Annotated in this window: 96 protein-coding genes and 1 pseudogene (2 of these 97 only partly in view); 25 read left to right on the forward strand and 72 right to left on the reverse strand. The window is 56.9% G+C overall.

From position 1 onward, the window contains the following. Positions 1-2996: the 5' portion of a nitrate reductase subunit alpha gene (locus tag SPG90_RS08305; RefSeq protein WP_126304000.1), read on the reverse strand. The gene continues 748 nt to the left of window position 1, outside the view; only the first 2996 of its 3744 coding nucleotides appear in the window; it begins with the start codon at positions 2994-2996; its stop codon lies beyond the left edge, outside the window. Between the two features lie 380 nt (positions 2997-3376). Further along, positions 3377-4774, reverse strand: a complete 1398-nt coding sequence (locus SPG90_RS08310; protein ID WP_126303998.1) for a NarK family nitrate/nitrite MFS transporter — start codon at positions 4772-4774, stop codon at positions 3377-3379. A gap of 309 nt (positions 4775-5083) precedes the next feature. Here SPG90_RS08310 and narX point away from each other — a divergent pair, with 309 nt between their 5' ends. Next, a complete protein-coding gene (gene narX / locus SPG90_RS08315; RefSeq protein WP_023312112.1) occupies positions 5084-6880 on the forward strand; it encodes a nitrate/nitrite two-component system sensor histidine kinase NarX in 1797 nt (598 codons plus the stop codon). Beyond that, positions 6873-7523 (forward strand): two-component system response regulator NarL, encoded by a 651-nt coding sequence (gene narL / locus SPG90_RS08320; protein ID WP_008499531.1) that lies wholly within the window; start codon positions 6873-6875, stop codon positions 7521-7523. The genes narX and narL overlap by 8 nt, the downstream gene beginning before the upstream one ends. A gap of 3 nt (positions 7524-7526) precedes the next feature. On the opposite strand, the gene SPG90_RS08325 is transcribed toward narL, so the two are convergent. The 7 genes from SPG90_RS08325 to nasR form a co-directional block, all read right to left on the reverse strand. Next, a complete protein-coding gene (locus tag SPG90_RS08325) occupies positions 7527-8933 on the reverse strand; it encodes a YchO/YchP family invasin (RefSeq protein WP_248183340.1) in 1407 nt (468 codons plus the stop codon). A 47-nt stretch (positions 8934-8980) separates the two neighbouring features. Continuing rightward, a complete protein-coding gene (locus SPG90_RS08330; RefSeq protein ID WP_322408075.1) occupies positions 8981-11506 on the reverse strand; it encodes a nitrate reductase in 2526 nt (841 codons plus the stop codon). Further along, the gene (nirB, locus tag SPG90_RS08335) at positions 11503-15489 is read right to left on the reverse strand and encodes a nitrite reductase large subunit NirB (protein ID WP_322408076.1); all 3987 of its coding nucleotides are present in this window, start codon (positions 15487-15489) and stop codon (positions 11503-11505) included. Before nirB ends, SPG90_RS08330 begins: the two co-directional genes overlap by 4 nt. Positions 15490-15502: 13 nt before the next feature. Next, complete coding sequence (locus SPG90_RS08340) at positions 15503-16291, reverse strand: ABC transporter ATP-binding protein (RefSeq protein WP_045404971.1); 789 nt, start codon at positions 16289-16291, stop codon at positions 15503-15505. Positions 16292-16300: 9 nt separating this feature from the next. Next, complete coding sequence (gene ntrB, locus SPG90_RS08345) at positions 16301-17179, reverse strand: nitrate ABC transporter permease (RefSeq protein ID WP_045404973.1); 879 nt, start codon at positions 17177-17179, stop codon at positions 16301-16303. 2 nt (positions 17180-17181) lie between these two features. Next, on the reverse strand, positions 17182-18429 hold the full coding sequence (locus tag SPG90_RS08350) for a CmpA/NrtA family ABC transporter substrate-binding protein (protein ID WP_126303991.1): 1248 nt from the start codon (positions 18427-18429) through the stop codon (positions 17182-17184). 228 nt (positions 18430-18657) lie between these two features. Beyond that, positions 18658-19842 (reverse strand): nitrate regulatory protein NasR, encoded by a 1185-nt coding sequence (nasR, locus tag SPG90_RS08355; RefSeq protein WP_126303989.1) that lies wholly within the window; start codon positions 19840-19842, stop codon positions 18658-18660. Between the two features lie 72 nt (positions 19843-19914). Between nasR and SPG90_RS08360 the strand changes: the two genes are divergently transcribed. The 3 genes from SPG90_RS08360 (at position 19915) to SPG90_RS08370 (ending at position 22611) form a co-directional block, all read left to right on the forward strand. After that, positions 19915-20268: a DsrE/DsrF/TusD sulfur relay family protein gene (locus SPG90_RS08360; protein ID WP_008499522.1), complete on the forward strand. Its 354-nt coding sequence runs from the start codon at positions 19915-19917 to the stop codon at positions 20266-20268. Positions 20269-20374: 106 nt separating this feature from the next. After that, positions 20375-22159, forward strand: coding sequence for a methyl-accepting chemotaxis protein (locus SPG90_RS08365; protein ID WP_239632683.1), 1785 nt, complete (start codon positions 20375-20377; stop codon positions 22157-22159). A gap of 212 nt (positions 22160-22371) precedes the next feature. Beyond that, positions 22372-22611 (forward strand): DUF1883 domain-containing protein, encoded by a 240-nt coding sequence (locus tag SPG90_RS08370; protein WP_010432930.1) that lies wholly within the window; start codon positions 22372-22374, stop codon positions 22609-22611. Between the two features lie 30 nt (positions 22612-22641). Here the strand turns inward: SPG90_RS08370 and SPG90_RS08375 are convergent, their stop codons facing one another. Both SPG90_RS08375 and chaB read right to left on the reverse strand, forming a co-directional pair. Then, positions 22642-23337 (reverse strand): gamma-glutamylcyclotransferase, encoded by a 696-nt coding sequence (locus tag SPG90_RS08375; RefSeq protein WP_023312120.1) that lies wholly within the window; start codon positions 23335-23337, stop codon positions 22642-22644. A gap of 177 nt (positions 23338-23514) precedes the next feature. Then, the gene (gene chaB, locus SPG90_RS08380; RefSeq protein ID WP_023312121.1) at positions 23515-23745 is read right to left on the reverse strand and encodes a putative cation transport regulator ChaB; all 231 of its coding nucleotides are present in this window, start codon (positions 23743-23745) and stop codon (positions 23515-23517) included. 270 nt (positions 23746-24015) lie between these two features. On the opposite strand from chaB, the gene chaA reads away from it, so the two are divergent. Next, a complete protein-coding gene (chaA, locus tag SPG90_RS08385) occupies positions 24016-25116 on the forward strand; it encodes a sodium-potassium/proton antiporter ChaA (protein WP_023312122.1) in 1101 nt (366 codons plus the stop codon). A gap of 93 nt (positions 25117-25209) precedes the next feature. Here chaA and kdsA read toward each other — a convergent pair whose 3' ends face one another. From kdsA to hemA, 6 genes are read right to left on the reverse strand one after another with little or no spacing between them, the layout of a single operon-like run. Beyond that, on the reverse strand, positions 25210-26064 hold the full coding sequence (kdsA, locus tag SPG90_RS08390; protein WP_023312123.1) for a 3-deoxy-8-phosphooctulonate synthase: 855 nt from the start codon (positions 26062-26064) through the stop codon (positions 25210-25212). A 36-nt stretch (positions 26065-26100) separates the two neighbouring features. Next, on the reverse strand, positions 26101-26910 hold the full coding sequence (sirB1, locus tag SPG90_RS08395) for an invasion regulator SirB1 (protein WP_023312124.1): 810 nt from the start codon (positions 26908-26910) through the stop codon (positions 26101-26103). A gap of 3 nt (positions 26911-26913) precedes the next feature. After that, the gene (gene sirB2 / locus SPG90_RS08400) at positions 26914-27306 is read right to left on the reverse strand and encodes an invasion regulator SirB2 (protein ID WP_126303985.1); all 393 of its coding nucleotides are present in this window, start codon (positions 27304-27306) and stop codon (positions 26914-26916) included. After that, positions 27303-28133 (reverse strand): peptide chain release factor N(5)-glutamine methyltransferase, encoded by an 831-nt coding sequence (gene prmC / locus SPG90_RS08405; RefSeq protein ID WP_126303983.1) that lies wholly within the window; start codon positions 28131-28133, stop codon positions 27303-27305. Before prmC ends, sirB2 begins: the two co-directional genes overlap by 4 nt. Further along, positions 28133-29215 (reverse strand): peptide chain release factor 1, encoded by a 1083-nt coding sequence (gene prfA / locus SPG90_RS08410; protein ID WP_021240360.1) that lies wholly within the window; start codon positions 29213-29215, stop codon positions 28133-28135. The genes prmC and prfA overlap by 1 nt, the downstream gene beginning before the upstream one ends. 41 nt (positions 29216-29256) lie before the next feature. Next, entirely contained in the window at positions 29257-30513 is a 1257-nt protein-coding gene (hemA, locus tag SPG90_RS08415; protein WP_023312127.1) for a glutamyl-tRNA reductase, read from the reverse strand. A gap of 201 nt (positions 30514-30714) precedes the next feature. On the opposite strand from hemA, the gene lolB reads away from it, so the two are divergent. The 4 genes from lolB (at position 30715) to dauA (ending at position 35069) form a co-directional block, all read left to right on the forward strand. Beyond that, complete coding sequence (lolB, locus tag SPG90_RS08420; RefSeq protein WP_047174020.1) at positions 30715-31326, forward strand: lipoprotein insertase outer membrane protein LolB; 612 nt, start codon at positions 30715-30717, stop codon at positions 31324-31326. Next, on the forward strand, positions 31323-32192 hold the full coding sequence (ispE, locus tag SPG90_RS08425; RefSeq protein ID WP_029741606.1) for a 4-(cytidine 5'-diphospho)-2-C-methyl-D-erythritol kinase: 870 nt from the start codon (positions 31323-31325) through the stop codon (positions 32190-32192). The genes lolB and ispE overlap by 4 nt, the downstream gene beginning before the upstream one ends. A gap of 125 nt (positions 32193-32317) precedes the next feature. Next, a complete protein-coding gene (gene prs / locus SPG90_RS08430) occupies positions 32318-33265 on the forward strand; it encodes a ribose-phosphate diphosphokinase (RefSeq protein ID WP_003856663.1) in 948 nt (315 codons plus the stop codon). Positions 33266-33389: 124 nt separating this feature from the next. After that, a complete protein-coding gene (gene dauA, locus SPG90_RS08435; RefSeq protein WP_126303981.1) occupies positions 33390-35069 on the forward strand; it encodes a C4-dicarboxylic acid transporter DauA in 1680 nt (559 codons plus the stop codon). Positions 35070-35072: 3 nt separating this feature from the next. Here dauA and SPG90_RS08440 read toward each other — a convergent pair whose 3' ends face one another. Then, the gene (locus SPG90_RS08440; RefSeq protein ID WP_163353905.1) at positions 35073-36113 is read right to left on the reverse strand and encodes a MerR family transcriptional regulator; all 1041 of its coding nucleotides are present in this window, start codon (positions 36111-36113) and stop codon (positions 35073-35075) included. Positions 36114-36233: 120 nt separating this feature from the next. Next, the gene (gene ychH, locus SPG90_RS08445; protein ID WP_023312132.1) at positions 36234-36509 is read right to left on the reverse strand and encodes a stress-induced protein YchH; all 276 of its coding nucleotides are present in this window, start codon (positions 36507-36509) and stop codon (positions 36234-36236) included. Positions 36510-36783: 274 nt separating this feature from the next. Here ychH and pth point away from each other — a divergent pair, with 274 nt between their 5' ends. Continuing rightward, positions 36784-37368 carry an aminoacyl-tRNA hydrolase gene (pth, locus tag SPG90_RS08450; protein ID WP_023336005.1) on the forward strand — a complete coding sequence of 195 codons (585 nt, stop codon included), beginning with the start codon at positions 36784-36786 and terminating at the stop codon, positions 37366-37368. 126 nt (positions 37369-37494) lie between these two features. Beyond that, a complete protein-coding gene (ychF, locus tag SPG90_RS08455) occupies positions 37495-38589 on the forward strand; it encodes a redox-regulated ATPase YchF (RefSeq protein WP_047174016.1) in 1095 nt (364 codons plus the stop codon). A gap of 58 nt (positions 38590-38647) precedes the next feature. Here the strand turns inward: ychF and SPG90_RS08460 are convergent, their stop codons facing one another. The 41 genes and pseudogenes from SPG90_RS08460 to SPG90_RS08660 form a co-directional block, all read right to left on the reverse strand. Next, positions 38648-39073: a hypothetical protein gene (locus SPG90_RS08460; RefSeq protein ID WP_047174021.1), complete on the reverse strand. Its 426-nt coding sequence runs from the start codon at positions 39071-39073 to the stop codon at positions 38648-38650. 113 nt (positions 39074-39186) lie between these two features. Then, positions 39187-39750: a hypothetical protein gene (locus SPG90_RS08465; RefSeq protein ID WP_045404996.1), complete on the reverse strand. Its 564-nt coding sequence runs from the start codon at positions 39748-39750 to the stop codon at positions 39187-39189. A gap of 146 nt (positions 39751-39896) precedes the next feature. Continuing rightward, positions 39897-40556 (reverse strand): Imm43 family immunity protein, encoded by a 660-nt coding sequence (locus SPG90_RS08470; RefSeq protein ID WP_047174015.1) that lies wholly within the window; start codon positions 40554-40556, stop codon positions 39897-39899. Further along, positions 40556-41881: pseudogene (locus SPG90_RS08475) on the reverse strand (RHS repeat-associated core domain-containing protein); the annotation flags it as partial. The gene SPG90_RS08470 and the pseudogene SPG90_RS08475, both read right to left, overlap by 1 nt. Before the next feature lie 134 nt (positions 41882-42015). Beyond that, a complete protein-coding gene (locus SPG90_RS08480; protein WP_047174847.1) occupies positions 42016-42372 on the reverse strand; it encodes an SMI1/KNR4 family protein in 357 nt (118 codons plus the stop codon). A 25-nt stretch (positions 42373-42397) separates the two neighbouring features. Beyond that, positions 42398-46813 carry an RHS repeat-associated core domain-containing protein gene (locus SPG90_RS08485; RefSeq protein ID WP_322408077.1) on the reverse strand — a complete coding sequence of 1472 codons (4416 nt, stop codon included), beginning with the start codon at positions 46811-46813 and terminating at the stop codon, positions 42398-42400. Positions 46814-46816: 3 nt separating this feature from the next. Continuing rightward, a complete protein-coding gene (locus SPG90_RS08490; RefSeq protein WP_126304633.1) occupies positions 46817-47257 on the reverse strand; it encodes a DcrB-related protein in 441 nt (146 codons plus the stop codon). A 75-nt stretch (positions 47258-47332) separates the two neighbouring features. Next, positions 47333-48409: a hypothetical protein gene (locus SPG90_RS08495; protein WP_126304631.1), complete on the reverse strand. Its 1077-nt coding sequence runs from the start codon at positions 48407-48409 to the stop codon at positions 47333-47335. Positions 48410-48412: 3 nt separating this feature from the next. After that, complete coding sequence (locus SPG90_RS08500; protein WP_233426920.1) at positions 48413-48967, reverse strand: hypothetical protein; 555 nt, start codon at positions 48965-48967, stop codon at positions 48413-48415. 76 nt (positions 48968-49043) lie between these two features. After that, complete coding sequence (locus SPG90_RS08505) at positions 49044-49556, reverse strand: hypothetical protein (RefSeq protein WP_045404264.1); 513 nt, start codon at positions 49554-49556, stop codon at positions 49044-49046. Then, entirely contained in the window at positions 49537-52077 is a 2541-nt protein-coding gene (locus tag SPG90_RS08510; RefSeq protein ID WP_047063747.1) for a type VI secretion system Vgr family protein, read from the reverse strand. The genes SPG90_RS08505 and SPG90_RS08510 overlap by 20 nt, the downstream gene beginning before the upstream one ends. Before the next feature lie 59 nt (positions 52078-52136). Next, positions 52137-52574: a hypothetical protein gene (locus SPG90_RS08515; RefSeq protein WP_226855174.1), complete on the reverse strand. Its 438-nt coding sequence runs from the start codon at positions 52572-52574 to the stop codon at positions 52137-52139. A gap of 364 nt (positions 52575-52938) precedes the next feature. Then, positions 52939-54009 carry an ADP-ribosylarginine hydrolase Tri1 gene (gene tri1 / locus SPG90_RS08520; protein WP_126304662.1) on the reverse strand — a complete coding sequence of 357 codons (1071 nt, stop codon included), beginning with the start codon at positions 54007-54009 and terminating at the stop codon, positions 52939-52941. Positions 54010-54209: 200 nt separating this feature from the next. Next, on the reverse strand, positions 54210-54557 hold the full coding sequence (locus tag SPG90_RS08525) for an immunity protein Tsi6 family protein (RefSeq protein ID WP_126304660.1): 348 nt from the start codon (positions 54555-54557) through the stop codon (positions 54210-54212). After that, the gene (locus SPG90_RS08530) at positions 54550-55812 is read right to left on the reverse strand and encodes a polymorphic toxin type 46 domain-containing protein (RefSeq protein ID WP_126304658.1); all 1263 of its coding nucleotides are present in this window, start codon (positions 55810-55812) and stop codon (positions 54550-54552) included. The genes SPG90_RS08525 and SPG90_RS08530 overlap by 8 nt, the downstream gene beginning before the upstream one ends. Positions 55813-55814: 2 nt before the next feature. Beyond that, complete coding sequence (locus SPG90_RS08535) at positions 55815-56609, reverse strand: DcrB-related protein (protein WP_126304656.1); 795 nt, start codon at positions 56607-56609, stop codon at positions 55815-55817. 11 nt (positions 56610-56620) lie between these two features. Continuing rightward, the gene (locus SPG90_RS08540) at positions 56621-58549 is read right to left on the reverse strand and encodes a type VI secretion system Vgr family protein (protein WP_322408078.1); all 1929 of its coding nucleotides are present in this window, start codon (positions 58547-58549) and stop codon (positions 56621-56623) included. Positions 58550-58613: 64 nt separating this feature from the next. After that, complete coding sequence (locus SPG90_RS08545; protein WP_241238605.1) at positions 58614-59024, reverse strand: hypothetical protein; 411 nt, start codon at positions 59022-59024, stop codon at positions 58614-58616. Between the two features lie 283 nt (positions 59025-59307). Next, positions 59308-60726 (reverse strand): serine/threonine protein kinase, encoded by a 1419-nt coding sequence (locus SPG90_RS08550; RefSeq protein WP_126303750.1) that lies wholly within the window; start codon positions 60724-60726, stop codon positions 59308-59310. 24 nt (positions 60727-60750) lie between these two features. Next, positions 60751-63366, reverse strand: coding sequence for a type VI secretion system ATPase TssH (tssH, locus tag SPG90_RS08555; RefSeq protein ID WP_322408079.1), 2616 nt, complete (start codon positions 63364-63366; stop codon positions 60751-60753). A 38-nt stretch (positions 63367-63404) separates the two neighbouring features. Further along, on the reverse strand, positions 63405-64448 hold the full coding sequence (gene tssG, locus SPG90_RS08560; protein WP_126303754.1) for a type VI secretion system baseplate subunit TssG: 1044 nt from the start codon (positions 64446-64448) through the stop codon (positions 63405-63407). Further along, on the reverse strand, positions 64445-66316 hold the full coding sequence (gene tssF, locus SPG90_RS08565; protein WP_163353917.1) for a type VI secretion system baseplate subunit TssF: 1872 nt from the start codon (positions 66314-66316) through the stop codon (positions 64445-64447). The genes tssG and tssF overlap by 4 nt, the downstream gene beginning before the upstream one ends. 2 nt (positions 66317-66318) lie before the next feature. Continuing rightward, the gene (gene tssE / locus SPG90_RS08570) at positions 66319-66882 is read right to left on the reverse strand and encodes a type VI secretion system baseplate subunit TssE (RefSeq protein WP_047173187.1); all 564 of its coding nucleotides are present in this window, start codon (positions 66880-66882) and stop codon (positions 66319-66321) included. Beyond that, entirely contained in the window at positions 66875-67687 is an 813-nt protein-coding gene (locus tag SPG90_RS08575) for a type VI secretion system accessory protein TagJ (protein ID WP_047173188.1), read from the reverse strand. The genes tssE and SPG90_RS08575 overlap by 8 nt, the downstream gene beginning before the upstream one ends. Before the next feature lie 9 nt (positions 67688-67696). Further along, positions 67697-68695 carry a hypothetical protein gene (locus SPG90_RS08580; protein WP_322408080.1) on the reverse strand — a complete coding sequence of 333 codons (999 nt, stop codon included), beginning with the start codon at positions 68693-68695 and terminating at the stop codon, positions 67697-67699. A gap of 16 nt (positions 68696-68711) precedes the next feature. Then, complete coding sequence (locus tag SPG90_RS08585) at positions 68712-69509, reverse strand: PP2C family protein-serine/threonine phosphatase (RefSeq protein ID WP_023336024.1); 798 nt, start codon at positions 69507-69509, stop codon at positions 68712-68714. Next, positions 69506-71269, reverse strand: coding sequence for a type VI secretion system-associated FHA domain protein TagH (gene tagH, locus SPG90_RS08590; RefSeq protein ID WP_047173190.1), 1764 nt, complete (start codon positions 71267-71269; stop codon positions 69506-69508). The genes SPG90_RS08585 and tagH overlap by 4 nt, the downstream gene beginning before the upstream one ends. An 87-nt stretch (positions 71270-71356) precedes the next feature. Continuing rightward, positions 71357-71710 carry a T6SS amidase immunity protein Tai4 family protein gene (locus SPG90_RS08595; RefSeq protein ID WP_047173191.1) on the reverse strand — a complete coding sequence of 118 codons (354 nt, stop codon included), beginning with the start codon at positions 71708-71710 and terminating at the stop codon, positions 71357-71359. Continuing rightward, entirely contained in the window at positions 71707-72198 is a 492-nt protein-coding gene (locus SPG90_RS08600; protein ID WP_045404296.1) for a type VI secretion system amidase effector protein Tae4, read from the reverse strand. Before SPG90_RS08600 ends, SPG90_RS08595 begins: the two co-directional genes overlap by 4 nt. A gap of 80 nt (positions 72199-72278) precedes the next feature. After that, the gene (locus tag SPG90_RS08605; protein ID WP_045404297.1) at positions 72279-72686 is read right to left on the reverse strand and encodes a putative T6SS immunity periplasmic lipoprotein; all 408 of its coding nucleotides are present in this window, start codon (positions 72684-72686) and stop codon (positions 72279-72281) included. Between the two features lie 67 nt (positions 72687-72753). After that, entirely contained in the window at positions 72754-73236 is a 483-nt protein-coding gene (locus SPG90_RS08610) for an Hcp family type VI secretion system effector (RefSeq protein ID WP_008502640.1), read from the reverse strand. Positions 73237-73918: 682 nt separating this feature from the next. After that, complete coding sequence (locus SPG90_RS08615; RefSeq protein ID WP_226855178.1) at positions 73919-74584, reverse strand: hypothetical protein; 666 nt, start codon at positions 74582-74584, stop codon at positions 73919-73921. 97 nt (positions 74585-74681) lie between these two features. Further along, positions 74682-76181: a type VI secretion system contractile sheath large subunit gene (tssC, locus tag SPG90_RS08620; protein ID WP_023336028.1), complete on the reverse strand. Its 1500-nt coding sequence runs from the start codon at positions 76179-76181 to the stop codon at positions 74682-74684. A 3-nt stretch (positions 76182-76184) separates the two neighbouring features. Beyond that, the gene (gene tssB, locus SPG90_RS08625) at positions 76185-76709 is read right to left on the reverse strand and encodes a type VI secretion system contractile sheath small subunit (protein WP_008502644.1); all 525 of its coding nucleotides are present in this window, start codon (positions 76707-76709) and stop codon (positions 76185-76187) included. A gap of 75 nt (positions 76710-76784) precedes the next feature. Then, complete coding sequence (gene tssA / locus SPG90_RS08630) at positions 76785-77801, reverse strand: type VI secretion system protein TssA (protein WP_047173193.1); 1017 nt, start codon at positions 77799-77801, stop codon at positions 76785-76787. A gap of 11 nt (positions 77802-77812) precedes the next feature. Beyond that, the gene (gene tagF, locus SPG90_RS08635) at positions 77813-78529 is read right to left on the reverse strand and encodes a type VI secretion system-associated protein TagF (protein WP_047173194.1); all 717 of its coding nucleotides are present in this window, start codon (positions 78527-78529) and stop codon (positions 77813-77815) included. A gap of 16 nt (positions 78530-78545) precedes the next feature. Next, positions 78546-82166: a type VI secretion system membrane subunit TssM gene (gene tssM, locus SPG90_RS08640; protein WP_322408081.1), complete on the reverse strand. Its 3621-nt coding sequence runs from the start codon at positions 82164-82166 to the stop codon at positions 78546-78548. A 2-nt stretch (positions 82167-82168) separates the two neighbouring features. Continuing rightward, positions 82169-83407 (reverse strand): DotU family type VI secretion system protein, encoded by a 1239-nt coding sequence (locus tag SPG90_RS08645; RefSeq protein WP_033145801.1) that lies wholly within the window; start codon positions 83405-83407, stop codon positions 82169-82171. 17 nt (positions 83408-83424) lie between these two features. Then, positions 83425-84768 carry a type VI secretion system baseplate subunit TssK gene (tssK, locus tag SPG90_RS08650; RefSeq protein ID WP_029740099.1) on the reverse strand — a complete coding sequence of 448 codons (1344 nt, stop codon included), beginning with the start codon at positions 84766-84768 and terminating at the stop codon, positions 83425-83427. A 28-nt stretch (positions 84769-84796) separates the two neighbouring features. Beyond that, on the reverse strand, positions 84797-85300 hold the full coding sequence (tssJ, locus tag SPG90_RS08655) for a type VI secretion system lipoprotein TssJ (protein ID WP_045404315.1): 504 nt from the start codon (positions 85298-85300) through the stop codon (positions 84797-84799). Positions 85301-85323: 23 nt separating this feature from the next. Next, positions 85324-85818: an SH3 domain-containing protein gene (locus SPG90_RS08660; protein WP_322408082.1), complete on the reverse strand. Its 495-nt coding sequence runs from the start codon at positions 85816-85818 to the stop codon at positions 85324-85326. A 1001-nt stretch (positions 85819-86819) separates the two neighbouring features. Here SPG90_RS08660 and SPG90_RS08665 point away from each other — a divergent pair. Together SPG90_RS08665 and SPG90_RS08670 are read left to right on the forward strand one after the other, a co-directional pair. Further along, positions 86820-89108, forward strand: a complete 2289-nt coding sequence (locus SPG90_RS08665) for an FdhF/YdeP family oxidoreductase (protein ID WP_047173196.1) — start codon at positions 86820-86822, stop codon at positions 89106-89108. Between the two features lie 22 nt (positions 89109-89130). Beyond that, positions 89131-90027 (forward strand): LysR family transcriptional regulator, encoded by an 897-nt coding sequence (locus tag SPG90_RS08670; protein WP_047173229.1) that lies wholly within the window; start codon positions 89131-89133, stop codon positions 90025-90027. Here the strand turns inward: SPG90_RS08670 and SPG90_RS08675 are convergent. Together SPG90_RS08675 and SPG90_RS08680 are read right to left on the reverse strand one after the other, a co-directional pair. Continuing rightward, entirely contained in the window at positions 90006-90764 is a 759-nt protein-coding gene (locus tag SPG90_RS08675; protein WP_126303761.1) for a phosphate/phosphite/phosphonate ABC transporter substrate-binding protein, read from the reverse strand. The genes SPG90_RS08670 and SPG90_RS08675 overlap by 22 nt on opposite strands. Next, complete coding sequence (locus SPG90_RS08680) at positions 90757-91728, reverse strand: fatty acid desaturase (protein ID WP_047173198.1); 972 nt, start codon at positions 91726-91728, stop codon at positions 90757-90759. Before SPG90_RS08680 ends, SPG90_RS08675 begins: the two co-directional genes overlap by 8 nt. 149 nt (positions 91729-91877) lie before the next feature. Between SPG90_RS08680 and SPG90_RS08685 the strand changes: the two genes are divergently transcribed. Together SPG90_RS08685 and gap are read left to right on the forward strand one after the other, a co-directional pair. After that, a complete protein-coding gene (locus SPG90_RS08685) occupies positions 91878-92858 on the forward strand; it encodes a GlxA family transcriptional regulator (protein WP_322408083.1) in 981 nt (326 codons plus the stop codon). Positions 92859-92936: 78 nt separating this feature from the next. Further along, positions 92937-93947 carry a type I glyceraldehyde-3-phosphate dehydrogenase gene (gap, locus tag SPG90_RS08690; RefSeq protein WP_047173199.1) on the forward strand — a complete coding sequence of 337 codons (1011 nt, stop codon included), beginning with the start codon at positions 92937-92939 and terminating at the stop codon, positions 93945-93947. Positions 93948-93994: 47 nt separating this feature from the next. On the opposite strand, the gene SPG90_RS08695 is transcribed toward gap, so the two are convergent. Next, positions 93995-95182, reverse strand: a complete 1188-nt coding sequence (locus tag SPG90_RS08695; RefSeq protein ID WP_126303762.1) for an MFS transporter — start codon at positions 95180-95182, stop codon at positions 93995-93997. Between the two features lie 115 nt (positions 95183-95297). Between SPG90_RS08695 and SPG90_RS08700 the strand changes: the two genes are divergently transcribed. Both SPG90_RS08700 and SPG90_RS08705 read left to right on the forward strand, forming a co-directional pair. Continuing rightward, positions 95298-96254 carry an AraC family transcriptional regulator gene (locus SPG90_RS08700; RefSeq protein ID WP_045404333.1) on the forward strand — a complete coding sequence of 319 codons (957 nt, stop codon included), beginning with the start codon at positions 95298-95300 and terminating at the stop codon, positions 96252-96254. A gap of 102 nt (positions 96255-96356) precedes the next feature. Then, positions 96357-98042, forward strand: a complete 1686-nt coding sequence (locus SPG90_RS08705) for an alpha,alpha-trehalase (RefSeq protein WP_045404335.1) — start codon at positions 96357-96359, stop codon at positions 98040-98042. Positions 98043-98537: 495 nt separating this feature from the next. Here the strand turns inward: SPG90_RS08705 and SPG90_RS08710 are convergent, their stop codons facing one another. Beyond that, positions 98538-100640, reverse strand: coding sequence for a TonB-dependent siderophore receptor (locus SPG90_RS08710; RefSeq protein WP_322408084.1), 2103 nt, complete (start codon positions 100638-100640; stop codon positions 98538-98540). A gap of 112 nt (positions 100641-100752) precedes the next feature. After that, positions 100753-101007: a GlsB/YeaQ/YmgE family stress response membrane protein gene (locus SPG90_RS08715; protein WP_008502662.1), complete on the reverse strand. Its 255-nt coding sequence runs from the start codon at positions 101005-101007 to the stop codon at positions 100753-100755. A 207-nt stretch (positions 101008-101214) separates the two neighbouring features. Here SPG90_RS08715 and ycgR point away from each other — a divergent pair, with 207 nt between their 5' ends. Then, a complete protein-coding gene (ycgR, locus tag SPG90_RS08720) occupies positions 101215-101946 on the forward strand; it encodes a flagellar brake protein YcgR (protein WP_023312174.1) in 732 nt (243 codons plus the stop codon). A 37-nt stretch (positions 101947-101983) separates the two neighbouring features. Here ycgR and emtA read toward each other — a convergent pair whose 3' ends face one another. Continuing rightward, the gene (emtA, locus tag SPG90_RS08725) at positions 101984-102595 is read right to left on the reverse strand and encodes a membrane-bound lytic murein transglycosylase EmtA (protein WP_023312175.1); all 612 of its coding nucleotides are present in this window, start codon (positions 102593-102595) and stop codon (positions 101984-101986) included. Positions 102596-102702: 107 nt separating this feature from the next. On the opposite strand from emtA, the gene ldcA reads away from it, so the two are divergent. Together ldcA and SPG90_RS08735 are read left to right on the forward strand one after the other, a co-directional pair. Next, positions 102703-103617: a muramoyltetrapeptide carboxypeptidase gene (ldcA, locus tag SPG90_RS08730; protein ID WP_045356007.1), complete on the forward strand. Its 915-nt coding sequence runs from the start codon at positions 102703-102705 to the stop codon at positions 103615-103617. Between the two features lie 97 nt (positions 103618-103714). Continuing rightward, positions 103715-105448, forward strand: a complete 1734-nt coding sequence (locus SPG90_RS08735; protein WP_023312177.1) for a potassium/proton antiporter — start codon at positions 103715-103717, stop codon at positions 105446-105448. Positions 105449-105540: 92 nt separating this feature from the next. On the opposite strand, the gene dadX is transcribed toward SPG90_RS08735, so the two are convergent. Both dadX and SPG90_RS08745 read right to left on the reverse strand, forming a co-directional pair. Continuing rightward, complete coding sequence (gene dadX / locus SPG90_RS08740; RefSeq protein WP_045356004.1) at positions 105541-106611, reverse strand: catabolic alanine racemase DadX; 1071 nt, start codon at positions 106609-106611, stop codon at positions 105541-105543. 9 nt (positions 106612-106620) lie between these two features. Next, complete coding sequence (locus tag SPG90_RS08745) at positions 106621-107919, reverse strand: D-amino acid dehydrogenase (protein WP_023312179.1); 1299 nt, start codon at positions 107917-107919, stop codon at positions 106621-106623. A 321-nt stretch (positions 107920-108240) separates the two neighbouring features. Between SPG90_RS08745 and SPG90_RS08750 the strand changes: the two genes are divergently transcribed. Further along, positions 108241-109773 carry a SpoVR family protein gene (locus SPG90_RS08750; protein ID WP_023293929.1) on the forward strand — a complete coding sequence of 511 codons (1533 nt, stop codon included), beginning with the start codon at positions 108241-108243 and terminating at the stop codon, positions 109771-109773. 44 nt (positions 109774-109817) lie between these two features. Here the strand turns inward: SPG90_RS08750 and fadR are convergent, their stop codons facing one another. Beyond that, the gene (gene fadR / locus SPG90_RS08755; protein ID WP_023312180.1) at positions 109818-110537 is read right to left on the reverse strand and encodes a fatty acid metabolism transcriptional regulator FadR; all 720 of its coding nucleotides are present in this window, start codon (positions 110535-110537) and stop codon (positions 109818-109820) included. 200 nt (positions 110538-110737) lie between these two features. On the opposite strand from fadR, the gene nhaB reads away from it, so the two are divergent. Both nhaB and dsbB read left to right on the forward strand, forming a co-directional pair. Next, positions 110738-112276: a Na(+)/H(+) antiporter NhaB gene (nhaB, locus tag SPG90_RS08760; protein WP_322408085.1), complete on the forward strand. Its 1539-nt coding sequence runs from the start codon at positions 110738-110740 to the stop codon at positions 112274-112276. Between the two features lie 143 nt (positions 112277-112419). Beyond that, positions 112420-112950 (forward strand): disulfide bond formation protein DsbB, encoded by a 531-nt coding sequence (gene dsbB / locus SPG90_RS08765; RefSeq protein ID WP_024909807.1) that lies wholly within the window; start codon positions 112420-112422, stop codon positions 112948-112950. 123 nt (positions 112951-113073) lie between these two features. Here the strand turns inward: dsbB and SPG90_RS08770 are convergent, their stop codons facing one another. The 3 genes from SPG90_RS08770 to SPG90_RS08780 form a co-directional block, all read right to left on the reverse strand. Beyond that, on the reverse strand, positions 113074-113514 hold the full coding sequence (locus tag SPG90_RS08770) for a YcgN family cysteine cluster protein (RefSeq protein WP_023312183.1): 441 nt from the start codon (positions 113512-113514) through the stop codon (positions 113074-113076). A 93-nt stretch (positions 113515-113607) separates the two neighbouring features. Continuing rightward, entirely contained in the window at positions 113608-114267 is a 660-nt protein-coding gene (locus tag SPG90_RS08775) for a fumarylacetoacetate hydrolase family protein (protein WP_045404348.1), read from the reverse strand. Positions 114268-114314: 47 nt separating this feature from the next. Next, positions 114315-114590, reverse strand: coding sequence for a YcgL domain-containing protein (locus tag SPG90_RS08780; RefSeq protein WP_023312185.1), 276 nt, complete (start codon positions 114588-114590; stop codon positions 114315-114317). Between the two features lie 123 nt (positions 114591-114713). Here SPG90_RS08780 and minC point away from each other — a divergent pair, with 123 nt between their 5' ends. Continuing rightward, positions 114714-115343, forward strand: partial view of a septum site-determining protein MinC gene (gene minC, locus SPG90_RS08785; RefSeq protein ID WP_023312186.1) — the 5' portion only. The gene runs 78 nt beyond the window's last position; only the first 630 of its 708 coding nucleotides appear in the window; it begins with the start codon at positions 114714-114716; the stop codon falls past the right edge of the window.

The following is a 115343-nucleotide window of genomic DNA, read 5'->3' on the forward strand; positions in this document are numbered from 1 at the left end:
TCGCGGAAGCGGATTTTCTCTTCCTCTTTATTCGCCGCCAGGTGCGTATGGTCGCGACCGGTGAACTCGCTCAGTGCCGCCCAGGCCTTCACCGCAACGTGGCCGTTAGTTTCCGGGGCCAGGGTCAGGATCATCTCCGCCGCATCAATCGCCGTGTTCAGCATTGGCTGGCCTTTCGCCGGGCCGTCCGCTTTGGTGTAATTGAGCTTGCGCAGCAGATCCATTTCGCTCTGGGTGTTCCAGGCGATCCCTTTCCCGCCGTTACCGATTTTCTCCATCAGCGGGCCGATAGAGGTAAAGCGCTCGTAGGTTGCCGGATAGTCGCGTTCAACCGGAATAATGTGCGGCGCGGTTACGCCCGGGATCAGGTCGCATTCGCCTTTTTTCCAGTCCTTCACGTCCAGCGGTTGCGCAAGTTCGGCGGCAGAGTCGTGCTGGATTGGCAGCGTCACCACGTCGGTCTCTTTGCCGAGGTGCCCTACGCAGACTTCGGAGAATTTCTTCGCGATGTCTTTGTAGATATCCCAGTCGCTTTTTGATTCCCACGCAGGGTCAACGGCCGCAGACAGCGGATGAATAAACGGATGCATATCCGAGGTATTCATGTCGTCTTTTTCGTACCAGGTCGCGGTTGGCAGCACGATGTCGGAGTACAGGCAGGTGCTGGACAGACGGAAGTCGAGCGTCACCACCAGATCCAGCTTGCCGTCGAGACCGTTGTCTTTCCACTCCACCTCTTCCGGCTTCACGCCGCCCTGCTTGCCGAGATCTTTCCCCTGGATACCGTTTTCGGTACCGAGCAGGTATTTCAGCATGTACTCGTGGCCTTTACCGGACGACCCCAGCAGGTTGGAGCGCCAGATGAACAGGTTACGCGGATGGTTTTTACCGTTCTCCGGCTGTTCTGCCGCGAAGCGGATTGAGCCATCCTTCAGAGATTTCACGGTATAATCCACCGGTGACATGCCCGCCTGCTTCGCCGCTTCCGCAATGCGCAGCGGGTTAGTGCCCAGCTGCGGCGCCGACGGCAGCCAGCCCATGCGTTCAGCACGCACGTTGAAGTCAATAAGGTGGCCGCTGTAGCGGGATTTATCCGCCATCGGCGACAGCAGCTCCTGCGCGGTGACCGTTTCGTAGCGCCACTGGCTGGAGTGGTTATAGAAGTAGGAGGTGCTGTTCATATGGCGTGCCGGACGCTGCCAGTCGAGGGCAAACGCCAGAGGCTGCCAGCCGGTCTGCGGACGCAGTTTCTCCTGGCCGACGTAGTGCGCCCAGCCGCCGCCGCTCTGACCGACGCAGCCGCAGAAGATCAGCATGTTGATCAGGCCACGGTAGTTCATATCGAGGTGATACCAGTGGTTCAGACCGGCACCGACGATGATCATCGAACGGCCGTGCGTTTTGTCCGCGTTTTCTGCGAACTCGCGTGCGATACGGGTAATGTGCGAGCGAGGAACTCCGGTAATCTGTTCCGCCCAGGCCGGGGTGTAGGCCTTCACGTCGTCATAGCCGGTTGCACAGTTTTCATCGCCCAGGCCGCGCTCCAGACCGTAGTTCGCCATGGTCAGGTCATAAACGGTGGTGACCAGCGCGGTAGAGCCGTCGGCCAACTGCAGGCGCTTAACCGGCAGCTTGTGCATCAGTACGTTTTTCAGTTCAACCTTGTTGAAGTGCTCGGAACCTTCGCCGCCGAAGTACGGGAACCCGACCTCGGCGATCTCGTCCTGGCTGCCCAGCATGCTGAGGCGCAGCTCAGTCTCTTCGCCGGTGGTGCCGTTACGTTGCTCAAGGTTCCACTTGCCCTTCTCGCCCCAGCGGAAGCCGATAGAGCCGTTTGGCGCCACCAGCTCGCCGTTGCTGTTATACGCAACGGTTTTCCACTCAGGATTATTTTCCTGGCCCAGCGAATCCACCAGATCGGCTGCGCGCAGCGTACGTCCTGCGGCATAGTACCCGTCACGCTCTTCCAGCATGACCAGCATTGGCATGTCGGTGTAGCGGCGGACGTAGTCGGTGAAGTACTGGCTTGGCTTATCAAGATGGAATTCGCGCAGCATGACGTGCCCCATCGCCATCGCCATCGCGGCATCGGTACCCTGTTTCGGTGCCAGCCACAGATCGCAGAGCTTGGCAATTTCCGCGTAGTCAGGGGTTACCGCCACGGTTTTGGTGCCTTTGTAACGGACTTCAGTAAAGAAGTGCGCGTCCGGCGTACGGGTCTGAGGAACGTTTGAACCCCAGGCGATGATGTAGCTGGAGTTGTACCAGTCCGCGGATTCCGGCACGTCGGTCTGCTCGCCCCAGGTCTGCGGAGACGCCGGCGGCAGGTCGCAGTACCAGTCGTAGAAGCTCAGGCAGGTCCCGCCGATAAGTGACAGATAGCGCGCGCCGGAAGCGTAAGAGACCATCGACATCGCCGGGATCGGCGAGAAGCCAGCCACGCGGTCAGGACCGTAGGTTTTAACGGTGTAGACGTTGGAGGCGGCAATCAGCTCGTTCACTTCTTTCCATGAGGAACGCACAAAGCCGCCGCGGCCGCGAGCCTGCTTGAAGCTTTTCGCTTTATCAGCGTCTTCGATAATAGACGCCCAGGCATCCACCGGATCGCTGTGCTGCACTTTCGCCTCGCGCCACATTTTCATCAGGCGTTTGCGCATCAGCGGGTATTTCAGGCGGTTAGCGCTGTAGAGATACCAGGAGTAGCTGGCACCGCGCGGGCAGCCGCGCGGTTCATGGTTTGGCATATCCGGGCGGGTGCGCGGATAGTCGGTCTGCTGCATTTCCCAGGTCACCAGACCGTTTTTAACGAAAATCTTCCAGCTGCATGAACCGGTACAGTTCACGCCGTGGGTCGAACGGACGACTTTGTCATGCTGCCAGCGCTGGCGGTAACCGTCTTCCCAGTCCCGGTTGGTATCCAGAACCTGGCCGTGCCCATCGGCAAAAGTTTCACCCTTCTGTTTGAAGTAGCGAAACCGGTCCAAAAATTTGCTCATCGGGTATCTCCTGTATGGAGCCTGTGGCTCTCTAAATCGACATTGCTGATTTGCAGCGAAGGTAACGCCCTGAAAGAGGGGGAGAATTGATAACGATCAAGACGAGGAGGGACTTTTCGGGGAGGGGTTATACCAAATACCACCAAAGCGGTATCTTCAAAAATTTCATATCATCATGAAATATAGAGTTATTTTTAATTTATAGTACAAAAAGCCAGTCAACATTTAACATCTCAGGTATTAAGGGGTAGACCCACCTGCAAAGCGATGGCGATCACAGTGCCGCCGCAGGCGTCTGCCGTAAAAGCCGTAAGTATGTTGTAACTATTATGCTGGCAAAAAAAACGCGGCCCGAAGGCCGCGTAAACGGATAATCACACTTACTTATTTTTCTTGGTATTTCGGCCATATACCAGCCACGTAATCACAACGCAGGCGATATAGAAGACGAGGAAAACTTTCATGGCGCCGGCCGGAGAGCCGGTCAGGTCCAAAGAGATACCGAACGCTTTCGGGATAAAGAAGCCGCCAATCGCGCCGATGGCAGAGATAAAGCCCAGCGCCGCGGCCGTATCCGTTGCCGCCTCGCGCATCGCCTGCTCTTCGCTCCCGCCCTGCGCCTTCACGCGATCCATGGTCAGCTTACGGAAGATCACGGAGATCATCTGGAAGGTGGATGCACTCCCCAGCCCGGCCGTCAGGAACAGCACCATAAACACGCCGAAGAAGGCGATGAAGTTACCGCCCTGCCCGTCGACGGGCAGCGTCAGGAACAGCAACGCGCAGAAGACCGCCATCACGACGAAGTTGACCAGCGTCACGCGGGTACCGCCGAGACGGTCAGAGACCATGCCGCCCAGCGAACGCGCCAGGGCGCCAATAAATGGACCGAAGAAGGCGAACTGCAGGATCTGCACGTCCGGGAACTGCGTTTTCGACAGCATCGCGAAGCCCGCCGAGAAGCCGATAAACGAACCGAAGGTGGCCAGATACAGCAGCGCCATCACCCAAAGGTGTCCACGCTTCAGCACCGGAAGCTGCTCGCTCAGTGACGCTTTCGACGCGGACAGGTCATTCATAAAGAACCAGGCTGCGAGGGTGAAGATCACCAGGAACGGCACCCAAATCCACGCTGCGTTTTGCAGGTACAGATAAGAACCATTCGCCTGCTCAACGCCACCGCCGCCAAAGGCCGCAAAAATGGAGACCGAGATCGCCAGCGGGGCAATGAGCTGCATCACGCTAACGCCCATATTCCCCAGACCGCCGTTAATACCCAGCGCGCCGCCCTGCTTCGCTTTCGGGAAGAAGAAGCTGATGTTCGCCATGCTGGAGGCGAAGTTCGCGCCCGCAAAACCGCACAGCAGGGAGATAATCACGAACACGCTGAACGGCGTAGAGGTATCCTGCACCGCGAAGCCGAGCCACACGCAGGGGACGATCATGATGCCCGTACTGAACGCCGTCCAGCGACGACCGCCAAACACCGGCACCATAAACGCGTAAGGTACACGCAGCAGCGCGCCGGACAGCGACGGCAGCGCGGTCAGCATGAACAGCTGATCGGTCGTAAATGTGAAGCCGACTTTCGGCAAGTTTACCGCCACCGCGCTAAACAACATCCATACGCAAAACGCTAATAACAAGCACGGCACGGAAATCCACAGATTCCGGCTGGCTACACGATGGCCGCGCTGTTGCCAGAACGCCGGATCCTCTGGACGCCAGTCAGTAATAACGGCACCATTTTCCCTTTCGGGAGCGGATGAGTGACTCATAGACACCTCTGATTCTCGAATGATGCTGCAAACATTAGGGTTTTAGGGCGGCGGTAAGTTGATATAAATCAAAGGAAAAGTGGGAGGATTTGCGGCGCAAAAAAAGGTCTTATCCTTAGTGAGTAGGCAAATTCGGTAAAAAAGACGTGGTTTTTCACGGCACTGAAGGTTCCTGGCTACCTCCACCTCCTTCCCCCTACTCCGTTGGCAATTTAGGGGTAATCCTTTATTGGTATGGGTATACTCCAGGGTATGCACCAGAATAGCGCCATTCCTGCAAGCAGGCCACGTCAGGAGCACGCCACCTCTATGTTAAAAAGATGTTTATCTCCGCTGACGCTCGTGAATCAGCTCGCTCTGATTGTTTTGCTGTCCACCGCCATCGGCGTGACCGGCATGGCGATCTCCGGCTGGCTGGTACAGGGCGTACAGGGTAATGCGCATGCCATCAACGAGGCAGGCTCGCTACGCATGCAGAGTTATCGCCTGCTGGCGTCGGTCCCCCTGACGCAGGACGATCGGCCCCTGATTGATGAAATGGAGCGCACGGTCTTCAGCCCCGAGCTGGAAAACGCCGCCATCCGCGCCGGTCAGCAATCCCAGCTTAACGCCCTTCAGGGCTACTGGCACACCCAACTGCAGCCCGGGCTGAAACAGGCGCGCAGCACCGAAACCGTTGCGCAAGACGTCGCGGGGTTCGTCTCACGTATTGATGCGCTGGTCTCCGCTTTTGACCAGACAACCGAATTACGCATCGACCGGGTGGTGATGGTGCACCGCGCAATGGCGCTGTTTATGGGGCTACTGCTGATCTTCACCATCGTCTGGCTGCGCGCGCGGCTGCTGAACCCGTGGAAACAGCTGCTTGCAATGGCCCGCGCGGTGACCGCACGCGATTTTACCCAGCGCACGCACATCAGCGGGCGCAACGAGATGGCCATGCTCGGCCAGGCGCTCAACACCATGTCGGCAGAGCTCTCCGAGAGCTACGCGGTGCTGGAACAGCGCGTTCAGGAAAAAACGGCGGGACTGGAGCAGAAAAACGAGATCCTCTCCTTCCTGTGGCAAGCCAACCGCCGTCTGCACATGCAGGTGCCGCTATGCGAGCGCCTCTCTCCGGTGCTGAACGGCCTGCAAAATCTGACCCTGCTGCACGACCTTGAGCTGCGCGTCTACGACGTGGAAGACGAAGATAACCATCAGGAATTTACCTGCCAGTCGGATATGTCGTGCGATGACAAAGGCTGCCATCTTTGCCCTCGTGGCCTGCCGCCGCTGACGTCCGGCGGCACCACCCTGAAGTGGCGCCTGACCGACAGCCACACTCAGTACGGTATTCTGCTGGCAACGCTGCCAGCCGGGCGTCACCTGAGCCACGACCAGCAGCAGCTGGTCGATACGCTGGTCGAACAGCTAACGGCCACGCTGGCGCTCGACAGGCATCAGGAAAAGCAGCAGCAGCTTATCGTCATGGAGGAGCGCGCAACCATCGCCCGCGAGCTTCACGACTCGATTGCCCAGTCGCTCTCCTGTATGAAAATGCAGGTGAGCTGCCTGCAGATGCAGGATGCGGAGATGCCGGAAAGCAACAAGCAGCTGCTGAGCCAGATCCGCAACGAGCTGAACACCTCCTGGATACAGCTGCGCGAGCTGCTGACTACCTTCCGTCTGCAGCTGACCGAGCCGGGGCTGCGCCCGGCGCTGGAATCCAGCTGCCAGGAATTTAGCGCCCGGCTGGGCTTCCCGGTGAAGCTGGATTACCAGCTGCCGCCGCGGCTTGTCCCTTCCCATCAGGCGATTCATCTGCTGCAGATCGCCCGCGAAGCGCTGAGCAACGTGCTTAAACACGCTGAAGCAACAGCGGTCACGGTCACCGTCAGCCAGCACGACAATCAGGTCAAACTGACGGTTCACGACAACGGCCGCGGTGTGCCGGAAAATGCCGAACGCACTAACCACTATGGTTTAATTATTATGCGAGACCGCGCCCAAAGCCTGCGCGGTGATTGCCAGGTTCGCCGGAGAGAGACGGGCGGCACGGAAGTTGTCGTCACCTTTATTCCCGAGAAACCGCTTACAACTGCTCAAGGAGAAACCCATGACTAATCAGGAACCGGCATCCATCCTGCTGATCGACGACCATCCGATGCTGCGTACTGGCGTGAAACAGCTGGTCAGCATGGCGCCCGATATCACCGTGGTGGGCGAAGCCAGCAACGGTGAACAGGGCATTGAGCTTGCCGAATCCCTCGATCCCGATCTGATCCTGCTCGATCTAAATATGCCCGGTATGAACGGTCTGGAAACCCTCGACAAGCTGCGGGAAAAATCGCTTTCCGGGCGCATCGTCGTCTTTAGCGTGTCGAACCATGAAGAGGATGTGGTCACGGCGCTGAAGCGCGGGGCGGATGGTTATCTGCTGAAGGACATGGAGCCGGAAGACTTGCTTAAGGCGCTGCAGCAGGCCGCGGCGGGCGAGATGGTTCTCAGCGAAGCCTTAACGCCGGTGCTGGCCGCCAGCCTGCGCGCCAACCGCGCCACCTCTGACCGCGACGTCAGCCAGCTAACGCCGCGCGAGCGCGATATTCTCAAACTCATTGCCCAGGGGCTGCCTAACAAGATGATCGCCCGCCGCCTGGACATCACCGAAAGCACGGTCAAAGTGCACGTGAAGCATATGCTGAAGAAAATGAAGCTAAAATCCCGCGTTGAAGCCGCGGTGTGGGTGCATCAGGAACGCATTTTTTAAGGATTACTCCTCCGGCAGAAGCTTCCAGCGCGGGTCGTTGTCGGGCAATGCGACCAGCGGCTGCACGACGGTCAGCACGATCTCATTGGACGAGACACGCTGGCCTTTCTCATCTTCCACTACCGCCGACAGGTGCCAGCGGTTTGTCGCCCCTTCACCGTCATTCCAGGCAGGCATAATCACACTCCACCCGTCGCTGCTGTTGCTTTTGGCCGGCGACGTCAGGCTCAGCGCCTGCGTATCCCCCTGCCAGTGGATCTGACGAATGCCGTTCGCGCTGCGAACCTGAAGCTTCAGCATAACGGTCTCGCCCCCTTTCAGATCCCACGGCGGCGTTGCCAGCCAGACGGACAGCGTTTTACGCTGGCGGAACTCCATCACCGGCAGGCTAGTGCGCTCCGGCGAGTCGTAGCGGCTTCCGCGCAGGGAGCGCGTGGCGGCGACTTCACCGGCGGAAAGCTGCTTCACCAGCGGCACGCCAAAGCGATAGTTGAGCTTCAGCCCGAGGTTATTCTGGCTCTCGCCACTTTCGCCCTGCTTGTGCGCGGCGGTCAGGGTGACCAGCGGAACGGGGGTATAGTTAAGCCCCAGATTCACCGCCACCGGATTGTGATAGCCCGTTCCGCTGTTGAAGAGATCGACGTTATCGCCAAAGTATTGCTCGAAGCTCACGCTGGTATTCAGATGATGGAACCACGGCAGCCAGGCTTTAGCAGTGACGTCATATCCGCGCGCCATACGCTTCTCCTGGACGTCGGAGCGGTCGCGCCAGCCGGCAAAGGGCTGATAATAGTTGGCTGACAGGCGCAGATTTTCCCCCCACGCTTCCGCGCCCAGCCCGGCACGCTGCAGGTTTTCATCCAGGAGGTTATCGTAAAAGGTGTTGTAACCCAGCAGCCATTTCCCGGCGATCCAGCGCTGACCGATTCCTGCGTTACTGACCAGGCCATCCGTCTGCTGGGTCAGGCCAAGCTGGCTCCAGCTCAGGTAACGGTTGTTATCGTTCCAGGGGATAAACCAGCTCCCGCTGCTGCCGTTAAATTTGCCATCGTTATCCACCAGTAGGTTCACGCTGGCGTTCCCCCAGGGCGAAAGCCAGGACTCAATCTGCTGATTCACTTCGCCGCTCACCGCGTCGCGCACCTGGCCAAACGCAAACTGACGCGCCTGCTCGCCCGTTGTCAGGCCGTTGTCGGTCATGCTGGCCTCACCGAAGGCTTTCGCCATTTCGGCCAGGTGTTTTTCCCCCTCGCCCGTTGGCGCCGCCATGCCGAGGTCGGGCAAACTATCCCCGTTATTATCAAAGGGATTTTGCGCCTGATGCATAAAGGAATTCGGCGCACCGTGAACGGCTCCGACCGTAAGAAGGGGGAGTAAAAACAGCAAACGAATGCGGGACGATACAGCCATCAACGTCGTCAATAAGAACCTGTGTTTATGAATAAACTCTTATTATGTTAACGCGATAAGCCCTGAAATGCAGTCCTGGCGGACATTTCAGGATTATCCTGAAACAGCCCTTTCAGCTCCGGCACGCAGGAACCACAGTTCGTACCACAGCGCAGCTTCGCCCCCAGCGCGTTGATGGAATCACACCCTCCGACGATCGCCTCCCGTATCGTATCCTCCCCGACGCTGAAACAGCTGCAGATGATGCGTCCCGGATCCGCTTCCTTCCCGACGCTCTGTCCGTTCAGCAAGGCGTGACGTTCTGAGGCCAGCACGGGTGGGGATTGAAAAGCGGCTTCAATCACCGTATGCGCCAGCGCCGGTAACGCGGTGCCCTCCCAGAAGCCCAGCATCAGCTGGCCTTCATGCCAGGCCAGCACGCTGCTGCGTTCGCCGGTTTGCGCAACCTGCAGCTGCCAGCCCCGGACGCCGGCGTAATCCATTACCCACGACAGCAGCGGTTGATCGCCCGCCACCGTCAGGCGTGAGGCTTTACGCCACCAGTAAGCCGAAGAGGGCATTTCCGGCCATTCCCGGGCATAGAGCTCCCCCTGCCAGGCGGGCTGCCACGGCAGAATTCTGACCGCGGTTTGTTTACTCTCCGGCTGGCCAGAAACCGGATCGCAGCGCCCTTCCACCAGCGCATTCACCTTTCCCTGGCGGGAAAACTCAGCGTTCCAGTGCATAGGGGCAAACGCCTCGCCTTCCCGTATCCCGTCATTGATTCGTACTCTGACGACCATCACGCCGCGCGGCGAGCTGATGCGCGCCAGCTGGCCGTCGCACAGGGAAAACCGAACCGCGTCTGCGGGGCAAACCTCAACAAACGGTTCGGCGATATGCTGCATGAGTCTGGCCACGTATCCCGTTCGGGTCATGGTATGCCACTGATCGCGGATGCGCCCCGAGTTGAGAATCAGCGGGTATAACGCGCTGACCGTCGCGCCGTGCAACAGAGGGTTAACGGGAACGATGTTTCGGCGCGGGAAATCCCCCGTCGGCCACTGATAAGGCTCAAACTGATCCCACTCCTCACGGGTTAGCGCAGCCAGGTCATGAAGATTCAATGCCCGCGCGCCGTCATTTTCAAAAGCCGTCAGCGCCGCATGTTCGCAAAAAATCTCGTGCGGATGTTGCCAGGCAAAGGCCTCGCCGTAGCCCAGCCGTTTCGCTACCTGCGCGACGATCCACCAGTCCGGCTTCGCTTCGCCCGGCGCAGGCAGAAACGCGCGCTGGCGCGAAATGCGACGCTCGGAATTGGTCACCGTCCCGTCCTTCTCTCCCCAGCCCAGCGCCGGAAAACGGATATGGGCGAACCGGCTGGTATCTGTATCGTTCATCACCTCAGAGACCATCACCAGCGGGCAGCCCGCCAGCGCCTGACACACCGCGTGGCTGTCCGGCAGCGACACGGCGGGGTTGGTGCCCATAATCCACACCGCCTTCACCTCACCGCGGGCAATGGCGTCAAACAGCTCCACCGCCATCAGCCCCGGCGTCTGCGCCAGCCGTTCCGTTCCCCAGAAACGCGCCACCCGCGAAAGATCGTCCGGCTCATAGTTCATGTGTGCCGCCAGCTGGTTCGCCAGTCCGCCCACTTCCCTTCCCCCCATCGCGTTTGGCTGTCCGGTCAGCGAAAACGGGCCGCAGCCCGGACGGTTGAACTTCCCGCTGGCAAGATGAACGTTAATGATAGCGTTACACTTGTCGCTGCCGCTGGTGGACTGGTTGATACCCATGGTGTAGAGCGTAATTGCGCGAGGCGCGGTGATAAACCAGTCGTAAAAGGTGCCAATATCCTGCGGCGAGAGGCCGCAAAACGCCGCCACGCGCTCAACAGGCCACTCATCCGTTCCCTGAATCACATTAAGCAGACCGACAAACAGCCCGGCGTCGCTGCCGGGGGCGAGCGCCAGATGCAGGTCAGCAATATCACAGGTGGCGGTTCTGCGGGGATCGATTACCACCACCTTCATCTGCGGATTGCTGTACTTTGCCTGCACCAGCCGCTGATAGAGCACCGGATGCGTCCAGGCCGCGTTCGAGCCAGCCAGCACCACCAGATCGCTGTTTTCCACATCCTCATAGCTGCACGGCACCACGTCTTCGCCAAAGGCGCGCTTGTAGCCCACCACCGCCGAGGACATGCAGAGCCGGGAGTTGGTATCGATGTTTGCCGCACCGATAAACCCTTTCATCAGCTTGTTGGCGGCGTAGTAGTCCTCGGTAAGCAATTGTCCGGAGGCGTAAAACGCCACCGCCTGCGGTCCCCATGTGTCGATAATCTCCCGCAGACGCTCCCCCGCCGCGTTCAGCGCCTGCGCCCAGTCCACCTCAAGTCCGTCAACAGCGGGGCGCAGCAATCGCCCCTGTAACCCCGTCGTTTCCCCCAGGGCCGATCCTTTCACGCACAGGCGACCCAGGTTCGCTGGATGGGTTTCATCTCCCCGAACGCTGATCGCTTCACCTTCCACGCTGGCAACTACGCCGCAGCCGACCCCGCAGTAGGGGCACGTTGTCCGGGTTTCCGTCATGAGGCCTCCGCACGCATTACCAGGGCGTCGCTGCCAACCCACACCTTGCCGTTTTCAATTTTCACCGGCCAGGCGCGCACCGCGGGTTCGCCGTTCTCTACCTGACAGCCGTCGCGCAGGCGAATGCGCTGCTTATACAGCGGTGAAATCACCACCGGCTCGCCCGACGCATCGCCAAGAATGCCGCGTGAAAGCACGTTCGCATTACCGCCCGGTTCCCGATCGTCGAGGGCGTAAACGGTTTTGCCAAAGCGGAAGAGCGCAATCGGCTTACGTCCAAGCCGCGCGCCGATGCCCGCCTGCTCGGGGATATCGTCGATGCCGCAGATTTCCTGCCAGCGCTTGCTTTCATCCGGCGCGGTCTCGTTCACCGTCGTGCGGAACAGCGCCAGGCGGTTGGGATCGCTGAGCGTGGTTTGCCATTCGCACTGGTAGGTTTCCACCACCCGGGCCATCTCCTGCTCCAGCTCGTGGGCGATGCCGAGGCTGTCGTTGAGGATCACCTCGCGCAGATAGTCGAGGCCGCCCTCAAGGTTGTCCATCCAGGTGCTGGTGCGCTGCAGTCGATCCGCCGTGCGGATGTAAAACATCAGGAAACGGTCGACGGTGCGGATCAGCGTTTCGTCGTCCAGATCGCTGGCGAAGAGATCCGCGTGGCGCGGCTTCATCCCGCCGTTGCCGCACAGATAGAGGTTCCAGCCTTTATCGGTGGCAATCACCCCCACGTCTTTGCTCTGCGCCTCCGCGCACTCGCGGGTGCAGCCGGAGACCGCCATTTTGATTTTGTGCGGCGCGCGCAGCCCCTTGTAGCGGTGCTCAAGCCTGACCGCGAGGCCGGTGGAGTCCTGCACCCCGTAGCGGCACCAGGTTGAACCGACGCAGGATTTCACCGTGCGCAGGGATTTCCCGTAAGCGTGCCCGGTTTCGAACCCGGCCTCGACCAGCGCCTGCCAGATCTCAGGCAGCTGTTCCAGAGTGGCGCCGAAAAGGTCGATTCGCTGTCCGCCGGTAATTTTGCTGTACAGGCTGTAGCGTTTCGCAATCTGGCCGATGGCGATCAGCCCGTTGGCGGTCACTTCCCCTGCGGGCATGCGCGGCACGATGGAGTAGGTACCGTCCTTCTGGATATTGGCGAAGTAGCGGTCGTTGGTGTCCTGCAGCGGCAGGTGTGCCGGTTTCAGCAGATACTCGTTCCAGCACGAGGCAAGCACTGACCCCACCAGCGGCTTACAAATTTCGCATCCGTGCCCCTGTCCGTAGCGGCTGATAAGCTGGTCAAAGGTGCGGATATGGTTGACGCGCACGAGGTGGTAAATCTCCTGGCGTGAGTACGGGAAGTGCTCGCAGATGTCCTTTTTCACCTCCACGCCCTGCTCCGCCAGCTGGAACTCCATCACCTGCTTCACCAGCGCGCTACATCCCCCGCAGCCGGTCGCCGCTTTGGTGCACTGCTTAACGGCGCCGATATCCGTCGCGCCCGAGCTCACCGCCCGGCAGATATCGCCTTTGCTGACGTTATGACACGAACAGATCTGCGCGCTTTCCGGCAGCGCCGCCACGCCGAGCGCTTTCGGCGCGCTGCCTGACGACGCGGGTAATATCAGCGTTTCCGGCTCTTTTGGCAGGGCTATCCCGTTAAGCATCATCTGCACCAGCGTGGCGTATTCGCTGGCATCGCCCACCAGCACGCCGCCGAGCAGCGTTTTGCCGTCGTGGCTGACAACGATTTTCTTGTAAATTTGCTGCGGACCGTGCGTCCACTGATAGCTCAGCGCCCCCGGCGTGCGCCCGTGAGCGTCGCCGAACGAGGCCACGTCCACGCCGAGTAGCTTGAGTTTGGTGCTCATATCCGCGCCGGTGAAGGTTTTATCCTCTCCCGCCAGCGCGGCGGCGGCCACCCGCGCCATCTGATAGCCGGGCGCAACCAGCCCGAAGATTTTCCCCTCCCACAGGGCGCATTCACCAATGGCCAGCACGTCCGGATCGGAGGTGCGACAGCCGTCGTCAATGCAGATCCCGCCGCGTTCGCCGATAGCCAGCCCGCTGCTGCGCGCCAGCGCGTCCTGCGGACGAATGCCGGCAGAAAAGACCACCATGTCCGTTTCCAGCTGTTCGCCATCGGCAAAGCGCAGCACCAGCCCGCCGTCCGCCGTGGCGATCTCCGTTGTCGCTTTACTGGTGTGAACGCCGACGCCCAGCGCCTCAATTTTCTTGCGCAGCATCGCCGCGCCGTCGTTGTCGAGCTGGACCGCCATCAGGTTGGGCGCAAACTCAACCACGTGGGTTTCCAGCCCGAGCTGCTTCAGGGCATTCGCCGCCTCCAGCCCGAGCAGGCCGCCGCCAATCACCACGCCGCGGCGCGAGCCCGCCGCATGTGCAGCAATGTTGTCCAGGTCGTCAAGGGTGCGGTAGACAAAACAGCCCGGCAAATCGTTGCCCGGCACGGGCGGCACGAACGGGTATGAGCCGGTCGCCAGCACCAGCTTGTCCCAGTGGGTTTCGTGCCCGCTGGCGGTGCGCACCACGCGCGCGTCGCGATCGATAGCGACGACCTGCTGCGACAGGCGCAGCTCAATGCCGTTGTCGACAAAGAAATCCCCCTCCACCAGCGAAAGCGACGCCGCGCTGCGGCCGCCAAAATATTCCGACAGATGCACGCGGTCGTAGGCGGCATAGCGCTCCTCGCCAAAGACAACGATCTGATACTGCTGATGCAGATTGCGGTTAACGCAGTCTTCGAGAAAATGATGGCCGACCATACCGTGCCCAACCACCACCAGAGTAGGTTTTGTCATAGCATTCTGTCCTGCAACCTGCGGTTGCATAGTGAAACGATCGAACAGCCAGTCCGCGTGGGCGGGCGCAGCCGTTGCCAGTAAATCGGTAAATGTTGCCGCGCTGCGGCAGTCGCCCATCAGCAGTACGCCAGCCAGCGCCCCTTGATTGATCAGTAAACGGCGATAGTGACGGGTCAGCGGATCCCATGCGCTCCAGACCACGTCGCCCTCCTGCACTGCCGCGCGACCGAGACTGAACAGCTCCACGCCGGTCACCTTGAGGCGCATCCCGCTGTCGGTCAGGGTAAACGGCGCGGTGACGTCTCCGGCCAGCCGGGCGGCAAGGATATCCGCCTGCGCCAGACAGGGGGCGACCAGGCCAAACGTCTGACCGTCAATTTCGCAGCACTCGCCAATGGCGTAGACGTCCGGCTCGGAGGTTTGCATCTGGTGATCCACCACGATGCCGCGCGCGCAGCGAATGCCGCTGGCCTGCGCCAGCGTGACGCTGGGCTGCACGCCGGTCGCTAGCACCACGCGCGCGGCGGCGATTCTGCGTCCGTTCAGCAGCGTCACGCTATTCCCGTCAATCGCCGCGATGCCAGAGGCGAGCTCACAGCGCACGCCCCGCGCCGCCAGCGCCTCTTCCAGCAGCACGCCCGCCTGCTCATCCAGCTGCTGCTCCATCAGCCACGGACCGCGATGAACAAGCGTGACCTCGTCACCTGAACGCGCCAGCGCAGCCGCCGCCTCAACCCCGAGCACGCCGCCGCCCAGCACCACCGCAGGACCGACGATCGCCTGAATGGCCCGGGTATCTGCCAGGGTACGGAACGTGAACACATGCGGCGCATCGCAGCCGGGGATTGGCGGAATAAAGGGCGTTGATCCGGTGGCAAACACCAGCGCATCCCAGTCCAGCGTGCGGGCGGCGGTTTGCACTTCCCGCGTGTCCACGTTTACGGCGATCGCCTTTTCGCCCCGCAGCACCGTCACGCCCCGTTCCTGGTACCAGTCGTCATTCTGAAGACTGATGCCCACCGCCGTTTTTTCACCGCCCAGCACCGGCGAAAGCTGGATGCGGTTATAGGCATGCTCCGGCTCGTCACCGATGACGGTAATTGCGAAACGATCGGCAGCACGCCCGGTGAGCGAGGCAATCAGCCGCGTGGCCGCCATGCCATTTCCGATAATGACCAGTCGCATCAAAGCCCCCTCGCTACGCCGCTTTCGGCTGCTTTTCATAGAGGAAATGCAGGATCTGCTGGCGCATGTGGTGATAGCGGCTGTCGTCAGCCAGCTGCACCCGGTTACGCGGGCGCGGCAGGTCAACGTGCAGGATCTCCCCGACGGTCGCCGCCGGGCCGTTGGTCATCATCAGCACGCGATCGGAGAGCAGCACCGCCTCGTCCACGTCGTGGGTAATCAGCACAATGGTGGTGTTCAGCGCCTGCTGGATCTGCATCACCGAGTCCTGCAGATGGGCGCGCGTCAGCGCATCCAGCGCGCCGAAGGGTTCATCCATCAGCAGGACTTTCGGCTTCATCGCCAGCGCCCGGGCAATCCCGACGCGCTGCTTCATGCCGCCGGAGATCTCCCCCGGGCGCTTGTGCAGGGCGTGCCCCATCTGCACGCGGTCGAGGTTGTGCTCAATCCACTCCCGGCGCTCCGCCTTGCTCATGCTGTGGCGAAAAACGTGATCGACCGCCAGGGCCACGTTGTCGAAGCAGGTGAGCCACGGCAGCAGCGAATGGTTCTGGAATACCACCGCGCGCTCCGGACCCGGCCCGGCAATTTCGCGGTTGTCGCAAATCAGCCCGCCTTCCGTCGGCAGCGTGATCCCAGCGATAAGGTTAAGCAGCGTCGATTTACCGCAGCCGGAGTGCCCAATCAGGCTGACGGTTTCGCCCTCATGGATATCAAAGAAGACGTTCTGCAGCGCCAGAAATTCACCGCTGGCGGTGGAAAAACGCTGGCTCACGGCCTGGACCTGGATTAATGGTTTCATGTTCGCTCCTTATTTTTCCTGCCAGCTAAAGCGACGGGCGATCAGCATCAGCCCCTGCTCCAGCAGCAGCCCGACCACGCCAATGATGACGATGGCGATGAGAATGTTTTCGACGTTGAGGTTGTTCCACTCGTTCCAGATCCAGAAGCCGATCCCTAAACCGCCGGTCAGCATCTCGGCGGCGACAATCACCAGCCAGGCGATGCCGATGGAGAGGCGCACCCCGGTCAGCACCGCGGGCAGCACCGCCGGGAAGAGAATGCGGCGCATGATGGTCCACTCGGAAAGCTGCAGCACCCGGGCGACGTTAAGGTAGTCCTGCGGAATGCGGCGCACGCCTTCGGCGGTGTTGATCACCATCGGCCAGATGGAGCAGATAAAAATGGTCCAGCTCGACGCGGGCTCCGCTTTCTGAAACAGCAGCAGGCCGATGGGAAGCCAGGCCAGCGGGCTAACCGGGCGTAACAGCGCGATCAGCGGGCCGAACATGCGAGAGAAAAAGGTGAAGCGACCAATCAGGAAGCCGAGCGGGATCCCGGCGAGCGCGGCCAGGCCAAACCCCACCGCCACGCGCTGTAATGAGGCGAGCACGTTCCAACCGATGCCCATGTCGTTTGGCCCGTCGCGATAAAACGGATCGGCAAACAGGGTGATGGCGGAATCGAGCGTGCTGAGCGGCGTTGGGAAACCTTTGCTGTTAATCGCCGCCAGCTGCCAGAGCACCACCAGCAGTCCCAGACCGAGAAACGCCGGGATGATGCGCTGAAGGATCGCATTAATCCGACGCGCAAACGTCGGCGTACGGCGGCGAACCTGCACCGGAGGCAGGAGAAACACCTCTCCACTCTCCGGCGTCTCGTGTGAATTCGTCTTTTGCAGATGCTGCATAATCAGGCCCCTTTACGGTGAATAGCGAAACGGCTGGCGTATCCTTCCGGATCGGTACCGTTCCAGACGGTGCCGTCCATCAATGTGCTGCTGCGTAATGGTGAAGTCGGTGTGCTGATGCCCCCCACCGCCGTGGCGGCATCCTGCCAGACCGCGGTCTGGTTAATGCGCTGTGCAATACCCGCGTAGTCCGGCGCGGATTTGAGCAAGCCCCAGCGGCGGAACTGGGTTAAGAACCACATGCCGTCTGAGAGATATGGGTAGCTGACGGCCCCCTCGTTGAAGAAGCGGATCGGGTGCGCGTCCTGCCAGCGCTGGCCCAGGCCGTTGTCGTACTCGCCGAGCATGCGTCCGGTGAGATACTGTTCCTTGCAGTTGAGCCACGCCCGGCGGGAGAGGATCCGCGCGGTCTCGCGCTTGTTTTCCGCGGAGGCTTCGATCCAGCGCGCCGCCTCCAGTACCGCGCTCACCAGCGCCCGCGCGGTGTGCGGGTTTTTCTCCACCCAGTCGCGACGCGTGCCGAGGATTTTTTCCGGATGATCGGCCCAGATGGACTGCGACGTGGCGGCGGTAAAACCGATGCGGTCGTTGATGGCCCGCGCGTTCCACGGCTCGCCGACGCAAAAGCCGACCATGTTGCCAATGCGCATGTTCATCACCATCTGCGGCGGCGGCACCACTACCGTGCGCACGTCGTCAAAGGGGTTAATGCCCGCGCTGGCCAGCCAGTAGTACAGCCACATGGCGTGCGTCCCGGTCGGGAAGGTGTGCGCGAAGGTGTAGGTGCCGGGCGCCTGCTGACCAATCAGCTTTTTCAGCCCGTCAAGGTCTCGAACGCCCTTCTCCGCCAGATCGCTGGAGAGCGTGATGGCCTGACCGTTCTGGTTGAGGGTCATCAGGTTAGCCATCTGCTGCGGCTTGCCGGCGATGCCCAGCTCCAGGCCGTACAGCAGGCCGTAAAGAATGTGTGCGGCGTCCAGTTCTCCCGCCACCAGCTTGTCGCGCACCGCCGCCCAGCTCGCCTCTTTGGTGGGCACGATGGTAATACCGTATTTTTTATCAAAGCCTTTCAGCGCTGCGATAACCACCGGGGCGCAGTCGGTCAGCGGGATAAACCCGATGCGCACCGTTTCCTGCTCCGGTTTATCCGAGCCTGCCGCCCATGCAGCCTGCATGATACCCGGTAACAGCATTGCACCACTCGCCAGCACGCTGGCCTGCAAAAAACGCCGTCTCGACAAATCCGCCATGACCACTCCTGAAAAAAAACCAAAAAAAAAGCGCCCACGATGCCGAAGCACCAGTGGACGCCTTTATCCCGAAGACGCATGCGCCGCCGTTGGCGCATCGTCAAAAATGGTTAATCTGATAATGCAAAGTGAATGCCAGGTTTTAACCCGTTTTTTCCGGGGCGCTAACCGAACTCCCCTCGCCTGCACGCACCTTAATCAGGCATAAAATGCCCGCTGACCGTGCAGCTACTCCTTTGGTATTATCTGCCATAAATTCTTCACCATCAGCAGCGCGCGGGCGATATCCACCATCCTTTGGTTCTTGTCCATCGCCATTTTGCGCAGCGCCGTCCAGGCCTGTTCCTCACTCATATTCTGGTGGGTCATCAGCAGGCTTTTCGCTTTATCAATGACTTTGCGCTCTTCAAGCGTGTCGCGCAGCGATGCAAGCTGGCGCGAGAGCTGTTCTATCTCGCGCGCCTGCTGGCGCACCAGGGTGAGCAACGGTTTTTCCGGATACTGTATCAGCGGATCGTCCTGCTCATCGGCGGGAGGCACGTACTCATCGTTACGGTAAATACGCTCGTCCACCGCCGTCATCAGATCGGCGATGAGCGTCTCCTCCAGCGTGCGCAGATGCTCAAGGCGCGCGGTTTGCAGAGCAAACCAGGCCAGAGCGGTAAGGCCGTTATCGGCGGCGGGCTGGCGGGTGCAGGCCACCCTTCGTAGCTGCTCCGTTTCACGATCGGGCTGACAGTGCAGGGAAAAGGTGGTCTGGACGTCAGCAGAGCTGTGTGAGAGAAAAATTTCAAAGCAGGCCTGCTGCCCGTCGATGCGGTCAACCAGCCTCTGGCGAGTCACATCATCGAAAAAGCCCTGCGTGAAGCCAATCGCTCCCAGGGCCCGTTCCTGTCCCGCCAGCTCTTTCCCCTGCATCAGGCTATAAAGGGCAACAAAACGCCCGGCGATTTGCGGATCGTCAATGCTGTCATTGAGCTGCGGTACGATACTGAGCAGATGGCGAAGCATGCGGGAGTAGTGTTCCATCGCCTGCGGCGCCGTTACCGTTTGCTGAATAACACCGTCGCGCAGCGCGGGAAGCATATCAAGGCTCTGAAGCGCGCCGCCGATGCGTTCACAGACCGTACTTCCCGGGATCGGCAACTGTTTTTCAAGAATGTCATAAAGTGCAGCGAGGTTTTCATCCACCAGCGCCCGGCTGGCTTTGCATTCAGGAGCGTAGAGCTTACCCTGTGAACAGAGCCAGACGTTGGACGCCCCACGCTCGCACTGTAACATGTGCACCAGTTGGCTAATGCCGTGCACAAGCTCGCCAAGCTGTGCCAGCTTGCTGAGCTGCTCCCGGCGCATCATCCTTGCGCGCTCGAGCCATTCGCCAGCGCCTGGCGAAATGCCAGCCATTAATGTCATGCTTACTCTCCAGAACAGCGAAACTCGGGAAAGCTAAGCAATATTCGTGCCTTTATAAGAACAGGAGTCAACATGCAAAAGATTGTGATCGTCGCCAACGGTGCGGCTTACGGCAGCGAATCCCTTTTCAACAGTCTGCGCCTGGCGATTGCGCTGCGTGAAAAAGAGAGCGACCTGGCGTTACGACTCTTTTTAATGTCGGACGCGGTCACCGCGGGGCTGAAGGGTCAAAAACCGGCAGAGGGCTATAACATTCAGCAGATGCTGGAGATCCTCACCGCGCAAAACGTGCCGGTGAAGCTGTGCAAGACCTGCACCGACGGCCGCGGCATTACCGGTCTGCCGCTGATTGATGGCGTAGAGATTGGTACGCTGGTTGAGCTGGCCGAGTGGACGCTGTCCGCCGATAAAGTATTAACTTTTTAATAATAAACCCGTAAAAATATTATTTTCTTATGGACGCGGTTTCAGCATCAAGTTTACCTGCGGGGTTGCCGATAGGCATGGAAACAACACAGCAGGTATTTCACTTATGTTCAGATCGATTCGTGCACGCATCATCGCGGCGACGGCAGGCTGTCTGGTCGTCGCCCTTCTCCTTAATACCGTTATCAACTTCCAGGTCACGCGCCAGGATAACCAGCAGTCCCAGCGCGATATCCTGACCAGCACCAGCGCCAGCCATAACATGGCGATTGCCGACTGGGTAAAAAGCAAGATGACGGTGATCGCCTCCGCGCAGACCGTTGCGCTGAATGACGACCCGGTTCCGGTGTTTAAACAGCTTGCTCAGGCGGGTGGATTCACCAACGTCTATGTTGGCTACGCCAGCAAAACGGCGAAATTCTCTGAACCGGCGGGCGTTCCGGCGGACTATGACCCGACTATTCGCCCGTGGTATCAGCAGGTGGTCAGCACGGACGGTCCGGTTGTCACCGCGCCCTACGTTGACGCGGGGACCGGTAAACTGGTGGTTACCTTCGCCGTGCCGGTGAAAGAAAATGGCACGCTCAAAGCGGTCGTGGCGGGCGATGTAGCGATGGACAGCGTGGTGGCTAACGTGCGCGGGATCCATCCAACCCCGGCCAGCAGCGGGTTGCTTCTGAACAGTGACGGCAGCGTGATTGCCGCTAACGATCCTGCCCTCACGCTGAAACCGTTTGCTGAGACAATCAAGGGCATTGATTTTGCTGCGCTGAAAAGCGGTAACCCCGTCGACGGAACGCTAAACGACGCTGAAAAAACCTTCGTGGCGACAGCCGTGCCGGGCACAAACTGGCTGTTAGTCGTCGCGCTCGACAGCGGTGACGCCACCTCCGGCATGCGTTCCCTGCTTAAAGCCTCGGGGATTTCGCTGGTGATCCTCGCACTGCTGAGCGCCGCCATTGTGCATTTCCTGATTGCCCGCCTGCTCAAGCGTTTGTCCGACATTCGCGACGCGATGCACAACATTGCTAACGGCACTAACGATCTGTCCCAGCGCCTGCCGGACAGCGGCGAGGACGAGGTCGCGCAAATTGCCCAGGCCTTTAACGCCTTCAGCGATAAACTGTCGGTGGTGATGGTGCAGCTCCGGGATGCCAGTGAATCGGTGAAAAACGCGGCGCAGGAGATAGCCGCAGGTAACCAGGATCTCTCCGGACGTACCGAGCAGGCGGCATCCAGCCTGCGCGAGACGGCCAGCGCCGTGGAGCAGATCACCGCCTCCGTGACGCAGTCGAATGAATCGGCGGCAGAAGCGAACGATCAGGCGAGCAAGGCCTCAGCGGCCGCGGCACGCGGCGGCGAGGTGGTATCGCAGGCGATCAGCACCATGCAGTCTATTGAAGTCGCGTCGGCAAAAATTGGCGATATCACCAGCGTGATTGACGGCATTGCTTTCCAGACCAACATTCTGGCGCTGAACGCCTCCGTCGAAGCGGCGCGTGCGGGTGAGCAGGGGCGCGGGTTTGCCGTCGTAGCAGGCGAAGTGCGTAACCTGGCGAGCCGTAGCGCCCAGGCGGCGAAAGAGATCAAATCCCTGATTGACTCCACCACCGACAGCGTGGCAACAGGCTCCCGCTACGTACATCTGGCGGGGGAAAGCATGGATGAGATCCGCTCCAGCATCGGCAGCGTCTCTGGCATCATGCGCGAAATCTCCATCGCCACCAGCGAGCAGATGAAAGGGATTCATGAGATCAACCACGCAGTGACCCATCTCGACAGAATGGTTCAGCAGAACGCCGAGCTGGTGGTGGAATCCGCCGCCGCCGCGGGTGCCCTGCAGAGCCAGGCGGGCGACCTTGCTGAAACAGCCGGGCATTTCCGCATTTAATCTTCTTCCGGCGCGCGTTTAGCGGGTAAAACGCGCGCCAGCCTAAATTTTGAGGAATTTTGTCATTTTTGTTTAATCGTTATGCCATTTTTTGATCAAAATCAGCATCCCACCCCCTCCCCTTTGGTGTTATGCCATGAGTGAATTGTGAACAACATCACGCTCGGATATGGCAGCAGGGAGAGCGTTGTTTAAGACTACGGGGTAAAAAAATGGCACTGGTAAAAACAAGTTTGAAACTGTTTGGCGGGGATACGGTGGTGGTGCGTTGCTCAGAACGCTGTCGTATTCATCTGATGAGTTCGAAAGCACAAAAACAGTCCCAGGCGGATATTCTCACCGTACAGGACGATAAGGCCTGGCTTACCGTGCCGTATACCGGGACGTGGGATGTGCTGATCGATAGCCACAGCCAGTCGCTGGAGCATTCCGTCAGCTACGTGGCAGCATAAGTTTAAACGCCCGGCAAGCCGGGCGTATTGTCAGGCAAAACCCTGTCGCAGCGTGCTGTTGAGCGGGTTCCCTTCCAGCAGCGCCTTCACCTTCACCACCAGCTCATTCAGACAATCGTCCTTCATGCCGAGGCGTGTCAGCTCCTGATCGAGGGAGAACAGATACTGCGCGTTGGTGCCCAGCGGCCCGCTGGCGGCGGCAATCAACGGGGCAATCACCTGCGTGCGGGTATCCGCTTCATACAGCGGATGGCGCGGATCCATAATAAACACCAGCGCGTTGACGGTGCGTCCGTCGTCCAGTTCCAGCTTGCACCAGCTCGGCATATAGCAGCCGGTGATCATCTCGCGCTTCCAGAGCAGCGTGAGCTCCTCTTCCAGCGTGGCATCCGGCAGGCGATACGCCACGCCCGTGGTGCGCCCGCCCTCTTTCAGTGCAAGCATGCGCCCGGGCTGGCACGCGCTGCCGCGTCCGGCCGTCAGGCGCAGGCAAAACGCGCGATGCCAGCCAGGCAGCGTTCCCGTTGCCGATTCGACAAATTCCAGAGCCGGGTTCCACATCAGGGAGCCGTAGCCAAAAATCCATACCGGGCCATCATCCGGGCGGCAGGCAAGCGTGGCAGCGAGTGACGCCGCACGTTGTTCAGCTGACCAGAGAAGCGATTCCTCAATAGCACCAAATGCCGTCTTACAATCTGCCTTCATTAAGAAATCACGCGTTAACACTTTCCACCTCCGCCACTGCATGCTTCCTTGCGACATCTGTAATTCGCCTTCCCGGCATTCTGTGCTGGTCATTTTGCCAGCAGTCGAATAACGATAAGCAATTAGCGGACCAGTTGCAATACAACGGAAGTTCAACCGCCTGAAAAGTCAAAATGAAGGCAGCGAATCATTTCACGACTATTTCTTTTTATGCCATTTATCGTCGTCTCCTTTCTCATATTCATGTTTTACTGCGGCCCAGGCGACTTTGTGGGCCGTCTCTTCACGGCTGGCATCATCCCGGCGATCGTCCTTGTCTTTGTACTGATCCCAGGCGCTGTTGAACGCCTCTTTGTAGATATCCTGCGCGTGGGCGGGCAGCACGTTTTGCACGTTATCCGGTAATTCACGTTTCGCTTTATAGGGCATCACTAACCTCTCTTTTGGTTAAAGAGATAAGTGTGGACGACGATACGCCATGGTGCCACCCGACAATAATTTATGAGTGCATTATATTTTTAATTGACTGTTATTTAATGGGTATTCAACAAAAACATGGCATTATGGACATCAGAAATTAAAATAATGAAAAAGGGTAAAATTAAGTAAAAAATAAAGGGTATTTAACAGAGTTCTGTTAATTTAATGACCTCAAAAATCTATCTATAATTACAAGCACCTGCATTGATGGAGAAGCACATGACAGCAACACACGAGGCGGTAAAGACCCGCCACAAGGAGACGTCACTCATTTTCCCGGTTCTGGCACTGGCTGTGCTGCTCTTCTGGGGAAGCAGTCAGTCACTGCCAGTGGTGGTTGGTATCAATATTCTTGCCCTGGTCGGCATCTTAACCAGCGCGTTTAGCGTTGTTCGCCATGCGGACGTCCTGGCCCACCGTCTGGGCGAGCCGTACGGATCGTTAATTCTCAGTCTTTCCGTTGTTATTCTCGAAGTCAGCCTGATTTCCGCCCTTATGGCGACCGGCGATGCCGCGCCGACGCTGATGCGCGACACGCTCTATTCGATCATTATGATTGTAACGGGCGGCCTGGTAGGCTTCTCTCTGCTGCTGGGCGGGCGCAAATTTGCGACCCAGTATATGAACCTGTTCGGCATTAAACAGTATTTGATCGCCCTCTTCCCGCTGGCGATTATCGTGCTGGTCTTCCCGATGGCGCTGCCGGGTGCAAACTTTTCCACCGGGCAGGCGCTGCTGGTCGCACTGATTTCCGCCGCCATGTACGGCGTGTTCCTGTTGATTCAGACCAAAACGCACCAGAGCCTGTTTGTGTACGAGCATGAAGATGACGGCGACGATGATGACCCGCACCACGGCAAGCCGTCTGCCCACAGCAGCGCGTGGCATACGGTTTGGCTGATCGTGCATCTGATTGCGGTGATTGCCGTCACCAAGATGAACGCTAACCCGCTGGAGACGCTGTTAACCGAGCTGAACGCGCCGGTGGCGTTTACCGGCTTCCTGGTGGCGCTGCTGATCCTGTCGCCGGAAGGGCTGGGCGCGCTGAAAGCGGTGTTGAATAATCAGGTGCAGCGCGCAATGAACCTGTTCTTCGGCTCCGTACTGGCGACGATTTCACTCACCGTACCGGTGGTGACGCTGATTGCCTTTATGACCGGTAACGAGCTGCAGTTTGCGCTGGGTGCGCCGGAGATGATTGTGATGGTCGCCTCGTTGCTGCTGTGCCAGATTTCGTTCTCAACCGGACGCACCAACGTGCTGAACGGCGCGGCGCATATGGCCTTGTTTATTGCGTATCTGATGACGATATTTGCGTAATTTTATCCGGTGCGGGCTGATGCCCTCACCCCAACCCTCTCCCCCAGGGAGAGGGAGAAAGCATAAAAAAACCCGCCGAAGCGGGTTTTTTTATTATTTGCTGGTATCTAGCTCGTCGAAGCTCTTCACCAGATCGTCAATCGCTTTGATCTGCTTCAGGAACGGCTCCAGCTTGTCCAGCGGCAGCGCGGATGGGCCGTCGCATTTTGCGTTATCCGGATCCGGGTGCGCTTCAATGAACAGGCCGGCCAGACCGGTTGCCATGCCGGCGCGCGCCAGCTCGGTCACCTGGGCACGACGGCCACCGGACGCAGCGCCGAACGGGTCGCGGCACTGCAGGGCGTGGGTCACGTCGAAAATCACCGGAGACTGGCCGGAGACATTTTTCATCACGCTGAAGCCCAGCATGTCGACAACCAGGTTGTCGTAACCGAAGTTTGCGCCACGGTCACACAGAATGACCTGATCGTTGCCGCCTTCGATAAATTTATCGACGATATTGCCCATCTGCCCAGGGCTGACGAACTGTGGTTTCTTCACGTTGATAACGGCACCGGTTTTCGCCATCGCCGCAACCAGGTCGGTCTGGCGAGCCAGGAATGCCGGGAGCTGAATCACATCCACCACGTCTGCCACCGGCTGCGCCTGAGAGGCTTCATGCACGTCGGTGATCACTTTTACGCCAAAGGTCTGCTTCAGCTCCTGGAAAATTTTCATTCCCTCTTCCAGGCCCGGGCCACGGTAAGAGTTGATGGAGGAGCGGTTGGCTTTGTCAAAAGAGGCCTTAAACACGTACGGGATACCCAGCTTCTGGGTCACGGTCACGTAGTGTTCGCAGATACGCATAGCAAGATCGCGGGATTCCAGCACGTTCATGCCGCCGAACAGTACGAACGGCAGGTCGTTTGCTACCTTGATATCACCAATGCTAACCACTTTTTGTTTCATAGGATCGCCTTATTCAGGTGTGAATCGGAATTAATATTAATGCAGTGTAATTTGTTTGTGCGAGATCGCGTTGATCTGCGCACGAATCATTTCGCTAATGGGGTCTTCCGGACACTGCTCGACGAAATAATTCAAATCATTCAGCGCCACGTGTTCACAGTCGAGCTGCGCGTAGATCAGCCCGCGATCGCGAATTTCGTACGGATCTTCCGGGTTGAACTGCAGCAGCACTTCGCTGGCTCGCAACGCCAGCTCCATCTGACGCTCTTCCATTAACGCAGACTTCAGCGTATCCAGCAGCTTGCGGATCACTTCTGCGTTATCCGCCTCGTCGAGATCTTCGTTGAAGAGTTCAGCCACCGGGCTGATATTGCCTTTCAGCCACACGTCCAGCGTATGTTCATCCAGCGTGTCGCCGTTGAAGGGATTAATGAGCCACATTTCACCGTCCAGCCACTCAGCGCGCAGGATCATCTGCGTCGGGAAAATGACCGGGACTAGCGGAATATCCAGACGGTGCGCGACCCACAGCAAAATAGAACCCAGCGCCACGGCGCTGCCCTGACGATTTTTTAAGACCTGGTCCAGCCATAACGCGTCAGACAGGCGATACACGCCCCGCGTGTCGCAGAAACCCCATTCGCCGTAGAAAAGCTCCAGCAGCTTCTCTAATTGCCAGTCTTGCGGGCGGGCCTGATTAATCTCTTCACGCGCCAGGCTGACCAGATTCTCCAGCTCATCGTAGACAAACTGCGACGTAAAATCGTCGCGAATCATCTCAGAAATCAGGATCATGCCATCACAAAGCGGCACTTTATTAAATTCGAAATCGGCTAAGGACCTCATGACTTACCCCAGTAACGGTATTCTTGTGGTGGCGAGTTTAATGATGATGTACAGCACCACCAGACCCAGCAGAAAGGCGATAAACCCGACCTGCTGGCTGCGCGGACGACGACGCCCAAGCGCGATAAAACCCAAAACGATGTAGATGATAACGCCAAACAGCTTTTCAGTCAGCCATGCACCTTTATCAGTAAATGGCAGATAGCCGGTCTTCCACATGAGCCCGACACCGGAAAGTAGCAATAGCGTGTCGATGCAGTGCGGCGCGATACGCACCCAGCGGGCATCCGTCAGCGGATTGTTGCTGTAGCGCCACCAGTAACGGACGATGAAAAAGCTGATGGTCAGCGCAACGGAAATGAGGTGGACGGTAATGAGCACGGTAAAGAGGCTCATAGCCACTGCCCCAGCGTCAGGCGTTCGTTGCCGCCGTAGTCGCGGCAGGTTTCGACAGCGGCGTAGCCAGCTTGCGTAAACAGTGCCCGAACGTCCTCTCCCTGCGTCCAGCCATGTTCCACGAGCAGCCAGCCGCCGGAAAGCAAATGTTTTCGTGACGTTGTCACAATGTGATCGATATCGGCTAATCCCGCGTTGGCGGCCACGAGGGCCGTCAGCGGTTCGAAGCGCACGTCTCCCTGCGCAAGGTGCGGGTCATGTTCGTCGATGTAGGGAGGATTGCTGACAACCATAGCAAATGAGCGATTCTCCAGCGCCTCAAACCAGCTGCTTTGCAGCACCGTCACGTTGCGAAGCCCGTGACGTTCCACGTTACGCTGCGCCAGCGCCACCGCATCGGGCATTACATCCACCGCCGTCACCGCGCAGTCGCGCCGCTCGGTAGCGAGCGCCAGCGCGATAGCCCCTGTCCCGGTACCGAGATCGAGAATGCTGCAGGCCGCCGCCGGTAAACGCGCCAGCGCCTGCTCTACAAGACACTCGGTGTCCGGACGCGGGATCAGCGTCGCCGCCGAGACGTAAAGCGGTAACGACCAGAACTCACGCTCACCGACAAGGTGCGCCACCGGCTCGCCGGTTTTACGGCGGGCAAGCAGCGCGGCGAGCTGCGCTTCCTGTTCCGCGGTCAGTTCGGTTTCGCCAAAAGCCAGCAGATACGTGCGGGCTTTACCCGTCACATGCTCAAGCAAAATTTCGGCGTCGCGTTTCGGGCTTTCGCTTTCTGAAAGCTCACCGGCAGCCTCACGTAACCAGCGCTGAAAATCCATTATTCCTGCTCGGACAGCGCCGCCAGCTGGTCGGCCTGGTATTCCTGCACGATAGGCTCGATCAGCATATCCAGCTTCCCTTCCATCACCTCGTCCAGACGGTACAGCGTCAGGTTGATGCGGTGGTCGGTTACGCGCCCCTGAGGGAAGTTATAGGTGCGGTTACGGTCGCTGCGATCGCCGCTGCCCAGAAGGTTACGGCGCGTAGAGGCTTCCGCCTGCTGGCGTTTCGCCATTTCGGCTGCGTGGATACGCGCGCCCAGCACGGACAACGCTTTGGCTTTGTTTTTGTGCTGTGAACGCTCGTCCTGACATTCAACGACGATGCCGGTCGGCAGGTGGGTAATACGGATGGCGGAATCGGTGGTGTTAACGTGCTGACCGCCCGCGCCAGAGGAGCGGAACGTATCAATACGCAGGTCCGCCGGATTGATATCCGGCAGTTCAGCCTCCGGCAGCTCCGGCATCACCGCAACCGTACAGGCGGAGGTGTGAATGCGGCCCTGAGATTCGGTGGCCGGTACGCGCTGCACGCGGTGACCGCCGGATTCAAACTTGAGACGACCGTACACGCCGTCGCCGCTGATCTTGGCGATAACCTCTTTGTAGCCACCATGTTCGCCTTCGTTGGCGCTCATGATCTCCACGCGCCAGCGACGCGATTCGGCGTAGCGGCTGTACATGCGGAACAGATCCCCGGCAAACAGAGCCGCTTCGTCACCGCCGGTACCGGCGCGCACTTCCACAAACGCGTTACGCTCATCGTCCGGATCTTTCGGCAGCAGAAGCACCTGAAGCTGCTGCTCCATCTCTTCAGAACGCGCTTTCGCATCCTGCAACTCTTCCTGCGCCATCTCGCGCATTTCAGGATCGTCGAGCATCATCTGCGCGGTTTCGATATCTTCCTGAACCTGTCGCCAGTCGGTAAAGCATTTAGAAACATCACTTAACTGCGCGTATTCACGCGAGAGCGCGCGAAAACGTTCCTGGTCCGCAATGGTCCCGGCATCCCCGAGCAGCGCCTGTACTTCTTCATGGCGCTCGTGCAGAGCTTCCAGTTTAGCGACGATAGAAGGCTTCATAGGCGTAAGTGCACCTTGTCTTAGAAAATGGGTATAGGGCGCTATTCCAGCCCGAGGCTGTTGCGCAGAATAGTCAGGCGTTCATCATCCCCGTCACGGGCAGCCTGCTGAAGAGATTTGGTTGGTGCATGGATCAGGCGGTTGGTCAGTTTCCACGCCAGATCCTGCATAATCGCATTTGCGTCGCCGCCCTGTTCAAGGGCCGCTAACGCTTTGGCAGTCAGGTCATCACGCACCTGCTCCGCCTGCCCGCGGTACTCGCGGATGGTCTCGCTGGCGCTTTGCGCGCGCAGCCAGGCCATAAACTCACTGGTTTCCTGCTCGACGATGGTTTCCGCCTGAACCGCCGCCGCTTTACGCTGGGCAAGGTTGTGCGAAATGATGCTTTGCAGGTCATCCACGCTGTAGAGATAGGCGTTAGGCAGCTTGCCCACTTCCGGCTCAACATCGCGCGGGACGGCGATATCCACCAGCAGCATCGGCTGATTACGGCGGGACTTCAGCGCACGCTCCACCATCCCTTTTCCGATAATCGGCAGCGGGCTGGCGGTTGAGCTGATGATAATGTCCGCCTCTTTCAGGCGTTCATCGATGTCGCTCAGGGCAACCACCTCTGCACCCACTTCATCCGCCAGCACCTGCGCGCGTTCGCGGGTGCGGTTTGCGATAATCATCTTTTTCACTTTATGCTCGCGCAGATGGCGCGCCACAAGTTCGATGGTTTCGCCCGCGCCCACCAGCATCACGGTGACGGTAGACAGGGATTCAAAGATTTGGCGTGCAAGGGTGCAGGCCGCGAAAGCAACAGAAACCGCACTGGCACCAATGTCGGTTTCGGTTCGCACACGCTTCGCCACGGAGAACGACTTCTGGAACATGCGCTCCAGCTCGCTGGCCTTCAGATGCCCTTTTTGCGAATCCGCAAACGCTTTTTTCACCTGCCCCAGAATTTGCGGCTCGCCCAGCACCAGTGAATCCAGCCCGCTGGCGACGCGCATCAGATGGCTGACGGCATCGTTGTCCTGATGCCAGTACAGGCTGTTGCGCAGCTCGTCTTCATTGAGATTGTGGTAGTCGCATAGCCAGCGGATCAGCGCTTCGTGCAGGTTGTCCTGCTCTTCCACGCTTAAATACAGCTCGGTACGGTTGCACGTCGAGAGCACCACGCCACCCTGCACCATAGGCTGTGCAAGCAGGCTGTCCAGCGCCAGGTCAAGCGTATCCGGCGAAAACGTCACGCGTTCTCGCAGCGAAACCGGAGCCGTTTTGTGGTTGATGCCGAGTGCTAATAGGGTCATGTTGAGCGGGAGTAGTACCAGCGTTAATAAGGTTAGCAGAACGCATCATACAGGATGCGCGAGATCAATAAAAGGGACTGCCCCCTTTCGGAGTAATAGGTTACACAACCCTTTGAGATAATTTGAACGTAGACGGTAGCCCCCTTCGACGCTAGCATTAACAGTTATAACTGCAACGTATCTCAAGGATTTGTCCTCATTATGACCCGACTGATTCGCCTGCTGCCGCTGGCAGCACTGGTTCTGACCGCGTGTACCGTCACCCAACCAAAAGGCCCGGGCAAAAGCCCTGATTCACCGCAGTGGCGTCAGCACCAGCAGGACGTCCGTAATTTGAACCAGTATCAGACCCGCGGCGCTTTCGCTTATCTCTCTGACGAACAAAAGGTTTATGCCCGCTTCTTCTGGCAGCAGACGGGACAGGACAACTACCGCCTGCTGCTGTTGAACCCGCTGGGCAGCACCGAGCTGGAGCTTATCGCCAAGCCGGGCGAAGCGCAGATCACCGATAACAAAGGCCAGCACTATACCGCGTCCGATGCCGAAGAGATGATTGGCAAGCTGACCGGGATGCCAATCCCGCTCAACAGCCTGCGCCAGTGGATCCTTGGCCTGCCGGGGGAGGCAACTGACTACACCCTTGACGACCAGTACCGTCTGAGCCAGGTGAATTACACACAGAACGGCAAAACCTGGAAAGTGGTGTACAGCGCCTATGACAGCAAGAGTAAACCGTCGCTGCCATCAAACATGGAGCTGACCCAGGGCAGCCAGCGTATCAAGCTGAAAATGGACAACTGGATCGTTAAATGATGACCCACTGGCCCTCTCCGGCAAAGCTGAACCTGTTTTTATACATTACCGGCCAGCGTGCTGACGGGTACCACACCCTGCAGACGCTGTTTCAGTTTATTGACTATGGCGACACGATCTCTATTGAACTGCGCCAGGACGGGCAGATTTGCCTGCTAACGCCGGTCGAAGGCGTGGCGCATGAGGACAACCTGATCGTACGCGCCGCGCGTCTGCTGATGAAAGCCGCGGCGGAATCGGGCCGTCTGCCCGCGGGAAGCGGTGCGGATATCCGTATCGAGAAACGCCTGCCGATGGGCGGCGGTCTGGGCGGTGGATCATCCAACGCCGCCACCGTGCTGGTTGCGCTGAATCACCTCTGGGGCTGCGGGCTGTCGAAGGACGAACTGGCAGCCCTGGGCCTGACGCTGGGGGCGGATGTCCCGGTGTTTGTGCGCGGTCATGCGGCCTTTGCTGAAGGCGTGGGTGAGATTCTCTCCCCGGCTGAACCGCCGGAGAAGTGGTATCTGGTTGCCCACCCTGGCGTGAGTATTCCGACCCCGGTCATCTTTAAAGATCCTGACCTGAAAAGGAATACCCCGGTTCGGTCAATAGAAACGTTATTAAATTGTGAATTCAGCAACGATTGCGAGGATATCGCAAGAAAACGTTTTCGCGAGGTTGATGCGGTGCTTTCCTGGCTGTTAGAATACGCGCCGTCGCGCCTGACTGGTACAGGGGCCTGTGTCTTTGCTGAATTTGACACCGAATCCGCCGCTCGTCAGGTGCTTGAGCAAGCGCCGGTTTGGCTGCATGGTTTTGTAGCACGTGGGATGAACACCTCCCCCCTACAGCAGACCATTCTGGCGCAGACTGAGTTTCGGTGACAACGTCACCCTGTTCCAGACGTTGCATCGCGCTCTTTAATACACCGCCTGGATAGCCTTCGCCTGGCCCGCACAGTTTGCGGCGAACGCTATCCACCACTGGACGCATGCCTGAGGTTCTTCTCGTGCCTGATATGAAGCTTTTTGCTGGTAACGCCACCCCGGAACTAGCACAACGTATTGCCAACCGCCTGTACACTTCCCTCGGCGACGCCGCCGTAGGTCGCTTTAGCGACGGCGAAGTCAGCGTACAAATTAACGAAAATGTACGCGGTGGTGATATTTTCATCATCCAGTCCACCTGTGCTCCAACGAACGACAACCTGATGGAACTGGTTGTTATGGTCGACGCCCTGCGTCGCGCTTCCGCAGGCCGTATCACTGCTGTAATCCCTTACTTCGGCTATGCCCGTCAGGACCGTCGCGTCCGTTCCGCGCGTGTGCCAATTACCGCTAAAGTTGTTGCTGATTTCCTGTCCAGCGTCGGCGTTGACCGCGTACTGACCGTTGACCTGCACGCAGAGCAGATCCAGGGCTTCTTCGACGTTCCGGTTGATAACGTATTCGGCAGCCCAATCCTGCTGGAAGACATGCTGCAGCTGAACCTGGATAACCCAATCGTGGTTTCTCCGGACATCGGCGGCGTGGTACGTGCCCGTGCTATCGCTAAGCTGCTGAACGATACCGACATGGCGATCATCGACAAACGCCGTCCGCGCGCAAACGTTTCTCAGGTGATGCACATCATCGGTGACGTTGCTGGACGTGACTGCGTGCTGGTTGACGACATGATCGATACCGGCGGTACGCTGTGTAAAGCAGCTGAAGCGCTGAAAGAGCGTGGTGCCAAGCGCGTGTTCGCTTACGCGACTCACCCGATCTTCTCCGGTAATGCGGTAAACAACCTGCGCAACTCCGTCATTGACGAAGTTGTGGTATGCGATACCATCCCACTTAGCGACGAGATCAAAGCACTGCCAAACGTGCGTACGTTGACCCTGTCCGGGATGCTGGCCGAAGCGATTCGTCGTATCAGCAACGAAGAATCCATCTCAGCAATGTTCGAACACTAATCGAACACGGCCGAAAAACCCGCTGCGGCGGGTTTTTTTGTCTCCGGGTTTTATTTGTATGATTAATGCCTCCTTCACCTGCCATTCATATGACAGATGATGCGCATACGGATGATAGATAATTGTGAAAAACGTAGCCTCCTCACATGTTCTGCCCTTTCGCGCCCTCATCGACGCCTGCTGGAAAGAGAAGTACACCTCGTCACGCTTTGTCCGTGACCTGATTGCCGGGATCACCGTCGGCATCATCGCCATCCCGCTGGCGATGGCGCTGGCGATTGGCAGCGGCGTTGCGCCGCAGTACGGTCTGTACACCTCGGCCGTTGCCGGGATCGTCATTGCCCTGACGGGCGGTTCGCGCTTCAGCGTCTCCGGCCCGACCGCCGCCTTCGTGGTGATCCTCTACCCGGTTTCGCAGCAGTTTGGTCTGGCAGGCCTGCTGGTCGCCACCCTGATGTCGGGCGTATTTTTGATTTTGTTTGGTCTGGCCCGCTTTGGTCGCCTGATTGAATATATTCCCCTTTCCGTGACGCTGGGGTTCACCTCGGGGATTGGTATTACCATCGGAACCATGCAGATCAAAGATTTCCTCGGCCTGCAGATGCCCCACGTACCGGAGCACTATCTGCAAAAAGTGGGGGCGCTGTTTATGGCGCTGCCGACGGCCAACCTGGGCGACGCCGCCATCGGGATTGTGACGCTGGGCACGCTGATCGTCTGGCCTCGCCTCGGTATTCGTCTGCCGGGCCATCTGCCCGCGCTGCTACTGGGCTGCGCGGTGATGGCGATCGTCAATATGCTCGGTGGTCACGTCGCGACTATCGGCTCGCAGTTCCACTATGTTCTGGCGGACGGTTCACAGGGTAGCGGTATTCCGCAACTGCTACCGCAGCTGGTGCTGCCGTGGGACATGCCCGGCTCCAGCTTCACCCTAAGCTGGGATTCCCTGCGAGCCCTGCTTCCCGCCGCGTTCTCTATGGCAATGCTGGGGGCGATTGAATCCCTGCTCTGCGCCGTCGTTCTGGACGGCATGACCGGCACCAAACACAAAGCCAACAGCGAACTGGTCGGTCAGGGATTAGGCAACCTCGTCGCGCCGTTCTTCGGCGGTATTACCGCAACGGCAGCCATCGCCCGTTCTGCGGCCAACGTCCGCGCGGGTGCAACCTCACCGGTTTCGTCGGTTATCCACTCCGTGCTGGTGATCCTCGCCCTGCTGATCCTCGCCCCGCTGCTCTCCTGGCTACCGCTTTCCGCCATGGCCGCCCTGCTGCTGATGGTGGCATGGAACATGAGCGAGGCGCACAAGGTGGTGAACCTGCTTCGTCGCGCGCCGAAAGACGACATCATCGTGATGCTGATCTGTATGTCGCTGACCGTGCTGTTCGATATGGTTATTGCCATCAGCGTCGGGATCGTGCTGGCTTCCCTGCTGTTTATGCGCCGTATTGCGCAGATGACGCGCCTTTCCCCGGTTAACGTCGAGGTGCCTGACGATGTGCTGGTGCTGCGCGTGATTGGCCCGCTGTTCTTCGCCGCGGCGGAAGGTCTGTTCAGCGATCTGGAGTCCCGCATCGCGGGCAAACGGGTTGTGGTGCTGAAATGGGATGCCGTACCGGTGCTGGATGCAGGCGGCCTGGATGCCTTCCAGCGCTTTGTGGCACGTCTGCCGGAAGGCTGTGAGCTGCGGGTGAGTAACCTGGAGTTTCAGCCGCTGCGCACCATGGCGCGCGCGGGCGTGCAGCCTATCCCTGGCCGACTCTCCTTCTACCCTAACCGTGAAGCCGCGTTAGCGGATCTGTGAGTCTCATGATGCAGAGAAACGTCTGTGCATCATCACCCCGATCGCCTGCTGGAGCCATGCAAGCACGGCAGGCGTCATCCAGGTTCCTTTCATCAGGTGCGGCTCCTGCTGCATGGCTGCGCGAAACTTTTGCTGAGTTTCCGGGCTGGTGCCCGCGTAAGACTGGAACAATGCCAGCCAGTTTTCAGCCAGCTTTTGCGCCTCCTCACAGGCAGGATCGATATTTTCCCGCTGCGCCTGATGCAGTTTCGCCACCAGCGGCGGCCACTCCATCATGCGGTCAAAGTAGTGCTTCCGGGTAAAGGCCATCTCCTCGGCAGTGAGATACTTCTCCCATATGCAGAGCTTAGACTCAGCAAACGCGCGCGTGATGTAATCCGTCATCTCCGGCGTGATGCCGGTCTGCGCCTGCATCTGCGGTTCAACGCTGTGCATCTCGTTCAGCCGGGTGAGAAACTCCGGCTTGCCCGCCGTGTCCTGCTCCAGGCGTTCCATCCAGCGCGTCGCCAGATCCATCGCCCGCGCGTCAGTCGCGGATATATGTTGCTCCAGAAGCGTCTTAGCCTCTGCAACCAGCCCTGACCAGATAGCCGCCAGCGCATCCTTCTGCACCGCAAACGGCAGCTGCTGTAACTCTTCTTTGCTAAACCAGCGATCGTACATATTCATTAACTCCAGAGTCTGTAGCCAGGATTCCAGATCCGGCGTCGCATCGTCGAGGAGCCCGGTCCGCAGATCCACCAGCCGGTCGCGCAGCGTATGTATGCTGCGCAGCTGTTTATCCAGCAGCGTGATTTGCGCATCGAGTAGCTCGGTTAACGACAGCGACTCCTGTTCCAGGAAATCCCTGATTTCAGCAAGTTCCAGCCCCGCTTTTGCCAGCGTCTGGATCATGTGCAGACGCTGGACATCCGCCAGGTTGTAAAGCCGGTAACCTGCCGCGCTTCTGGCTGAAGGCAGCAACAACCCTGTTTGCTCATAGTGGTGCAATGTCCGCACGGTGATCCCGGCGCGTTTCGCCAGCTCACCCACCTGAATCAACATAACTGCTCCTTTTTCTTTGCCAGTGGCGCCACTCTGGAGCCTTACGTTACGTGAGGGTCAACCCTTGATGCAAAAAAAAACGACTCCCACGGGAGCCGTTTCGGCGTTCTTTATCAGGCACTAGCTGTGCTTATGCTGATCGCGACGACAGCGTTTGTCGTAGTGGCGCACCCACCAGTATTTATCGCAGACCTCCTCATGTCCGCTCACGCGCGCCCCGGCGAGCCACAATACCGCACCAACGAAGATGCTCAATATCGCGCCGTGCGCGAAGTATTGCGGGAGGTCAATCTGAGGTAACTGGTTTAAAATGGAATAACCTACGCCGGCTACCATCACGAACAGCCCCAACCCCATCAGCACGTTACCGAGTAACGAAGCGTTTTTGCGTTTCATGTGTCACCTCCGGAACTTTGGGTTGTCAGGAGAAAAGCCCCTAATCCTTGTGTGTAAAGTATAGACAACGCCTCTTTTATGAGTTGCGTGAATGATCACAATTACAGATAAGTCCCAAACAAAAGTTTACAAATAAGGCTTTGAACAGCTTGAAATTCTAATTGTTCAAATCAGAAATTATTCGTATTTCGCTGAGAAGATCGCAGAATTTTGTCAAGCGGCGCGCCAGACAGTAAACTACGCGCCAGATCTGGAACCCATTAGGAATTGAATCGTGACGATTAAACTAATTGTCGGCCTCGCCAACCCGGGCGCAGAATATGCGGCCACCCGCCATAACGCCGGGGCATGGTACGTCGATCTGCTGGCCGAGCGGTTACGTGCTCCCCTGCGTGAAGAACCTAAATTCTTCGGGTATACCTCACGTATCAACCTTGCTGGCGCGGATGTTCGCTTACTGGTGCCCACCACCTTTATGAACCTGAGCGGTAAAGCGGTGGCAGCAATGGCAACGTTTTATCGCATCAATCCGGATGAAATTCTGGTCGCACACGATGAGCTGGATCTCCCGCCCGGCGTGGCAAAATTCAAGCTGGGCGGCGGGCACGGCGGTCACAACGGCCTTAAAGACATCATCAGCAAGCTGGGCAATAACCCGAATTTCCACCGTTTGCGCGTTGGAATCGGCCATCCGGGCGATAAAAACAAAGTTGTCGGTTTCGTACTCGGTAAGCCCCCGGTTTCTGAGCAGAAACTGATTGACGAGGCGGTAGACGAAGCGGCGCGCTGCACCGAAATCTGGCTGAAAGATGGGTTAACCAAAGCGACAAACCGCTTACACGCTTTCAAAGCGCAATAATCCGCCCGATCCGGCTTTTTTACCGCGCGTCATGCGGGTTACGTGTATAATAGGCGTAGTTATTTACTTTTCATCAGTCGGTTATCGTTAACGGATTGATTATCAAGATATTAAGGTGATTTAGAAATGGGATTCAAATGCGGTATCGTCGGTCTGCCAAACGTGGGCAAATCCACCCTGTTTAACGCGCTTACCAAAGCGGGTATCGAAGCGGCGAACTTCCCGTTCTGTACCATCGAACCAAACACCGGCGTTGTGCCAATGCCGGACCCGCGTCTGGACCAGCTTGCGGAAATCGTTAAGCCGCAGCGCATTCTGCCAACCACCATGGAATTCGTGGACATCGCGGGCCTGGTAAAAGGCGCGTCCAAAGGTGAAGGCCTGGGTAACCAGTTTCTGACCAACATTCGTGAAACCGAAGCGATCGGCCACGTTGTGCGCTGCTTCGAGAACGACAATATCATCCACGTTAACAACAAAGTGGATCCGGCTGACGACATCGACGTCATCAACACCGAGCTGGCGCTCTCTGACCTCGACACCTGCGAACGCGCTATTCACCGCGTGCAGAAGAAAGCCAAAGGCGGCGACAAGGACGCGAAAGCGGAACTGGCTGCGCTGGAAAAATGTCTGCCGCAGCTGGAAAACGCGGGCATGCTGCGCGCGCTGAAAAACCTGACTGAAGAAGACAAGGCGGCGATCAAATACCTGAGCTTCCTGACCCTGAAGCCAACCATGTACATCGCCAACGTTAACGAAGACGGTTTCGAGAACAACCCGTACCTGGACAAAGTGCGTGAAATCGCAGCGGCTGAAGGTTCTGTGGTTGTGGCGGTTTGCGCTGCCATTGAATCCGACATCGCCGAGCTGGACGACGCTGACCGTGAAGAGTTCATGGCCGAGCTGGGTCTGGAAGAGCCGGGCCTGAACCGCGTGATCCGCGCGGGCTATGAGTTGCTCAATCTGCAGACCTACTTCACCGCTGGCGTGAAAGAAGTGCGTGCGTGGACGATTCCTGTAGGTGCGACTGCGCCTCAGGCGGCCGGTAAGATCCACACCGACTTCGAGAAAGGCTTTATTCGTGCGCAGACTATCGCGTTTGAAGACTTTATCACCTACAAAGGTGAGCAAGGCGCGAAAGAAGCAGGCAAGATGCGTGCGGAAGGGAAAGATTACATCGTTAAAGATGGCGATGTGATGAACTTCTTGTTTAACGTTTGATTTGTTTTGAATGAAAAAAATCCACGCTTAGGCGTGGATTTTTTTTAAGCTAACAAACTTACGCCCTCTTGCGCAGATAGAACTCAAGGTATTTTTTAGGTCTATCCTGAAACGCACGCTCTTTGCCGTAGTTATAAGCATCGTTGAAATATTTATATGCTTCATCGAATTGATTCAACTCGTAACAGACCATGCCGAGGTCGATTGATGGTGCTGTGTCTATATCCGATCCACGTGTGCGCAACGTCGTCTCTCCCCATTTCTTCGCCTCATCGTAATCGGCGAGATCAAAATATGCCCTGTACATGCACGCAGAGATCCAGTTGGCGAGTTCCCATTCAAGCTTTGGTTCAGGGAGAGCTTGCCATGCTTTTTGGTATTGCTCTAAAGCTTCGGAGTATTTTTGGTTGTCGTGTAACTCGTTTCCTTTTTCTACAAGAGATGTAACTCTTTTTTCATCGAATTTATAGCATACGTTTTTCATATATTTATTCATTATCATTCGAAAAGAGACCTCCTTGCCTATATAAAAGGGATATAAGCAATAAATGCCTTCAGAAGCATGGAGGTCTCTAAAAGAGTAAGTTTTTATTGTTACTAACCAAAAAAGAAATATTTAAAAGCTTCTGCCTCAACATCCTTAAGCTTGCTTTTTAGCATTAAATCGATATCTTCCAGAAAGTCCTCTCTGAAATTAAAATCATCATCTGTAGCATCACCATCATATTTACTTTGTTCTATCTCAATGGCAGAACAAAAAGCATCCAAAAAGTCGGCTAACGAATTGGAAATAATGAAATTTCTTTTTTGAATACTACCATAAACAGGAGATGTAATATTTTGGGTATCACAAAAAAGAACATCTCCATTTCTTTCAGCAAAGATTATATATTCATCGCGCCAGGTCGTGTCATTTTGAACTCGCCAGCCTGATAACATTTCATTAAGCTCTTGGGGCTCAACAATCTGTATAAAGAAAGTACCATCAAATGTTGGGTGGTCATTTAAAATCAAATGGCTATAAAAAAAACGAATTTCGCCATTTAAACTCACTGGAAAAGAAGTTTCATTTTCATCGTCTGTATAGTCTATCTCTCCCATATTTAAATCATTCATTTTGAATTTGTTAACAAAGTCTTGGATAGTATTTTTTATATGCATTATTCCTCTTTAAGAGTTAACATTATTGGCTACTCTTAAAATTACTAAGACCCATAGTTGAAAAATGTACCCATAATCCAAAGAACTTCTTCGCGCCATTAAAAAAGAAAAACAAAGAATCAATAATGGCACGACATCCTTTAATATTAAGGTAGTTTATTGCCCTTTCTTTTACGATTTGAGTCTATTTCGTAGAAATAATCTTCACAGAAAACGTCTAAAGCATTTTCCAGTGGAACAAGTTTCAACCCCCGGAAGCCTTTACTTTCTATAACTTCCTTGACCTCTTGTTTAACAATGATAAAACCACCTAACAATGTGTCGTTCAACGAAAGTATATCATATTCAAGCGCATAATCATTGAATTCAATTTTAAAAGGTATGATATCTCCGAACTTATCCTCTTCGAGAATAGATTTATCCTCATCTATAACATCGCCGCCTGGAAAATATACATATTTAAAATCATCCCGAAGAACTTGACCATTCCCAATCGAAACTGGTGTTAAATCTCGGCCAAAAAAAACATTGTGCTTATAATTTTCAAAAATTGAAAATAAAGACTTATCCATCAAGTGTCCAAAGTCTTTTTTATAATAGTCAAATTTCAAAGCCCCAACATTTTTATTGCACAACAAATAAATACGGTCTGGGCATGCATCGTCTGTTATTCGATAAGGGAAGGAAAATGCAGAGCCTTCTATTTCCCAGTTTTCATTGATCTGTAATCTTTCATCAACCATGCCCTGTAAATTTCTTGGCATGAGTGATGATTCAAAGTCATTCATGATCACATAATAGGACATTAATTCATTCTCCTGCATTTTGTTGTGGGAACATGACCCATCCAAATTTTATTCTTCATATCAATCTGGATCCGCCTTATAGCTATCCTCGCCCCTTTAGCATCCAATCTTCCAGAATTATATCGTTGCTCAACACTAGCAATGCGCTGACGGACAATGTCACTATAGTTATGATGATTACTACTATGGAAAACATCCATACCTTTCCCTGCATCTTGTTTCATCGCTGATGCACTACCTGTAACATGAATACCATTAAATGCAGAGTTCATGTCTTTTCCGATACCAATATTATTGAAGAATGATTGGTTCTCTTTCCACACCTCAACGGGTATAACATGGTGAGCAGAAAGTCTATCACCAACTTTACCAGCCATAGCTTTATCTAATATACCGCTATTAGATAGCCCCCACGGATCCACCCACCCCAGCGCATTCGGCGCATACTGGTAAAGGTTTATTCCCCCCGCCAGCCCTATCGGGTCCTGCTGCGTAAACCGCCCGCAGTCCGGGTCGTAATACCGGAAGAGATTGTAGTGCAGCCCTGTCTCACGGTCCAGGTATTGCCCCTGCATGCGCAGGTTCTGAGAATATCCTGATACCTGCGTCTCGCTTTCACGCAGCAGCTTGCCCCAGGCGCTGTTCACCCCTTCCCAGCGCACCTGCCCTTCGATATCCGTCATCCGCTCCGGCGTGCCGTTGGGCTGGCAGTGGAACCAGAAGATCTCCGGATCATCCACGCCATCGATACGCGCCAGCGGGTCGTAGCTGTCCTGATCGCTATAGACGTAGGTGAGCGGCACATCCCCGTGTACCTCCTGCAGCAGACGGAACCCTTCCCAGACAAACCGGGTGGTCACCGGCTTGCCGGTTGGCTGTCCGCCCAGCACCTGGCGGCGCGTTTTGCTGATGCGTCGCCCGAGCGGATCGTAGCGGAAGCTGACCTGCGTCTGCGGTTTATTGCGGTCCCGCGGCTGGCTGATGACCTCCGTCAGGCGATGTTCGCCGTCGTAGCGGTAGTGCCAGCGGGTCTGGCCGTTATCTTTCTCCACGGTGCGGCCGTGGATGTCATAGCGCCAGCGAATGCCGTTCAGCTGCGTCAGGTGGTTGTGCGTGACCTTCTCAGCAGATCCTTCGAGCGGGTTACCGGCAGCGTCCCAGCGCCACTGCTCCTGGCCGGGCAGCGTGCCGTCCTGAACGAGCAGGCGCCCGGCGCTGTCGTACTGCCAGCGGTACCAGCTGAAGGGGTTATCGTCCCGCTCTTCCCGCACCAGGTTATTGCGGTAGTCGTAATGCGAGCGGAGAGACCAGCGGCGCAGTGCTGGGGCGGAATGTAAAGATTACATCATTAAAAATTGCAATATGATGAACTTCTTTTTATGTTTAATTTCTTTTGAAAGAAAATATTCACGATTTGGTGTGGATTTTCCCAAAACATTGATCTAGTTTAAAAAAAACATTATAGCATAAATATGCTATCACTTTCTTTATCCATGTCTAGGCTTCCTAACGCTCCAAGATCTAAAGAATAAATCTCATCAGAACCTTTGCGCAAATTTAAGAAGTACCCAAGATCACCATCTTGACCAATCAATAAAACGTCGGGCTCAACTTCTTGAATTGCATAGGTATTATTTCTTTCAAGTAAATCAAAACAATTGAAAACATAAAGCTGATCACCATTCGCTCGTTGAATTTCATACGAGTCAGTGTCCTTGACGTTCTCAATCATAAAGCGCTTATATTTAGAAGGTAAAGGCATGTGCATGAATTTTTCAATTTCATTTAACTGATCGATTAAATCTTGTTTTTCCATATCGGATTACCTATAGATTAATAAGTTATATATCAAAATAAACATTACTACTATTTAACTCTCTTAACTGGTCAAAATATTTATAAGAGTCACTTATCGATTTCCTAGCCTGCTGCTTTGGAACACCTGCATCAATCATTTCTTTGTAACTGATATGAAACTCTTGTTTCAATGTTGTATCCCAACCTCCCGGCAAAGCTCTACGAGTTCGTTGAGCAGAACTTATATTCGCGTGCGGACTGCCTGATGCGGACTTAAGTAACGTAGCAGGTGCAGTATTTCTCTGGTAACCGTTTATTCTTTTCTTAGCCCAAGCGTCCTGTATTGGGTGGTGACTTTGTACAAACCCATCATTTTTACTATTTGTATGACCCGATGCTCTGTTTACACCAGGCGAAAGATTACCATGTGGATCAACATCACCAGTTTTATATCCGTTCGGTGCTTTACATCTCGACAACCCCCACGGATCCACCCACCCCAGCGCATTGGGCGCATACTGGTAAAGGTTTATCCCCCCCGCCAGCCCTATCGGGTCCTGCTGCGTAAACCGCCCGCAGTCCGGGTCGTAATACCGGAACAGATTGTAGTGCAGCCCTGTCTCACGGTCCAGGTATTGCCCCTGCATGCGCAGGTTCTGAGAATATCCTGATACCTGCGACTCGCTTTCCCGCAGCAGCTTGCCCCAGGCGCTGTTAACCCCTTCCCAGCGCACCTGCCCTTCGATATCCGTCATCCGCTCCGGCGTGCCGTTCGGCTGGCAGTGGAACCAGAAGATCTCCGGAGCATTAACGCCATCAATACGCGCCAGCGGATCGTAGCTGTCCTGATCGCTGTAGACGTAGGTCAGCGGCACATCCCCGTGCACCTCCTGCAGCAGACGGAACCCTTCCCAGACAAACCGGGTGGTGACCGGCTTGCCGGTTGGCTGTCCGCCCAGCATCTGGCGTCGCGTTTTACTGATGCGTCGCCCGAGCGGATCGTAGCGGAAGCTGACCTGCGTCTGCGGTTTGTTGCGATCCCGCGGCTGGCTGATGACCTCCGTCAGGCGGTGTTCACCGTCGTAGCGGTAGTGCCAGCGGGTCTGGCCGTTATCCTTCTCTATGGTGCGGCCGTGGATGTCATAGCGCCAGCGAATGCCGTTCAGCTGCGTCAGGCGGTTGTGCGTGACCTTCTCAACAGATCCTTCGAGCGGGTTACCGGCAGCATCCCAGCGCCACTGCTCCTGTCCGGGCAGCGTGCCGTCCTGAACGAGCAGGCGCCCGGCGCTGTCGTACTGCCAGCGGTACCAGCTGAACGGGTTATCGTCCCGCTCTTCACGCACCAGGTTATTGCGGTAGTCGTAATCCCAGCGGCGGGACCAGCGGCGCGGCGACGGGCGCTGCGCATTGCCGGTAAAGACGTCCCGGCGATGCAGTCGGCCAAGACGATCGTATTCGCTGCGGGTGGTCAGCAGCCCCTGGGTGCGGCCGGTCTCCCGGTGGAGTTCGTCGCGGGTAAAATCAGAGACCGACAGCTTATTGAGCGCAATGCTGAGCAGATGCCCGCTGCCGTAGTAGAACTGCTTCAGCTCGCGGCCATCGGGCAGCGTGACGGAGGTGCGGTTGCCCAGCGCATCATACTCCCACGCCAGCTCGCCGTGCTCGCCCGCTTCGCGCGTCACGCGACCGAGCGCGTCATACACAAAGGCAAGCTCCTGCTCTGCCTCGGTGGTCCACGCGTCGGCTGCAAGTGCAGGATGCAGCCCAATCCGGCTTAAAAGCCCGGACGGGGTATAGTGGTAGCGGGTCTGGCCTTCCGGCGTGGTGCGGGCGACCAGCTGGCCGCTCGCGCTCCAGGCGAAGGCGTGGGTGATGGCCTCCGGATGACCGGCAGCAAAGGTGCGCGCAATCGTGCGCCCGCAGGCGTCGTAGCGATACTGCGAGGCCACGCCATCGAGCCCCACCTCTTCCAGCAGCAGCGAATCTGGCCCCCAGCGGAACTGATACGCTTCGCCGTTCTCGTTTTCCAGGGCAATCAGACGCCCGCGGCTGTCCCAGCGGCGGCGCACCTCTTCACCCTGAGTATTACGGGTGGCGGTTAAGCGCCCCGCCTCGTCGTATCTGAACTCACTTTCTTTCCCGTCGGCGCCCGCATGCTTTACCGGCAGACCGCGTTCGTTCCATTTGAGCGATTCCGTCCAGCCTTCCGGGCGATCGAGCTGCACCGGACGCCCTGCGGCGTCGTAGCGGTAGCGCGTCTCTTCCCCGTCGGCGCCAGTCTCAGCCTCCAGCCAGCCCAGCGGATGATAGCGATAGCGGGTAATACGCCCGGAACAGTCGGTCGAACGTACGATCTGCCCGGCCTCGTTGTACTCCTGGTAGCGGCTGTTTCCGGCGGCATCGACCTCTTCAACGACCTGACCGAACTCGTCCCGGCGCAGCTGCGTCGTCTGCCCCATCGGGTCTACCACGCGCTTGAGCCCGTGATGTTCGTCGTACCAGAACCGGGTGGCGCTGCCGTCGGCTTCAATAATGGCCGCAGGAAGCGCGCGGTGCTCCAGCCAGGTGGTGGTGCGGGAATTGCCGTCGGCATCGGTCTCCTGCACCCGGTTGCCCATCTCGTCGTAGACGAAGGTGACGGCGTTGCCGAGCGGATCGATGCGACGCGTGAGAAGCTCGTTATCATTCCACTCGTAGCGCCAGTTTTCACCGCGCTCGTCTACGTAGCGGACAATCAGATTCTGCGCGTTCCAGTAGTGGCGGCGCGTCTGGCCGTCGTAGTGCTCGACGGTCGTCAGCCCGGCGGCTAAATCGTAGCTAAAGCGGCACCCGTCGCCGGTGCTGGTGCGGTTTTCCACCACGCGCCAGTGGTCGAATTTTTTCCAGCGGTATTCGCTCTCCAGACCGCCCGGCATCCTGTGCCAGACCATCAGCCCGTGCTCGTTATAGCGGTATTCACGCGTCACCACGCCGGAGGCGTCCATCGCGCTCGCCAGCTGGCCGCGCGCGTCGTAGCCCCACTGCATCAGCGGCCATGTATGGCTGCCGTCGAAATGGCTGGCAGCGGTAACGCGCTGCGGGAAACGTTCATCGTCATAGCGCAGGGTGACGTCGATTGCCCGCGGCTCGTCGTGAATACCAGTCAGCCTGCCGTGCTCGTCCCACTCCGTCAGCAGCGCGTTGCCGTATTCGTCGCTGAGGGAGGCCAGACGCAGGATGGAGGGGTTCGCCCGGGTTGGTTTATACAGACGCCACACCGCGCCGTCATCGTCGGCAATCGCCACGTCGCCGCTCTCGTTGCGGCGGATAATAATGCCTTCGCTGATGCTGTAAAATGCCCGGTCGACCGGCGGCAGCTCGAAGCTCAGCTCGCGTCCGGTTTCGTCGAACCAGGTCGCGTTGTCTTCTTCCAGCGCCAGGTAGCTGTCAAAAGTGGTTGCCCAGCCCAGACCAAACAGCCCTTCGCGGGTGGTCAGGCTGTTGTAGCTGCGCTGCCAGCGAAGCGGGAAGCGCCCCGGCAGCGAGAAGTCGAGTTCGTCGTCGTCATTCAGCACCTTCACGCCGGTGGCGGCGTGAACCGGGTGCGATGAGCCAAACACGGCGTTGACGGCCATATCGGCCAGCATCCCGCCGCCGGCCGCCGCCAGCGCGCAGGGCATATTTTTCAGGATCTTGCCCGGACGCCCGCGCAGCAGGGAGAGCGCAATCATCCCCAGCGCCAGACCCGGCGTTTTGCCGCTTTTGATATCGCGGACCGTGAGCGTGTCCCCGCCGATGATCACGTTCGGGGAGACGTCGTCGGAAACGGTTCCTTCGCAGGTGGTGCGATCTTTCGCACGCACCGCGGGCTGCCCGTTGATAAAGACGCTTTTAGAGCCTTCCGCCAGATACTGCGGCCCGGAGTGCTTTTCACACGCCACCTTGTCTTCTTCCAGCGGGGAGGTTCCGGCAGCGGCAGAGGCCACGCTCGGCTGCCACATTTCGCTGCCAAACTGTCCGGCGGCGGAAAGCAGCATGCCCGCGTAATCGGCAAAGCTGCCCGGCGACTGCGGCTCAGGTGAAGGAGTATCTGCGGGCGTCAGCGTGCCTGCCGCGCGTGCGGCGGGGATTGCGTTGGTGAGAACGTTACTGGAACCGGTCGTGATTTTACCCGCAGGCGACGGCGGGAAAAGCGCATTACCTAACCCCTCAGCGGCGTTGCTGATATCGTCGGTGATCCCCGCGACGTTCGCCAGCACGCCGCCAATGATGCCGCTTAACAGACAGCTGGATCCAATTGCTGCCACGCCTGCAGCTGCTGCCCCCGCCCCCAGCAATGGCGCCGCTACGGTTGCTGCTGCGCCTACCGCCGCGCCGATCACCGCATAGGCGGCACCTTCCGCCACAATGCTGGTGATGTCAGCAAAAATGCTGGAGTGAATAATCTCGTCGCCCTTACGGGCCGCGTTGTTATCGCTCATGCCTTACACATTCCGGTTGTCGTTTAGCGTCAGACTCTGCTTAAGCGCGCTCCAGCGCACCTCGTCCTCTTCGGTAAAGGATCTGAGTGCCGAGAGGGTAAAAATCATCAATACCGGTTTGCCCGGCGTCTGAACGGCCAGCTGTTTTTGCCACAGGCGCTGCCCGTTACGGTCAAAGGTGGTCTCAACTTCCAGCCCGTTAATGTTGCCGTCAGGCCCGGCCTTTACGTTCCTAAATTCGCTCTGGGCGATCTCACCCATCTGAGGTCGCAGTACATCCCACTGGCGGTGGAACTCTTGTTCATAGTCGCTGCCATCGGGGATCACGCCGCGGCTGACCACCACGGACAGCCCGCTTTCGTCATCGCGAATAATGTTCATGCTGTTATCCTGCCAGGCAGCAGGAAAAAGGGAAAACGAACCTTCCTGGAGGGTGTATTTCATAAGTGAACTCGGGATGATTGATATTGAGAGAAACAAGAAGGCCAATCCATGCTGGCCTTTTGGCTGGCTGTATAGTTATTTAAGCCACTGGCCTGACTGCTCGACTAAAACATGGTTGCCTTTGCTGACAACCAGATTCACGGGGGCGTACGTCACGGTATAAGCGACCTCGCCATTCTTGTACGTTGAGCCGATTATTTTACCTGCGGAGTCGCGTAACGTTTTTCCCTTTAAGGAGATCGTACTGTTATCGCTTTTTCGCACGCCGAGATAGAGCATCTCGTCACATTCGCTCTCAAAATGACCGCACCTGTTTATCAGAGAAATAGCGAACTTTTCGGTATCCAGTTTTCTGGTTTCAGCGTGATGAACCGAAGCGGCTTTACGTAACGTATAGCGCTGTGGAGCATAATCATTTCCTTTTTGAGGAGGCGTTACCAGACGCCATTCCATTTCACTCCCCTTTATTGCCAGAACAGCCCGTCCGCCTGCGCCGCCAAACGATGAGTTGAATTCAATATTGGCACGATTGCCAGCGATAGTACCGGTAAGATTACGCTCATCATTTTCCGGGCAATCTATGCGGTTGCCTCTCCGGGATATATAGCAATAAGACCCGGTGATGCGGTTGCCTGATTCAGCTAACCGCAGGGTTAACGTCGAGTCGTCGCCAGCTCCGCCTGCCCAAACCCCGTCAAACGCAGGTCTCGACTGGCTGTTCGTTGCAAACTGCATCGTATTGAACCTGGCGGCCCATTGCTGGATATCAGCATTAATACCCGGGCTATTATCAGAGGATTGGTAATGGATTACGTCCGACTCCGGAACCACCCAGGCCGCGAAGATTTTGCCGTCAGGATTGATGACCAGCGCTGAGGCATTCTCCTGGTAGAGATCCTTTAGCCAGCCCTCAACAAACAATCCTCCACCTGTGGTGGTATGGGGTTCGCCGAAGACGTCAAAGTTATCAATAAAGGTCTGGTAATGATTTCCCAGCAGCGTCCTGAGATTGTCTGTCACTTCACTGTCGTTAAGGATGCGACCTACCGTATCGAGCTTATTGTATTGCGATAATTCAAGCGCCGATGACGTTTCAACGACGCCTGTCAATAAAGCAGTGAACAATACGGCTGCCAGATATTTTTTGGTCATAAATTACTCTGAAGCACCATTATCGTAATTCATTGTTATCTTCACGACCTTACTGTCTGTAACCTCAAAAGAGAGCAATTTCTTACCCAACTCATAAGAAATCAACTGCTCCCCGGAATCATTTTCGACCTGGCCATCGCCGTATGCATTGTTCACTGCTGTAATTGTTGAACCCACATGGACACCACGCGGCGTGGCGAAGCCTTCGGCAGTCACCGTAATTTGAGACACGATATAATCATCAACGCTTCGTTCAGCTTTATCCCACCAGAGATTTGAAGTGAATATTTCTAAACCATCATTTTGATGCTGGTAGAATTTATAGTTCGTTCCGTCAAAAGGAACCTCACCGACAAAATGGCCTTCAAGCGGCACGTCAATTTTACGGGCAATATCAGGAGTCCATCTGTCGCCTAATGCGACAGACTGGCCTTTAACCTTGACGGAAAAATCCTGTTTTGTCAGAACAGGCGGACTAACCCGAGCCAAAACAACATTGCTGCTCAGACAGATAAACATCAGGGCAGAACAAAGAAATGTCGGAGTGTGTTTTTTCACATTAATTGTCATTTAATCAATATTTATTGCGCTTCTCACCACTGGAAACACCGCCAGGACATGGGAGCAGCGTTTCTTATTCGGCGCTTATGACGATTGAACCCAGACAGTCAGGATTTTTCACGGTGAAACTGAAGCTCACCTTTTGTCCATTCATATCTTTTGGTGCTGTATAGCTGGTCACTTCGTTCTCAGAGCGGCCTCGTGGATAATCAGTTAACGTCAGTTGCGGATAATGCTTTTTAACAGTATCGAGAGTGATGCACTGGCCGGACGGTGAAAAATTCAGTAACGGTGCCATACCGTCACTTTCTTTACTTAAGCGTAAATCAATTGCAGTAATGTTCGTTCCATCCGCCAGTTTGATATCGTCGGCATTGTAGAAATTGATATATTCATTCTGTTTCGTTAGCTTGAATGACAACGGAGCGTTATCCAGACTGTTAACGGACAACGTTTTGAGTGATGCGCTCATTTTTGCAATGAACTGCCAAAGATCCTGTTTCTGCATGTTACCTCCTGCCATTCCCGTCGTTAATAAAGCCGCAAGCACCGCACCCGTTTTTAGACTATGGATAATTTTTATCATACCAACCGCCATAATAATCTTCGTAATATTGCCCTGTGGTAGACGTTTGTTCGCCTTTGCCAAAAATACGGCCTATCTGCGTACGCGCTTCACTTTCCTTTATAGCCCCACGTTCGAGAGAATCATAGATACGATTATATTGTGTCTGATTTGCCGGATTGCCCGCAATACCGATATCACCACCCTTGTTGGCTATGATTTCGCGCTGGACCCGGATATTGTTCAATGTTGCAGCGCCTTCATCACTGAGTGTGCTGTTGAGATAGGCGTCGCGCGAAGAAAAATCAATGTTGGGTTCATATAAAGCGTGACCACTTTCATGTGACAGAGACTGAACAACCGCATTCGGATTACCGAGCTCGTTTTTATCAACGGTAATAACTCGCTTTTGACGATTGGCAAACGTCCCCTTGCCTGCCTCACCTTCTTCAAATGTCCAGCCTCGTTTCTTTAACGTAGCTATGTCATTTTTCATCGTTGGTGATTTATCGACAAGACTATCTACATCCTTGCCATATCCGCTTGAAGGAACATTCGATGCTGGAGGCGTTGCGTTTTTAGAGGTTTCGGCAGGTGCGCTGGCAGCCGCACCAGCCTTACTCTCCTTTCCCGGCGCAAATTTCTCCTGCACCGCCGCATCAATATCCCCTTTATGCCCCGAACCCGGTGCCGTTGTGCCCGGCTTGGTTCCCGATGTATTCAGGTGCAGCTTACCGCCCGTGGTGATATAACCATCCCCTTCCACGAAGAAGTTAAACTCTTTGCCGATCAGGTTAATCTTGCCGTTAGCATTCAGCTCAATGGCGCTCTCACCGGAGACCAGCCGCAGCTTCGTCCCGGAAGCAATAACGTACTGCTCCACCGCCGCATCCAGCTTGCCTTTCCCCGTCAGGATCTCGGTTCCGCCTTTCACGGCCTGGGTTTGGTTCGCTTCCACGCGATGCAGTTCATTTTTCTTCACGTAATGGCTGCGCGCCCCGCCGACGCTGTGCGTTTCATCATTTTTAACGCTGGTGTCCATGTTACGCTCGGCCTGGATCCACACCTGCTCTGCACCCGCTTTATCCTCAAAGCGCAGGGCGTTGGCGTTGTCCACGGAACCGTCTTTCGTGCGGCTCATAAAACCCATCTGCGTCGCCGCGGCAGGCAGCGCCCACGGCGGCATGCTCGCGTCGTTGTACACGCGACCGGTAATAATCGGCCGGTCCGGGTCGCCGTTGATAAAGTCCACCACCACCTCATCGCCGACGCGCGGGATCTGCACCCCGCCGTAGCCCTGGCCCGCCCACGCGCTCGACACGCGCACCCAGCAGGAGCTGGTGTCATCGCCCTTCGCCAGGCGGTCCCAGTGGAACTTCACCTTTACGCGGCCGTATTTGTCCGTCCAGATGCTCTCGCCGTTCGGCCCCACCACTTTTGCGGTCTGCGGGCCGTAGGTGCGCGGCCACGCCGTGGTCTGCGCCGGACGGTACACCACCGCCGACGGGATGACCGTGAAATCGGTGCGGTGAATGGTCTCCCCCTCGCCGCTGGCGTAACGGTTCTCTTCAAAGTGATAGCCCGCCGCCGTGACCAGATACTCACCGTTGTCGCTGAAGAACGGCGCGTTGGTTAACGTGAAGGTGTGCCCTGGCGCAATCCCCGCCGCCGTGGCGGTGGCCTGAATCTGCTGATGCTCCACCTGCCAGCGCTCCTGACGAATGCGGGCATAGAACTCCCCGTGCCCTTTGTCCACAAAGCGCCCCGGCCAGTCGTACACGTCGATGCTGCCCGGCTTCGGCGATGCCGGGTTCTGCTGGGCCTGGAACAGCCACGCGTTCGGCTTGCGGAAGTCATAGTCGTCGAGGCTGTAAATCCCCGGCGTCACGCTGTCCTCCAGCGCCCACTGGCTGATGCCCTCTTCATCCGTACTGCCGCCTGACGGCGTCTGGTGGTAAGGAATAACCTCATAGCCGCTGAACGGCTGATGCTGCGTGGCGGCATCGGTCAGCACCAGGGTGTGTTTGTCCGCCTCATGGCGGAAGTGATAGGCAATCCCCTCCAGCTCCATCAGGCGGCTGATGAAGTCCAGGCTCGACTCCTGATACTGCACGCAGTAGTCCCACACCCGGTAGCTGCCGGTGAGTTTATCCTCAACGTTGACCTGATGCTCACCCAGCAGGGTTTTCACAATCTGCGGCACCGTCTGGCCCTGGAAAATACGCAGGTTACGGTCGCGCTTCATCGGCCACAGGTCCGGCTCCACCGTCAGCTGGTACACCGCATAGCGGGTGCCCGTCAGCTCAACGGCGCTGACCGCCACGCGGGTAATTTTGCCGTTAACATAGCGGGACGTCAGCAGGTTCTGCGTCGGGATGGTCACCGTGACCGGCTGGCCCAGCAGCTTGCTGCGGTCGATGCGCGCGTCCGTGCCGAGCACGGTCAGCGTCAGCGCGAACGACTCGGACATCGCCTCGCGGCCCGTCAGTTTCCAGAACAGAAGCCCCTCCACCGGGAGCTGAACGGTAATTCGGTTGAGCATAATCTTTATTCCACTATGGACTAATCTCGGTGTTCATTGAGATATTTTTTAAACCGTGCTTATTTAAGCCATAAACCTGAAAACATAAGGACGCTACCCAGGGAAACGACGCTTTTAGCAACGATAAGTAAACCAGGCGCAACGACGCGTGTTATAGACGATATTGCTTCATAATTTTCTGCATTGTATTTTTTGTGCCCCCCTATAACCCCGTGAAAAATCGTGCAGAGCAGCACAACGGTAATCTTTAAACCCCATACGCACAGGAAAGACATGGAAAAGATAATCGAATATTGTTTCGCCGTTGCGACGGAGAATAATGACATTGACTGAGCGAGCCATTTCAACGTAAAACCAATAACAACCGTAGCCACTAGCACCAGAACGAACATCAACCCAGCAAGGAACCATTGTTTTTTACTGAATAAGTCTTTTCCATTCCAGATAAGCGCTAGTGTCCAAATCATAAAGAGAATAAAGAAAAGCCATTGAATCATAACGTACCACATTTATACATGTTGTTCTCCAGGCATTGTCGTGTCGTCATCTCACTTCGCATCACATTCCTTTTCCAAACCAAATACCATAAAACAACAACATACAACTTAACGCGGCGATAGATTTTGCTACCAGGCGTAATATTGGCCCGAACCGCTGATTGACTATATCAGTGACGCCATTAATTCAACCCAACTCAATATAATTTCCTTTATCCACAAACCATGGTCAACACATCTTCTCTTCTCGAAGAATCTGTATTGTCCAATTTTTGACACGCCGGGACGCTTTTAACTAACAAACCATTAGGTACAGACAAAGAAAGAGGCACGGTACAATACCCGTGCCATATGACTAATATAATTATAAGAAATTATCCTCTGGAGCTCTATCGAATAGTTCACCTGCCATTGTGGCGATACGTTCGTGTTGCACGAGTTTATCTTTCCACCCCTGCGGGATACCGGAATAACCATATAATGCTCCCGCTATTTGTCCCGCCGTCGCCGCAACGCTGTCAGCATCATCGGCAAGATTGGCAGCCAGCAGAATCGCATCCCGGAAGTTGTCAGTATTCCATACGGACCACATCGCGGCCTCAAGCGTATCGATAACATAACCACTTGAACGAATCTGATCGCGAGTTTTTTGCTTATACTCACCCGCGTTTATGATCATTACACGCGCGCACAGTGGGAAAATATGAGGCGAAAAAGCTTCTTCTTTTTGATAACCGTTAATTAAATAGTGCAATACCAATCCGAGAAATTGGCATGCGTTAATTGATTCTACCGCGCCATGCGTTGCTCTACTCTGAGCCTGGGATTCGAAGTAAATCGCACGCAGCGATTTTCGACGAAAGATAGATACCGGGGCTTGACGAATAATCCCAGCATTACCAGCAGTGTGTTTCTCTGTATTGCCATACCAGGAAGGTCCGACACGCATATACTGTTCAAGCGCGAATCGCGTCGTATTCCCGATATCGAAGCACCGACCATTACTGCTATTATCTCCGTTAAGATACCATTTCAAGAGATATTTTCTAAGCACATCGGTATGCATTCTTTTTTCTGAAAGATAAGTCTCTGCCAGACATAATGCCATGGACGTATCATCTGTCCATTCACCAGGTTTTAATTGAAAAGGCCCGCCACCAATCATATCCTCTACATGTTCACTGTCTCTTTTCTTAAACTCAAGAGTGGTGCCGACGGCGTCCCCGGCTGCCAAACCGACCAGCGATCCAAGTGCCTTATCACGTGAAACATCTTCAGTTATGGTTAAAGGTAATGTTGCATCCCATGAGTGAGATGAATTCGACGCATCAAGACTAGTGTTTCTTCTTCCATTACGGATATTAATTGGCATGTAGCTACGATAACGATCGGCATAACGATTGATTACCGAGTCTTCACTGTGAAGATCTTCCATTATGCATTCTTTATAAAAGGATTAAACCAGGAAAACTGCGCATGACAGATTATAATCTATCATTCTCTCTTTTTTTCCGTGAAACAGAAGACTTAATTACATTAAAAAATGGAGATAGCAATCAAGTGTATATGATAGTTACAGCAAAAAAGTGTTAACGATACCGGACAATCACATTTAAAAATAAAAAAAACTGCCTATCACTTACGATATCTTTTTTGCCTTTTCAGGTACTCTACGTCTTGCTCATGGGGAAGAATAACCTTCAATCCTTGCCCCATCTGCGAGGCTATATAATTAGCATTGGACAAATGCTGAGCAAGTTCGGCATCGGTAGTATCAAACTCTTTAGACGCAAGCACTCCAAGATTCAATGTGTGTAATTTACTTTTATCTTTTTCAGCACCAGTTAGAATAGATTTAATATAATCCAACTGATTTTTCGCCATAACATATAAAGAAAATGTAGGATTTTGTTCTAATCGATTATTAATTGCATCAATAGCATCATTTATATAATCTAGCGCGGTGTAATTTTCTTTACTCATGAGTCACCTTAAATATATCCTTTTCGCTTGAAAGCATTTGTATTGCCCCACCTTTTGTCTGATAGGGTACATCTTTCACTGACCAAGTATCAAGCGCGGGCAAAGAAGTACTGCGTAACATCTCGACTTTTTGCTGTGAAACATAAGGTTTTGCTACTTTATCAACAACTTGATCAGTGCCATAAATGGTACCTCTTGGATTGATGCCCAACTCTGTTGGTTTAACATCTTCTCGAAGAGCATACCAGTTTCCCTGTCGACCACCTGGCACCTGGTTTTGATAGAGTGTTTTATTTCTATTTATCGTTTCAACACTCACTCTGTTTGTATAATCAATACCATTATCAAAGTCACGAATCTGTTGTGGTGTGAACCCCTTAGATTCGAGCCAGTTTCTTGCCAGTTCTTTATTTCCTCTTGCTGTAATATCCCTATTGAGATCGCCCGTGCGTCCAAATTTTTCATTAAGTTCAGCTCTTCGGGCCGAAATATTTGGCTTAACCGGTTCGAGAACAGGCTTACCAGCCCGCCACGCATCAAACCGTGCCCCGCCTTTAATGCCAGCCCCGCCGCCGATAACGGAGCCGATCAGCATCCCCCATTTCTGACCGTCGCTACCTTCGCCACACACCATTCCACCCGCGTAGCCACCAATAGTCCCACCGCCCATCGCACCGAGTGTACTCAGAAGTGCGATTGCCGGACTGGCCAGCACCGCCATCGCTCCGGCACCAACGGCGAGCATCGTCCAGTTCACCCACTCCGGGATTTCAGGACTTATTTCATCGGTCTGAACCTTGCTTCCACCGATAATAACATTACGCGATCCCTGACTAATCTCGGCGCTGCAAGTCAACTTATCGCCTGTGCGAGAGGCGGGAAAGTTGTTGATGTAAACTTTTATCGAACCTTCCGCAACCCGTTGCAGGCTACCGCTGTGCTCATCACACTCTCCGGCTGACAGATGAGCGCGGATAGCCTTTCGGCTGTTGATAAAGACATTGGGTGAACCTTCTTTTAGCGTACCGGTAGTATGGCGTGGAGCCCATGACATACTGCCGAGGAGCTCACCCAACCCACCCGCAGCACATGCCCCAGCCGCAACGGCAGAAACAGCAACCAACGCGGTCCCTCCGGTGACGACAACGGCAGCTGCGCCCAGAATTGCCCCACCAACCAATCCTGCGATCATCCAGCCTTTTGAGGCTGTATGAGCAATCTCATCATCTACGCGAGCGGCCAGACATTCGGACATAACTATTCGGCTCGCTGTGCCATCAGATACCCACGTATCCGATCGGGTGTATTAAGTTGGTCAGAACCAGAGACCTGGCGGCATACGGAAAGCTGTGAAAGCAGGTGATGTGATTTGTCTGAGGAAGTCGTCCAGAGCGCGTAACGAAGGGGTTGGCTGTCCGGAACGGGTGCAATACTGAGTGGTTTACCCCGCTTTTCAAAAAGCAAATACTGCCCCTCTTTCGCCCGCTGAAGCGAAAGGTGTCCATACAGTTCCTGAATGTTTTCAAAGACACTGAGTACCTTACTCTCACTATCAAGCGCAAAAAATGGCCCCTGGCTGTCGGCAGCGAGCATTTCCTGGGTTTCAGTCTGAGCCGGTTTGTGGAACTTAATACTGCGGATAATTTCCTGATATTGATTATGATAATAATCGCTAAACTCGCCCGGGCAAGTACCGATATAGCACACCATCTTTTGGCCGCCAGGATGGTCACCGATCAAAATAACGGTCTGCCTCTGGAAAATGATCGCATTATCATTTTTGAACTGATAAAAAAGCTCAACCGCAGGGAGACCATCAACAGAGGTCATCAGAGAGAATTCGAGACGAAAATCGGGCACCGTAATTTCCAGTTCACGTACCAGCCGTGTTGCCGCATCATGGACTTTATCTTCGTTTTTAGCACTCGCACGAGAAACAACAAAAGTAAACTCGCTGGCTCCGTTATCACTCAGGGTAAATAAATTCATGGTTCTGTCTTTAAACACATCAGGTAAGGCGAGGGATGCTTCCTGAAGAATATATTCAGCCATTCGGGTTACTCTTATTTATTGCCATTAATAACAAAAAAACTATCCACTTCCTGCTGGATTTCACCCTGATGGGATGCGCCAGGCGGATCGATGACATTTTGTCCATCATCAGGGTTCAAGTGTAATTCGCCGGAAAGTGTATTAATTTGCGCATTCTGTTTCGCAGTAAAGTTAAAGTTATTACCAATGATATGGACGCTGCCGTCTTTTGATAGCTCGATGGCGCTTTCACCGCATTCCAGTCTCAGCGTATTGCCTGCGGAAAGGATAAAATTGTTAACGACTTTATCGTTTCGACTGTTTCCCGTCAGGCATACCACATCACCTTTAATCCCTGATTTCTGGTTTTTCGCTACCCGTAAAGTTTCATCTTCTCCAACAAACTGAGTGCGATTTTTTTCAGTAGAATGCGACTCGTCGTTTTTGACGTTAATATCCAGATTCCGCTCGGCCTGGATCCACACCTGCTCTGCGCCCGCCTTGTCCTCAAAGCGCAGGGCGTTGGCATTGTCGACGGAACCGTCTTTCGTGCGGCTCATAAAGCCCATCTGCGTCGCCGCGGCCGGCAGCGCCCACGGCGGCATGCTCGCGTCGTTGTACACGCGCCCGGTAATAATCGGACGGTCCGGGTCGCCGTTAATAAAGTCCACCACCACCTCATCGCCGACGCGCGGGATTTGCACCCCGCCGTACCCCTGGCCCGCCCACGCGCTCGACACGCGCACCCAGCAGGAGCTGGTGTCATCGCCCTTCGCCAGCCGGTCCCAGTGGAACTTCACCTTCACGCGACCGTATTTGTCCGTCCAGATACTCTCGCCGTTCGGCCCCACAACCTTCGCGGTCTGCGGGCCGTAGGTGCGCGGCCACGCCGTGGTCTGCGCCGGACGGTACACCACCGCCGACGGGATGACCGTAAAATCGGTGCGGTGAATGGTTTCCCCCTCGCCGCTGGCGTAGCGGTTCTCTTCGAAGTGATAGCCCGCCGCCGTCACTAGATACTCCCCGTTGTCGCTGAAGAACGGCGCGTTAGTTAAGGTGAAGGTGTGGCCCGGCGCAATCCCCGCCGCCGTGGCGGTGGCCTGAATCTGCTGATGCTCAACCTGCCAGCGCTCCTGGCGGATACGGGCATAGAACTCCCCGTGGCCTTTGTCCACAAAGCGCCCCGGCCAGTCGTACACGTCAATGCTGCCCGGCTTCGGCGACGCCGGGTTCTGCTGGGCCTGGAACAGCCACGCGTTCGGCTTGCGGAAGTCATAGTCGTCGAGGCTGTAAATCCCCGGCGTCACGCTGTCCTCCAGCGCCCACTGGCTGATGCCCTCTTCGTCCGTACTGCCGCCGGACGGCGTCTGGTGGTAAGGAATAACCTCATAGCCGCTGAACGGCTGATGCTGCGTGGCGGAATCGGTCAGTACCAGGGTGTGTTTGTCCGCCTCGTGGCTGAAGTGATAGGCAATCCCCTCCAGCTCCATCAGGCGGCTGATGAAGTCCAGGCTCGACTCCTGATACTGCACGCAGTAGTCCCACACCCGGTAGCTGCCGGTGAGTTTATCCTCAACGTTGACCTGATGCTCACCCAGCAGGGTTTTGACAATCTGCGGCACCGTCTGCCCCTGGAAGATGCGCAGGTTACGGTCGCGCTTCATCGGCCACAGGTCCGGCTCCACCGTCAGCTGGTACACCGCATAGCGGGTGCCCGTCAGCTCGACGGCGCTGACCGCCACGCGGGTAATCTTGCCGTTAACATAGCGGGACGTCAGCAGGCTCTGCGTCGGGATGGTCACCGTGACCGGCTGACCCAGCAGCCTGCTGCGGTCGATGCGCGCGTCCGTGCCGAGCACAGTCAGCGTCAGCGCGAACGACTCGGACATCGCCTCGCGGCCCGTCAGTTTCCAGAACAGAAGCCCCTCCACCGGGAGCTGAACGGTAATTCGGTTGAGCATAATCTTTATTCCATCTAGCTTATGCGATTCAGAAAAGAGGTTCGCATCTGTGATAAAGCGTCATTCAAGAAAGGGGCTTTTCCCCCTTGTTCATCCAAAAAACAAGAGAGTAGATTTTCAGTGACTCTGATATGACAAATAAGCCTGCATTCAACCAGATGTTTGAGATATCAAACATACTTACTAAAAGAGGGAAAAATGAGACCGAACATCTGAATGAAATCAAGCGAAATAATTCCTGAGCAAGGGCAAATTTAACCGCCCCGATGTTTCGCTTGAAAAATAACCATGTCGAAGCAAAAAAAGAGAGTAATAAAAGTAAGTCAAGCACAAAAAAAAGCATGACCAAAATGCTGAAACCATCACCTGCGTAATAATGCGATGAAGCACTAAACGCTTTTGCGTCAGAAATGAATGGGATTCTGTTGTTGCGAACTGAATTCACGCAATAAAGTAAAATTGCGAGAAGATCCATGCTTCCCCAGAAATACCCTATTTTACTTTTTAAATGCGCGACATTATTTATGTTAACGAACGTTATTATCATTTACAAAAATGGAATTCCGCATCTTCGCTTCATCTAACTCTCCGAGGTCGGAGAAAAAGGTCACGGTTGTTTTTCACTGAGGGTGGTCAATTAAGACCACCTCTCCCGAGCCTATTGAGCATTTAATTCTAATGAGATTTTGTACGTAAAGAGGGGAAACAATCATCTAACACCTCTAGAATAAGTCCCTGGCCTCGAAGTTCGTACGTTCCTAAGGATTCACCAGCCAGGTGCCCGGTTTGGTGATATCCAGCGTCTGGCCACGCGTTCTTCCGTTGCCCTGCAGTTCAATCTTCACCTCACCGGCCGGCAGCTTGAGCGATGCATAGCCGTTGGTCGCCGGACGCAGCGCTTTTGGCTCGCCGTTCACTTTCAGCGTTTCGCCGTCGAGGATGCGGATATAGACCAGCGCAACAGGGCTCTCGACAGGCGGCGGAGTCTGCTGGGCCGTCGCCTGCTCGTTAACCTTCGCCGTTTCTGGCTTCACGTCCGGCGCGTTAGCGGCGGTCTCAGTCGGACGCGTCTCTGCCGGTGGCTGCGCAGCCTGCTCGGGAGCATCATTCCCGCTGCTGAACAGCATCGCCCCGGCGACAACGCCCACCAGCACGCCTGCGGCAACCATGCCCGGGATCTTATAGCGACGCCAGTCGAGCAGCGAAGCCGGTTGTTCCTCCTCCACCGGTACCAGCATCGTGCCGGGCTTTTTCGCCGTCAGCACATCGTTGATACCGGCGACCGGCATCTCAATCAGCGCGGCGAACTCGTCGATGGACTGCGGACGGTCCTCCATGTGCAGCGCCAGCGCGCGGTCGATGGCCTGGAGCAGCGGAATGGAATAGCCCTGCGGCATGATTTCCACCAGCGGTTTGCAGGTATCCTGAATTGAGCGCACCACGCTGACCGGCGGCGGAGAGCCCACAATCAGGGTACGCAGCACCGCGCCGAGGGCGTAAATGTCCGTCCACGGGCCCTGCTCGCTTTCGTTGTCGTCGGTGTACTGCTCAATCGGGGCAAAGCCCGGGCGCAGCATGGTTTCCGTTTCGTCGGAGAGATTACCGATGGTGCGGCGCGCGGAGCCGAAATCAAGCAGCACCGGCAGGCCGTTATCCTGGATCTGAATGTTATCCAGAGAGATGTCGCGGTGCAGGTAGCCTTCGTTGTGGATAGTCTTGATCGCACCGAACAGCATCGGCAGCGTGCGGCGGATCCAGGCTTCGTTAATCAGCTCCGGCTTTTGTTCGCGCAGGCGCGAAAGCGTGGTGCCGCTGTAAAACAGCGTCCCCATGTAGGCCGTATCGTTTTGCACCCAGAAGCGCAGGACGTGCAGCAGGTTCGGGTGGTTAAAGCGCGCCAGCAGACGGGCTTCCTGAATGAAGCTGTTCAGGCCTGCGGAAAACGCTTTGCCAAAACGCTCGCTGCGCAGCACCAGGGTCATGTCGTCGCCGCGCACGGCGAGCGAGGAAGGCATAAATTCTTTGATAGCGATAGTGCGTTCGAGCTGGTGATCCCACGCGCGATAGACGATGCCAAAACCCCCGCCGCCGATCACCTCTTTGATTTCAAACTCGTTGAAGCGGTACCCGACCGGGAGCGCGTTTGGGACAGTCCGATTGTTATCATTATCCGTCATCTTTTACAGTTCTCTTGATGATTATTACGCGGCAAACTGACAGTGAAACTCGCCCTGCTCGCAGGTGACGTGCAGACGTCGGTACTGCTCGTCGCTGCGGCTGGCGGTAAGTAAGATCTGGCTCATCTGAGGCAGCAGAGTGTTGGTCAGAATAGCGTCCACCATGCGTCCCCCGGACTCCACCTCGGTACAGCGCTGAACGATCTGTTCCACCACGCTGTCGTCAAACTCAGAAATAATGCTGTGATTCTCTTCCAGACGACGCTGAATGCGCCTGAGCTGCAGGCGAACAATCTGCCCCAGCATCTCGTCGCTGAGCGGGTAGTACGGCACCACCAGAAGGCGGCCCAGCAGCGCCGGTGGGAATACCTCCAGCAGCGGCTGGCGCAGGGCGCCGCTTAACGCGTCAGGCTCCGGCATCAGCTCCGGATCGGCGCACATGGCGCTAATCAGGTCGGTGCCGACGTTAGACGTCAGAATAATGATGGTGTTACGGAAATCAATGTGGCGCCCCTCGCCGTCTTCCATCCAGCCTTTATCAAAGACCTGGAAGAAGATCTCGTGGACGTCCGGGTGCGCTTTTTCAATTTCGTCCAGCAGCACCACGCTGTACGGACGGCGGCGGACGGCCTCGGTCAACACGCCACCTTCACCATACCCTACGTACCCCGGAGGCGCACCTTTTAAGGTGGAAACGGTGTGCGCTTCCTGGAACTCGCTCATGTTGATGGTGATAACGTTCTGCTCGCCGCCGTACAGAGACTCGGCGAGCGCCAGCGCGGTTTCAGTTTTACCGACCCCGGACGGGCCGCACAGCATAAAGACGCCCACCGGTTTGTTGGGATCGTCCAGCTTCGCACGCGAGGTTTTCACGCGGCGGGCAATGAGGTCCAGACCATGACGCTGGCCGATAACGCGCTGGTTGAGCGTGTCGGCGAGGTTGAGCACCGCGTCGATCTCATTTTTCACCATCCGGCCCAGCGGGATCCCGGTCCAGTCAGAGACCACCGCAGCAACCACGTTTTCATCCACCGCCGCAAACAGCAGCGGCTCATCGCCCTGCAGGGCGTTCAGCGCCTGCTGCCGTTCCGCCAGTTGGCCGCGCAGCTCGGTGCTATCGTCATCGCTCGCCGCGAACAGCGCCGCGCGCAGGCGGATAATCTCCTGCACCAGGCTGCGCTCTTCTTCCCAGCGCAGGGCCAGGGCTTCGCGTTTTGTATCATACGCGTCGCGTTCGGCGAGTAAAGCGGTCACGCGATCGGCGTCACCGGCTCCCACGCGCGCTTCGCGTTCAGCAATCTCAATTTCCACGTCCAGCGCGGCAAGGAGGCGCAGGCAGTCTTCCAGCTGCGCGGGCGGCGCGCTCTGGCTGACCGCGACGCGGGCGCAGGCGGTGTCGAGCAGCGCAACGGCTTTGTCCGGCAGCTGACGCGCCGGGATGTAACGATGCGACAGCTTCACCGCCGCGCTGACCGCTTCGTCGAGCAGCAGCACCTGGTGGTGCGTCTCCAGCGGCGACACGGTGCTGCGCAGCATCAGAATGGCTTTCGCTTCGTCCGGCTCGTGCACCTGCACCGTCTGGAAACGACGGGTCAGCGCCGGGTCTTTCTCGATGTATTTTTTGTATTCCGCCCAGGTGGTGGCGCCAATGGTGCGCAGCTGGCCGCGCGCCAGCGCGGGCTTCAGCAGGTTCGCCGCATCGCCGGTCCCCTGCTGGCCGCCTGCGCCAATCAGGGTGTGGATCTCATCGATAAACAGAATAATCGGCGTGGTGCTGGACTGGACCTCATTGATTAACGCCTGCAGACGGGCCTCGAACTCGCCTTTCATGCCTGCGCCAGCCTGCAGCATGCCGATATCCAGCAGCCACAGCTGAATATTTTGCAGCGGCTCCGGAACGTCGCCGTCGGCGATACGCAGCGCCAGCCCTTCCACCACCGCCGTTTTCCCGACCCCGGCTTCCCCGGTCAGCAGCGGGTTGTTCTGGCGGCGACGCATCAGGATATCCACCATCTGGCGGATCTCCTCGTCGCGCCCGACAACCGGGTCAATCTTCCCTTCGCGGGCGCGGGCGGTCAGGTCCTGGCCGTACTGGGCCAGAGTGCCCTGCGCCGCCGGTACCGTACCCGCCGGTGCGTCTGCGGCGGCAGCGGCCTGCTGCGTCTCTTTGCTGTTGGCGCAAATCGCGTCGAACTGCTCAATCAGCACCTCGACGTTAAGGCGGGTGAACTGCGACGAGATGCTTTTCAGCACGTTAGCCAGGTTCCAGGTTTTAAGCATGCCGATCAGCAAATGGCCGCTGCGAATACGGCTGACGCCAAACTTCAGCGATCCAAACACCCAGGCGCGCTCCACGGCGCTGTCGATATGCTCGGAGAGATCGGAAACGGAACTGGCGCCACGCGGAAGGACGTCCAGCGCGGCCACGATATCGCGCGTCAGCTGCTGTTCATCAAGGGCAAAGTGGCGGATGACCTGCTGCAGATCGCCATCCTGCTGCTGCATCAGCTGATGCAGCCAGTGCACCAGCTCAACGTACGGGTTGCCGCGCAGCTTGCAGAACGCAGTGGCGCTTTCCAGAGAGGTAAATAACAGCGTATCCAGTTTGCCGAAAAGCACGGCACGGCTAATTTCTGACATGTTAGTTTCCATTAACAATGATTCGGTATACGGAAGGATTACCGCTCTGCGCGATACACCAGATCGCCGCGCGGGACAGGCTGCGGCTGAAGGCCCAGCCAGGTGTTATAGCCTAATCGCCCATTGCTGCCGAGCGTGGTGCCCTGAACCGCGTCTTCACGCAGGATCACCCGCGTTTCCCATTCAAACTCCACCCCGGCGTACTGACGCACCCAGTCGCGCAGCTCGGTCACCCACGCTTCACCCGGCAGAAAGCGGTTGTACTCCTCCGCGCTCAGCGGGCCAATTTCGATGCGAAACTTATGCTGCACGTCGCGGACGGCGACGCCGAGAAAGGCCGATTCACCCATGCGCGGCATGCGGCGTCCTGCTCCCAGCTGCGCCTGCTCGCGCGTGGAGAGGGGCATCCACTGCGGCACGTTGCTGACCAGTTTGACCGGCGCTTTAAAATAGCTGCGCAGGATCTTCTCCAGCCCCTCCGGATCCCGCCCGTGACGGGTCAGGTGCCCGGCGTGGGTAAAGCGGGCATGCGAGCTCAGGCTGCCTTTGTTCATCTGCCCCGGCTGGCCCATGCCAATCAGCGACGCCAGATAGCCCTCAAAGCGCTTGTTATCAGCGCGATCCAGGGAGACGGTAGGCTGCGCATCCGCCCAGGCGCGGTAAAACAGCAGCGCAAGACGGTGATGGAACAGATCGGCAAACGCGCTGAGGCTGGTGTCCTGATGATGATAAATACGCTCGCGGGCGTACTCGGTCATATGGACCGGGAGCGGGCCGTTCGGGCCAAACAGGCCGAAGCTGAGGATAGACACCTCGTGCAGCCCGCTCTCTTCCCGCTGACGTACGTGGGATAGCGTCGACGGCGCAAAGCTCATCGACGGCTGCTGGCCGATGCGCAGCGGTTCAAATTTCGGCAACGGTGCGCGTCCCAGCGGGTAGCGCTCGCCGCCCTGGGCATCAATGCGCCTTAACAGCTGAAACAGATCGTAGCGCCAGGGCGTCTCGCGAACCCCTTGCCAGAACGCGTCCGGCAGCCGGGTCAGGCGATGCACGCGCAGCGGTGCAGTGGCAGCGTCACTCATATCAGCGCCCTTTTACCCATGCGCGGCGCCCAGTAGCCAATCTCGCCGCGCTGCTGACTTTTCAGGGTGAACTCGGTGAAGCTGTTGATAGAGACCAGACGGGCAAAGAGGCGCTCCATCACGCTGCCGAAGAGCCACGGGCTGGCGCCGGAAAAGGCTCGCTCATCCACCGTCAGCGTAATGCCGATCCCGCGGGCGAACACGACCGGACCGGGTTCAGGCACGCGGCGGTGAACCGGCTCCAGCACGCAGTGGCGAACGCCCTCCACCTGACGCGCAACGGGCGTTTCGGCCAGGTTGGCATAAAGCCCTAACAGCTGGCGCAGCGCGGCCGCCCCCTCTTCGTTTTCGCTGTCCATCAGGCTGAGGTAGTTCATCTGCAGCTGGCTGATAAGCCGCCAGGTGCTGAACCCTTCCGCCAGCGCCGGACGCGGCGGCGTCGGCCCTTTACGCAGGGTGAGGGATTTCACCGGCATGGAATCGGCCACAATGAACTGCCCGAGTTCCTGCTGCAGCATCAGCGGCAGGTCGCGGCTGGTGCAGAGCACCTCGGCAGAGATATAGCGCAGGTTTTCCTGCCACGGGGCGTGCTGTTCATCCACCAGCGAAACAAACACCTCTGAACCGATATAGCCGGTACGGGTGCCGTAGCGCAGGGCGTGCTCGGACAGCACGCGCTGCTCGCGGCGCAGGGAAAAATAGGCCCCGTAGTTGCCCGCATCACCGCTCCAGGTGCTCCAGAATGGACGAAACGTCTGGTCATCGCGCTGGCCGTCCGCGCTGCCATAGATTTTTTTGACCGCGTAAATTTCATAATCCAGAGGACGAATGTTATCGACCACCAGATGGTATTCATGCTGGCCTTCATTCAGCTTCTGACGCGCCGCGACCTTTGGGAAAAGGTTGATGACCGGGGTACAGTGCAGCGCCAGATGGCTGGCATCGACCACGCGCTCCAGCTGTTCATCCGACTTATCCAGCAGAATGAAGATGTCGAAGGCTTTTTCGCCTTCACAGCGTTCGATAAGCGTGCCCAGACCGCTCAGGCTGATGAAGCGGAAGCGGGCCGGAAAGGCGAAATACTCCTGCAGCAGGCGGTAGCCGTCAAAGTTGCGCAGATCGTCGGGAAGCAGAGCCTGGTCAGGCTCAAAGCCCTCCTGGCGCAGCGCGTCCGACGCCAGCAGCTGTCGCTGCGGCTGCGGGCTGACCGTCTGGCAGACGATCCCGGCGTGATGCTCCATCACCAGCTCCAGCAGCTTCAGCGCTTCAATGTCCGGACCGCCGAGGAAAAATTCCAGACGGTCGAAATCCAGGTGTCCGAGGTTTTGCGGGCCGTCGCAGGCGATGCGGATCCTTAAGGCGCTGCCGATCTGCCGCTGGCTCAGCCCCAGCTGCGCCAGCGGCAGATCGGCGGGCACGCCGCCCAGCTCGACCTTGTCGATTTTCAGCGGCAGCAGGTTGACCTCGTGCGCCGTGGTATAGCTGCAGGTCACGCCGGTTTTTTTCAGCGCCAGGCTGTCCATCATGGTGCCGCGCGGCACAATGAAGCCCTTGCTCAGATCGCCCCGGCTGCTGTCGGGCTCAATCTCCGCGATCGCCATCGACGGCGTGGGCGCGAGATAGTTAGGCGCAATCATCTCCAGCAGACGCTGGGAGAAGCGCGGAAACTCCGCGTCCATTTTCATCTGCACGCGGGAGGTCAGGAAGGCGAAGCCCTCCATCAGACGTTCGGTATACGGGTCCGCCACTTCGATGCCGCGCATGCCCAGCCGTCCGGCGACTTTTGGGTAGCGTTCGGCAAACTCGGCCCCCATTTCGCGCAGGTAGGCCAGCTCGCGGTTGTAATATTCGAGCAGTTTACTTTCCATGATTACCCCGCATCTTTCAGTTCAAAATGGCCGTTTTCCAGATCGACATCGGTACGAAACAGAAACTCCAGCGGGTACGGCACACACCACAGACGCCCTTTGATCTCGATGGAGAGCACATTGTGCAGATCCAGCGAGGAGGTATCCGACACGCAGCGGACCTGCAGCCCCTGCGGCAAAATGCGCGGTTCAAAATTGATGATAGCCTCGGTGAGCTTGCGCTGAATGTCGTGCCATTCGATATCCGACATCCTTTTCCCGGCCAGCGGCGCGACGCCGAAGTTGACCACCGAGCGCTTCACGTGCGGCAAGTCGCTCAAGTCGCCGGAGGCATCGTGGTTGATGGTATTAAACAGCCACTGCAGATCGCGCAGGACGTTGCGCCGCAGGGCGGCGTGGGTGATCAGATTGCTGTTGGCCGACTCGCGTTTTTTTTCCGGGTCGTTATCGGTGAGCCGATCCAGCAGCGAGGGCTGCATTTTGTCGCGCGCCCCCACCTTCTCCTGCCTGCTGCGGGCTTGCCAGCCGCTGCGCAGCAGATCGCCTTCGCCAGCGGGATTACTCATCGGCTCCATCCGTCGCAAACGTCACGAGGCTTAATGACAGCAGCGGGTATTCGCTTTGCTCGCTCAGCCAGGCCTTCTGGCCCCTGCCTTCGTAAAGAGTGCCGTCTTCGTCGAGCGGCTGCCATTCGGTGGTGCGGCCCAGCCTGACCGCATCGGTGGCATCGTCAGCAAACGGATAACGCGCCGGGATCTGACACACCTGCTCCATACCGTCGGTCAGGCGCACCAGCGCGTGACGCCAGACCAGATCGGTCACGCTGGCGGGCGCCTGGAAACGGATCTCCGCGATGGCGCTGAACGGCAGCCAGAAATAACGACCGTTCACGATGGTTTCGCAGACCGGGCCGAGACGGGCATCGCCGTCCATCAGCCACTCGAAAGCCTGCGTCTCCTCGTTTTCGAGTGTGATGTGACCCGCAGTGGCCTGCGCCTGTTCGAGGGCTTCGAGACGCAGTTCCCGGGCGCGCTCGCCCTCCTCGCTCAGCGCCGAGGCCAGGGTCGTCAGCCACGGCCACTGGGTTTCAGGCATAGCCGGACGCGCCTGTCCCGCCATCACCTGCGCGCGCTGCAGTTCGCCCTGAATGGATTGCTCCAGCAGCGTGACGGTGGGCTTCGCCTGAGGCTTCAGCGCCAGCCAGCTTTTCAGCTGGGTCAGCGCGCGCGTCCAGTTGCCGCTGAGGGTTAAAAACTGCACGAACGCGGCGCGGAGGTCGGCATCTGCCGGACGGGCTTTGATTTCAGCTTCCAGACGCGCCAGCGCATCGCTGAGCGGCTCGCCCGCCAGGTGTTGATAGAGCGTATTCATAGCCACTCCTTAATTCGCCGCGCGCCATGCGCCAACGGCCGGATCGCGCAGCTGAGGACGCAGGGTGTCAATCAGCACGATATTCAGCGGCGTGCCGGGTGCGACCCAGGCGCTCCAGGTTTTTTTCACCGCCGCAATACGCGCCTGCAGTTTTGCATCATCGCTGGCAATTTCACGGGAGATCTCCACCGCTACGGTGCCGTTGCTTTTCCAGCTGTTCAGGGCGCTATCGTAAGGCAGGATCATCCAGCTCTGGTCGCTGTCTGAGGTGCTGAACACCATGCGCTCTTTGTTGACGGAGGTGATCAGCGCGTTTTCAGGATCGGCGCTTTGATTCAGACCCGCCACCGGGAAGCCATGAATGTAGGTCACCACCATCTCTTTCTGTCCACCGTTGCGGGACTGCGAAACCACGGTGTGTCCGCTCAGCCAGCTGCCGTTACCGCAGCGGGTGGTGTCAGAATCCGGAATAAAGAGCGCCGGAGCGGAAGCGCCCCCTTCCCAGAAGGTGCGCAGGTGGCAGCCGTCCTGAAGCGTAAACTCCTGCCACGGCGTACGGTCGGCGGCAACGGTGCGGGAAGCCACGTTCTGGTCCGGCGGCAGCAGAGCGCCGCTGGCTGGGGTTGCGGTGACGGTCGCAGCAGGTGCGGCCTGCTCCTGTTTCACCACCAGCGCCCAGTCCTGCGCTTTGCCTGCAGTACCCTGCGCCAGCGTGGTACCCGCCGGATCGTTGAGCGTCCAGCTAAGCTTATTCACTTTGCTGCACTGGTGTTCCAGCAGGGAGCCAAGACGCGGCACAAAGTTCTCCAGCACGGAGACGTCTTTCTTACCATTCGCCACAATGCGCAGCGCCACCTCTGGCTTACACCAGCTCTGCGGCGTGTTGTCTTTGATGTTGTCGATCCAGATATCCAGCTTCTGCGCAGGAGACTGCACGATGCGGAAATTCTCAGCCTGCGCGGTGGAGGTGACCGCCAGAAGTGCCAAACCCGATAGCCAAAGTTTCATATCGTTCCTTGTGTGTCTAATCAGTTCCGCAGGGAAGAAATTGTGCTGCGTCAGAGAGGGTGTGCAGCAAAGTGGTGTCCTGAGGGTTGCCCATCCATACCGCCAGGGCAGTATAGTTATCCTGAGCATTCCCCTCCTGTTCGCCATTCTTTTGAATGATTTGGTTCATTAAGGTCAGCCACTCCTGCGGCGTATTGACCATATGCAGCGACTGCTTCATTTGCTCTTCGCTAACGCCGTGCCAGAACCCGTCGGTGCAGAGTAAGAATGCATCGCCGTCTTCAACCTGCACCACGTCGCTGTAGCTCGCTTCCGGCCCGCCGTTTTCAATCCCCAGCGCGAGGTACAGCAGATTGCTGTTGAGATCGTCGGTCTGGTGCCCGGCGTCTTTCATCTGCTGCACCAGGCTGTGGTCGGTGGTCACATGCCACAGCCATCCCCGGCGAAACAGGTACAGGCGGCTGTCTCCGGCGTGCGCCCAGTAGGCCAGACCGTAATCACGGTCAATGAACAGGCTGACCAGCGTCGTGCCCATCCGGCGATAGTCCTGAACGGCCTGCTGTTCGCTGAGGATGGTGCGGTTCGCCGTCTGCACGTAGTCGCGGATATGCTGCGCATTAAGATGTTTGTCGCCATCGAAGCGGGAGATAATGCTGTTGCGGGCCAGCTCTGCAGCCACCTCACCGCCCGGCAGGCCCGCGATGCCGTCGCAGACGACAAAGCATGCTGAACGTTCCCCTATGGTTTCTCCCGTCTGATCCTGGTTGCTGGCGCGCGTCCCCTGGCGGGAGAGAGAAGCCGTTGCGATATTCATTTGTCTTCCGATCCGCTCTGTGAGTCTTTGTACTGATTTACCTCCATGTCGTACGCGTGAAGGAAGGCCTCGCCGAACAGGGTATGGAAGTCATCCTCAATCTCGCCAGCCGTCTCGCCATAGCTGCGAACAAAATAGTCCCACAGGGCGGCTTTGCGGCTGCCCGGCAGCGCCAGACGAGAGGTCATCCCATTCTGCTTCGCCTGCTCTTCCAGCTGTTCCGGGTTAAAGGACTGCAGCATCGCGGCAATGATGGCGCGGATACCGGAGATCATGCCCAGCTGGTGCGCCTGCAGATCGATAAGCGCGTCGCGCACGGATTTGGTCGGCGGCATAAAGCCCGGCATCGGGGTGCCGAACATCTGGATCAGCACGGTTTTGCCGGTCGGCAACAGCTTGAACGGGTTGTTGGCATCGTCCAGCACCATCGTCATATCGGCCTTCACGCCACGCTTGAGAATGGAACGCGAGGAGAGCAGCGCCACGGTCCCCTGAGAGAACATACCGAGGATTTGCCCGAGCTGTCGCATATTTTCCCGGTCAAACTGCGGGACGGGCTGCATTTCGCTCAGCCCCATGCCTTCCAGCAGCGCCTCCAGCAGCTCGCCCTGCAGCACTTCGCCCTTCTCACCGCTATTCGCCGTAGCGGTTGGGGCGGCGGCGTTATTGACTGGGTCGATGCGCAGACGGCCCTTCGGGGCCTGAGCGCTGCTGCGCGCAACGGCCTGTGGCGTAGGCATGGTGAAGCCTGCGTAATCCGGTCGCGCGGGCTCTTCTTCAGCACGCGGTTCTTCCTGCGGCTCAGGGGCGAACAGCGGAGAATCGGCCAGCACGTCCTCTTCCTGCGCGGGTTCCGGCACTGGCGCAGGCTTTTCGGTAAGAATGTCATCCGGATGGGTTAATGGGGCGCCGCCCATCAGCCCGAGCGGGTCGTCATTACGCGCGGCTGGCGCGCTGGCCTTACCGCCAAACAGGGCCAGCGGATCGAGTTCGTCCGTCGCCTCGTCTTCTTGCTTAGCGGGGGTCGTCTCGCCCGGCGGCACCAGCGTTGACGGGGTGACGTCGTCAAAAATACTCTCTTTTTTGAACAACGCTTCGTCGCTGAACAGCGTGTCCGGGTCAACGTTCTTACGCTCGAGCTTTGGATCGCTGTCGTTGAACATCGCCAGCGGATCTTCAGCGTTACGTTCCGGGGCCGAAGGCTGGGAGAACGGATCGTGCGATGCAGCAGGCTGCGGTTTTGTACGGTTGCTGGAGATGCTGTCGGAGATGGAGAACTCCTGCATCAGGCTATCCCAGATCTCCGTTGGCACGGCGGTTGGCTCGGCCTTCCCGCGCGGTGCGGCGCTCGCCGGCTTCGGTTGCGCAGCGGGCGCGGGTGCGGCTGCCGGACGCGCCTGCTGATGCATGCTGGCCGCCATACGGCTCACGGGCTGCGTATCGTGGATCAGTTCGGACACTTCGATACGGTAGTCATCAATACCGAGAATGTCGCCATCCTGCAGCTCAACCTGACGCCCTCGCTCCAGCGGAATGTCATTTAATACCACGCGGGTGACGCTGCCACGGTTGGTCACGCGGCATTCGCCCTGGGCGTCAACGTGAACAATGGCCTGCAGACGAGAGATGGTGCGGTCATTGTCCGGCAACACCAGATTGTTATCCGTACCGCGCCCAATGGTGCCGCCCGGGGCGTAAAAATCACAGCTGCTTTGCGGCGGCTGATGACCGGGTTTCGTAGAAATAATCGTGAATCGCATGGCGTATTCCTGCTGGTATGATTAGCGCTCAAACGCTGCCGCTCTCGGAGCGAGAACGGCGGCGTTTGGGGGCCGATTCCATCTGTTCTATTCTGGCGTTTTGAGCGGACGAATCGCTTCGCTATTGGCGATTAAGCTGCACTTTAAAACCTGATATTGACCCGGTTCGGTACCGCCTACTTTCTCTTTCAGTAAAGAAACAATCACCTTGTCAGCTTTTTCAAAATTCTCAGCAGGGAGATTGCTTGCTTCCAGCCATGCGGCTGCACTGGCCTCTGCATCATCTTTGAGACTTTTACTGTCCGCAATCTTACTGATGCATCGATTTTGCACCCAGTTTTCAAAGATTTGTTGCTGAGAAAAAGCGCTAACATCAGGCAGGGTTTGGGCATAAACAGCAGGGGCATTTATAGCCAGGATCAGCAGTAATAAACGTTTCATTTCAGGCTCCAGAATGTTGCGTTGGTCGGAATAAATGAACCATTACCCGGTGAGCCCAGAAAATGGCAATCATCAGAGCAAATATTTCCATTCCAGAGTGTGACATGCCCGGTAGCGTCGCTCCAGCCGTGCCCGGTGAAGATGATAATGCCCTGTTTGCCTGCAAATTGCGCAGGAGTGGGAGAAGAGACAGACATATCGGCATTGCCCAGTACCGTGGGTAGAAATGAAATCATATCTTTAACGCGGAACATATAGCGCTTTTTGTCGTTTCCGGTCACTGTCGCATATTTACTGTTAGAAGGAATCGGAATGCCACAGTAATTTAAAACGTAGCTCATACGAATTGGGCAGGCATTTTTAAAAATACCGGCGTCGATATTATGCTGAACTTTTCCACCCAACAATTTGCCAACCTGTTCTACGCTTATGTTCACTTCTCTGAATCTGTTCCAGGCGGCACCAAAAGCAGGACGCATTTGAGACATCTTGTTTCTCCTTGATAAGAAGCTCAGGATGGGGCTGTCGCTCTCGGGGCGAGAACGGCGACGTTTGGGGTTAAAACATTCTATTCAGTCTGCGTAAGCTTAAACTGGCCTGAAGGACCTTCTTGTAAGGTGAAACGGGCCGCATAGCGAATAGAATCGTTTTTTTCTGACACTTTCAAGGCAACATCATATTCTCCGGCTTGCCACGCAATCCCCTTCCACTGGTGACACTGCTGGGTCGTTAACGTCACCTCGGGGCTAAACGTTGACGGCGGCGATATCGCTTTCCATTCATTTCCCGCGCGTATCATTATGGTGGGCGAATGGCTGGTGACAGGCGCGTCTAACCCGGAATTAGCAGGGATAGCAAAGCAGGGTTCATTATTTTTCAGCGTAACCGAAAGCGACTGATATTGTCCTGGATGAGACAAACAGGCGCTGACCATCAACGTGACTGCAAACACACCGAATAACTTTTGCATAATCATGCCCGCCAATCCTGAGGGCTCTTGAGGTTGATAATGACCGGGGAAAACTCCCCGGCCACATACGCAATTACGCTTCTTTGTTTTCTTTGATGTTCCAGCCAGCGCTGCTTTCAGCACCTTTACCACCCGACGTGGTCTGCTCCCAGTACTGCTGTTTCACTTTCGCAGCCTGGAATGCATAGGTCACACCAACGGTGTCGCCGTTGTCAGCACCGGTGTACTGAACAGAGGTCACCAGCACATCTTCCAGCGTGATGCGGGAGTATTCCACCTGCTGGCCGCCGGCTTTACAGACGGACAGCTCAACTTTAGTCAGGTGTTTACCGCTGGCGCAGTGTTTCAGGATAGCGGTGGTGGATTTGTCGATCAGCGCGTTAACGTGCAGGTCGTTAAAGTTAACTTTACCGGCACCGCCGCCACCGCCAACGCTCATATTACCTGGCTGGGAAGCGCCCCAGGAGAAGGAGGTAATATCAGTCCAGCCGGTGTGGTTAGAATCTTTAGATTCGCCCGTAACACCCTCGACCTTCAGAAACATATCAATAGCCATAATATCTACTCTTCGTGGATGAACAATATTGCTTTCGAAAAAGCACTTATATGGCAAACAGGAAAGCATGGGGCTGAATAAAACCGTCCATATTTTACCTCTGCCTCTAGCCTGTCGAATTCGTACTTCGTACAGACTCTTCAGAGTGCCTGCAATTGCAACCACCCTAAATTATGGTTAGTCACACCTCATGGTAACTAAGCGCTAGACAATCATTCACTGCATCATCTAGAATATTTTCAACCGTCTATCATTCATATAAGGCAACATAAAATGAAGAAAATAATGTTATTAATACTGACAGTCGTATTTTTAGTTATCGCAATTTTCACAACTGTAGATCTTTTCCAATCAGCCTGGTATGTATTTTCATTAGAAAAAATCACTACAACTTCTGCAGGCTTACTTTTTGGGAAATTGGTTTTTTTGCTGATCATCCTTTTGGCATCTTACTTCTCACTAAAGTCCTTGCGCAAATCAAAGTCTTGACTTTAATTTTTCCGCAAAATAGTAAATAGCGATAGATGCAGCTAAAAGAATGATTAATAGAACTGTATTTATCGTTATTTCTAAGGTGGTTACCGACCAATCAAAAACAAAAATATAATAGCCAAGAGTTGAGAAAAAAAGCATAAATGAGACAATAAGCATGAGATAGACTATAACGTACTTTGATGCTCTTTCAAACACGAGTAGCTCCTGCTAAAAATCGGCTAAAAATCTCTTTATCTATAGCACCATGACTTTGTTGGAAATTTATAGCTTCAATAAATGGCTTAACATTATCTTCAACGAGAAAATATAATAAATCTAAATCACCCGCACCACGCAACTCATAGTAAATATCTTTGTTTAATTTTAACAGATCGTATGAGGTATATACTGAGCGAGAAATTGAAGCACCCACACTTAACACACCAGTAAGCCCTGCAGAAACAAGAAATCGCGGAACAATTTTTGAAACGAATAGCGTAATTAATTCATTTACGAAAACCATTTTAAAGGCTATACCACCTACTTGCGACCCACCTACTTTTAGGAGGAGCTCCTTAGATTGCTCTTCAGATAAACCAGACAGATAACGTTTGACCACTGTATTGATTAACCGACGCACATCTTCTGATGTAAGCCCTTTTTTGATTAGCGTTAACAACCTAATTTTATCTGTTTCATTTCGCCACCGATGGTCAGTATCCAGAAAATCTTTGGTTAACATCCATAAGTCTTCTGGGATTGACATAAAACCATCGACCGCGCTGCGAGCGAAAATTTCTGGACCACTCTGTTTACGCGTATCAAAAATCTTCAACATGCCATCTGCAATTTCTTTTGATGAACTCGTTCCCAATGTTGATTCCTCCTGAAGTTAATGAGCATCGATGGTTTTCTATATGAATTATGCCAATGTAGTTAACTTTGCCGGCCCAATGGGCCGGCTACACTCATCACGCGTCTTTCGTCTTCAGCGACGGCAGTTTAGAAACCAGACGCAGGGAAACGGTCAGACCTTCCAGCTGGTAGTGAGGACGCAGGAAGAACTTCGCGGCGTAGTAGCCCGGGTTATCTTCAATCTCCTGCACCTGCACTTCCGCAGCGGCCAGCGGTTTACGGGACTTGGTCTCCTGAGAGGAGTTCGCCGGGTCACCGTCGACGTAGTTCATGACCCAGTCGTTCAGCCAGCGCTCCATCTCTTCGCGCTCGCGGAAGGAGCCGATTTTGTCGCGCACGATGCACTTCAGGTAGTGGGCAAAGCGGCAGCAGGCGAACAGGTACGGCAGACGAGAGGCCAGACGCGCGTTGGCGGTGGCATCCGGGTCGTGGTACTCGGCCGGCTTCTGCAGCGACTGCGCGCCGATGAAGGCGGCAAAGTCGGAGTTTTTGCGGTGAACCAGCGGCATAAAGCCGTTTTTCGCCAGCTCGGCTTCACGACGATCGCTGATGGCGATCTCGGTCGGGCACTTCATGTCCACGCCGCCGTCATCGCTCGGGAAGGTGTGGCACGGCAGGTTTTCCACCGCCCCGCCGGACTCCACGCCGCGAATCGAGGTGCACCAGCCGTACTCTTTGAAGGAACGGTTGATGTTGGCGGCCATCGCGTACGCGGCGTTCGCCCAGGAGTAGCTGTTGTGGTTCGCGCCGTCGGTCTGCTCTTCAAAGTCAAAGCTGTCCACCGGGTTGGTGCGAATGCCGTACGGCAGACGCGACAGGAAGCGCGGCATCACCAGCCCCAGATAGCGGGCATCTTCGGATTCACGCAGCGAACGCCAGGCGGCGTATTCGGTGTTCTGGAAGATCTTGGTCAGATCGCGCGGGTTAGCCAGCTCCTGCCAGGATTCCATCTGCATCACGCCCGGTGCGGTACCGGTGATAAACGGACAGTGCGCCGCAGAGCCGATGCGCGCCATTTCGCCCAGCAGCTCAACGTCCTGCGGGCTGTGGTCGAAGTAGTAGTCGCCGACGATGCAGCCAAACGGCTCGCCGCCGAACTGACCGTACTCCTGCTCGTAGATCTTCTTGAAGATCGGGCTCTGGTCCCAGCCCACGCCCTTGAAGCGCTTCAGGGTGCGGCCCAGCTCCTGCTTGGAGATGCTCATAAAGCGGATCTTCAGCATCTCGTCAGTTTCAGTGTTGTTCACCAGGTAGCTCAGACCGCGCCAGGCGCTCTCCAGCTTCTGAAACTCGTCGTGGTGAATGATCTGATTCACCTGCTGCGACAGCTGCTCGTCAATACCGGCGATCAGGTTCTGAATGGTGCGGTAGGTGTCGTTGGAGAAAGTGACGGTGTTTTCCAGCGCCTGCTGCGCCAGCGTTTTAACCGCGCTTTCTACGGCTGAACGGGCCTGATCGGTTTTTGGGCGGAACTCTTTGTTCAGCAGCGCGCTGAATTCATCCTGGCTGAACGCCTGACCCGCCTGCTGCTCGTGTTGTTGAGTCTGGTTGCTCATCGATTATTCCTCGCTACCTTTCGCGCTTTCGTCATTTTTCGGCAACTGGCTCAGGGATTTGAGCAGCGTCGGATCCTGCAGAATTTTAGCGATCAGCTCTTCCGCACCGTTTTTGCCGTCCATATAGGTCAGCAGGTTGGAGAGCTGGGTACGCGCTTCCAGCAGCTTATTCAGCGGCTCGACCTTGCGGGCCACCGCATCCGGCAGGAAGTCGTCCATGCTGTCAAAGGTCAGATCCACGTTGAGCTTGCCTTCGCCGGTTAGGGTGTTATCCACCTGGAACGCCACGCGCGGCTTAAGCGCCTTCATGCGTTCGTCAAAGTTGTCGATGTCGATTTCGAGGAATTTACGCTCGTCGACGGCCGGCAGATTTTCAACCGGTTTGCCGACCAGATCGGCCATGACGCCCATCACAAACGGCAGCTGAATCTTACGTTCTGCACCGTAGATCTCTACGTCGTACTCGATCTGCACGCGGGGGGCACGGTTACGTGCGATGAATTTCTGCCCACTGTTACTCATTGCCATGATGTTCTCCATCAAAGATGCGCGGTGAAGGTGAAACGGCAGGCTCCATGCCTGTCGTCATAATGCCTGGACGCGTTATTCGCGGCGCCCAAAGATGTTTTCAAGTTGGTTAACGCCGTCTGGCGCCAGGTCGCGAATAATGTCCATAAAGTTAAGTTCTGACAGCCGCTGCACCCGTTCAATCATCAGCGGTGCGGGGTGGCTCGGTTCGTACTGCGCAAAATACTGCTTCGCTTTTTCCAGCATCAGCTGCGCGTCGGCGCGGCTGGTGATCTGCACGCTGCGCCAGTCGGTGACCGACTGAACGGGCTGCGCTGCCGTCGACTGCTGCTCGGCCTGGGGTTCTGCCTGCGCCTCGCGGTTCGGCAGCAGCTTGCTGATGTCGGTTACCTGACACGCGCTGGCGACCAGTCCGACGGTTTTCAGCAGCTGCTCCATCTCGGGCACGCCGCTTTCACCGAGATGCCCGGTGAGAAGCTCGCGAATCGCCAGCAGACGTTCGTTAATGACGATAACCGCGGCGGTTCCCGGCTGGTCGCCGCGGGCCAGCTCGTCAATCAGCCGCGGACGCCCGCCGGGATAGTCCGGGCATTCGGTTTTACTGCCGTCCAGCAGGGCCTGAGCATCCCGGAGCGAAATTTCATCGCCGTTTGAACGCAGCAGCGAGGCGTTACGCACGGCGACGGTGAGGTCGGACTTATCGCTCAGCCCTGCCAGGGCGTTAATGCGGTAGAACGGGTCGGTTTCGCCATACTCTTCCAGCAGCGGATAGAGCGGCTCCCAGTAGCGGGCGATCGCCTCCTGCACCAGCAGTAATCCGTCCGCGTAGCCCGCAAGCCCGCGACGGCGGGTCCAGGCATGGGTTAACGCCAGCAGGACGCGAAGATCCTTGGTGCGGGTCAGCAGGCTGGTGGCGTATTTTTCCACCGTGTTCCAGTCAGCTGGTTCTGCCGGAATAATGGTGTCGCCAAACTGCTGTTCCGCTTTCCCAAGACTTGCCTGATTCATGCTCTGGAAGTCGGCGTCGTACTCCAGGTTTTCGCCACAGGGTTTTTCGGGACTTATTGGCGCGAGAAATTCTTCGATATTCATGAGATCCCTGCTTATTCAAACATAGGCGGATAGAGACCGTGACGGCCCGGACGGGCGCCCCCTGCCGGGTCGAACAGCAGGGTGAAAAGCTGCCCGGTAAAGTTACCGCTGTGCACGTGGGTGTACAGCGGGTAGCCGTCGCAGCGGTTGGTCCACCAGTAGCTGGTCTGACGCAGAGGATCAAAACATTCAGCCGCCTGAGGCCAGCCCAGCGTGCTCTGGCCGTCCTCGTCATAGCCAATCACATCAAGTATGTCGGAACGCTTTTGCGGCTCGACCGGCTGCGGGGCCGGAATGGACATCAGCATCTCGTCGAGCTGCGAGGCGGAAAAACTGTTGCGCACCGCGTGCAGCCCCAGGCGCCCAATCTGCTGATACCAGCTTTCGGCCTGGCTGAGCAGGCTGGTCGACCATTCGGACGGCGCGAAGCTCAGCTGAAGGCAAACAGGATACTGTCGGCCAACGCTGTCGCGGCCGGGCAGCAGACAGCCCATCTGGATCATCTGGCTGCCCAGCATGGGCGGTACCACAAAATTCCAGACTGGCGCTTTTTGAAACTGGCGCTCGCCGCTGCGCTGCTCTTCCTGCTGCCAGGCCAGCAGACCGACCTGGAACCAGTGTGACCACTGGCGCTGTAAAGTGTCAGGAAAGCGACGCTGCAAAAAATCTCCGGCGCTGGGTAACTTGCCATACCAGCTGTAGCGGTTCATCGCAGGGGTATTCGTCATACGGCTGTCCTTGCGGTTATGGGCATGAGAAACGGGGAAGCTGGAACGGGTTACGAATGCTGTTTGGCGCAAACTCCAGCGTGACCTGATGTCCGTCGACGTTGAAGGTGGCCTGACGGCTGAGGCTACCCGCCCCCGGGCTGGTGCTCGCCTTATCAAAGAAGCGGTTCAGCGCCCAGGCGCCGTTGGTGACCAGCGTCGCCGTGCTGCCGTTCGCCAGCCCCAGCTGCATGCGTACCTGGTTGGTGCCGCCCGGCCCCGGCCAGTTCATGATCTGCACGGCCTGCGGGCCGTGGCTGTAGCGCAGCAGCTGGCCGTCGACGTCCAGCGTCAGGTTCAGAATGGAGTTATCCATTCGCACGGTGCGAACCGTCACCTTGAAGGACGGCGTCGTGGCGCCATTAGCAAAGAAAGCGTCGCGAATCGACTGGGCCTGTTGGAACGGTCTCAGCAGCCCTTCGCTTCCCGGCAGCGTTTTACCGTCGATGCCCGGCATAAAGCGCCAGTTTGCCTGCGTGGTATCCACTTTATTGGTCAGATTGTCGCGGAAGAAAGCGTCCATCAGCCCGGTTCCCGGCGCAAACATGCGCGCGAGATCGTCAGGGGTGACCTCGGTGCTGGCACTGCGCACCAGCGGGTAACGGCTGGCGATCGCCTGACGGCAGAATCCTCCCACCTCAACGTTAATACGCTTCCGCACGTTTTCGAGGTCGCGGCGCTGGGTATCGCTGCTGGCGCCCACCGCCATATTGCTGAACATGGTTTGTAGCCCGCCCGGCAGGCGACCGGCGCTGGCCTGCAGGCGGCTGATCGCCTCTCCGCCCGGTGCCGGCATGCCGCTGTTGGCCGCGTCCTGAACCGCGGTCAGGTAGCGATAGAGCTCATCCACCTGCTTGAGAAAATCATCAAACACGATGGTCTTCCCGCCCTTCTCCAGCGGCTGCGCCAGCTCAATCATCGGCGCGTAGTGGTCGGTGACCAGCTGTTCCGGCGCCTGGGTGACCACGGCGGCCTGGGCCGGCGCAGCGTCATTGTTGCTGAACAGCGCTTCCAGCGTGCGGGTGGCGCGGTTGCTCTGCGCCTGCGCTTTATCCGCATCTTCCGGCGCTGGCGCATTGCGCGACAGCGTCAGGACCTGGCTCAGGTTCTGCACCAGGCGGCGCAGCGGCGAGTTTGCTCCGGAGAGCAGGCGCGCGGTGTTGATGCGCTGGGAGAGATCGGCGCTGTTATTGAGCTGAATGTCGGCGAGGAAGCGATCCCAGTTCGCGATAAAATCGCGCATGTAGAGCTGGCGCACGGCGTTATCGATCTGCTGTTTATCCTCCTGCGCCGTCGCGGCCCCCAGCACCCAGGCGTCGTCCTCGTGCAGGGCGGTGGTTACGCTGTCAATCTGGCCGTTAAAGCTTTTCCAGTAACCGTCCGGGGTATACAGACCCGGCACGCCTTCGCTCACCGGTTTGCCGCTTTTGCGGGAAAACACCAGCTCGCTCTGCGGTCCGCCCAGGTCGGAAAGGGAGACCGGCTTGAGGTTGTCATCATGCTCCAGCAGGCGTTTGAGGCGACCGTATACGCGCGTGGAGAGCGGCTGCTGATTGATCATCGCTCTTTCGCGGGCCACCAGGGATTCATCCTGCGCGTACGGCGAGGCCTGAATTTTCGGTTCCAGCAGCTGCGTCAGGTGCCATTCAAGCTGCTGCAGCTGCGCCTTCGTGACGTTCTGCGGAAGATTTCGCTGCAGGTTGAGCATCACCCACGAATGCAGGAATTTGCCGTCGTAGTGCTTCGGCTGATACAGCATCTGATAGGCTTTCAGCGCTTCATAGCTGTATTCCACGTCGCTGCCGTTGTCGTTGCGCAGCCAGGTGGTGATGTGCATGGCAACGGCAGGCAACAGCATCTGATCCAGCGCTTTCTGGTACAGCGACTGCGAGGCATCGCTGACGTCATCTCCGCGGTAGAGCCCCATACGGCGGGATACGGGCGGATCGTTCACATCAAACGCGTCGCTTTTCGGCAGATCCACCAGACCGTTCAGCAGCGGCAGCAGATCGAACAGGTCACGCTGGGTCTGGTTCTGCAGCGACTTGCTCTGCTGGTCCAGCAGCGGCACCTTCGCATCCACCTCTTCCAGATAGGCCTTGTTTTTGGCATAGCTGGTCAGCCACAGACCGCCGAGGATAACCAGCAGGGCCAGCAGCGCCGCGTAGCCGGACCAGATCACCGCCCGGTTGCGCAGCTCCCACCAGCGGTTTTCGCCCGCGATACCGGCTTCCTGGAAGATGACGTTTTGCAGCAGGTTCTTAATGAAGAAACTCTGACCTTTTGCCCCCGGGATCGGCGCTTCTTTGCTGACCGAATCCCAGTTATCCGCCTCTCCCCCTTCCGGCAGCGACAGCGCGCGGTTCAGTTCGCCCATCACGCGGTCGAACGGCATGCCTTCCTGAGTCCCGCTGGCGAAGTAGATCCCGCGCGGAGAGAACTCGGTTTCGAAGTTGGAGCGGGCGAAGACCGTGCTCAGGTAATCCGCCAGCAGCGGACGCAGCGCGGCGAACTCCTGCGGGAAGAGATACGCTTCGGCGCGGGTTTTCGCGTCGTGCTCTTTCAGCATGGTTTCCGGCAGCCCGGCATCGAGGCGCTGCTGCAGCAGAGAAAACTCCTGCTGGAAGTTGCCCATCAGGTCGTAATCGGCGTGTTTGGTTTGCTCCCACGGCAGCGTAAAGCCCCAGATCTGGTCGCGCTGCGCTTTGTCGTAGTCGGCAAACCAGGCGCGGAAGCCTTTAAGCAGATCGGCCTTGGTCACCATCACGTAGACAGGGAAGCGAATACCCAGCTGTTCATGCAGCTCGGACAGACGCTGGCGCAGGTTCACCGCCTGCTGGCGGGACGCCTCGGCGGACTGGGTGAGCAGGTCAGAAATGCTGATGGTGATGATGACGCCGTTGATCGGCTGGCGGCGGCGATACTTACGCAACAGGTTGATGAACTCCAGCCATTCGCCGGCGTCCTGTACCTGCTCGCTCTCCTGGGTGGTATAGCGGCCCGCCGTGTCCAGCAGCACCGCCTCATTGGTAAACCACCAGTCGCAGTTACGCGTGCCGCCAATGCCCCGCAGCGCGGTCTTACCGAAGCGATCGGCCAGCGGGAACTGCAGCCCGGAGTTAACCAGCGCCGTGGTTTTACCGGAGCCCGGCGTGCCGATAATGACGTACCACGGCAGCTGATAGAGATATTGCGTGCTGAAGCGCTGCGTCCATTGGGCGCCCTGGCCCGCTTTGCTGAAGTGCGCTTTTTTCAGCATCTGCGCGGCTTCATCAAAGCGGCTGGCGAGGATCTGCTCCTCGCTGTTCAGCCGCTTCTGCGGATCCGCCGCTTCCGGGCTGGCGGTGTTCTCCTTGAGCTTGTCCATCAGCTTGCGGTTAAGCCAGGCATTGTACAGGCGCGGCAGAATGTGGCCCTGCGCCCAGAGCAGATAGACCACGGCGATGCTGATAATGCGGTTCTGTTCAGACTCAAGCGGTCGGGTGTCCACGATGGACAACAGGGGACCAATCATCCAGATCACCGCCGCAAGCGCCGTTACGCCGAGGAAGCTCCACAGAATGCGGTTGGTCAAGATGGAAAGAAGTGTAGTCAGCATCCTTAGTTTCCTTGCGGCAATCCGTTCAGCTCGGCCTGAGTGTTTTCAGGCGACACCAGCAGAGTAATTTCCACACGGCGGTTACGGGCGCGGTTTTCAGGCGTCGTGTTCGGCGCCACCGGGTTAATCTCGCCCCGCCCTTCCGCTTTCACGCGGCCAGGCTGAGAGAGGCTTCCCTGCAGCATTTTCTGTACCGAGCGGGCGCGTTCCAGAGAGAGTTCATAGTTCGAGGCAAAGCGCGCGCTGCGGATCGGCACGTTGTCGCTGTAGCCCACCACCAGAATTTTGCCGCTGACGTTATTCATCGCCTGCGCAATGCGGTTGATGACCGGTTCATAGCGGTCACGCACGACGGTAGAGGCAGAGGCAAACAGCCCGTCGCCCTTCAGGATAACGACGCTGCGATCCGCTTCGTCTTTCACCGCGACCAGGCCAGCCTCGATTTCAGGCTTCAGGAAGCCGCGCAGGTTCAGCACCGCTGGTAGCTGACGGGCCGGCTGCTGAATAGTGGTTTCCGGCAGCTGGGATTGGTAAATCTTCGCCAGCACCGGGTTGGTGTTATCGCCAAGGCGCCAGTTAAGCACGATATAAAACAGACAGGCGATAAACCCGGCCAGCGCCACGCAGGCCCACAGGGGAACCATCGGCCGCCAGAGCTTGCGCAGCACCGGACGATCTTCCGGATGGGGAGAAAGCGGCGGCGGATAGCTGCCGCGCACGCCGCGGATCATCTGCCACAGCCGCTGCTTGATGGTTTCAAGCTGGGTGCGGCCATTATCCAGTACCCGATAGCGTCCTTCGAAGCCCAGCAGCAGGCAGTAGTTGATCATCTCCAGCAGCAGAATATGCTCGCGCGGGTTCTGCGACAGGCGCGCCAGCAGCTGGAAGAACTTCTCACCGCCCCAGGTTTCGTTATGGAAGGTCACCAGCAGACCGTTGCTTGACCAGACGCCGCTGCTGCCCCAGGGGGTGAGCGCGGCGGCCTCATCGAGCGCCGTACACAGGCAGTAACGCGCCCCGACGATCACTTCGTAGGGCAGCCCCGCCTGCTGGCAGCGGACTTCGAAACGGCGAATCTCATCGATCAGGCGCTGGCGTAACGCCACCTGATCGTCATGGGAGACCGAATGACGGATCTGCGGAATCGCGTTGAGCAGCGGATTGGCGGCCGCCACCAGCTGATTGTTGCTACTGGCCCCGGTAAACGCGGCATCACTGCCGGTGTCCTGTCGTTCCTGCATATTAAGCGCTCGCTTTATTATTCTGTCGGGCTACGGATGGCCCAAAACTCCATATCCAGCCCCGGGAACTCCCCTGCAAGATGCAGGGCGAATGCGCCGGACTTATCCATCTCGTGCCACAGCTCGCTGCCCTTCTCCAGTTCAAAGTAGCTGTAGCCGGCATGCCACGGGATCTGCGGCGGCGCGACCGGCATGGCGCGCAGCATAATGCCCGGCAGCTGAAGCTGAACCAGATCGCGGATTTTCGAGACCGGCGCGACCTTCATCTGCGCCGGGAAATGGGTTTGCAGATGTTCGCCTGGCACATTGGCTTTTACCGCCAGCACGAAGCCGAACTCGCGCACCATGCTGGTTTCAGGCACCGTAGCGATGTTCAGGCCATGGGAGCGTTCGTTCAGCGGCAGCTGAATCGCGTGGTCTTCCATCACCAGCGACAGCCCCTGACGCAGCATCAGCATCAGTTTGCTGAAGCAGTTTGCCAGATCGTCATGATCGTAAATCGGCAGCACGCTTTCGGCGGTACGCTGCGACGTCCAGGTGGCTAGCTCGGTCGCAAACGGCAGCCAGCTGCGCCAGAGCGTTTCGGGATGCAGCAGCGGGAGGGTTTTTAAATGAGATACTTCGCCCAGATGACGGTTAACCAGCGACAGCAGCGTGAACTCAATCAGTTCGGAGGTGTTAAAGCGGCCAGGCTGGCGCAGACGACCGCCAATTTGCTGGCTGCGCTGCACCAGCAGACCGTGCAGATCGTTGATCATGCTGTAGATCTGCGGGCTGTTGTTGGCGTTGAGCATCGGCGGGATGTAGCTGTTGTCGAGCCGCACGTGGTTGTCGTTACGTTTCTCCGTCACAAACGCCACGCCGATGGCGGTCCATTCCGCCGTGAGGTCTTTTTCCAGCATCAGGGTCAGACGCAGGCGGCCAAACTGGACGGTGGCATCCCCCACCGACATGGCGTTGTCGTCTTCCACCTCTTGCTCGAAAGCGATGAAGCGCGCCAGCGAGGCCGGCTCTTCGCTAAAAATCACCTCTTCTCTCTCGCCGCGACGAACAGGCAGCGCGAGCACCACCTTTTCGTTGGTGAGGTTGTCAGGAATTTTCAGCGGTACAGGACCGTTGCGCCCGTTACGCACCTGGAAAAAGGTGCCGTCCGGCAGCAGGCCACTGCAGTAGCTCAGGGCAATGCATCCCTGACGAAGCATCGCTTCATCCAGTTCCACGTCAAGAAAGCCCCAGAGATATGACCGCTGTAGCGCGCCCCATTCACGAACATGGTTGAGCAGATAGCTTTCAGTCCGCTGAAAATGGTGTGGACGCAGGAACATGCCTTCGGTCCAGACGACCTTTTCTGCTTTCGTCATGATGATGTGTTTCCTGTGTTGAAGCGCGTTACTGGCTGATGACCCGAATGCCGTTCACGTCGAGAAAAACGTTGGCCTGAAGTTCATCCGCGGACCATTTCCAGAACTGGTAGATATGATTTTCGCCAGGCACAGGCAGAGGGAGTGAAACGCGCCATTTTTTGCCATCCAGCATCTGATACTCCGCCATCACGCCGATGTAGCGGGCCTCCGGAGAGCTTTGCCCGCTGAGGGTTTTGGACAGCTGTCCCGGCATCAGGAAGAACACGTCGCTGTTCAGCAGATTCGCGCCAAGCGTGGCTGACGCGTTGTTCTGCAGGGAGTAGAAGTCGCTGGACATGAAATCCGCATCGGATTTCAGCAACAACACCCGAACCTTAAGCGGCGCAGATTCGTTGATTTGTGGATGAGCCTGAAACTTCAGATTGTAGCGGGAGGGGTCGCTGTGTGAAGACGACGTACAACCACTGACCAGGGCGAAAATCACCGCGTAAAAGAATAACCACAGCTTATGAAAATTTTTATTATTCATAAAAATGCGCTCATGCAAGCCGTTTAGTTCAGGATCCAGGTACCGTTAGCGCTGTCTTTGCAGGCTTTGCTGTTGCCATCGACGTCGACACAGATCGCTTTTTTACGCGCCTTCGGACGGATGGCCTGTTTACGCACGGCGGCGTCGTACAGGTCGGCCTTGATCACGGCGCGCATCGGGACGTAACCAATCAGCTGATCGTTACCTTCATCGGCAAGCGCCATCCAGTAGTGTTCAACCTGCCCCAGTACCACGTACGTTTTTCCGGTGTCGAGAGTGCGGATAACTTTGCCGCCGAAGTCAGGACGGCTCATCAGGGAGGCCGGATACATGGCGCGATACGGTTCGTTGACCGGGTTGAACTCCGCAGGCGGCGTCACAGCGTGACGGTGGGTTAAGGTCACGCCGTTGACCTGGCTGGTCTCGATCGTATCGTCGTTGATCACAGGTTTCTGCGGCGCTTTACAGCCCGCCACCGCCATTACAAACAGAAGTGAAAACAGTACGCGCATTTTCATATGCTTTTCCGTAGCGATATTTCGATGATGAAGATAAGGGGGTGAAGTTTGACTTAGGTGCTATTGTTAAAATAGCCAGGATATTTTCGGGGCGTTACTATTTTAAGGGCATAGCTACCGCACGAGCCCTTCAGAATAAGGCCCAGTGTCTTCCTGACATATTTTGACAAACGGTAAACAAGTTTACATGAGCTTCGTCTCAATTCAATATTTACCGCTACGTAACTGTTGGTAAATGAAGCAGTCGGAAAATTATAGGATTAATCCTATGAAAAAAGCCGATACGGCCTACACGCTGTTATTTTTCCACCACATTACAACGCAAATTATTGTATTATAAAGAAAAAGAACAAAAGAGAACCACTTTCAATAACGCAATACTGCTATTATCGCCACTACCATAATTAGTAGAATTCGCGTATTGGTGAGGTCAGCAGAATATATGAAAGATGAATTATTTGTTGCACTAACAGGGTATCTTTAATATTGAATGCACCCGACAACGTGAATGTGGCTATTTCACTTATGTTGCACTACGTTAATTTTACGCCTCAAAATAACTTTATATTTCGCGTTGTGATAATTCCCCTGTCAGGCATAAATTATATCCATTAATCATTAAGCCTGCGTTAACCATCCTGACATTACCGCAGCCGAAAATGCTCGCAATAGCCCGCCAGCTGCGAACATTCTTTATTGCTGCCGCTCAAAGGCTTCATTCGAAATTTTATTGCTGCTACATCCTCTCCTGCTCGCCCCATCTATCTTGCCTACCGTTTGATAGATAAGATTTATTATTAAAATGATAAAATTTCGTTATAATTTCTTTAAATATTTAAGCATCAGACCCGATAAAACTCTGTAATAAAACGAATTTAAGATAAAGCATTTTTCCACACCGCATGCGCATAGCCATCCGGTCGTCATTGCTTTTACTTATTGTCCGTTGCAGCGTTTTTATGGGTTCAGACGTTGTGTGACCGAAGAAATCAGGAGTGGGTATGAATAAGAAAAGACGCTCGGTGCCGGGTATCAGACACTATGACGGTCCTGCCGGAGGCTGGGGCGCGTTAAAAGCGACGGCCATCGCGGTACGTACCCAAATGGATACCTTTGATGCTCCCGCCACGCTGCTGCGCACCAACCAGCCTGACGGTTTTGACTGCCCGGGCTGCGCGTGGCCGGATAAAGAACACAAGTCGACGTTCCAGTTCTGTGAGAACGGCGCCAAAGCCGTGACCTGGGAAGCCACCAGCAAACGCGTTACCCCCGCGTTTCTGGCTGAGAACAGCGTCTCCTCGCTGCTGGCAAAATCGGACTTTGAACTGGAAGGCTACGGTCGGCTGACGCATCCCCTGCGCTATGACCGGGCAAGCGATACCTTCCGGCCCGTCGACTGGGAAGAGGCGTTTCAACGCATCGGCGAAGTATTGCGCGGGCTCGAACCGGACCAGGTCGAGTTCTATACCTCCGGACGCGCCTCTAACGAAGCGGCGTATCTTTTCCAGCTCTTCGCCCGCGAATACGGCACCAATAACTTCCCCGACTGCTCAAATATGTGTCACGAGGCCACCAGCGTCGGTTTGCCGCGTTCGATTGGCATCGGGAAAGGCACAGTCTCGCTGGACGACTTCGATAAGACCGAGCTGGTGATCTCCATCGGCCACAACCCCGGCACCAACCATCCGCGAATGATGGGGACTCTCCATGAGCTGGCCCGTCGCAACGTGCCGATTATCGTCTTTAACCCGCTGCGCGAGCGCGCCCTCGAACGCTTCGCCGACCCGCAAAGCGTGATTGAAATGGCGACCTACGGCTCAACGGATATCGCCTCGACCTATTTCCAGGTGAAGGCCGGGGGCGATGCCGCCGCGCTGAAAGGCATTGCCAAACATCTGCTGGAAATGGAGGCCGAACGCGGTGACGTGCTCGACCATGCGTTTATTGCCGAACACACCCAGGGCATTGAGGACTTCACCGCCGATATCGCGCAAACCCGCTGGGACGAGATCGAGCGCGAGTCAGGCCTGAGCCAGGCGGCGCTCAAAAAGGTGGCCGACGCCTATGCGAAATCAAATGCCACCATCATTACCTACGGGATGGGCATTACCCAGCACAATAAAGGTACGGCAAACGTCCGCCTGATCGCCGACCTGCTGCTGCTGCGCGGAAACATCGGCAAGCCAGGCGCGGGTATCTGCCCCCTGCGCGGCCACTCCAACGTTCAGGGAAACCGCACCGTCGGGATTAGCGAGAAGCCTACCCCGGCCTTCCTGAACCGTCTGAAGGACGTTTTCGGCTTTGAGCCGCCGTCTCAGCACGGACACGATGCGGTGCAGGCCACGCAGGCGATGATCGACGGCCGCGCGAAGGCGCTCATCTGCCTCGGGGGTAATTTTGCCGTCGCGATGCCCGATCACGAGCGGGGTTTTCCGGCGATGGGCAACCTGGATTTGAGCGTGCACGTCGGGACCAAGCTCAACCGTACCCATCTGCTGGTGGGCAAAGAGACCTTTATCTTTCCGTGTCTCGGCCGCACCGAGCTGGATCTCCAGGCCACCGGCCGTCAGTCCATTACCGTCGAAGACTCCATGTCGATGGTCCATGCCTCGTCCGGCAAGCTGAAGCCCGCCTCGCCGTTACTCCGTTCGGAACCGGCTATCGTCGCCGGCATGGCGAAAGCCACGCTGCCGGAAACCCGCGTGGACTGGCTAACGCTGGTTGAGGATTACGACCGCATCCGCGATCTGATCGAGCAGACCATTCCGGGCTTTGAGAACTACAACGCGCGGATCCGCGTTCCCGGCGGCTTCCGCATGCCGCTGCCGCCGACGCAGCGCATCTGGCCAACGGCGACGGGAAAAGCGATGTTCTCGGTGTTCGACGGCGTTCACGAGAACGCCAGCGGCGAAGGTGAGCACGTTCTGCGCCTGATCACGCTTCGCAGCCACGACCAGTACAACACCACCATTTACGCCCTGGACGACCGCTACCGCGGCGTATTTGGCCGCCGCGACGTGCTGTTTATGAACGAAGACGATATGGTGCAGTCAGGCCTGGAACACGGCGACCGCGTGGATATCGAAACCGCCCTCCCCGGCAGCGTCCAGCGTCTGAAGGACATTACCGTGGTGGCGTACAACATCGCGCCGGGCACCGTCGGCGCCTATTACCCGGAGGCCAACGTGCTGGTGCCGCTTGATTATCTGGATAAGGACAGCGGTACGCCGTCGTATAAATCCGTTCCGGTTCGCATCACCCTGCGCTCGAAAGAGATCCGCATGCTGTAAGGCTGCTCGCGCAGAGATAATGATGGATATTAAACAGTTAAAATATTTAATCGCACTCGACGAGACCCGCCACTTTGGTAAAGCGGCCTCGCAGTGCAACGTCACCCAGCCGACTCTCTCCATGCGCATCCGCAGCCTGGAAGAGGAGCTGGGGCTGGTGCTGATCGTGCGCGGGCAGCGCTTTGAAGGGTTTACGCTGGAGGGTGAACGCATCCTCGCGTGGGCCCGTGCCCTGCTTGCCGCGCACGACGGGTTACAGGCGGAAGCCGCGCTGTGTAAAGGCCAGGTGGTGGGCGAATTACGTCTGGGGATGGTGCCGCTGGCGAGCGTGGATCCGATGATCTTTATTCGCCTGCTGACGCGAAAATACCCGGAGCTGACCTACAGCCTCTATTCCATGTCCTCAGCGCAGATTGCCGACGGCGTAAGTCGCAATCAGCTTGAACTGGGAATTTGCTACCTCAACAGCATCGACACCAGCCTGTTTGACGTTATCCAGCTGCCAAAAACCAAGATGGGCCTGCTGCACGACGTCCGCCATTTTCAGCTCGGCCAGGCAACGCTGACGTGGCACGACCTGACGGATTTTCCGCTGGGGTTCCTGACCAAAGGGATGCATTACCGGGCGCATATGGAGGCCAGCTTTAAATCTGCAGGCATCGAACCGACGTCCGTTTTCGAGAGCGACTCGACGTTCCAGATCATTCAGGCGGTTCAGAGCGGCGTGTGCTGCGCCGTCATGCCGCTGAACAACGGGCTGGAGGCACTGAACAGCAACTTCAGGATCGTCCCCATCGCCGACGCGAACATTGAGGCTCCCGTCGGCCTGATTATGCGCAGGCAGAAGCCGGTCTCCTCGCTGGCGCTGCGCTGCTTTACCGACGCGCAGGAGATTTATCACGCGGACAATGAGGCGTAGGCCTCGCGCGTCACCACGCTAAAACCGTCGATCAGCACCGCGTCGCGCATCTCCCGGTATTCCGGCGCATCCACCAGCTCGTGAAGCGCATCGCGAATAGCGTTAAGCGTTTCAGGCGAGGTGTTATGCGAGGTGATCAGCGGCAGTCCCGGCGTCAGCGGGGTGCGGTCAATGACCGCCAGTCCCGCAAGCCGTTCCGGCTCATGGCGCTGCAGCAGTGCCCAGGTCACACAGTCGATGGCCGCGATATCCCCCGCCCCGCGCTTCACATCAATCAGCGACTGGCGATGGCTGCCGCTGAAGGACGTTTGCGCGAAAAAGGGACCGCCGCTCGCAAGGGGAGCCACTTTTTTTCGCAGCGCATTGTAGCCGGACTGGGAATCCGGGGAGTTACAGACCGCCCGACGTCCGCGAAAATCCGCCAGCGTGAGGTGCCGATCCTCCTCGCGCACCGCCAGAAAGCTGCGGTACTGGATCCCTTCGCAGCCCGGTGCCGCGTAGTGAAAACAGCCGACCACCTGCACGTCCGGGAGCTGCGTGACCAGCGGATAACCACAGGTCTGGCTGAGGATAAGCGCAGGCTGTTGCCAGTGGCTCAGCAGGTCAGACTCCGGCCAGCCGGGATCGCGATCGACGGACACACCGCGCGCGGCCAGCAGCCCCTTTACCGCCAGCCAGAGCGCGCGCGTATCGGCGCGATCCACGGCATACATGGGAAATGCCAGCAGCTTACTCATACCCTTCCCCCTGTTGTTTTGCGGGATGAACGGTGACGTCGACGGGTCTGACCCAGAACTGACGCAGCCATTCACCATAGCCCCTGACGAGAAAACCGTGGTTTCGCCGCTGGTATGCCTCCCGGTTTTGCTCGTAGATGGCCTTCAGCCCGTACCAGGGAACGCCCGGCAGATCGTGATGCACTGAATGGTAGTTGAGATTCAAAAACAGCACCCGCCAGAATAACCCGGCCTCGTTAATGACGGAGCGCGCCAGCGGGTCGTCCGCCGCGCGATGTTCGAAAAACGATCGGACCTTGGTCAGCGCCAGCGCCGGATAGCTGACGGCCAGCACAAACCAGACGGGTGAAAAACCGGTACGCGTCATCCAGGCGAAGAGCGCCACCAGCAGCAAAACGTGAACCAGCCACATCGCCATCGCCCTCAGGTGAAGGTGGCGAAATGCCGCCACGGCGCTGCCCAGCGTCTGCAGGATATCCAGCAGCGGGGCCAGCACCAGCCGCCCGGCGAAGGTATTCCGGGCGCGGATCGTACGCTTCTGCCAGGGGGAAAAGCGCGCCCAGCTCTCGTCGGTAAAATAGTATGACTCCGGGTCATCCACCGGATGGGTCAGGCTATGGTGCCTATGATGGGCGAGATGGGAGTCCCGGTACAGGCCATACGGATACCAGACCGCCAGCGGGAGCGTGCCGAACAGCTGGTTGAGCCAGGCAAAACGCGTGGGGTGCCCGTGGATCAGCTCATGCTGCAGGGACATGTACCAGGCGGTAAACCCGATGAGCAGCAGCGTGGCGGGCAGCAGGCCGAGCGTTTGCCAGAACGCCAGCGTGGCAAACCAGCCGGCATAAATCGTGATAATCAACAGCCAGGTGGGCAGTTCGCTTCGCCATAAGAAACCCGACGCGAGGCGATGAATTTGATTGCGTTGTTGCGGATGTAAATAGAGGGAGCTTCGTTGACCCATTCCTTAAGACGCCGTTTCGCCAGAGATAATTCTCTGACGATCGGGGATAACGCCTGAAATAACAAAGAACTTAAATCGCATTGCTTTGCCAGAAACGTGGAGCACACGCGCTGCTTGACTTATTCCGTGATAAAGGTACTTTTCAGGACATGAAGAAGATCCTGATTATTGTTCCCGACGGCGGCATGCTGTTTGAGGCCGCCGGTATCGCCGATATTCTGATGCAGGCCAACCGGCTGCATCCGGAAGGGCTTGCGCAGCCGCGCTACCGGATTATCATCGCCACCACCCAGCCTCACCAGGTGATCCACGGCCAGTCCGGCCTGAATCTGCTGGCGGACTATCGCCTGCCGGAGCTGGATCCGCGTGAACCGCTGGACACCATTATTATCACCGGACGCGGCATGAACGAGCAGGAGAGCACGGCGGTGGTGGACTGGCTGCACCTCGCTGCGCCGCACGCCCGGCGGGTAGCCTCTATCTGCGGCGGCGCGATGCTGCTGGCCCAGACCGGCCTGCTGGACGGTCGCAGGGCGACCACCCACTGGCGGCTGCTGGAGACGATGCAAGCCCAGTATCCGACTATCCACGTCGAAGGCGGTCCGCTGTATATTCAGGATGGCCCCATCTGGACCTCCGGCGGCGTGAGTTCCGGGTTTGATCTGACCCTGGCGCTGGTGGAAGACGACTACGGATTTACCCTCGCCCGCGACGTGGCGCAGGATATGGTGATGTATCTGCGCCGCCCCGGCGGCCAGCTGCAGTTCAGCCGCTACAGCCTGCAGCAGCCTGGCGCATCGGGCCCGATAAGCGAACTGCAAACCTGGATCCTGCAAAACCTCACCGCCGACTTGTGCGTGGAAAATCTGGCCGAGAAAGCGGCAATGAGCCCGCGTAATTTCACCCGCGTGTTTACCCGCGACGCGGGAGTTTCTCCGGCCCGCTACGTGACCGAAACGCGTCTGGCCGCGGCCCGCCAGCTGCTTGAGCAGACCCATGACTCCCTTGAGCGCGTTGCCGAGCAAAGCGGGTTTGGCACCAGCATTAACTTGCGCCGCATCTTTGAGAAACAGCTTCACCTCACGCCCGGCGAGTACCGCCAGCGCTTCCACTGCCGCAAGATGGCGTAATCTGATCCTTTTTTGTCGTTTACGCCAAACGGCCCGACGCCTACAGTGACTCCAGACAACAGAGATAAGGAGTGCACCATGGTTAAGGTCGGTATTAACGGTTTCGGCCGTATCGGACGTAATTTCCTGCGCGCGGCGCTGGGTAACCCGGATCTGCAGATTGTGGCCATTAACGATCTGACGGACAGTAAAACCCTCGCCCATCTGCTGAAACACGATTCCCTTCTGGGCAAACTGCCCGCGCCCGTTGAAGCGGCTGACGGCGCGCTGCAGGTAGACGGGCAGCGGATCGTCGTATTTAGCGAACGCGATCCGGCGAATATCCCTTGGCGTGATGCCGGGGTAGACGTGGTGATTGAGGCCACCGGCTTCTTTACCGAGCGGGAAAAAGCGGCGGTGCATATCACCCACGGCGGCGCCAAGCGCGTCATCATTTCCGCCCCCGGGAAGAACGACGACCTGACGATTGTGATGGGGGTTAATCACGAGCAGTACGATCCAGCCCGTCACGCGGTGGTGAGTAACGGGAGTTGCACCACGAACGGCCTGGCACCTGCCGCTCAGGTGCTGCATCAGCAGTTCGGGATTGAGCATGGCCTGATGAACACCACGCATGCCTACACCAATAGCCAGGCGCTGCACGATCAGCCGGAGAAAGATCTGCGCGGCGCGCGCGCGGCGGCGCTGTCGATTGTGCCTTACTCAAGCGGCGCGGCAAAAGCACTGGGGAAAGTGATCCCATCCCTTGACGGCAAACTGACCGGGTACTCCCTGCGCGTGCCGGTGCCGGTGGTGTCGATTGTGGATTTAACGGTAACGCTGAGCCGTAACGTAACCGCCGAAGAGGTGAACGAGGCGTTCCGCAACGCGGCCGCCAGCGGGCCACTGAAAGGTATTCTGGGCTATAGCGACGAACCGCTGGTCTCCAGCGATTACCAGGGCGATCCACGCTCCTCGATTATCGACGGGCTTTCCACGCTGGTGATTGGCGGGAACATGGTGAAGATCCTGGCGTGGTACGACAACGAGTGGGGCTTCTCTAACCGTCTGGTTGATCTGGCGGTGTGGATGGATAAGAAAGGGCTGTAAGTCTTACCGTGATGCCGGGTGGCGCTTGCGCTCACCCGGCAAATAATTCACTCCGCCTTCACTTTTACTCCCATAAACACAATTACCATCGCCGTTACCAGCAAAAGACCGCTGCCCGCGAATACGCCGCTGGCACCGTTGAGGTCAAATACCGCCCCGCCCCCGGCCGCACCGGCACTGATTGCCAGCTGAATTGAGGCCACCAGCAGCTCGCCTGCACTTTCGGCTTCATCCGGAACGGTGGTAGCAAGCCAGGTTGACCAGCCCACCGGAACCAGACCAAATGCAAAGCCCCACAGCGCGACCAGGAACCCGTCCAGCATCGCCAGATGACCAAACGCCACCATCGTGAGCGCGAGAACGCCCATTGCGAACGGCACCAGCGCCAGCGTCAGGCGCAGATTGCGTGCCAGCAGATGCCCGGCAACGGAGGTGCCGACAAAGTTGGCCAGCCCAAAGCCGAGCAGGATCAGCGAAATGGTCTCAACGCTCGCCTGCCCCACCGTTTCCAGGAACGGGCGCAGGTAGGTAAAGAAGGCGAAATGGCCGCTGAAGATCAGGATGGTCGCCAGCATGCCGCCGATCATCCCCGGACGACGCAGCACGCGGAACAGCGTACTCAGGCTGCCGCTGCTCTCCGGCTTCATGGACGGCAGGACCCAGAGCTGCCACAGCAGCGCCAGCATGCTCGGCAGGATGCAGAGAACAAAGACGTTGCGCCAGCCGATCAGGCTGCCCAAATAGCTGCCGAGCGGCGCCGCGACCACCGTGGCTATCGATACGCTGGAGAAGATCACCGCCAGCGCCTTCGGCACTTTATCCGCCGGAACCAGACGCATCGTGGTCGCCGTCGACATCGCCCAGAATCCCCCGATGGCGATCCCCAGCAGCAGGCGGCCCATCAGCAGGACGTGCAGGTTGGGCGCAAAGGCTACCAGCAGGCTGGAGATAATTTGCAGCACCGAGAAAAACATCAGCACCCAGCGGCGGTCGATGCTTTTGGTTGCCGGCGTAATCAGCAGTCCGGTCACCAGCGCCACCAGCGCGGTGGCGGTGACGGCCTGTCCGGCCATTCCCTCACTCACGCCCAGGCTCGCGGCCATCGGCGTTAACAGACTGGCGGGCAGAAATTCTGCCGTAATCAAACCAAACACCCCCAGCCCCAGTGAATAGACGGCCCGCCAGGCGGGTTTTGCAGGCGCTACCGCCTCGCTCGCCGCGACACATGAATTCATCTGTTTTTCTCCCGTTATAAAAATGTGACAACCGTCGCAAAAGCATAGGAGGTTCACCCTGGACGATCTATGACATATAATCTCCACTTATTGATTATTCGTCCGGAGTTGCGCCATGACCGTACAGTCACCCGATCTGATCAGCGAACTTTTACGCGGCATGCGCCTGTCAGGGGTTAAATACCGGCGGATTGAAGCCTGCTCGCCGTTTGGCGTCGCGTTCCATCACGCCCCCGGCAAAGCGCAGTTTCATTTCGTGAGCCACGGCAGCGCCCTGCTGCGAATGGAGAGCGGTGCGGCCTTTCAGCTGAGCAGCGGAGACGCCCTCTTTATTCCAGGCGGCAATTCCCATGCCCTGCTCTCCGACGAGCGGGCCACCATTACCCCGGTCAGCGACTTTCCCAGCGAGCCTATCTGCAGCTCGGTGTGTGCCATCACCTGCGAGCCCTGCCCGGAAAGCGAGAACACCATCATCTTTAGCGGGTGCATGGATTTTGAGCTGGGCGGGATGCAGCCGCTGATCAAGGCGATGCCGGAAGTGATGATGGTCAGCCGGCTGATGTCCACCTGGCCGGAGATCCACCCGCTGCTGGCGGCGATGGAGCGGGAATCCGTGGCGCGTCAGGCCGGGTACGCCGGGATCCTTGCGCGTCTGGCCGACGTGGTGGCGGCGTTAATCGTGCGCGGCTGGGTTGAAGGCGGGTGTGGTAAAGCCACCGGCTGGGTGCAGGTTCTGCGTGACCCGCGCCTGAGCCGGGCCATTTACGCCATGCACCAGCAGCCCGGCCTGAACTGGAGCGTGGCGGATCTGGCAAAAGAAGCGGGCACGTCCCGTTCCGTGTTCGCCGAACGGTTCCTGGCCGCGACGGGAACCACCCCGGCAAAATATCTCAGCGAGCTGAGAATGCGACTGGCCATCCAGTACATTCGCCACGAAAATCAGCCGATTGAAACCGTCGCGCTGCGGCTGGGGTACGGCTCTCTGGCGGCGTTTAGCCGGGCGTTTAAGCGCATCATTGGACAGGCGCCGGGCACGCTGCGGGAAGCCAGCCAGACGCCGGAAGAGGTCTGACGGGCAGGCAATTATTAACGCGAAGCGGGCAATATTCGTCTAAGGTTTTCAGGTGATTGACAACAGCGGTCACGCTGTTTAGTGAAGACAGGAGACGAACTGATGATAAGACCTCGTACACTACGCCCCGCATTCTTGCCCCTTGCGTTAGGAGGCGCGCTGCTCGGCGTCACTACTTTCGGTTATGCCGACGATAGCCCCGCAGCCCAGACAACCTCACCCGATATTTTGCTGGGCCCGCTGTTTAACGATGTGCAAAGCGCCAAACTGTTTCCCGATCAGAAAACCTTCGCGGATGCCGTCCCCAAAAGCGACCCGCTGATGATTCTGGCGGATTACCGGATGCAGCACACGCAGTCCAGCTTTGACTTACGCCACTTTGTCGAGATGAACTTTACGCTCCCTGCGGAAGGGGAAAAATATGTTCCGCCTGCTGGACAAAGTTTACGTGAGCACATTGACGATCTCTGGCCCGTGCTGACGCGCACCACGGATAAAGCCAGCAACAAATGGGATTCCCTGCTGCCGTTACCCAAACCTTACGTTGTGCCCGGCGGACGTTTCCGCGAGGTCTACTACTGGGACAGCTATTTCACCATGCTGGGCCTGGCAGAGAGCGATCACTGGGACAAAATCAGCGACATGGTGGATAACTTTGCGTATGAGATTGATACCTTCGGCCACATTCCCAACGGCAACCGCAGCTATTACCTGAGCCGCTCCCAGCCGCCGTTTTTCTCAATGATGGTTGAACTGCTGGCGACCCACGACAGCGATGCGCTGAAGAAGTACCGCCCGCAGATGGAGAAAGAGTATGCCTACTGGATGGACGGCGTCGACGCCCTTCAGCCGGGGCAGGCTAACAAACGCGTGGTGAAGCTGGACGACGGCGCTATCCTCAACCGCTACTGGGACGACCGCGACACCCCGCGCCCGGAGTCCTGGCTTGACGACGTGAATACCGCCAAAAGTAACCCTAACCGGCCTGCGACCGAGATCTACCGTGATTTGCGTTCCGCTGCGGCCTCGGGCTGGGACTTTAGCTCGCGCTGGATGGACGATCCGCAAAAGCTCGGCACCATCCGAACCACCAGCATTGTCCCCGTGGACCTGAACGCCCTGATGTTCAAGATGGAAAAACTGCTGGCGCGGGCAAGCCAGGAGGGTGGCGACGCCGCCAGCGCAAGCAAATACGAGGCGCTGGCGACGGCGCGTCAGAAAGCCATCGAGAGCCACCTGTGGAATGATAAAGAGGGCTGGTACGCGGATTACGATCTGAAAAGCAAGAAGGTACGCAATCAGCTCACGGCGGCAGCCCTGTTCCCGCTTTACGTGAAGGCGGCGGCGCAGGATCGGGCCGATAAAGTCGCCGCGGCAACTTCATCGCGCCTGTTGAAACCGGGCGGTATTGCGACCACCACCGTAAACAGCGGCCAGCAGTGGGATGCGCCAAACGGCTGGGCCCCACTGCAGTGGGTGGCCGCGGAAGGGCTGCAGAATTACGGACAGGAGAAGGTCTCAATGGACGTGACCTGGCGCTTCCTGAAGAACGTTCAGCATACTTACGACCGCGAAAAGAAACTGGTCGAGAAGTATGACGTGTCGACAACCGGTACGGGCGGCGGCGGCGGTGAGTATCCGCTGCAGGACGGCTTCGGCTGGAGCAACGGCGTGGCGCTGAAAATGCTGGATCGGGTCTGTCCGAAAGCAAAACCGTGCGACAGCGTGCCGGAGAATCAGCCTGCGGCGAATGATGAGGCTGCGCCGGTGAAAGCTGCTGCACAGTGAGGGTATTGCCGGGTGTCGGCTACGCCTTACCCGGCCTGCGCGTGCTGGCTCTAATCCTCACAAATGAATGCGAGTAGCGAACAATCCCCTCGCCCTTTGGGGAGAGGGTTAGGGTGAGGGGAACATACGGCTGCGGTGGTCATTCCGTTCACTTTATGTTCCTTGCTACTCTTTAACGACATGACCGGTGAACGTGCCAGGGTGGCTCAATCGCCACCACCCTGGCGACCCGGGCTCCCGGCGGTAAATCGCCGCTTCGCGGTGCCCTCGTCTTATTCCTTCCGGCTTATCGGGGACGGGCGGAGGTAACGTCCCTGTAAAGCCCGCCCTCTCGGCGCATCCCTGCGCCTCGCCCCGGCCTTCAGGAAACGCCTCAGCGATTTACAGCCGGACCATGGCGTCGCTGCGAATAAATCGTTTCACTTTAAAAACCAGAATCGCTTCTGGTTAAAAATTAACTGGAGATCCCCCAGCACCGGCAAAGGGAAACGATCGTCAGAAACTATAACTCGCCCCTAACTGATACGTCCTGTCACGTCCAATCCAGCAGTTGGTCGCGTCGTAGCAGGTCAGCGTCTCTTTGTTGGTGATATTCTGCGCGCTGGCTTTGAGCGTTAACCCTGCCAGCGAGGGCAGGATTTCGCCCATCCGGTACGAGGCCGCCAGATCGTACTGCGTAGTGCCGCCCAGTTTTCCCGCATCGTTTGCCGGAGAGATTTCCATCGGCCCGGTGTAGCGTGCGCCCGCTCCCAGCATCAGTCCTTTCAGCGGCGTATTTTCAAAGGTGTAATCCCCCCAGAGGTTGAAGGCATTCTCCGGGACCTGCGTTGGACGTTTACCTTTGTACTTGTCATCTTCCCGGTTGATCGCGTGTGTGTACGCATAGTTGGCAATCAGCGTCAGGCTGTCCGTCGGACGGCTGATGGCGGACAGCTCTGCCCCTTTGGATTCCACTTCCCCGGTCTGACGATAGTTCAGGAAGCCCGGGTCGGAGGTGACGACATTTTTCTGCCGGATGTTAAACACCGAGGCGGTAAAGGTGGTGGCGTAGTCGGCCAGCAGATATTTCACCCCGCCCTCCACCTGCTTGCTGGTGGTCGGTTTGACGTCTTTCGCCACGAGCGTGCCCTGCGGTGACACCGGCGCAAAACCTTCTGAATAGCTGATAAACGGCGACAGACCGTTATCGAAGGCGTAAAGCGCGCCCAGGCGTTTGGTGACGCGATCCTGCGACACCCAGGCTTTATCACCGTTTTGCAGGTAGTTGGTGGTGACGGAGCGGTAATCGTCGTAGCGCAGGCTGCCCAGCAGGTTGAGGCCGCCAAATTCAACCTGATCCTGCAGGTAGTAACCGTTTTGCTGGTAGCTGAGACGGTTTTTCTGGGCGGTATAGAGCCCCAGCGCGCTTTCCTGGATCTGCGAATAGTCAGGATACCGCATATCGATACCCGGCGTGGCCGACGCGTAGCGATAGTAGAAATGGGAGTTCAGATTCTGATAGTCAAACCCGGCCAGCAGATGGTGTTTCCACTCGCCCAGCGCAACGGTTTTGGTCACCTGGTTGTCGATGTTGAAGCTCTTAAGGTCTTCATCGGTGGTGTAGGCAAAGCGGTTGAGCTGATACACCTCGCTTCCCGTCCCTGTCGCGTAGACGCTGCGCTGGTGGGTATCGACGTCGAAATAGCGCGCCTTCTGGTTAAAGCCCCAGCCGCTGTCAAACTCATGTTCAAAGCTGTAGCCCAGCATCCACTGACGCTGCTTAAACCCGCTCCACTCATCTCCGGCGTAATCGCGCTTGCCCGCATATTTCGAGCGCAGGTAGGCGAGCGGCAGCGGGTTAGACGGCGTCAGGCTCGGGGTGTTTTGCGCCAGCGCGTCCAGGGTGAGGCGGGTTTTGCTGTCCGGCTGCCAGGTGACGGACGGAGCAACCAGGTAGTTTTCATACCGGGTGGTGTGCGGCTGATCGTCGTTTTCCGTGGCTTTGCCCAGCAGACGGTAGTTCCAGTCGCTGTCGGCAATCTGCCCGGTTGAATCGAGATAGCCCTCTTTCAGATTACGGTTTCCGGTGTTAACGCCGATCTCCGTCCGCGCTTCCCGCTGCGGTTTTTTACTTTGAATATTCACCAGCCCACCCGGCGAACCGCCGCCGTAAAGTACCGATGAGGGACCTTTCAGGATATCAACGCTGTCGATCAGCAGCGGATCGATGCGCGCTTTGGTATTGCCGGTGACGTTATAGGGCAGCTGCAGCCCGTTGTAGAACTCCTGGTCAACGGTAAAGCCACGAATTTTATATTCGCTCATGTAGGAGGTATTTCCCCGCACCTCGGTTGAGACGCCCGGGGCATAGCGCAGGATTTCATTCACCGAATTCGCGTGACGCTTTTCAATTTCCGGCGCAGAGAGGGTCGTGATGACCTGCGGCGTTTTACTTTCAGCAACGGCCGATTTCGTGGCGCTGTTCGTCCAGGCCGGCAGCGCGCTGCCCTGCTCTGAACCTGTGACGACGATGGTGGATTCTTCGGCGAACACCGGGACCTGCAATGCCAGCGTGACGGCCCCTGCCAGGGCGCAAAGCGTAAAACGTGAGGTATTCATAATGTCGTCTTGTTGTTAGATGCAATACGGAACGACAATTATTATCATTTAGATTAACAAATCAATACTCCGCCAAAAAAACGGCCCTCCGCAGAGAGCCGTTCATGTCAATTTATGCTCGTCGCAGTAACCTGAATATGCCCAGCACCACAATGGCACCCACGACAGCGACCAGAAAACTGTGCAGGTCGAAACCACTTATGTTGCCTCCAAAGCCAAACATCGTCGCCAGCCAGCCGCCCACAACCGCACCAACGACCCCGAGTACACAGGTCAAAATAAAGCCGCCGCCATCGTTTCCCGGCATGATCAGTTTAGCGATAGCGCCAGCAATAAGACCAAAGATAATCCAGGCGATGATACCCATAGCGATGCCCTCTTGCAGGTTTAACGCGTGCGCAGAAAACCTTCTGCACAGCTAACTTAAGTATAGGTCATCGCCGGAAAACCATTTTCATCTCACCGACTTATCTTTGCTTAAACAGGCAAAAAAACTCACCGGTTTGTATTAAGTTTCATTGCAGATTGCCGATAACGCTAAGACAGTCCGTCATCTATCAAGGAGCCATCCGGCGTGAGTCATTACAGTGAGCAGTTCCTCAAGCAAAATCCGCTGGCTGTATTAGGGGTATTACGCGACCTGCAAAAAGGTGAAGTGCCGCTGCGCATCAGCTGGTCGAATAATCAGTTCATCAGCAAGATCCTTGACGCCTCGCAGGATCGGCTGGTGATTGATTTAGGCAGTCAGGAGTATGAAAACCGCGCGGCGCTAAAAGCGGAGAATATCGCGGTGATGGCCGAAACGCAGGGCGCCAAAGTGGAATTTGTCCTGTCGCGGCTGGAACTGAGCGAATATCAGGGACTGCCGGCTTTTGTTACCCCGCTTCCGACGAATCTCTGGTTTGTTCAGCGTCGTGAATATTTCCGCATCAGCGCCCCGCTTCACCCCGCCTATTTTTGTAAGGCCAAAATGCCGGACAAAAAAGAGATCCGCTTCCGCCTCTTCGATCTGTCACTCGGCGGCATGGGCGCGCTGATGGATACGCCGAAACCGGACGGGCTGGTAGAGGGCATGCGCTTTACGCAAATTGAACTGGATATGGGGGGCTGGGGTCGCTTTTATTTCGATGCGCAGCTGATTGCCATCAGCGACCGCACCGTCGTGGACAGCAAAAATGAAACTATCACCACGCCGCGTCTGAGCTTCCGTTTCCTCAACGTCGGGCCCGGCGCAGAGCGTGAGCTTCAGCGTATTATCTATTCCCTGGAGCGGGAGGCGCGGGAACGCGCAAATAAAGTTCTGTGAAGAAATCGGGCAGCGTGACCGCCGCCCGTCTGCGGCATTACATGGCATCCATCGCTTTCTGTACTTTCCAGATATAACGAGGCGCCTGTGGTGCCGGGTGATTTTTCGCCACATGCTCAAAGAATTCGTCTTTGTCCATATCGTTAATCTCTTCTATCGCCTCTTTGCGGTCAGAGGAGAAGGTTCTGAGCAACGCGCCGGCACCGTTAACGTAAGACACCACCAGCGCGTACTGCATCACCTCCGGATCCTTAATCCCCTTCAGCACGCCATGCTCCATAATGCTCAGATAGGCCGTGCCCATTGAAATGTTGCGTTCCGGGTTTTTCAGCTCGCTGGTCGACGGCTGGCCGCTCCAGCCCATGTAGCGATAAACCTCTCTCCCCGCCGTTGACGCTTTAAGCTGCATCAGCCCCACCGCGTTGGATTTGCTGACAAGCGTGGGATTACCGCCGGACTCCACCGCAATGATCGCCGTGATGAGACGCGGGCTGACGCCCCAGGCCTTCCCGGCTTGCTCACTGATCGGCATCCACTGCATGGCCCGTTTCACCGGCACTTCCGGGTTCCAGGGCGGGTTTTGATAATCATGTTTTGAACTACAGCCAGCGAGCAACACAATCAAAAAAGCAAACCATCTCAATTTCACGTCATCTATCCTTATAGCCGGTCATCGCGGTGCGCCGCCTCTTGAAGCAGGCGGCGTATAAGCGGCATGATATAGACAATTAGTTTCTCATTCAGCAAGGAATTGCCATGTCTCAGTTTCATCTTATCGCGCCGTCGGGCTACTGCATTAACCAGGACGCGGCGCAGCGGGGCGTTCAGCGTTTGCTGGAATCTGGCCATCAGGTAGAAAATCAGACGATTATCCCCCGCCGCCAGCAGCGTTTTGCCGGTACCGAAGCGCAGAGGCTGAATGATATCAATAGTCTGGTGAACCTGACGGGCGAAAACCGGGTTGTGCTTGCGGTGCGTGGCGGATACGGTGCGAGCCGGCTGCTGGAGAGCATTGACTGGCAGGGGCTGGCGCTGCGCCAGCAGCAGGATCCGCTGCTGATCTGCGGCCACAGCGATTTCACCGTCATCCAGCTCGGGCTGCTGGCCCTGCATAACGTCATCACGTTTAGCGGCCCGATGCTGGCCGGTAACTTCGGCGCACCGGAGCTGGACGCGTTCACCGTGGAACATTTCTGGCGCGCGCTGCGTAACCCTACCTACAGCGTGGAGTGGCAAGGCAATGGACCGCACTGGGAGTGTGAAGGCCAGCTCTGGGGGGGTAACCTGGCGATGCTGGTCTCGCTCATCGGCACGCCGTGGATGCCGCAAATCGAGGACGGCATTCTTGTGCTGGAAGATATCAACGAACATCCGTTCCGCGTCGAGCGCATGCTATTGCAGCTTTATCATGCCGGTATTCTTGAACGCCAGTCCGCGGTTGTGCTGGGCAGCTTCAGCGGCTCTGCCCCGAATGACTATGACGCGGGTTACTCCCTTGAGACCATGGTCGACTTCGTTCGCTCGCGGCTGGATATTCCGGTCATCACCGGTCTCGATTTCGGCCACGAGCAGCAAACCGTGACCCTGGCGCTGGGGGCGCACGCCACCCTGATCCACAATGATTCCGGCAGTCGGCTGACCATCAGCGGTCATCCTGTCATAAAGGCATAAAAAAGCCGTTATACCCCCTTAATAAAACGCTGTTGCCGTTGTTAATATGTTAGGGTTTTAGTAACAGCGTTAACATTGAGGTGGGAGTAAGAGAACATTGGATGCCGCAGCGATAATCAGCCTTTTCATTTTGGGTTCCGTCCTTGTAACCAGCAGTATTTTATTAAGTTCATTTTCATCGCGTCTCGGCATACCTATTCTTGTCATTTTCCTCGCCATCGGCATGCTGGCCGGCATTGATGGCATTGGCGGTATCCCTTTCGATAACTACCCCTTCGCCTACATGGTGAGTAACCTCGCGCTGGCGGTGATCCTGCTGGACGGCGGGATGCGCACCCAGGCGAGCTCCTTCCGCGTGGCCTTAGGGCCTGCGCTGTCGCTCGCCACGGTCGGCGTGTTGATTACCTCCGGCCTCACCGGAATGATGGCCGCGTGGCTTTTCCATCTCAATATCATGGAAGGTTTGCTGATTGGCGCCATCGTGGGCTCAACCGATGCGGCAGCGGTGTTTTCCCTGCTCGGCGGAAAAGGGCTTAACGAACGCGTTGGCTCCACGCTTGAGATTGAATCCGGCAGTAACGATCCGATGGCGGTATTTCTCACCATTACGCTTATCGAGATGATTCAGCAGCATGAAAGCGGGCTGAGCTGGATGTTTGCGTTACATATCCTGCAGCAGTTCGGTCTGGGGATCGTCATCGGCCTGGCGGGGGGATACCTCTTACAGCAGACGATCAACCGCATCTCGCTGCCCGCGGGGCTTTACCCCCTGCTGGCGCTGAGCGGCGGCATTCTCATTTTTGCCGTCACCACCGCAGTGGACGGCAGCGGTATTCTCGCGGTCTATCTCTGCGGGTTCCTGATGGGCAACCGCCCTATTCGCAACCGGCATGCCATTTTGCAGAACTTCGACGGTCTGGCGTGGCTGGCGCAAATCGGCATGTTTCTGGTGCTGGGCCTGCTGGTTACGCCATCGGACCTGCTGCCGATCGCCGTTCCGGCGCTGCTGCTGTCCGCGTGGATGATCTTCTTCGCCCGTCCGCTGTCGGTATTTGCAGGCCTGCTGCCGTTTCGCGGCTTCAACCTGCGCGAGCGGGTGTTTATCAGCTGGGTGGGCCTGCGCGGCGCGGTGCCGATTATCCTTGCGGTGTTTCCGATGATGGCCGGTCTGGATAACGCCCGGCTGTTCTTTAACGTGGCCTTCTTCGTGGTGCTGATTTCCCTTCTGTTCCAGGGAACCTCGCTCGGGTGGGCGGCGAAAAAAGCCAAAGTGGTGGTCCCGCCCGTGGGCTGGCCGGTCTCCCGCGTGGGGCTTGATATTCATCCGGAGAACCCGTGGGAACAGTTTGTCTATCAGCTGAGCGCCGACAAATGGTGCGTGGGAGCCTCGCTGCGCGATTTGCACATGCCGACCGAAACGCGCATTGCCGCCCTGTTCCGCGATAATGTCCTGCTGCACCCTACCGGCAGCACCCGCCTACGCGAGGGGGATATTCTTTGCGTGATTGGTCGCGAGCGTGACCTGCCGGCGCTGGGCAAGCTGTTCAGCCAGTCGCCTCCGGTGGCGCTGGACCAGCGCTTCTTCGGCGATTTTATTCTGGAAGCCAGCGCCAAATTTGCGGATGTCGCGCTGATTTACGGCCTGGATGAAGGTGCTGAAGACGGTGATAACCCGCAAACGCTGGGCGAAATCATCCAGCAGCGGCTTGGCGCTGCCCCGGTCGTGGGGGATCAGGTAGAGTTTGCCGGGATGATCTGGACCGTTGCCGAAAAAGAAGATAACGCGGTGCGGAAAGTCGGTTTGAGGCCGATGGAAGAGGAAGCGGAGTAGTTTTTTTGCCGGGTGGCGGCTTCGCCTTACCCGGCTTACAAAACCCTCGAACGTAGGCCGGGTAAGGGTTAGCGCCACCCGGCTAACATAAGTTACACCGTCACAACCGGCACTCTTGGTGCCAGTGCGCACATCAATTCATACCCCACCGTGCCCGCCGCGGCAGCAACGTCGTCAATCTTAACTTCGTTACCCCACAGCTCGACGGGTGAGCCAATGCCCGCCTGCGGGCATGGCGTCAGGTCAACGGCCAGCATATCCATAGATACGGTGCCCACCGTTCCCGTGCGGACCCCATCGACCCAGACCGGCGTGCCGGTCGGCGCGATGCGCGGGTAGCCGTCGGCATAGCCGCCCGCCACGATGCCAATCCGCTGTTCGCCCTTTGCCCGGTAGCGGCTGCCGTAGCCCACCGTGTCGCCGGCCTTCAGGGTTTGCACGCCAATGATTTCGCTGCGCAGGGTCATCACCGGCTTCAGGCCGCTGTTGGCGATGTCCTGCCACTGGCCCGAGGGTGACGCACCGTAAAGAACGATTCCCGGACGCACCCAGTTGTAGTGCGCCTCAGGATGCCAGAGCGTGGCCGCCGAATTTGACAGCGAGCGCGGGCAGTCCAGCCCTTCAGCCGCCTGCTCAATGCGGACCATGGCATCGGCAATACCGTCGGGTTTTTCCGCGTCGGCAAAATGGGCCATCAGCGTCATTTCGCCCACGTTTTTCATGGCGCGCAGCTGCTGCCAGACCGTATGCACCCGCTCAGGCTGAAAGCCCAGGCGGTTCATGCCGCTGTTCACCTTGAGGTAGATATCCAGCGGAGCGTGGAGCTTCGCATCCTGGATCGCCTTAATCTGCCAGTTGCTGTGCACGCTGGTGGTCAGACGGTACTTGTCCAGCAGCGGCAGATCGTCCGCATGGAAGAAGCCTTCCAGTAGTAGAATCGGCCCTTTCCAGCCGCGCTCGCGCAGCAGAATGGCCTCTTCCAGATTCAGGAGCGCAAAACCGTCGGTCGCGCTCAGGGCGCTCCAGATACGGTCAATGCCGTGGCCGTAGGCATTCGCTTTCACCACCGACCAGACGCGCGAACCCGGTGCCGCCCGACGAACAATTTGCAGATTATCCTTCAGGGCCTGAAGGTTCAGCTGGGCCAGAACAGGACGGGACATGACAACTCCTTAGCTATGCGCGCCGTGCAGGTGCTGTGGACGCGAAGGCGTAAACCCCGATTGATAGCGTGCGGCGCTTAAATCGTCAAACGGAATTGCCGGCGTGCGCCCGGAAATCAGGTCGCTCAGCAGCTGGCCCGATCCGCAGGCCATCGTCCAGCCGAGCGTGCCGTGTCCTGTATTGGTCCACAGGTTTTTGAACGGCGTGCGGCCTACGATCGGCGTGCCGTCCGGGGTCATCGGACGCAGGCCGGTCCAGAACGTCGCCTGCTCAACAAAACCGCCGCGCGGGAAGAGATCGCCCACGACCATCTCCAGCGTTTCACGACGCGGCTTCAGCAGCTCGGTGTTGAAGCCGACAATTTCCGCCATGCCGCCTACGCGAATGCGGTTGTCGAAGCGGGTAATGGCGATTTTGTAGGTTTCATCCAGAATGGTCGAGACAGGTGCGCCGCTCTCTTCTTTCACCGGAATGGTCAGCGAGTAGCCCTTCAGCGGATAAACCGGAATGTCGAGAATGCCTTTCAGCATGGCGGTGGAGTACGAACCAAACGCCATCACGTAGGCATCGGCTTTGATCACCTCGTCGCCGCACTTCACGCCGTAAATTTTTTCCCCTTCCGACAGCAGCTTGTCGACGGAGGTGTTAAAGCGGAACTTCACTCCCGCCTGCTCGCACATTTGCGCCAGACGTTGCGTAAAGAGCTGGCAGTCGCCGGTTTCGTCATTCGGCAGGCGCAGGCCGCCGGTCAGCTTGTGCGCCACTTCCGCCAGCGCCGGTTCAACCTGGCCAAGCTGGCTGGCTTCAAGGAGCTGGTACGGTACGCCCGCATCTTCCAGCACGGCGATATCGCGGGTGGCATTCTCGTACTGTTGCTCGGTGCGGAACAGCTGCAGCGTCCCGCCCTGACGGCCTTCGTACTCAATCCCCGTCGACGCTCGCAGCGCTTTCAGACAGTCGCGGCTGTATTCCGCCAGGCGCACCATGCGCCCTTTGTTCTCCATGTAGTGGCGGGTGTCGCAGTTGCGCAGCATCTGCCACATCCACTTCAGCTGGAACTGCGTGCCGTCAAGGCTGATGGCCAGCGGCGCATGGCGCTGGAACATCCATTTAATCGCTTTCAGCGGAACGCCCGGCGCAGCCCACGGCGCCGCATACCCCGGAGAGATTTGCCCGGCGTTCGCCGCGCTGGTTTCAAGCGCGGGACCGGATTCACGATCGATAACGGTTACGTCATGTCCCGCCTGACTTAAATACCAGGCGCTGGTTACCCCAACGACACCACTTCCCAGTATGACAACACGCATAGCCACTCCATTATGTGCAAAAGAACAATCTTCTAATTACAGATTGATAACCTAGTTGAAAATATTATTCAACATACGACTTTTTTATGGTGACTTACCTCACACATCCCCCAGCATCAGGGGATGGTGCTAATTTGGGATCTCCTGCTGCGCGTTATTTTTAACCAGAATAATATGCTGAGGCATACCGTTTTTTTGCCGTATCAAAAACGCGAAATCGCAAAGAAAAAATTTCTGCCCCAGCACGCTTTTTAACACGTTGATCTATGCTTGAAAGGAGGCTCTCCAGACAGAGAGAGCACCCACAACGAGGGCGCGCTAATGGCTACTATTGATTCCCTGAACAAGGACAACACACGTCTGAGCGATGGACCCGACTGGACCTTCGAGCTGCTGGATGTTTACCTCGCCGAAATCGACCGGGTCGCAAAGCTGTATCGTCTGGATACCTATCCCCATCAGATTGAAGTCATTACGTCCGAACAGATGATGGACGCCTACTCCAGCGTCGGGATGCCGATTAACTATCCGCACTGGTCGTTTGGTAAAAAATTTATTGAAACGGAACGGCTGTATAAGCACGGCCAGCAGGGGCTGGCGTATGAGATTGTGATTAACTCCAATCCGTGTATTGCCTATTTAATGGAAGAGAACACCATTACCATGCAGGCGCTGGTGATGGCGCATGCCTGCTACGGGCATAACTCATTTTTCAAGAATAACTACCTGTTTCGCAGCTGGACGGACGCCAGCTCCATCGTCGATTACCTGATCTTCGCCCGCAAATACATTACCGACTGCGAAGAGCGCTACGGCGTGGACGAAGTGGAAAAACTGCTCGACTCCTGCCACGCGCTGATGAACTACGGCGTGGACCGCTATAAACGCCCGCAGAAAATCTCCCTGCAGGAGGAGAAAGCCCGGCAGAAAAGCCGCGAAGAGTACCTGCAAAGCCAGGTGAACATGCTGTGGCGAACCCTGCCGAAGCGTGAGGAGGAAAAAACGATCGCCGAAGCGCGTCGCTACCCGTCCGAGCCGCAGGAAAACCTGCTCTATTTTATGGAGAAGAACGCCCCGCTGCTGGAGCCGTGGCAGCGTGAGATCCTGCGCATCGTGCGCAAGGTGAGCCAGTATTTTTACCCGCAAAAGCAGACGCAGGTCATGAACGAAGGCTGGGCGACCTTCTGGCACTACACCATTCTTAACCATCTGTACGACGAGGGAAAAGTGACCGAGCGGTTCATGATGGAATTCCTCCACAGCCATACCAACGTGGTGTTCCAGCCGCCCTACAACAGCCCGTGGTACAGCGGGATTAACCCGTATGCGCTTGGCTTCGCCATGTTCCAGGATATTAAGCGCATCTGCCAGTCGCCGACGGAAGAAGACAAGTACTGGTTCCCGGATATCGCCGGTTCTGACTGGCTGGAAACGCTGCACTTTGCGATGCGCGACTTTAAGGATGAGAGCTTCATCAGCCAGTTTATGTCGCCGAAGATCATGCGTGATTTCCGCTTCTTCACCGTGCTGGACGATGACCGCAACAACTATCTGGAGATTTCCGCTATCCATAACGAAGAGGGATACCGTGAGATCCGCTCTCGCCTCTCTTCCCAGTACAACCTGAGCAACCTTGAGCCGAATATTCAGGTGTGGAACGTCGATTTGCGCGGCGACCGCTCCCTGACGCTGCGCTATATCCCGCACAATCGCGCGCCGCTGGATAAAGGGCGTAAAGAGGTGCTGAAGCACGTGCATCGCCTGTGGGGTTTTGACGTGCAGCTGGAGCAGCAGAATGAAGACGGGAGCGTCGAGCTGCTGGAACGTTGCCCGGCGCGGTTGAATACGCTGTAGCGCCACCGGGCGAAAAAAAACCTCTCGTATGAGAGGTTTTTCTTTTAGCGGGTCTGAATCGCTAAATCACCCGGCAGAGTTTTCTGCATACGGTGCCAGATTTCACCGGAATCGTGACCGTAGCGGCGCACCGTCTCATAAACCTGATCGTGCAGGCCTTCGGTACAGAGCTTGCTCAGCTTATGGTAGAAGCCCAGCGCCAGGCTACGCGCTTCCGGATTGGCAAAGTAGTGGCGGCCAATGCGGGTATAAAGCCCTTTCATACCGTTGAGGATCAGGCCATACACCGGGTTGCCGGAGGCAAACGCCAGGCCGCGAAACACGTTGTAATCGAGGGTGGCAAAAGCATCGGCGTGATCTTCCACCTCGTTTGCTGTGGCCAGCACCGCAAGGGCGTCTTCCGGATGCTGACGGAAAGCGGTACGAATAAAGATCGTCGCGATGTTGGTGCGAACGGAGAGCAGATTATCAATGAGCTGCGGCACGCTTTCATGGTCGAGACGCGCCAGCGTTTCAAGAATGTTCAGCCCGGACGTTTCCCAGAAGTTGTTTACTTTCGTAGGCTTACCGTGCTGGATCGTCAACCAGCCATCGCGCGCCAGCCGCTGAAGCACTTCACGCAGCGTGGTGCGAGTGACGCCAATCAGTTCAGAGAGTTCGCGTTCAGCCGGAAGAATGGACCCCGCAGGGAAACGATTATTCCAGATGCTTTCAATGATGTACTCTTCCGCGAAACCCGCCGGGCTCTGCGCCTTAATGACCATAGTGAGATTTCCATTACACAGCTTTAGCAAATTGGACTCATCATACCAGAGGGACGCAGTAGCAGGTAGCGCGGCAAAGAGAGAAAAGAGGGATCGCCGTTTCATTTTTGTGAAATTTACAATGCAGCCTTATCCGCCTCCAGGCCGTGATTTTTGCGTATACTGATGTTTTGTCTTACTTGACGGGAAGGACGTCTGTTGTGGAAATTTCTTTTGGGCGCGCGCTATGGCGCAATTTTTTAGGCCAGTCTCCTGACTGGTATAAACTGATACTGTTGGTTTTCCTGGTCGTTAATCCCATCATTTTTAGCGTGAATCCCTTTATCGCCGGCTGGCTGCTGGTGGCGGAGTTTATCTTCACCCTGGCCATGGCGCTGAAATGTTATCCCCTGCTGCCGGGCGGATTGCTGGCGTTTGAAGCCGTCGTCATCGGTATGACCAGCGCCGAGCATGTCAAAGCAGAGCTGGCGTCTAATCTCGAAGTGCTTCTGCTGCTGATCTTTATGGTGGCGGGTATCTACTTTATGAAACAGCTGCTGCTGTTCATCTTCACGCGCCTGCTGCTCAGCATTCCGTCGAAAATGTTCCTCTCGCTGGCGTTTTGCCTTGCCGCCGCCTTCCTGTCGGCCTTCCTGGATGCGCTGACGGTCGTCGCGGTGGTGATCAGCGTCGCGGTTGGGTTTTACGGTATTTATCACCGCGTGGCCTCCTCTCGCCCAAATGAGGACCTGCAGGATGACAGCCACGTCGAGGCGCATAACCGTGACGTGCTGGAACAGTTCCGCGCGTTTCTGCGCAGCCTGATGATGCATGCCGGCGTGGGTACCGCCCTGGGCGGCGTGATGACCATGGTGGGCGAGCCGCAAAACCTGATCATTGCCAAAGCGGCGGGCTGGCACTTCGGTGATTTTTTCCTGAGAATGGCCCCGGTGAGCGTACCGGTGCTGATCTGCGGGCTGACGACCTGTCTGCTGGTGGAGAAGTTTCGCCTTTTTGGCTACGGGGCGCAGCTCCCGGAGCCGGTGCGTCAGGAACTGCATAAATTCGATGTGCAGAGCCGAAGCCAGCGGACGCGCCAGGAGACGCTACGACTGATTGCCCAAGGGATCATTGGCGTCTGGCTTATCGCGGCGCTGGCGTTCCATCTTGCCGAAGTGGGGCTGATTGGCCTGTCAGTCATTATTCTCGCCACCACCTTTACCGGCGTGACGGACGAACATGCCATCGGCAAGGCGTTTACCGAAGCCCTGCCGTTTACCGCCCTGTTGGCGGTGTTCTTTGCCGTCGTGGCGGTGATTATCGACCAGCACCTGTTCGCGCCGATTATTGCCTTTGTATTACGGGCGTCACCGGATGCTCAGCTCTCGCTGTTTTACCTGTTTAACGGCCTGCTCTCGTCGATCTCAGATAACGTCTTTGTCGGGACGGTCTACATCAACGAGGCCAAAGCGGCCATGGAGCAAGGCGTTATCAGCGCCGGACAGTTTGAGCTGCTGGCCGTGGCGATCAACACCGGTACCAACCTGCCGTCGGTAGCGACGCCAAATGGCCAGGCCGCCTTCCTGTTCCTGCTGACCTCCGCCCTCGCGCCGCTCATACGTCTTTCTTATGGCAGGATGGTGTGGATGGCACTGCCCTATACGCTGGTGCTCACGATCGTCGGATTGCTTTGCGTCAAAATTACCCTCATTCCCTGTACGCAATGGCTGGTACAAGCGGGTATACTTGCGGCGCAGTAAACTACGCATCTCGGGCAGTTCGCTGCCCGTTTGCCTTTTCGCACGATAAACATCCAATTACGTTTTATTTCGCCAGGTACAGGTGGCGCGAAAAACGAATTCGTTTACACTGCGCTTTCTAAGCATGTTCCAGGGAAATGATTATGTTGAGATTTTTAAACCAGTGCTCCCGCGGTCGCGGAGCGTGGTTGTTAATGGCCCTGACCGCCTTTGCGCTGGAAATGGTCGCGCTGTGGTTCCAGCACGTAATGGGACTGAAACCTTGCGTACTGTGTATTTACGAACGCTGCGCGCTATTCGGCATTATGGGTGCGGGCCTGGTGGGCGCGATTGCCCCAAAATCGCCGCTTCGCTATGCCGGTATTGCCATCTGGATCTACAGCGCCTGGAAAGGAATTGAACTCTCCTGGCAGCACACCATGATGCAATTGCATCCGTCACCGTTTATGACCTGTGATTTTGCCGCCCGCTTCCCGAGCTGGCTGCCGCTGGACAAATGGCTGCCGCAGGTGTTTGTTGCATCCGGTGACTGCTCCGTTCGTCAGTGGGAATTCCTGACGCTGGAGATGCCGCAGTGGCTGGTGGGTATTTTTGCCGCCTACTTCGTCGTGGCGCTGCTGGTGCTGATTGCCCAGCCGTTCAAACCGAAGAAACGCGATCTGTTCGGAAGGTAAAAGCAAAAAGGCAACCGAGGTTGCCGTTTTTAGTGCTTGCGCCCTCTCCCGTGGGAGAGAGTTGGGGTGAGGGCATCAGGCCGCACAAGCACAAAAAAACCCGCCTCGGCGGGTTTTTTAATCTCAACGGGTCGGGTGATTCATGATGTGGTCTTCCCAGTCACGCACCTCGGACTCTTTCACAGCAATGTGGCGCACAGAGATACGTTCACCGTGCATCGCCGCTTTTGAACCGGTTAACAGCGGATGCCAGTCAGGCAGACCTTTCCCTTCCGCCAGCAGGCGATACGCGCAGGTATGCGGCAGCCATTCAAACGTCGGCAGATTATCCCGGGTTAACTTGATGCAGTCAGGCTCAAATTCAAACCGGCGCTCATAGTTGCGGCACTGGCAGGTTTTAATGTTTAACTGCTTGCAGGCAACGTTGGTGAAGTAGATTTCATCCGTATCTTCATCCATCAGCTTGTGCAGGCAGCACTGCCCGCAGCCGTCACACAATGATTCCCATTCCGCGTCAGTCATGTCGTCGAGAGTTTTGCTTTGCCAGAAAGGGATGTTGTTCATCAGGATGTCCACACGTCAAAAGAAAGCGCACCTTATAACGAGTCTGGCACGTTGTTGCAAGTTTTGCCGCCCTCTTCAGGCGGCAAGATGGGGTTACAGCACGCGAGTTTTCAGCGACAGGCCGTTAAAACCGACCTCAAGCTCGTCACCGCTGAGTAGCGGGCCAACGCCTTCTGGGGTTCCGGTCAGGATCACATCGCCTGGTTTAAGGGTAAAGAAGCGGCTCATGTAGGCGATCAGGGGCACAATCTTATGGATCATGTCTGCCGTGGTGCCCTGCTGGCGGATCTCGCCGTTAACCTTCAGGCTGAGCGGCGTGTCCTGCGGATCGCCGTTAAATTCGCTCACCGGCACAAACGCCGAAATCGGGCAGGAATTATCAAACCCTTTGGCTTTTTCCCACGGCTGCCCTGCTTTCTTCATTTTGCCCTGCACGTCACGCAGGGTCAGATCCAGCGCCACGCCGTATCCGGCAATCGCTTTTTTAACATGTTCTTCCGAGGCCTGGCGCAGCGTCGCGCCGATCAGCACGGCAAGTTCAACTTCGTGATGCACCGAACCCAGCCCCTGGGGCAGCGCCAGCGGCTGGCGGATATCGCAAAGCGCCGTTTCAGGCTTAATAAACAGGACCGGCTCTTCTGGCGTCGCGCTGCCCATCTCCTGAATATGTTTTGCGTAGTTGCTGCCCACGCAAACCACTTTGCTGACGGGATAATCCAGTAATGCACCTTGCCAGTTATGATGTTGATACATGGTCGACCCCTAAACGGTTGATGTGTTGTGCCCAAAAACAGTTGAGACTATTTTTTACCGTTCGCCTCAAGATGCTGTTTTAATAAATTCTCGGGTGGCGGTGGAAGCTGTAAATAATAGCCTTGCTCGGATAAGGCCGTTTTCACTTTATCCAGATCGGCGTTAATCAGTTTCTTACGACCATCGAGCGGCAGCAGCATCGCCAGCTGTGGTCGGCCAAAGTTCTTCATTAATTCTTCAGGCACGCGTGAAAAATCGTCTTTCTTTTCGACATAAAGATAGGTCTGGTCACGGCTTGTACTTCTGTAGATCACACAAAACATGTTTTTACTCTGAATTAATGGGTGGTTGCTTGCCTCAATATACTCCTGACTATAACATGCCTGATACTCTTCGGAATATCGCAGCGAGTGGTTGCGGTTAATAGCAAATTGAGTAAGGCCAGGATGTCAAACACGCCCATCGAGCTTAAAGGCAGTAGCTTCACCTTATCAGTGGTACATTTGCATGATGCAAAACCCGAGGTTATTCGTCAGGCGTTAGAAGACAAAATCGCCCAGGCTCCCGCCTTTCTGAAGCATGCCCCTGTTGTTATCAACGTCAGCGGTCTTGAGGCGCCAGTTAACTGGAAGCTTCTCCAGCAGGCCGTCTCCTCGACCGGACTGCGTATCGTGGGCATCAGCGGCTGCAAAGATACTGAGCTGAAAGCGGAAATTGAGCGTGCGGGGCTGCCTCTTCTGAATGAGGGCAAAGAAAAAGCCTCGCGTGCGGCACCCGTTGCCGTGCAAACGCCCCCTCCTGCGGTGCAAAACGTTACTACCGTCACAAAAACGCGAATGATTGATGTGCCGGTTCGTTCCGGTCAGCGCATTTATGCACCAAACTGTGATCTGATTGTTACAAGCCACGTCAGTGCTGGCGCTGAGCTGATTGCAGATGGCAATATTCACGTATACGGTATGATGCGTGGACGTGCGCTCGCAGGTGCAAGTGGCGATCGAGATGCGCAAATATTTTGTACTCACCTGACGGCGGAACTGGTGTCCATCGCAGGTGAATATTGGCTGAGCGACAAG

The sequence above is a fragment of the Enterobacter sp. D2 genome (assembly GCF_034427575.1).
GTDB lineage: Bacteria > Pseudomonadota > Gammaproteobacteria > Enterobacterales > Enterobacteriaceae > Enterobacter > Enterobacter cloacae_M.

Bases quoted from the DNA above. Each gene is read 5' to 3' on its own strand.
- SPG90_RS08310 (WP_126303998.1), bottom strand. From the start codon at position 4,774: ATGAGTCACTCATCCGCTCCCGAAAGGGAAAATGGTGCCGTTATTACT.
- narX (WP_023312112.1), top strand. From the start codon at position 5,084: ATGTTAAAAAGATGTTTATCTCCGCTGACGCTCGTGAATCAGCTCGCT.
- narL (WP_008499531.1), top strand. From the start codon at position 6,873: ATGACTAATCAGGAACCGGCATCCATCCTGCTGATCGACGACCATCCG.
- SPG90_RS08325 (WP_248183340.1), bottom strand. From the start codon at position 8,933: ATGGCTGTATCGTCCCGCATTCGTTTGCTGTTTTTACTCCCCCTTCTT.
- SPG90_RS08330 (WP_322408075.1), bottom strand. From the start codon at position 11,506: ATGACGGAAACCCGGACAACGTGCCCCTACTGCGGGGTCGGCTGCGGC.
- nirB (WP_322408076.1), bottom strand. From the start codon at position 15,489: ATGCGACTGGTCATTATCGGAAATGGCATGGCGGCCACGCGGCTGATT.
- SPG90_RS08340 (WP_045404971.1), bottom strand. From the start codon at position 16,291: ATGAAACCATTAATCCAGGTCCAGGCCGTGAGCCAGCGTTTTTCCACC.
- ntrB (WP_045404973.1), bottom strand. From the start codon at position 17,179: ATGCAGCATCTGCAAAAGACGAATTCACACGAGACGCCGGAGAGTGGA.
- SPG90_RS08350 (WP_126303991.1), bottom strand. From the start codon at position 18,429: ATGGCGGATTTGTCGAGACGGCGTTTTTTGCAGGCCAGCGTGCTGGCG.
- nasR (WP_126303989.1), bottom strand. From the start codon at position 19,842: ATGACATTAATGGCTGGCATTTCGCCAGGCGCTGGCGAATGGCTCGAG.
- SPG90_RS08360 (WP_008499522.1), top strand. From the start codon at position 19,915: ATGCAAAAGATTGTGATCGTCGCCAACGGTGCGGCTTACGGCAGCGAA.
- SPG90_RS08365 (WP_239632683.1), top strand. From the start codon at position 20,375: ATGTTCAGATCGATTCGTGCACGCATCATCGCGGCGACGGCAGGCTGT.
- SPG90_RS08370 (WP_010432930.1), top strand. From the start codon at position 22,372: ATGGCACTGGTAAAAACAAGTTTGAAACTGTTTGGCGGGGATACGGTG.
- chaB (WP_023312121.1), bottom strand. From the start codon at position 23,745: ATGCCCTATAAAGCGAAACGTGAATTACCGGATAACGTGCAAAACGTG.
- chaA (WP_023312122.1), top strand. From the start codon at position 24,016: ATGACAGCAACACACGAGGCGGTAAAGACCCGCCACAAGGAGACGTCA.
- kdsA (WP_023312123.1), bottom strand. From the start codon at position 26,064: ATGAAACAAAAAGTGGTTAGCATTGGTGATATCAAGGTAGCAAACGAC.
- sirB1 (WP_023312124.1), bottom strand. From the start codon at position 26,910: ATGAGGTCCTTAGCCGATTTCGAATTTAATAAAGTGCCGCTTTGTGAT.
- sirB2 (WP_126303985.1), bottom strand. From the start codon at position 27,306: ATGAGCCTCTTTACCGTGCTCATTACCGTCCACCTCATTTCCGTTGCG.
- prmC (WP_126303983.1), bottom strand. From the start codon at position 28,133: ATGGATTTTCAGCGCTGGTTACGTGAGGCTGCCGGTGAGCTTTCAGAA.
- prfA (WP_021240360.1), bottom strand. From the start codon at position 29,215: ATGAAGCCTTCTATCGTCGCTAAACTGGAAGCTCTGCACGAGCGCCAT.
- hemA (WP_023312127.1), bottom strand. From the start codon at position 30,513: ATGACCCTATTAGCACTCGGCATCAACCACAAAACGGCTCCGGTTTCG.
- lolB (WP_047174020.1), top strand. From the start codon at position 30,715: ATGACCCGACTGATTCGCCTGCTGCCGCTGGCAGCACTGGTTCTGACC.
- ispE (WP_029741606.1), top strand. From the start codon at position 31,323: ATGATGACCCACTGGCCCTCTCCGGCAAAGCTGAACCTGTTTTTATAC.
- SPG90_RS08440 (WP_163353905.1), bottom strand. From the start codon at position 36,113: ATGTTGATTCAGGTGGGTGAGCTGGCGAAACGCGCCGGGATCACCGTG.
- ychH (WP_023312132.1), bottom strand. From the start codon at position 36,509: ATGAAACGCAAAAACGCTTCGTTACTCGGTAACGTGCTGATGGGGTTG.
- ychF (WP_047174016.1), top strand. From the start codon at position 37,495: ATGGGATTCAAATGCGGTATCGTCGGTCTGCCAAACGTGGGCAAATCC.
- SPG90_RS08460 (WP_047174021.1), bottom strand. From the start codon at position 39,073: ATGAAAAACGTATGCTATAAATTCGATGAAAAAAGAGTTACATCTCTT.
- SPG90_RS08465 (WP_045404996.1), bottom strand. From the start codon at position 39,750: ATGCATATAAAAAATACTATCCAAGACTTTGTTAACAAATTCAAAATG.
- SPG90_RS08470 (WP_047174015.1), bottom strand. From the start codon at position 40,556: ATGTCCTATTATGTGATCATGAATGACTTTGAATCATCACTCATGCCA.
- SPG90_RS08480 (WP_047174847.1), bottom strand. From the start codon at position 42,372: ATGGAAAAACAAGATTTAATCGATCAGTTAAATGAAATTGAAAAATTC.
- SPG90_RS08485 (WP_322408077.1), bottom strand. From the start codon at position 46,813: ATGAGCGATAACAACGCGGCCCGTAAGGGCGACGAGATTATTCACTCC.
- SPG90_RS08490 (WP_126304633.1), bottom strand. From the start codon at position 47,257: ATGAAATACACCCTCCAGGAAGGTTCGTTTTCCCTTTTTCCTGCTGCC.
- SPG90_RS08495 (WP_126304631.1), bottom strand. From the start codon at position 48,409: ATGACCAAAAAATATCTGGCAGCCGTATTGTTCACTGCTTTATTGACA.
- SPG90_RS08505 (WP_045404264.1), bottom strand. From the start codon at position 49,556: ATGATAAAAATTATCCATAGTCTAAAAACGGGTGCGGTGCTTGCGGCT.
- SPG90_RS08510 (WP_047063747.1), bottom strand. From the start codon at position 52,077: ATGCTCAACCGAATTACCGTTCAGCTCCCGGTGGAGGGGCTTCTGTTC.
- SPG90_RS08515 (WP_226855174.1), bottom strand. From the start codon at position 52,574: ATGATTCAATGGCTTTTCTTTATTCTCTTTATGATTTGGACACTAGCG.
- tri1 (WP_126304662.1), bottom strand. From the start codon at position 54,009: ATGGAAGATCTTCACAGTGAAGACTCGGTAATCAATCGTTATGCCGAT.
- SPG90_RS08525 (WP_126304660.1), bottom strand. From the start codon at position 54,557: ATGAGTAAAGAAAATTACACCGCGCTAGATTATATAAATGATGCTATT.
- SPG90_RS08530 (WP_126304658.1), bottom strand. From the start codon at position 55,812: ATGTCCGAATGTCTGGCCGCTCGCGTAGATGATGAGATTGCTCATACA.
- SPG90_RS08535 (WP_126304656.1), bottom strand. From the start codon at position 56,609: ATGGCTGAATATATTCTTCAGGAAGCATCCCTCGCCTTACCTGATGTG.
- SPG90_RS08540 (WP_322408078.1), bottom strand. From the start codon at position 58,549: ATGCTCAACCGAATTACCGTTCAGCTCCCGGTGGAGGGGCTTCTGTTC.
- SPG90_RS08545 (WP_241238605.1), bottom strand. From the start codon at position 59,024: ATGGATCTTCTCGCAATTTTACTTTATTGCGTGAATTCAGTTCGCAAC.
- SPG90_RS08550 (WP_126303750.1), bottom strand. From the start codon at position 60,726: ATGACGGATAATGATAACAATCGGACTGTCCCAAACGCGCTCCCGGTC.
- tssH (WP_322408079.1), bottom strand. From the start codon at position 63,366: ATGTCAGAAATTAGCCGTGCCGTGCTTTTCGGCAAACTGGATACGCTG.
- tssG (WP_126303754.1), bottom strand. From the start codon at position 64,448: ATGAGTGACGCTGCCACTGCACCGCTGCGCGTGCATCGCCTGACCCGG.
- tssF (WP_163353917.1), bottom strand. From the start codon at position 66,316: ATGGAAAGTAAACTGCTCGAATATTACAACCGCGAGCTGGCCTACCTG.
- tssE (WP_047173187.1), bottom strand. From the start codon at position 66,882: ATGAGTAATCCCGCTGGCGAAGGCGATCTGCTGCGCAGCGGCTGGCAA.
- SPG90_RS08575 (WP_047173188.1), bottom strand. From the start codon at position 67,687: ATGAATACGCTCTATCAACACCTGGCGGGCGAGCCGCTCAGCGATGCG.
- SPG90_RS08580 (WP_322408080.1), bottom strand. From the start codon at position 68,695: ATGAAACTTTGGCTATCGGGTTTGGCACTTCTGGCGGTCACCTCCACC.
- SPG90_RS08585 (WP_023336024.1), bottom strand. From the start codon at position 69,509: ATGAATATCGCAACGGCTTCTCTCTCCCGCCAGGGGACGCGCGCCAGC.
- tagH (WP_047173190.1), bottom strand. From the start codon at position 71,269: ATGCGATTCACGATTATTTCTACGAAACCCGGTCATCAGCCGCCGCAA.
- SPG90_RS08595 (WP_047173191.1), bottom strand. From the start codon at position 71,710: ATGAAACGTTTATTACTGCTGATCCTGGCTATAAATGCCCCTGCTGTT.
- SPG90_RS08600 (WP_045404296.1), bottom strand. From the start codon at position 72,198: ATGTCTCAAATGCGTCCTGCTTTTGGTGCCGCCTGGAACAGATTCAGA.
- SPG90_RS08605 (WP_045404297.1), bottom strand. From the start codon at position 72,686: ATGATTATGCAAAAGTTATTCGGTGTGTTTGCAGTCACGTTGATGGTC.
- SPG90_RS08610 (WP_008502640.1), bottom strand. From the start codon at position 73,236: ATGGCTATTGATATGTTTCTGAAGGTCGAGGGTGTTACGGGCGAATCT.
- tssC (WP_023336028.1), bottom strand. From the start codon at position 76,181: ATGAGCAACCAGACTCAACAACACGAGCAGCAGGCGGGTCAGGCGTTC.
- tssB (WP_008502644.1), bottom strand. From the start codon at position 76,709: ATGGCAATGAGTAACAGTGGGCAGAAATTCATCGCACGTAACCGTGCC.
- tssA (WP_047173193.1), bottom strand. From the start codon at position 77,801: ATGAATATCGAAGAATTTCTCGCGCCAATAAGTCCCGAAAAACCCTGT.
- tagF (WP_047173194.1), bottom strand. From the start codon at position 78,529: ATGACGAATACCCCTGCGATGAACCGCTACAGCTGGTATGGCAAGTTA.
- tssM (WP_322408081.1), bottom strand. From the start codon at position 82,166: ATGCTGACTACACTTCTTTCCATCTTGACCAACCGCATTCTGTGGAGC.
- SPG90_RS08645 (WP_033145801.1), bottom strand. From the start codon at position 83,407: ATGCAGGAACGACAGGACACCGGCAGTGATGCCGCGTTTACCGGGGCC.
- tssK (WP_029740099.1), bottom strand. From the start codon at position 84,768: ATGACGAAAGCAGAAAAGGTCGTCTGGACCGAAGGCATGTTCCTGCGT.
- tssJ (WP_045404315.1), bottom strand. From the start codon at position 85,300: ATGAATAATAAAAATTTTCATAAGCTGTGGTTATTCTTTTACGCGGTG.
- SPG90_RS08660 (WP_322408082.1), bottom strand. From the start codon at position 85,818: ATGAAAATGCGCGTACTGTTTTCACTTCTGTTTGTAATGGCGGTGGCG.
- SPG90_RS08665 (WP_047173196.1), top strand. From the start codon at position 86,820: ATGAATAAGAAAAGACGCTCGGTGCCGGGTATCAGACACTATGACGGT.
- SPG90_RS08670 (WP_047173229.1), top strand. From the start codon at position 89,131: ATGGATATTAAACAGTTAAAATATTTAATCGCACTCGACGAGACCCGC.
- SPG90_RS08675 (WP_126303761.1), bottom strand. From the start codon at position 90,764: ATGAGTAAGCTGCTGGCATTTCCCATGTATGCCGTGGATCGCGCCGAT.
- SPG90_RS08680 (WP_047173198.1), bottom strand. From the start codon at position 91,728: ATGGGTCAACGAAGCTCCCTCTATTTACATCCGCAACAACGCAATCAA.
- SPG90_RS08685 (WP_322408083.1), top strand. From the start codon at position 91,878: ATGAAGAAGATCCTGATTATTGTTCCCGACGGCGGCATGCTGTTTGAG.
- gap (WP_047173199.1), top strand. From the start codon at position 92,937: ATGGTTAAGGTCGGTATTAACGGTTTCGGCCGTATCGGACGTAATTTC.
- SPG90_RS08695 (WP_126303762.1), bottom strand. From the start codon at position 95,182: ATGAATTCATGTGTCGCGGCGAGCGAGGCGGTAGCGCCTGCAAAACCC.
- SPG90_RS08700 (WP_045404333.1), top strand. From the start codon at position 95,298: ATGACCGTACAGTCACCCGATCTGATCAGCGAACTTTTACGCGGCATG.
- SPG90_RS08705 (WP_045404335.1), top strand. From the start codon at position 96,357: ATGATAAGACCTCGTACACTACGCCCCGCATTCTTGCCCCTTGCGTTA.
- SPG90_RS08710 (WP_322408084.1), bottom strand. From the start codon at position 100,640: ATGAATACCTCACGTTTTACGCTTTGCGCCCTGGCAGGGGCCGTCACG.
- SPG90_RS08715 (WP_008502662.1), bottom strand. From the start codon at position 101,007: ATGGGTATCATCGCCTGGATTATCTTTGGTCTTATTGCTGGCGCTATC.
- ldcA (WP_045356007.1), top strand. From the start codon at position 102,703: ATGTCTCAGTTTCATCTTATCGCGCCGTCGGGCTACTGCATTAACCAG.
- dadX (WP_045356004.1), bottom strand. From the start codon at position 106,611: ATGTCCCGTCCTGTTCTGGCCCAGCTGAACCTTCAGGCCCTGAAGGAT.
- SPG90_RS08745 (WP_023312179.1), bottom strand. From the start codon at position 107,919: ATGCGTGTTGTCATACTGGGAAGTGGTGTCGTTGGGGTAACCAGCGCC.
- SPG90_RS08750 (WP_023293929.1), top strand. From the start codon at position 108,241: ATGGCTACTATTGATTCCCTGAACAAGGACAACACACGTCTGAGCGAT.
- fadR (WP_023312180.1), bottom strand. From the start codon at position 110,537: ATGGTCATTAAGGCGCAGAGCCCGGCGGGTTTCGCGGAAGAGTACATC.
- dsbB (WP_024909807.1), top strand. From the start codon at position 112,420: ATGTTGAGATTTTTAAACCAGTGCTCCCGCGGTCGCGGAGCGTGGTTG.
- SPG90_RS08770 (WP_023312183.1), bottom strand. From the start codon at position 113,514: ATGAACAACATCCCTTTCTGGCAAAGCAAAACTCTCGACGACATGACT.
- SPG90_RS08775 (WP_045404348.1), bottom strand. From the start codon at position 114,267: ATGTATCAACATCATAACTGGCAAGGTGCATTACTGGATTATCCCGTC.
- SPG90_RS08780 (WP_023312185.1), bottom strand. From the start codon at position 114,590: ATGTTTTGTGTGATCTACAGAAGTACAAGCCGTGACCAGACCTATCTT.